The organism is Mycobacterium sp. NGS24 (assembly GCF_059813065.1).
In genome coordinates this window covers 229,622-344,964 of record NZ_JCALDW010000001.1, presented here as the reverse complement: position 1 = coordinate 344,964, position 115,343 = coordinate 229,622, and the positions used below count along the sequence as shown (strand labels likewise).

The following is a 115,343-nucleotide window of genomic DNA, read 5'->3' as shown; positions in this document are numbered from 1 at the left end:
TCGATGACCGGCATCCCGGCGGTGACCAGTCCGGCGAACCCGTAACTGGCCCAGGAGGCTCCGTCGTGGCCGGCGGCCATCAGGTAAGTCGCCAGCGCGACCCCGGTCAACGCCGTGCCGATGGCGCCGGTCAGCGCGACAGTTCCGCGTAACCACAGGCGGTCCACCGCCTCGCCGGACCATTCGTCAAGCGCGCCATAGGCTTTCACGTGGTCGCGGCGCGCCGGGTCGGTCGCCGCACGGGAAGCGGGACGCGCGCCCACCGCGATCGGCTGCCGAGTGGGATTTCGCCCCTGCAGCGCTCTGGACCGCACCACCGGCTCCACCTGGGTGCTGCGGCGGGCCCGCAGCAACACCGGAATGGCTCCGGCGATGACCAGCGCGGACACGATGATGACCGCGTACAGCACCCACGTGGTGTGCGGAGTGCGCGCCATTTTGTGGAAACCGCGCCCGAGGTCGAACAGCGCGACCGAGGCAGCCACGCTGACACCGATCAGCACCAGCCAGATCGCCGCGCAGGTGCCGATCATGACGCGGTCGATCACGTCGGGATTGACCACCGGATCCGGCCCGCGCCGGTAGGCGGAGTATCTGCCGACCATCAGCAGCTCGTTTGGGGTGCGTCGTTGGAGTTCGAGGACAAGACCGTTCCATCGTTGGTGATGATCGTGCAGTTGAGTTTGCTGACGTGAAAGAGACTGGACGCTTCCAAAGAACCCACGTCGGATTGTGAGATGGGCGTGACCGTCATCGACCACGGAATGTACACGTTGTGCTGAGTGCGTCGCCGTCCGGACGAGTCGACGTAGGTCACCGAGATGATGTCGCCCGGGGCCTTGCTGCCCGTCACGGAGTAGGTGACCTGCCGCGGGCCGGCCGGCGTGGTGCTGGGCGGCGGGGGCGGCGCCGCGACCGACGGGCTGGGCGCGGGCGGGGGCGCAGCGGTCGGTGACGGCGACGGTGGCGGCGGAGGGGGCGTAGTTGTCGTCGGCGGCTCTGACGACGGGGGTGCTTCGGGCGGTTCGGACGACGACGGCGGCGGTGGCGGTGGCTCGGACGACGGCGGCGGTTTGGTGGTGGTGATCTCGTCCTGGGCGGGCGGCGCCGACGAGGTCGTCGTCGTGCTGACCTCGGGCTTGGCGAATTTGGCGGTGTCGGCGTTCGTCGCGAGCAGCGACACGGCCGTCACCAGTGCGATCGCAGCGACGATCGCGGCGATGCCGACCAGCCAGGGCCAGCGCGGTGTGGATCGGTCGTCGTCGCGGTCGAAGTCGTCGTAACCGTCGTAGTCGTAGAGCCCCAGATCGGCGGGCAGATACGGGCCGCCGACAAACAGTTCCGACTCCGGCGCCGAGTACGCCCGCGTGAAGGCCTCGGACGGTGCCGCCCCGATATCGTCGTCGTGTTCGTCAATCCGGTCGAGCTCGTCGAGCTCATCGGGGTAGTCGAGGGCGTCGCTGCCGGGTTCGGCATCGGCCGGTTCGCCGACAAGGTCGGGCTCGTCATGTTCCCGTCCCGGCGGATGCGGCCCGCTCATGTCTGCCTACCCTGTCCAACCGCCCGAGCGGCGCCGCGGCTACATTCGCGCCCGCGCGCTCGGTGAATTCTCATGGTGCCTCGGAAACCCTACCCAACCGGTCCGGACACGGCCGCGGCGGCAAACAGGCGCCGGACAACTGATGCCCGGATTGTGACCTTTGGGACGCGGTCAGTGCTTTTCGGGACCGACGTAGTACTCGAAGACGAGGCCGGCCACGGTGGCGAGGATGAACACCACTCCCGCGACGATCAGCCACGGCAGCCACAGGGCCATCGCGGTGGCGGTGACCGACCCGGACAGCGCGATCATGATCGGCCACCAGCTGTGCGGGCTGAAGAAGCCCAACTCCCCTGCGCCGTCGCTGATCTCGGCACCTTCGTAGTCCTCGGGCCGGGTGTCGAGGCGACGTGCGACGAACCGGAAAAAGGTGGCCACGATCAACGCCAACCCGGTGGTCAGCGCCAGCGCGGTGGTCCCGGCCCATTCGACGCCGCCTACGGCGAAGATGGCCGTCAACACGCCGTAGAGCACCGTCACGACCAGGAAGAACACCGCGACGAACTCAAACAACCTGGCTTCGATATGCATGAGTTGTCCTAACCTCTTGGGCTCGGGGCCAATTCACCGCGCCGCGTGTCGAACGGCTCGGTCTTCGTCGCCAGCGGGGGCTCGTTGATCGCCCGCAACGCTTCGGCGTTGGTCTTTCCGGCGATCCGCGCCTGCAGGTAGGTCACGAACTTGTCCGGCTCCACCACGCGGACCTCGAAGTTCATCATCGCGTGGTAGGTGCCGCACATCTCGGCGCAGTGGCCGACGAACGCGCCGGTCTTGACGATCTCCTCGACCTGGAAGACGTTCGTGGAGTTGTTGGCCACCGGGTTGGGCATCACGTCGCGCTTGAACAGGAACTCCGGCACCCACCACGCGTGAATCACGTCGGCGGAGGCCTGCACGAATTCGATGCGCCGGTGGGCGGGCAGTACCAGGACCGGGATTTCGGTGCTGGTGCCCAGCGTCTCGACCTTGTCGAAGTTCAGGTAGGTCCGGTCCTCGGTGTTGAGCCCGTGTATCGGTCCGACCAGTTCTTCACCGTGCCGGTCCTTGCCCTCCGGTTTGGAGACCATCTCGCGTTTTCGCGCCTCGTCCAGGCCTTCGTACCGGAAGCCGTTGTCTCCCTTGTACGCGACGCGCTGGTAGCCGAATTTCCAGTTCCACTGGAAGGCGGTGATGTCGATCACGACTTCGGGGTCTTCCCGGTGCTGCATCTTTTCCTGCACCACGACGGTGAAATAGAACAGCACCGAGATGATCAGGAACGGTGTCACCGTCAGGACCAGTTCCAGCGGCATGTTGTAGCCGAACTGGCGGGGCAGGTCGGTGTCGGAGTCTTTGGCGCGGTGGAAGGCCGACGCCCAGAAGATCAGACCCCACACGATGATGCCGACGACGAAGGAGGCGATGACGGCGCCGATCCAGAGCTGTCGGTTGGCGTGCGCTTCGGGGGTGATGCCCTCGGGCCAGCCGAGCGCCAGGGCGTCCTGCCAGGTGCACCCGCTCAGGGTGACCGCCAGCACGCCGAGGGTGACGAGCAGCAACACCGGCCGGAGACGCCGGGCCGGGCCGCGTACGCCTCCAGAACCGCACTGCGACAAGCTTTGCGAACGACCAAGCCCGCGTCGTGTCACGTTGGGCGCCTCCTGTATCACAAGCTGGGCCGACTGGCCTTCCGGCTGACCCGGTCTAACTCGGATGTCGAATACTACGCAGCGTAGACCACACCGTCTCACCTAGCGACTGCCTGGTCACCGCAACCCGCCGGACGCTGCATCCCCAAGCCCGGTGAAGTGCGGCATACTGGGGCGCCGTGTGTGGACTGCTGGCTTTCGTCGCCGCTCCGGCCGGTTCCGAGGAGCCCGACGGGGCCCGGCGCGCTGCAGCTGATGCCGCCCGGGCCGACGAGGCGATCTCCGACGCGTCGCACCTGATGCGGCACCGGGGTCCCGACGAGCCGGGCACCTGGGCCGATCCCGACTCCGACGGCTCGGTGGTGTTCGGATTCAACCGGCTCTCCATCATCGACATCGCGCATTCGCACCAGCCGCTCAAGTGGGGTCCCCCCGACACGCCGGACCGCTACGTGCTGGTCTTCAACGGCGAGATCTACAACTACCTGGAACTGCGCGACGAGCTGCGTACCCGGCACGGCGCGGTCTTCGCCACCGACGGCGACGGTGAGGCGATCGCGGCCGGCTTCCACTTCTGGGGTGCCGAGGTGCTCACCCGGCTGCGCGGCATGTTCGCGTTCGCGCTGTGGGACACCGAAACCCGCGAGTTGTTCTGCGCCCGCGACCCGTTCGGCATCAAACCGCTGTTCATGGCCACCGGCACCGGCGGCACCGCGGTGGCCAGCGAGAAGAAATGCCTGCTGGACCTGGCCGATCTGATCGGTTTCGACGAGGCGATCGACCTGCGGGCGGTGCAGCACTACACCGTCCTGCAGTACGTCCCGGAGCCCGAGACGCTGCACCGCGGGATCCGGCGCCTGGAGTCGGGCTGCTACGCCCGCATCCGGCCTGGATCCGACCCCGAGGTCGCCCGCTACTTCGTTCCCCGGTTCGCGGCGGTGCCGATCACGTCGGACGACGAACAGGCCCGCTACGACGAGATCACCGCGGTGCTCGAGGACTCGGTGGCCAAGCACATGCGCGCCGACGTCACCGTCGGGTCGTTCCTGTCCGGTGGCATCGACTCCACCGCCATCGCGGCGCTGGCCATCCGGCACAACCCGCGACTGATCACGTTCACGACCGGTTTCGAACGGGAGGGCTTCTCCGAGCTGGACGTCGCGGTGGCCTCGGCCGAAGCGATCGGCGCCCGCCACGTCGCCAAGGTGGTCAGCGCCGAGGAGTTCGTCGCCGCGTTGCCCGAGATCGTCTGGTATCTCGACGAGCCGGTCGCCGACCCGGCGCTGGTGCCGCTGTTCTTCGTGGCCCGCGAGGCGCGCAAGCACGTCAAGGTGGTGTTGTCCGGGGAAGGCGCCGACGAGTTGTTCGGCGGCTACACGATCTACCGGGAGCCGCTGTCGCTGAAGCCCTTCGACTATCTGCCGCGGCCGGTGCGCCGGTCGATGGGTCGGGTCTCGCGGCCACTGCCGGAGGGTATGCGAGGCAAAAGCCTGCTGCACCGCGGGTCGCTGACGCTCGAGGAGCGCTACTACGGCAACGCCCGCAGCTTCTCCGACGAGCAACTGCGTGAGGTGCTGCCCGGATTCCGCGAGGACTGGACCCACACCGACGTCACCGCCGCGATCTACGCGCAATCGGCTGACTGGGATCCGGTGGCACGTATGCAACATCTCGATCTGTTCACCTGGCTGCGCGGCGACATCCTGGTCAAAGCCGACAAGATGACGATGGCCAACTCGCTGGAGCTGCGGGTGCCGTTCCTGGACCCCGAGGTGTTCGCCGTCGCGGCACGGCTGCCCTACCAGGCCAAGATCACCCGCACCACCACCAAGTACGCGCTGCGTCGCGCGCTGGAGCCGATCGTGCCCGCGCATGTGCTGCACCGGCCCAAGCTGGGCTTCCCGGTCCCTATTCGGCATTGGCTGCGCGCCGGCGAACTGCAGGAGTGGGCCTACCAGATGGTCGAGTCGTCGCAGGCCGGCCACCTGATCGACCTGGCCGCGGTGCGCCGGCTGCTCGACGAACACCGGCTCGGCGGCAGCGATCACAGCCGGCGGCTGTGGACGTTGCTGATCTTCATGCTGTGGCACGCGATCTTCGTGGAGCACAGCGTGGTGCCGCAGATCAGCGAGCCGGTCTACCCCGTCGAGTTGTAGCCTCGGGCTTCGCGTGTGAAATCACGCACTCCGGAGTGAGCGCAGGTCGGGATTCGGACTGCCTTTCCGCCCTGGCGTCACACCGAAAGCCGCCGCTTCACTCTGCAGAGCGAAACGGACGACGGCGAAAGGCGGGGACTCAGGCGAGTACCGCGGCGATCTCGGCGGCGGCGTCGTCGCCGTAGGCACCGGCCAGCCGGGCCTCCGCGAGCGAGCGGTCCCACTCCCACTCCTGGGTCCCGGTCGACTCCAGCACCAGGACCGCCACCAAAGAGCCCAGCTGCGCCGACCGCTCCAGGCTCAGACCCGCGCTGCGACCGGTCAGGAAGCCGGCCCGGAACGCGTCCCCGACCCCGGTCGGGTCGGTCTGGCTCGTCTCGGGCACGACGCCCACGTGCAGCGTGGCGCCGTCCCGGCCGATGATGTCGACGCCCTTGGCGCCCAGCGTGGTGACCCGCAGCTCGACCTGCGCCATCACATCAGCCTCCGACCAGCCGGTCTTGGACAGCAACAGGTCCCACTCGTAGTCGTTGGTGAACAGGATCGCAGCGCCGTCGATGAGCTGTTTGATCTCGTCGCCGGAGAGTCGGGCCAGCTGCTGCGACGGGTCGGCGGCGAATGCCAGGCCCAGCTTGCGGCACTCGTCGGTGTGCACGACCATCGCGGCCGGGTCGTTGGCGCCGATGATCACCAGTTCCGGGGTGCCGATCTGCTGGACCACGTCGGCCAGCGAGATGTCGCGGGCCTGGGACATCGCCCCCGGGTAGAACGACGCGATCTGCGCCATCTCGGTGTCGGTGGTGCAGACGAAACGTGCCGTGTGCGCGCTGTCGGAGATCAGCACGCTGTCGCAGTTGACGCCGTGGGACTGCAGCCAGGACCGGTATTCGCCGAAGTCCTGGCCGGCGGCGCCCACCAGCGCGGCGTCGCCACCCAGCACGCCGATGGCGAAGGCGATGTTTCCGGCCACTCCCCCGCGATGCACCACCAGGTCGTCGACCAGGAAGCTCAGCGACACCTTCTTCAGGTGCTCCGGCAGCAGCTGCTCGGAGAACTTGCCGGGAAAGCGCATCAGATGGTCGGTGGCAATGGAACCGGTTACCGCGATGGTCACTAAATCTCCGTCCTTCGTTTCTAAGGTCGTCTAGCCTCTCATGAACGTCAGCTCGGCCACCAACGCCGTCGTAGCGCAGACGCTGAAAACGGTTGCGCTAGCCTGCCCTGGGGAACTCCCCTGATTGCCGCGACTCGGACGGCAACCTCTCGTCGACTCGTCCACCAGCGTAGGAGAACAACGATGGCCGGTCCGTACCCGCCGAACCCCGCGGTCGGCGATGAAGGACCTCCGCAGGGGCAGCCGTACCCCCAGGTCGGGCCCGAGACGCTGGATTTTCCGCGTGACGGCAACGAGCCACCGGTGCACCCGTATCCGGGTCCGCCGGCGCCGGCCCCCCACCCCAACCGGCGGCCCCGACGGCTGTTGATCGGCATCCTGCTGACCATTGCGCTGATCGCGGGCCTGACGACCGCCATCGTCTACGGGGTTCGCACCAACGGGGCCAACACCACCAGCACCTTCCCCGAGGCCACGGCCAAGTCGGCGATCCAGACCTACCTCAACGCGCTGGCGCACAAGGACACCGACGTCATCGTCCGCAATTCGATGTGCGGCATCTATGACGCGGTGAAGGACAAGCGCTCCGACCTGGCCCTGGCCAAGCTCAGCAGCGACGCGTTCCGCAAACAGTTCTCCGAGGTGGAGATCACCGGAATCGACAAGATCGTGTACCTGTCGCAGTATCAGGCGCAGGTGCTGTTCAGCATGAATGCGACGCCGGCCACCGGCGGGCCGGCGCGCAAAGAGATCCAGGGTGTCGCGCAGTTGCTGTTCCAGCGCGGCCAGATCCTGGTGTGCTCCTACGTGCTGCGCACTTCGGGGCAGTACTGACCGCTCAGTTGAACGAGTCCCCGCACGCGCACGAACCGGTGGCGTTCGGGTTGTCGATGGTGAAGCCCTGCTTCTCGATGGTGTCGACGAAGTCGATGGACGCGCCCTGCACGTACGGCGCGCTCATCCGGTCCACGGTCAGCGTCACGCCGCCGAACTCCACGGTCAGGTCGCCGTCCAGGGTGCGGTCGTCGAAGAACAGGTTGTAGCGCAACCCCGCGCATCCACCGGGTTGCACCGCGATCCGCAGCGCAAGGTCATCACGTCCCTCTTGGTCCAGCAGGGACTTCGCCTTGGCGGCCGCGGCGTCGGTGAGGATCACCCCGTGGGCCTCGGTGGTCGGCTCGTTCTGCACCGTCATTGCTTCTCCTACCTGCTCATGTGTTCGGGTGGCCCGCCCGGCTTCCCCGACGCACTGTCCGGGGCCTGCCAGGAAAAACTCACTGTTTCAACGGTACCCCGCCGGACCGCTATTCCCGAGTCGAGCGGCCACCTCAGAGGCCAATCCCATCAGCTGATTCGCCGCGTCGGCCAGTGCCAACCGCACCGAACCTGCGTATTCGGACATGGCCAGCGCAGACATGATGCCCGACACGCGGGTGGTGGCTTTGTCCACCGACACCTGTCCGGCCAGCACGATCACCGGAATTCCCAGCGGCCGGGCGGCGGCCGCGATCTCACCCACCACCTTGCCGTGCAGCGACTGCTCGTCGAAGTGCCCCTCGCCGGTGACGATCATGTCCGCGTCTTCGAGATCGTCGGCGAAGTGGGTGAGTTCGGCCACAATGGCCGCCCCGGATTCGCAGCGCCCGCCCAGCGCAAGCAGGCCCGCCCCGATGCCGCCGGCCGCACCCGCGCCGGGCTCGGCGCTGACGTCGCGCCCAGCCACCGTGTCGAGCACCAACGCCCACGCTTCGAGCCGCACTTCCAATTTGGCGACGGTCGCGGTGTCCGCGCCTTTCTGCGGAGCAAACACCCGTGCCGCCCCCCACGGTCCCAACAGCGGATATGCGACGTCGGAGGCGGCGATCAACTCCACAGCGGCCAACCGCTGGCGGGCCAGGTCCAGGCCGCCCAACTCGTTGACCATTCCCTGCCCGCCGTCGGTGCAGGCGCTGCCGCCCAGCCCGACCACGATGCGCCGCGCCCCGGCCTGCAGCGCAGCCGCGATCAGCTGGCCCACGCCGCGGCTGTGGGCGTCCATCGCGGTCTCCGGCGTGGGTGGCCCGTCCAGCAGCCCCAGCCCGCACGCCTGCGCGCATTCCAGATACGCGGTCGCTGAGCGCTCGTCGAAGACCCACTGGGCGGTGACGTCGGCGCCCAGCGGTCCGCAGACCACGAGTCGGCGCAGCCCGCCCATCCGGTTGGCCAGCACCTCGACGAAGCCGGGTCCGCCGTCGGACTGCGGCGCGACGATGAACGAGTCACCCGGACGGGACCGCGTCCAGCCGGTCGCGATGGCGGCGGCGGCCTCCACCGCCGAAAGGCTGTCCCCGTAACAGTCGGGGGCCACCAGCACCCGCATTGCGGGCAGCTGGAGCCGGCCGGGCCCGAAGTCACCGGCAGCATCATCCGACGCCTGCGAGCCGTTCATCACTGGCCAGCGTAGGTCTAACCGATATGCGAGCGCATGCATAACAGGTGCATTCAGCTGCCCGCGAGCGGCGAAGTAACCTGGCGCTGTGAAGTTGTTGGGCCGCAACAGAGGCTTCGAAGACAACGGGGCCGAAGGTGACGACACTCCGGACCCGGCCGGGACGGAAGCCGCCCCGGCGCAGGCGACCCGGTCGTCGCGCGGCACCGGTCCCAAGGGCCGGCCCACGCCCAAGCGCGACGAGGCCAGGCGTCAGGGCCGCAAGGGTCCGGTCGCGCCGGCGCCGATGACGGCGGCCGAAGCGCGGGCCCGGCGCAAGACGCTGGCCGGGCCGAAACTCAGCCGCGCGGAGCGCCGCGCCGAACGGGACGCCCGCCGGGCCCGGATGACCGAGCGTCAGGAACGGATGAAAGCCGGCGAAGAGGCGTATCTGCTGCCGCGCGACCAGGGCCCGGTGCGACGCTACGTCCGCGACGTGGTGGACGCCCGGCGCAACGTGCTCGGCCTGTTCATGCCGTCGGCGCTGTTTCTGCTGGCCTTGATGTTCGGCGTGCCGCAACTGCAGTACTACATGTCGCCGGCGATGCTGGTGCTGATGGTGTTGATGGCGATCGACGGCATCGTCCTGGGCCGCAAGGTCGGCAGGCTGGTCGACGCGAAGTTCCCCAACAACACCGAAAGCCATTGGAAGTTGGGCATTTACGCGGCCGGACGGGCCTCGCAGATGCGCCGCATGCGGATGCCCCGACCCCAAGTCGAACGCGGCAGCCGACTGAAAGACGCCTGACCCGAGGTGCGCACGCTGGTACTCGGCGGTATCAGGTCGGGCAAATCCGAGTGGGCGGAGCACGCCGTCGTCGCGGCACTGGCACCCCGGCAGGCGGTCCGCTACCTGGCCGCCGGATCGGCGGACTCGGCCGACTCGGAGTGGTCGCAACGGATCGCCAGGCACCGCGCCCGTCGGCCCGCGCACTGGACGACGGTGGAGACCGCCGATCTGGCCGCCGAACTGCGCGGACATCCCGACACCCCGACACTCGTCGACGACCTCGGCGCCTGGTTGACGGGCACCCTGGACCGCAACGACGGGTGGGACGGCGGATCGGTGGAAGCGCCGCTGCGGGAGTTGCTGGGTGCGGTGGACGCATTCGGGTCGACGTTGGTGCTGGTCAGTCCGGAGGTGGGGTTGTCGGTCGTACCCGCCACCGCGTCCGGGCGTCGGTTCGCCGACGAACTGGGCAGCCTCAACCAGCGCACAGCCACGCTGTGCGATCGGGTGGTGCTGGTGGTGGCGGGCCAGCCGCTCACGGTCAAGGCGCCGGCATGATCGGGTTCGCGCCGGTGCAGCCGCCCGATGCGGGCGCCGCGGCGGACGCCCGGGCCCGCCAGGACGAGCTGACCAAGCCGCGCGGGGCACTGGGCCGGCTCGAGGACCTGTCGGTCTGGGTGGCGGCCTGCCAGGGCCAGTGCCCGCCGCGGCAATTCGAGCGTGCCCGGGTGGTGGTGTTTGCCGGGGATCACGGGGTGGCCCGGTCCGGCGTGTCGGCCTATCCCCCGGAGGTGACCGCGCAGATGGTCGCCAACATCGAAGCGGGTGGGGCCGCCATCAACGCGCTGGCGCAACTCGCCGGCGCGACGGTGCGAATCGCCGATCTGGCCGTCGACTGCGACGCGGTGCTGGGCACGACGAATCAGATCAGCGACAAAGTGCGCCGGGGCAGCGGCGATATCGCCGTCGAAGACGCCCTGACCCAGGCCGAGGTCGATCGCGCCCTGGCCGCGGGCCAGCAGATCGCCGACGACGAAGTGGACGCCGGCGCCGACCTGCTGATCGCCGGCGACATGGGCATCGGCAACACCACCCCGGCGGCGGTGCTGGTGGCGGCGCTGACCAACACCGAACCGGTCGCGGTGGTGGGTTTCGGCACCGGGATCGACGATGCCGCGTGGATGCGTAAGACGGCGGCGGTGCGCGATGCGCTCTTCCGGGCGCGTTCGATGCTCGACGACCCGGTCGCGCTGCTGCGCTGTTGTGCCGGTGCGGATTTCGCGGCGCTGGCCGGCTTCTGCGCGCAGGCCGCGATCCGGCGTACCCCGCTGCTGCTGGACGGCATGGCGGTGACGGCGGCGGCGCTGGTCGCCGAGCGGCTGGCGCCCGGGGCCCGGCAGTGGTGGCAGGCCGGGCACCGCTCCACCGAGCCGGGTCACACGCTGGCCCTGGCGGCTCTCGAACTGGAGCCGATCGTGGACCTGCGGATGCGGCTGGGCGAGGGCACCGGGGCCGCGGTGGCGTTGCCGGTGCTGCGCGCCGCGGTGGCGGCCCTGGGCTCGATGGCGACGTTCGCCGAGGCCGACGTGTCCGGTCCTGCGGTCCCGTGATCCGTTCGCTGGCAACGGCTTTGACGTTCGCTACGGTACTGCCGGTGCCGGCGTCGCGGGTCGGTCCGATGGGTCGCGGGGCGATGACGGCGTTGCCGGTGGTGGGTGCGGCGCTGGGGGCGTTGGCCGCGGCGGTGACGGTGGGGGGTGCCGCGCTGTTCGGCGCGTCCAGCCCGCTGCCCGGGTTGCTGGGGGTCGGGGTGCTGCTGCTGGCCACCCGGGGCCTGCACATCGACGGCGTCGCCGATACCGCCGACGGTCTAGGCTGCTACGGCCCGCCCCAGCGCGCACTGGCAGTGATGCGCGACGGCTCGACGGGTCCGTTCGGGGTCGCCGCGATCGTCATGGTCATCGCGTTGCAGGGACTGGCGTTCTCGACGCTGGGGGCGGGCGCCATCGCCGTGTCCGTGGCCGCCGGGCGGGTCACCGCGGTGGCGGTCTGCCGGCGCGGCGTGGTGGCCGCGGACGGCAGTGCGCTGGGCGCGCAGGTCGCCGGCACTCAGCCGACCTGGGTGGTATCAGGGTGGCTGGCCGTGCTGCTGGCCGCTGCCGTCCCGGTGGGTTCCCGGCTTTGGCAGGGACCGGTCGCGATGCTGCTGGCGGTGTTGTGCGGGGCGGGTTTGGTCGCGCACTGTGCGCGGCGATTCGGCGGTGTCTCCGGTGACGTGTTGGGCGCTGCGGTCGAGGTGTCCACGACGGCGGCCGCGGTGGCGCTGGCGGGTCTGGTCCGCGGGTGAGGCGCCGAGCGTGACCCCTAATCCAGCCGCGTCATCCAGCCGTGCGTATCGGCGAACGTGCCGCGTTGGATCCCGGTCAGCGTGTCGCGCAACGCCATCGTCACCTCGCCGGGCGCGCCGTCTCCGATGGTGAACTCGTCCTCGCCGCGCTTGACCCGTGCCACCGGGGTGATGACGGCTGCGGTGCCGCAGGCGAACACCTCGGTGATCTCCCCGGATGCGGCCTTCTTCTCCCACTCGTCGATGTCGATCTTGCGTTCTTCCACCGTGAATCCGGCATCAATGGCCAACTGCAGCAACGAATCCCGGGTGATACCGGGTAGCAGCGAACCGGACAGCTCCGGGGTGACCAGCCGCGCCGAGCCGCCCTTGCCCAGCACGAAGAACAGGTTCATGCCGCCCATCTCCTCGACGTAGCGACGCTCCACGCCGTCCAACCACACCACCTGGTCGCACCCGTGCTCCGCGGCTTCGGCCTGGGCCAGCAGCGAGGCCGCGTAGTTGCCGCCGAACTTGGCCGCACCTGTGCCGCCCGGGCTGGCGCGCACGTATTCGGTGGAGATCCAGACGGTGACCGGGTTGATGCCGCCCTTGAAATACGCACCGGCCGGCGAGGCGATCAGCAGGTAGCGGTATTCCTTGGCCGGCCGCACTCCCAGGCCGGGCTCGGTGGCGATGATGAACGGCCGCAGGTAGAGCGCCTCTTCGCCGCCGGCCCTGGGCACCCAGGCGCTGTCGACCGCGATGAGCTGGCGCAGAGATTCGATGAACAACTGCTCCGGCAACTCCGGTATCGCCAGCCGCCGCGCCGAGGAGCACAACCGGGCGGCGTTGGCGTCGGGCCGAAACGACACCACGGACCCGTCGGCCCACCGGTAGGCCTTGAGCCCTTCGAAGACCTCCTGCGCGTAGTGCAGCACGATCGCCGACGGATCCAGCTCGATCGGTCCGTAGCCGATGACGCGGCCGTTGTGCCAGCCGCACCCGTCGGTGTAGTCGATGGAGACCATGTGGTCGGTGTGATATTTGCCGAATCCGGGGTCAGCCAGGATCGCTACCCGCTCGGCGTCACCGGCGGGATTCGCCGCGGGAGAAACCGTGAATTCGAGTGGGCCGCTGATCATGGGCCCGATTGTATAACCGTGTGTAAACGCATTTTTGGCCTGCGAACACCGGTGCTAGCGGGTTTTCAGTTCGACGAACGGCGGCCGCATCACCTCGCAGTCGACCGCCCGGCCGCGGACGTCGACGGTGACCTGCTGCCCGTCCGCGATCCCCGCCTGGGTGTCGATCAACGCCAGGGCGATGCCGCGCTGCAACGTCGGCGAGAAGGTTCCCGACGTGGTGGTCCCGATGGTGGTGTCGCCGTCACGCACGGTTAGCCCCGGACGCAGCACACCGCGCCCGACCATCTGCAACCCGCGCAGCAGCCGGCGCGGTCCGGCCTGTTTCTCGGCCAGCAACGCGTCCCGCCCGAAGAAGGCCTCCTTCTGCCAGCCGATCGCCCAGCCGCAGCGGGCCTGCAGCGGCGAAATGTCCAGCGACAGTTCATGACCGTGCAGCGGATAACCCATCTCGGTGCGCAGCGTGTCGCGGGCACCCAGCCCGGCCGGCTGCCCGCCGGCGTCGGTGACCGCGGCCACCAGCGCGTCGAACACCACGGCGGCGCAATCCCACGGCGGCAGCAGCTCGTAGCCGTGCTCACCGGTGTAACCCGTGCGGCAAACCCGCACCGGCACATCGGAATACGCCGCGTCCGCATAACCCATGTAGTCCATGTCGGTGGGCAGCCCCAGGCCGCTCAACACCTGGCTGGACCGCGGCCCCTGCACGGCCAGCACCGCGTAGTCGCGGTGCTGGTTGGTGATGGTCAGATCCGCCGGGGCGGCCGCCTGCAGCGCTTCGACCACCGCGGCGGTGTTGGCGGCGTTGAGCACCAGGAAGATTTCGTCGTCGTCGACGTAGTAGGCGATCAGGTCGTCGACAACGCCGCCGGATTCGGTGCAGCACAACGTGTACTGGGCTTTGCCCGCACCGATACGACCCAGATCGTTGGTGAGTGCGGAGTTGACGAACTGCGCCGCGCCCGGGCCGCGCACCAACGCCTTGCCGAGGTGGCTGACGTCGAACAGGCCCACGGCGGTGCGGGTGGCGTTGTGTTCGCCGACGGTTCCGCCATAGGACACCGGCATCTCCCACCCGCCGAATTCGGCGAAGGTCGCGCCCAGTTCACGATGGCGTTCTTCCAACGGGCCTTGCTGCAGATCTGGCGCACCGCTCACGGCGTCTCACCCTAATGTCTGCCGCTACTGGCACACTTGGGCAGGTGTTCGATTGGGACGGTCTGGAAGCCGCCGGAATCGCGAATCCGCGCGAGCGCGCCGACCTGATCAAGTATCTGGACGATCTCGGCTTCACCGTCGAGGAGATGGTGGCAGCCGAGCGGCGTGGCCGATTGTTCGGGCTGGCCGGTGATGTCCTGGGCTGGTCCGGGCGGCCGATCTACACCGTGGCCGCGGCCGCAGAACAGCTCGGTCTGTCCGCCGATGAAGTGGCGCACGCCTGGGGGCTGCTGGGACTGACCATCGCCGGCTCCGACGTGCCCGCGCTCAGTCAGGCCGATGTCGATGCGCTGCAGACGTGGGTCGCGCTGCAGGGCGTGGTCGGCCGGGACGGCGGGTACGGGTTGCTGCGGGTGCTGGGCGCGGCGATGGCCCGGCTCGCCGAGGCCGAGTCGACGCTCATCCGCGCCGGAACGCCGGACATCCAGATGACGCACACGCATGACGAGTTCGCCACCGCCCAGGCCTACCGCGCGGTCGCGGAGTTCGTGCCCCGGATCGGCGCGCTGATCGACATCGTGCACCGCCATCACCTGACCAGCGCCCGCACCCATTTCGAGGGCGTCATCCGGGACACCTCGTCGAGTGTGGTGTGCGGCGTCGGGTTCGCCGATCTGTCCGGCTTCACCGCGCTCACCCAGGCGCTGACCCCCGCGCAGTTGTCGGCAATGCTCAACGAGTTCGCCGGCGCGGTATCCGACGTGGTGCACGCCGACGGCGGGCGGGTGGTGAAGTTCATCGGCGACGAGGTGATGTGGGTGTGCGGGTCACCCGAGCAGCTCGCCAAAGCCGCCGTCGACCTCGTCGACCATCCCAAGGCTTGCGACGAGGGACTGCTGGTGCGCGCGGGGCTGGCCTTCGGCACCGTGCTGGCCATCAACGGGGACTACTTCGGCAACCCGGTGAATCTGGCGGCGCGGCTGGTGGCGGCGGCCGCACCGGGCCAGATCCTGGCCGACGCGGACCTGCACGCCCAGTTACCGGACTGGCCGGCCGCCGCGCACGGCCCGCTGACGCTCAAAGGATTCGACGCGCCGGTGACCGCTTTCGAACTGCACCGCCGGGATGCGCTCGACGCGGACCCGGCACGCAGTGACTAGGCTGGTTGCGCGTGACACCCCAATCGGGCGCCTACGCCCCCTATAACGCCCCCACCACCGCGGTCGCCACAGCGCTGCCCAAGCGCGGCTCGGATTCCTCGGTACTGCTGATACCGGTCGTCGCCGCCGGCGAGGACGACGAATCGCGTGCTCAGGTGGTCGCCGCCGACACTGTGCTCTCGGCTGACGCGGTCACCGAAATCGAGGCCGGCCTGCGGGCGCTAGGCGCGACCGGTGGCGCCGAGCAGGTGCACCGGCTGGTGGTGTCGTCGCTGCCGGTGGGCAGTGTGCTGGCCGTCGGCCTGGGTAAGCCGCGCGCCGAGTGGCCCGCCGATGTGGTCCGGCGGGCGGCCGGTGTCGCGGCACGCTCGCTCGGCAAAGCCGAGGCGGTGCTCACCACGCTGGGCGAACTGCCGGGTCAAGACGTCACGTCGGCGGCCGTCGAGGGTTTGATCCTGGGCAGCTACCGCTTCACCGCGTTCCGCAGCGGGAAGACGGCGCCCAAGGATGCCGGCCTGCGCAAGATCACCGTGCTCAGCGCCGGCAAGGACGCCAAGAAGCAGGCCGCGCACGGCGCCGCCGTGGCGACCGCGGTGGCCACTGCCCGCGATTTCACCAACACCCCGCCCAGCCACCTGTACCCCGCCGAATTCGCCAAGCGGGCCAAGGAACTCGGCGAATCGGTGGGCCTGGAGGTGGAGGTCCTCGACGACAAGGCGCTGAAGAAGGCCGGCTTCGGCGGCGTGGTTGGCGTCGGGCAGGGCTCGTCGCGGCTGCCGCGGCTGGTCCGGCTGATCCACCGCGGATCGCGACTGGCCAAGAACTCCAAGCAGGCGAAGAAGGTGGCGCTGGTCGGCAAGGGTGTCACCTTCGACACCGGCGGCATCTCGATCAAGCCGGCCGCGTCGATGCACCACATGACCTCCGACATGGGCGGGGCCGCCGCGGTGGTCGCCACCGTGACGCTGGCCGCGCAGTTGGGGCTGCCGATCGACGTGATCGCCACCGTGCCGATGGCCGAGAACATGCCGTCGTCGACGGCCACCCGGCCCGGCGACGTGCTGACACAGTACGGCGGCATCACTGTCGAGGTGCAGAACACCGACGCTGAAGGCCGGCTCATCCTGGCCGACGCGATCGTGCGGGCCTGCGAGGATGGGCCGGACTATCTGATCGAGACCTCGACGTTGACCGGCGCGCAGACCGTCGCGCTCGGGGCCCGAATCCCCGGGGTGATGGGTAGCGATGAGTTCCGGGACCGGGTCGCTGCGATCTCGCAGCGGGTCGGCGAGAACGGTTGGCCGATGCCGCTGCCCGACGAACTGAAAGACGACCTGAAATCGCAGGTGGCCGACCTTTCAAACATCAGCGGTCAGCGCTTCGCCGGCATGTTGGTGGCCGGGGTGTTCCTGCGCGAGTTCGTCGCCGACGGCGTCGAGTGGGCGCACATCGACGTCGCCGGTCCGGCCTACAACACCGGCAGCGCGTGGGGCTACTCCCCCAAGGGCGGCACCGGAGTGCCCACCCGCACCATGTTCGCGGTGTTGGAAGACATCGCGGCCAACGGTTAGCCGAGTTCGCCGGACCGGCAGCAAACTCGGGTGCGTTTAACTGCCCCGGGTCGCGGCTAATCACCTGAGCACATATCGGATAGCTCGTGGAAAGGCCTGATTGTGACGGTACGACGGTTGATTATCGCGGTAAGCGCCGTGCTGCTGCTGGCCGGCGTGATCGGGCTCCTGGTGCCGGTGACGGTGTCCAACAGCAACGGCGGAACGGTTAGCTGTGGAAACGGCCTAGCCTCGGATTTGTCGGGCGCGCGCAACGCCAACGACAGGAACGGCGCCAACATCCCGATCCTGAACCAGATCATTCCGCACACCGACTTCGTCGCGGCGTGCGAGTCTTCGCTGTCCGGCCGCCGGAGCTGGGCCATTCCGTTGGCCGTTCTCGGCCTCGTCGGGGTGGCCGGTGCGGTGTTGGTGCGGCGCAAGGACGGCACGCCGCTGCGCGTCTGAGCGCGCGCGGGTCAGATCACCCGCACCCGCGCGGTGCTGCGCAGCGCCTGCGGCAGCACCCGGGACACTCCGTACAGCGCATACGCCTCGAACGTGACCGGCCGGATCGGTTTGTTCTTCTTCACCGCCGACACGATCGCGTTCGCGACCTTGTCGGGTCCGTAACGGCGGATGTCGAACATTTTGTCCAACTGTCCGCGCCGGCCGTCGACCTTGTCGTCCAGAATCCCGACTGCGGCGCTGAACTGGGTTGTCGAGATGATGTTGGTGTCGATGACGCCCGGGCAGATCGTGGTCAGGCCGACATCGGCGGCGTCGAGTTCGGCGCGCAGGCAGTCGGAGAACATGAAGGTCGCCGCCTTGGAGGTGCAGTACGCGTTGAGCGAACCCAGCGGCGCGTAGGCCGCCATCGACGAGACGTTGACGATGTGGCCGCCGGTGCCGCGCTCGGCCAGCCGCCGCCCGAAAGCACGGCAGCCGTTGACCACGCCACCCAGATTGACATCGATTACGCGGTCGAACTGTTCGGCCGGGGTGTCCAGGAAGGCTCCCGCCTGACCGATGCCGGCGTTGTTGACCACGATGTCGGGTAGGCCGTGCTCAGCACACACCTGTTCAGCGAACGCCTCGACAGCGTCGGCGTCTGACACGTCCAGCACATAGGGGTGCGCAACGCCCCCGCGCGCGGCGACCTGGGCGGCAGTTTCCTTCACCGTGGCCTCGTCGATGTCGCTGATCACCACCTCGGCACCCTCCCGGGCGAAGGCGATCGCGGTCTCGCGGCCGATGCCGCTGCCGGCGCCGGTGATCGACACCAGCGTGTCGCCGAAGTGACCGCGCGGCCGACCGACCTGGGCGCGCAACAGCGCTCGACTGGCCGGCTTGCCTTCGTGCAGGTCGGCGAAGTCGTGCACGGCGGCGGCCATCACCTGCGGATGTGACATCGGCGAGAAGTGGCCGGCCCGGATGTCGCGCCGCCACAGCCGCGGCACCCAGCGGGCCGTCTCGTCGTATCCGTGCGGTCGCACGAACTTGTCCCTGGTGTTGACGATGAGCTGCACCGGCACGTCGACCGGGCGCACGCCTTGGCGGCGGAACTTGCCCGAGTACGAACGCCAGTAGTTGGCCGGGTACACCTTCACGGCGTTCGCGGCGTCGCTGGCGACGTTGTCGGAGTGACGGATCCGATCGGTGGGCAGATTGTCGGCGACGCTGCGCCGCACCGCCGCGCTGCGGAACGCCAGCCGGATCAACAGCGGCGCCAGCACCGGGATCGAGAAGAACGCCATATAGGTCAACCGGACCGCCTGGCTCACGGCCGCGGCGAACCGGCGCGGGCGCCACGGGCGGCGCAGCGCGCCGAAGATGAAGGCGACCAGCTGGTCGTGCGCCGGACCCGACACCGAGGTGAAGGTGGCGACCCGATCGCCGGCGCCGGGCCGGGTCAGGTACTCCCACACCCCGACCGAACCCCAGTCGTGGGCCAGTACGTGCACTGGTTGCCCGGGACTCAGTTCGCCGATGACCGCGGCGAAGTCGTCGGCGAAGCGGGCCATCGTGTAGTCGGAGACCGCCTTGGGCGTCGACGACAGACCGACGCCTCGGTTGTCGTAGCGCAGGATCCGGAAACGCTGCTCCAGCAAGGGCACCACACCGTCCCACAGCACATGTGAATCCGGCCAGCCGTGTACCAGCACGACCGTGGGCCCCTCCGGGTTGCCCTCTTGGTAGACGGCGATCCGGGCGCCGTCGGCGCTGTCGACGAACTGCTGGGGTACCTGCTGTATTGCCGGCATCGAACCTCCGCCACCTGCGAATTGCTGCGTTATCAGTGGCCCACCGTAGCAGCGGCTACCGACAGCATCGGCGATGCAACTCGCGCGCCCTGGATGTCCAGCGTCGGTGGCTCGTGACAGGATGGGTTTTGACATCAACTCGGGTTTCGTACCCGGTGCACGACCATGTGGTAAGCCAGAGGTCGAGCTGTGCCGACCGACGACCGATCGAGGAGTCAACAACGATGGCCTTCTCCGTTGAGATGCCAGCACTTGGTGAGAGCGTCACCGAGGGAACGGTCACTCGCTGGCTCAAGCAGGAAGGCGACACGGTCGAGGTCGACGAACCGCTGGTCGAAGTCTCGACCGACAAGGTCGACACCGAGATCCCGTCGCCGGCCGCGGGCGTGCTGACCAAGATCATCGCCCAGGAGGACGACACGGTCGAGGTCGGCGGCGAGCTGGCCGTCATCGGGGACTCCGACGACGACAGCGGCGGTGGGGCGGACGCCGAGGAGTCCGGGGGCGAGAGCGACTCGGGCGGCGCCGACGAATCCGAGGACGCCGAATCCGACGAGGCGGCGGAGCCATCGGAGGAAGACGACTCCGACGAGGCGGGAGGCGCAGACGAAGCCGACGATCAGGGCGGGTCCGACGGTGACGCGACTTCGGTGACGATGCCCGAGTTGGGCGAGTCGGTAACCGAGGGCACCGTGACACGCTGGTTGAAGAGCGTCGGGGATTCGGTCCAGGTCGACGAGCCGCTGGTGGAAGTGTCCACCGACAAGGTCGACACCGAGATCCCATCCCCGGTGGCCGGTGTCCTGGTCAGCATCACCGCCGAGGAAGACGACGTCGTCCAGGTGGGTGGCGAACTGGCCAAGATCGGCGACTCGAAGTCGTCGGGCAAGAAGTCGGAGTCCACAGAACCGGAATCCAAGGAGCCGGAGAAGAAAGAGCCCGAACCGGAAGAAGACAAGCCCAAAGAAGAGAAGGCCAAAGAAGAAGAGACCACGGCCGAAGAGGCCGCGGACCAGCCCCCGGCCAAGGACGAGCCGAAAGAGGAACCCAAGGAAGAGGCGAAGGAAGAGCGCAAACCCGCACCCAAGGAAGAGCCGAAAGAGGAGCCCCGCCAAGAGCCGAAGTCGCAATCAGAGGACTCCGACGGCACTCCCTACGTCACTCCGCTGGTGCGGAAGTTGGCTTCGGAGAACAACATTGACCTGTCCGAAGTGACCGGGACCGGCGTCGGCGGCCGGATCCGCAAGCAGGACGTGCTGGCTCTGGCCGAGAAGAAGGCCGAAGAGAAGCAACAACAGGACAAGAAGCCCGCCGCCGCCGAGCCCGCCGCCGACAAACCGGCCGACAAACCCGCCGCCAGCTCGGCACCCTCACTGGCGCACCTGCGCGGCTCCACGCAGAAGGCCAGCCGGATCCGGCAGATCACCGCCAAGAAAACTCGCGAATCGCTGCAACTGACAGCTCAGCTCACCCAGACCCACGAGGTCGACATGACCCGGATCGTGGCGTTGCGGGCGCGCGCGAAGTCGTCGTTCGCGGAGCGCGAGGGCGTGAATCTGACGTACCTGCCGTTCATCGCCCGTGCGGTGATCGACGCGCTCAAGACTCATCCCAACGTCAACGCCAGCTACAACGAGGAATCCAAAGAGATCACCTACTACGACGCCGAGCACCTCGGGTTCGCCGTCGACACCGACCAGGGTCTGCTCTCCCCGGTGGTGCACAACGCCGGTGATCTGTCGCTGGCCGGTCTGGCCCGGGCCATCGCCGACATCGCCTCCCGCGCACGGTCGAACAAACTCAAGCCCGACGAGTTGTCCGGGGGCACCTTCACCATCACCAACATCGGCAGCCAAGGCGCCTTGTTCGACACCCCCATCCTGGTGCCACCGCAGGCAGCCATGCTCGGCACCGGCGCCATCGTCAAGCGCCCCCGGGTGATCGTGGACGACGTCGGCAACGAGTCGATCGGGGTCCGCTCGATCTGCTATCTGCCGCTGACCTATGACCATCGCCTGATCGACGGCGCCGACGCCGGCCGATTCCTCACCACGATCAAGAACCGGCTCGAAGAGGGGGCCTTCGAGGCCGACCTAGGACTTTGAGATGGCTCAAGCCTTCCCGAAGGCCGTAATCGCCATTGCGGGTTCCTCGGGTCTGATCGGTCAGGCTTTGACCGCCGCGCTCCGCGCCGCCGACCACGAGGTGCTGCGCATCGTGCGCCGGACGCCGGCGAATTCCGAAGAGCTGCACTGGAATCCGGACAGCGGTGAATTGGATCCCGACGTGCTCGTCGACGTCGACGTCGTGGTCAACCTGTGTGGGGTCAACGTCGGTTCACACCGGTGGTCGGGGGCGTTCAAGCAGAGCCTGCGCGACAGCCGGATCACCCCGACCGAGGTGTTGACCGCCGCCGTCGCCGACGCCGGGGTGAGCACCCTGATCAATGCCAGTGCGGTCGGCTACTACGGCGACACCAGGGATCGCGTCGTCGACGAAAACGCCCCGGCCGGAAGGGGTTTCCTCGCGCAGTTGTGCGTGGACTGGGAGGCGGCCACCCTGCCGGCGCAATACGATGGCACCCGGGTGGTCCTGGCGCGCACCGGCGTGGTGCTGGCACCGGCGGGCGGCGCGCTGCGCATGATGCGCCCGGTCTTCTCGGTGGGGCTGGGCGCCAGGCTCGGCAACGGCCGTCAGTACATGTCGTGGATCAGCCTCGAGGACGAGGTACGCGCGCTGCTGTTCGCCATCTTCCACCCCACGCTGTCCGGTCCCGTCAACATGACCGGGCCCGCGCCGGTGACCAACGCCGAATTCACCACCGCGTTCGGCCGCGCGATCAACCGCCCGACCCCGTTGGTCCTGCCCGGTTTCGCGGTGCGCGCGGCGCTCGGCGAATTCGCCGACGAGGGGTTGCTCGCCGGTCAGCGCGTCATCCCGACGGCGCTGGAGCGAGCAGGTTTTCAGTTCCACCACAACACCATTGGCGAGGCGTTGGAGTTCGCCACCGCCCGGCGCGACCAGGACTGACTGCGCACGCATACCCCCTCGCAGCGTCACGCCTCGGTTTGCCCAGCGTCACGCCTCCCTCGCCCAGCGTCACGCCCCCCTCGCCCAGCGTCACGCCCCCCTCGCCCAGCGTCACACCAGCGTGGCCGTCGCCGCCGAGCGTCACGCCAGCGCGACAACCCGCACTGAGCGCCACAGCGCCCACCCAGCCTCACGCCCCCTCGCCCAACGTCACGCCAGCGTGGCCGTCGCCGCCGAGCGTCACGCCAGCGTGGCCGTCGCCGCCGAGCGTCACGCCAGCGTGACAACCCGCGCCCAGCACCACACCACCGCCCGCCCAGCGTCACCCCAGCGTGGCAGGCGACATCGAGCGTCACGCTGGCGCAACGCGGCGCAACAGGCGACCCCCGCTAACCTGGCCACTGTGACGGGATCCATCAGATCCAGCCTCGCCCCCCTCGACGTCCGACAGTTGGGCAGCATCGACTATGTCGAGGCGTGGCAGTTGCAGCGCGACCTGGCCGACGCGCGCGCCGCCGGCGGCCCGGACACGCTGCTGCTGCTGGAACACCCGGCTGTCTACACCGCCGGCCGACGCACCGAACCGCAGGAACGGCCGCTGGACGCAACACCTGTCATAGACACCGACCGGGGCGGCAAGATCACCTGGCACGGCCCCGGCCAGCTGGTCGGCTACCCGGTGATCGGGCTGGCCGAGCCGCTCGATGTCGTCAACTACGTGCGTCGCCTCGAAGAAGCCCTGATCAAGGTGTGCACCGACCTGGGCCTGGAGGTAGGCCGGGTCGACGGGCGGTCCGGGGTGTGGGTGCCGGGCCGGCCGGCGCGCAAGGTCGCCGCCATCGGGGTGCGGGTCGCGCGCGCCACCACCCTGCACGGCTTCGCCCTGAACTGCGACTGCGATCTCGGCGCTTTCAACGCGATCGTGCCGTGCGGCATCAGCGACGCCGGGGTGACGTCACTGTCCGCGGAGTTGCACCGAACGGTCACCGTGGAGCAGGTCCGGGCAGCGGTCGCCGACGCGGTGGGCAACGCGTTGGACGGGGTGCTGGCCGTCCGGGAACACGACGCCGCCCGCGTACCATCGACACGGTGACCGTCGTTCCCGAAGGACGCAAACTGTTGCGCCTCGAGGTGCGTAACGCCCAGACGCCCATCGAGCGCAAACCGCCGTGGATCAAGACGCGGGTCCGGATGGGCCCGGAGTACACCCAACTCAAGAGCCTGGTCCGGCGCGAGGGCCTGCACACCGTCTGCGAAGAGGCCGGCTGCCCCAACATTTTTGAATGCTGGGAGGACCGCGAGGCCACGTTCCTGATCGGCGGCGACCAGTGCACCCGTCGGTGTGACTTCTGCCAGATCGACACCGGAAAGCCCACCGAGTTGGACCGCGACGAACCCCGGCGGGTCGCCGAAAGCGTGCAGACCATGGGGTTGCGGTACGCCACTGTCACCGGCGTCGCCCGCGACGACCTGCCCGACGGTGGCGCCTGGCTATACGCCGAAACCGTGCGGGCAATCAAGGAACTGAACCCCGACACCGGTGTGGAACTGCTGGTCCCCGACTTCAACGGTGTGCCGTCCCGGCTGGCCGAGGTCTTCGATGCCCGCCCAGAAGTGTTGGCGCACAACGTCGAAACCGTGCCGCGCATCTTCAAACGGGTCCGGCCGGCGTTCACCTACCAGCGCAGCCTCGGTGTGCTCACAAAGGCGCGGGAGGCAGGGCTGGTCACCAAGAGCAATCTCATCCTGGGCCTGGGCGAGACTCCCGACGAGGTGCGCACCGCGCTGACTGACCTGCACGCCGCGGGCTGCGACATCATCACCGTCACGCAGTACCTGCGGCCCTCGACGCGCCACCACCCCGTCGAGCGGTGGGTCACTCCCGACGAGTTCGTCGAGTTCGCGCAGTACGCGGAGGGGCTCGGTTTCGCCGGGGTGCTCGCCGGACCACTGGTGCGCTCGTCGTATCGGGCCGGGCGACTCTACGAGCAGGCCCGCACCGCCCGCACCGCGACGTCTGGGTGACCGGTGCGTACGTATCCTTACTGACTATGGCTAAATCCCGATCTGCTGCCGAGAGCAAGGCCGCCAAGGCCGAGGCGACGGCCGCCCGCAAGGCGGCATCCAAAGAGCGCCGGAGCCAACTGTGGCAGGCCTTCAACATGCAGCGGAAGCAGGACAAGCGGCTGCTGCCGTACATGATCGCCGCGTTCGTGCTGGTGGTGGCTGCCGCGGTGGCGATCGGTGTGTGGGCCGGCGGGCTGACCGCGATCATGATGCCGATCTTCGGCGTGATGCTGGGTGCGTTGGTGGCCTTCATCGTCTTCGGGCAACGGGCCCGGCGCAGCATTTATCGACAGGCCGATGGCCAGGCCGGTGCCGCCGCGTGGGTGCTGGACAACCTGCGCGGCAAGTGGCGGGTCACCCCGGGGGTGGCGCAGACCGGGCACTTCGACGCGGTGCACCGGGTGATCGGCCGGCCCGGCGTCATTTTCGTCGGCGAGGGTTCGACCGTCCGGGTCAAGCCGCTGCTGGCCCAGGAGAAGAAGCGCACCGCGCGCATCGTGGGCGATGTACCGATCTACGACATCATCGTCGGCAACGGCGAGGGCGAGATTCCGCTGGCCAAGCTGGAGCGACACCTGACCCGGCTGCCGTCGAACATCTCCGCCAAGCAGATGGAGTCGCTGGAGTCGCGGCTGGCCGCATTGGGGTCGCGGGCCGGCGCCGGCATGCTGCCGAAAGGGCCGCTGCCGAACGCGGGCAAGATGCGCGGTGTACAACGCACGGTGCGCCGCAGGTAGATCGCTACCGACCTGGGCGCCGCAGCACCGCGGTGTTGGTCAGCCGGTCCTGCAGCCCACGCCCGTCGGCGTCGGTGAACAGCGGCGGGACCACCAGGAAAATCAGCACGACGCGCGCCAGGCTGCGGCCGATGCCGATGGGCAGCCGGCCGTCCACCGCTGCCACCTGGAGGCCCAGCGCCAGCTGGCCCGGGGTGACGCCGAACAGGCGCACCGACACCGCGCCCAGCACCAGCCAGATCACCAGCTGCACCGTCGACAAGACGGCCTCGGAGATCGCGCCGAACGTCAGGGCGAGCAGGGCCAGACCGGCGGCGATCAACCAGTCGACCAGCAACGCCACCAACCGGCGCCCGGTGGGCGCCAGCGACCCCGGGCCGGTTTGCGGCAGGCCCAGCGTCTGGCCCGGGTAACCGGGAGTTGATTCCCGCGTCATCGGATCGTCCACGATTGCGGGCGTTGGGACGGCCCGTAACGCCTCGACCGACCACCAGTTACGATCTTGCGGGCCATGGCTTTCACAATAGGGCTCGGCGGTTGACCGAGCGCTGTCGCGAGTGCTGCGGCACGTAACGCCTGTGCAACACGGGGTTGACGGACTCGCAACATGACGTCCCTAGCGTCGGCCGCGAATCACCGAGTAAAGGAGCTTTCTGTGACGGATAAGACGCCCGACGACGTCTTCAAACTTGCCAAAGACGAAAACGTCGAGTTTGTCGACGTCCGTTTCTGTGACCTGCCCGGAGTGATGCAGCACTTCACGATCCCGATCTCGTTCTTCGACGAGAGCGTGTTCGAGGACGGCCTGGCCTTCGACGGTTCGTCGATCCGTGGTTTCCAGTCGATCCACGAGTCCGACATGCTGCTGCTGCCCGACCCTGCCACGGCCAAGATCGACCAGTTCCGCGAGGCCAGGACGCTCAACCTGAACTTCTTCGTGCACGACCCGTTCACCTTGGAGCCGTACTCCCGCGACCCGCGCAACGTCGCCCGCAAGGCGGAGAACTACCTGATCTCCACCGGCATCGCCGACACCGCCTACTTCGGCGCCGAAGCCGAGTTCTACATCTTCGACTCGGTGAGCTTCGACTCGCGGACCAACGGCTCGTTCTACGAGGTGGATGCGATCTCGGGTTGGTGGAACACCGGTTCGCCCAACGAGCTCGACGGCAGCCCCAACCGCGGCTACAAGGTACGCCCCAAGGGCGGCTACTTCCCGGTGGCCCCCGTCGACCACTACGTCGACCTGCGCGACAAGATGCTGACCAACCTGATCAACGCCGGATTCGAGCTGGAGAAGGGCCACCACGAGGTGGGCACCGGCGGGCAGGCCGAGATCAACTACAAGTTCAACACGCTGCTGCACGCGGCCGACGACATGCAGCTGTACAAGTACATCGTCAAGAACACCGCCTGGGCGCACGGCAAGACCGTCACCTTCATGCCCAAGCCGCTGTTCGGCGACAACGGTTCGGGCATGCACACCCACCAGTCGCTGTGGAAGGACGGCACCCCGCTGATGTACGACGAGACCGGGTACGCCGGCCTGTCGGACACCGCGCGCCACTACATCGGCGGCCTGCTGCACCACGCCCCGTCGTTGCTCGCTTTCACCAACCCGACGGTGAACTCCTACAAGCGGCTGGTGCCCGGCTACGAGGCCCCGATCAACCTGGTGTACAGCCAGCGCAACCGCAGCGCCTGCGTCCGTATCCCGATCACCGGCAGCAACCCGAAGGCCAAGCGGCTGGAGTTCCGTTGCCCGGACTCCTCGGGCAACCCGTACCTGGCGTTCTCGGCGATGCTGATGGCCGGCCTGGACGGCATCAAGAACAAGATCGAGCCGCAGGCACCGGTGGACAAGGACCTCTACGAACTGCCGCCGGAGGAGGCTGCGAACATCCCGCAGGCTCCGGTGCAGCTGTCCGCGGTGATCGACAAGCTGGAGGAGGACCACGAGTACCTCACCGAGGGCGGGGTGTTCACCTCCGACCTGATCGAGACGTGGATCAACTTCAAGCGGGACAACGAGATCCTGCCGGTTCAGATCCGGCCGCACCCGTACGAGTTCGCGCTGTACTACGACGTGTAGACCCGCTAGCAGTCGCAAACCCCCCATTTCCCGCAACGGAGATGGGGGGTTTTGCGTCTCGGGCTACAGCTTGGGGCGGTGCGCGATGATGCCCCGCGTCATCTTGACCGGCTGCCCCTCGACCATCTCCACCACCTCCAGCCAGGCGCCCGGCGCCACGATGTGGCGGCTGATGTCCTCGCGCTTGAGCTGAATGATCAGCAGGCCGGCGTCGGTGATCTCGAAGCTGTCCGCGGCTCCGTAGTCCCGTGCTTCGCCGTTGCCGAAGACGACCGTAAAAGGCATGGGTGGAGTATCGCCCACGGCGCCGCCCGGCCGCGACTCTAGGCGTCGAGCGCGAGGTCCTTGCGGAACCTCTTCATGCCGTCGATCTTCTCGGCCAACGTGGCCTGCGGCCCGGCGTAGAACATCCACGGCATTGTGATGATGCCGGTGATGCCGGCGTCTTCGGCGCGCTGGTAGTCGGCGGCGGTGAACGCATCGATCAACGGCGTCAGGATGGTGAAACCGTCCATGGACAAACCGTTTTCGGCACGCAGTTCCCGCAGCCTAGCCACCCGCTCGATGGCGCGGTCGGTCTTGATGAAGTCCCCGATCCATCCGTCGTAGCGCGCGGCCCGCCGCAACGCGATGTCGCTCAGACCCCCGACGTACACCGGGATCGGCGGAGGCGTCGGCTGCATTTCCAGTCGCGGCGCCTGGTAGAACCGGCCGTCGAATTCGGTCCAGCCCGGTTGCCACAATTCCCGCATCAACGCGATCATTTCGTCGGTGCGTTTGCCCCGCGCCGCGAACTGCTCCCCCATCAACTCGAACTCTTCGCGGCACCAGCCCACCCCGATGCCCAACTCCACCCGCCCGGAAGCCAGAACCGCCGCGGTCCCAATGGCTTTGGCGGCCGAATACGGGTTGCGCATCGCCGGAATGTAGACGGTGTTGACGAACTTGAGTCGGGTGGTGACCTGGGCGAGCGCACCCACCAGCACCCACGGATCCGGCCAGTCGGTGAACGGCTGCCAGCGGCGCTGCCCGTTCTTGGTGTACGGGTACGGGGTCTGCAGCGTCTCGAGGTTCACCACGTGGTCGGGAATGCCGATCCCGTCGTAGCCGAGTTCGTCAGCGGCCCTGGCGATCTCAACGATCTCCGGGGTGTCCAGGAAGGCGCTGCTGACGTAGAACTTCACTGCCCGTTCCTTACCCAGGACGGTTCGATGAAGACACCTTCCGCCTCGACCGTGATCCCGGCCGCATCCGAGATGAAGCCGCGCGCAAAGACTTTGACACCTTCTTTGCGGTCGATCCAGGCCTCGGCCCGCAGCGGGCCCAGCGGTGTGCCGCGCAGGTACTTCACGGTGATGGTTCCGGTGAAACGCGGTTTCAGCAGTCCCTCGCTGGCCGCCTCGCCGAGGATGTGGTCGAGCACCAGTGCGCTGACCCCGCCGTGCACCAGCGTGGGCGGGCCCTCGTAAGCGCGACCGAGGACGAACTCGGCCCAGCACCGCCCGCCGCCCTCATGCTGCACGACGACCGGCGGCGCGATCGGATTGCACACGCCGACAACGGCATTGCCCAACGGCAGCGGGCGATCGCCGACGCGGTAACTCACTCTGCCGGGCCGGACTCGCTGCCGCAACGATTCGGTGACCCCCGCGACGGTGGCTGTCGCCGCAGCGATGACGTCGTCGTCCGCCTCGGTACTGATGGTGGCGTCGAGGAGTTCCCGGACGGCTTGCGCCAACGGCGCATGCAGGGCTGTCACCCGGTCCGCTTCCGCGGGGCTCAATTCCTCGAACTCCACACCGCCGAGCGCGCCCATCTCCTGACTCAACTGCCGAACACCTTGCGCACCACTGCTTTTGCCCGCCTCGTCACTCGAAGATAGTTGTCCAGAAACTCGCCGCCGTCGTCGTTGTGCCAGCCCGCGGCGACCGCGACGGCGTTGAGCTGACGGCCGGGTCCGGGCAACTGGTCGGTGGGTTTGCCGCGCACCAGCACCAGCGCATTGCGCGCGGCGGTGGCGGTCAGCCACGCCTGGCGCAGCAGATCCACCTCGTCCTGCTCGACCAGGCCGTGTTCGGCGATCACGTCCAGCGATTGCAATGTCGAGGTGTTGTGCAGGGCCGGGATCTCATGCGCGTGCCGCAACTGCAGCAGTTGCACCGTCCATTCGATGTCGGCCAGTCCGCCGCGGCCCAGTTTGGTGTGGGTGTTGGGGTCGGCACCGCGGGGCAGCCGCTCGGACTCGATGCGCGCTTTGATGCGACGAATCTCGTGGACCGCTTCGGGCGACACGCCGTTCTGTGGATAGCGGGTCTTGTCGACCATCAGCAGGAACCGCTGACCCAGCTCCGCGTCACCGGCGACCGCGTGCGCGCGCAACAGCGCCTGGATTTCCCAGGCCTGGGCCCACTGCGCGTAGTACGCCTCATAGGAGGCCAGCGTGCGGACCAGCGGCCCGCTGCGGCCCTCGGGCCGCAGATTGGCGTCGACCTCCAGCGGCGGGTCGACGCTGGGGGTGCCCAGCTGCTTTCGCACCTGCTCGGCGACGGTGGTTGCCCACTTCACCGCCTGTGAGTCGGGCACTCCGTCGGCCGGTTCGCAAACGAACATCACGTCGGCGTCCGAGCCGTAGCCCAGCTCCGCACCGCCCAGCCGGCCCATGCCGATGACGGCGATCGTCGCCGGCGCCCGCCCGTCCGCCGGCAGGCTGGCCCGAACGACGGCGTGCAGCGCCGCCTGCAGCACAGCGACCCAGATGGATGTCAACGCCGCGCACACGTCGCGGACTTCCAGCATGCCGAGCAGGTCGGCGGAGGCGACGCGGGCCAATTCCCGACGTCGCAGCGTGCGCGCCGAGCCGATGGCGCGCACCGGGTCGCTCTGCCGGCCCGCCGAGGCGACCAGCGCACGCGCCACCGCCGCGGGCTCACTCTCGAGCAGTTTGGGCCCGGCCACGCCGTCACCGTAGGACTGGATGACCTCTGGTGCGCGCATCAACAGATCCGGCACGAAGGCCGAGGTGCCCAGCACGTGCATCAGCCGTCGTCCGACGGTGGGTTTGTCCCGCAGCGTCGCCAGGTACCAGGTGTGCGAGGACAACGCCTCGCTGAGTTTGCGGTACGCCAGCAGCCCGGTGTCGGGGTCGGGGGCGTAGGACAGCCAGTCCAGCAGGCGGGGCATCAGCACCGACTGCACCCGCCCGCGCCGGCCACTCTGGTTGACCAGCGCCGACATGTGTTTCAACGCGATCTGCGGGGCCTCGTAGCCCAGCGCGGCCAGCTGTCGTATCGCGGCCTCGGACGTCATGCGTCCGCCGACCAGTTCCAGCCCGGGCGGGCCGATCGACTCCAGCAGCGGCTGATAGAACAACTTGGCGTGCAACCGCGACACCCGGACGTTCTGGTGCTTGAGTTCCTCGCGCAGGACCCCGGCCGCGTCGTGGCGGCCGTCGGGACGGATGTGCGCTGCCCGGGCCAGCCAGCGGACCGCCTCCTCGTCGTCGGCCTCGGGCAGCAGGTGGGTGCGCTTGAGGCGCTGCAGCTGAAGGCGATGCTCGAGCAGTCGCAGGAACTCGTAGGAGGCGATCATATTCGCCGCGTCCTCGCGGCCGATGTAGCCGCCTTCGCCCAGCGCGGTCAGCGCGTCCACGGTGGAAGCGACGTGCAGCGAATCGTCGCTGCGACCGTGCACCAACTGCAGCAGCTGCGCGGCGAACTCCACGTCGCGCAGTCCCCCGCTGCCGAGTTTGAGCTCGCGGCCCCGGATGTCGGCGGGCACCAGTTTTTCGACCCGGCGCCGCATGGCCTGCACTTCGGGCACGAAATCCTCACGCTCGCAGGCGGTCCAGACCATCGGCGTCAATGCTTCGAGGTAGCGCTGGGCCAGTTCGGCGTCACCGACTGCGGCCCTGGCCTTCATCAGCGCCTGGAATTCCCAGGTCTTGGCCCAGCGCTGGTAGTAGGCGACGTGGGATTCCACGGTGCGAACCAGTTCCCCGTGCCGGCCCTCTGGGCGCAGCCCGGCGTCCACTTCGAAGAACGCTGCCGACGCCACCCGCATCATCTCGCCGGCAACCCGGGTGGTGATCGGGTCGGCGCGCTCGCCGACGAAGATCACGTCGACGTCGCTGACGTAGTTCAGTTCCCGCGCACCGCATTTGCCCATCGCGATCACGGCCAGGCGCGGCGGCGTCTGGTCGGCGCACACGGTCTCCTCGGCCACGCGCAGGGCGGCGGCCAGCGCGGCGTCGGCGGTGTCGGCCAGTTGCGCACCCACGGTGGTGAACGGCAGCACCGGCTCGTCTTCCACCGTCGGCGCCAGGTCGAGGGCGGCCAGCACCAGCAGGTGGTCGCGGTAGCGGACGCGCAGGCGCAGCTCGATCGAATTCGAGGATTCCTCGACGCACTCGAAGAACGACGCGCGCAGCTCGGCGGCGGACGGCAGTTTGACCTTGCCCCGCAACAGTTTCCAGGACTGCGGGTTGGCGATCAGGTGGTCCCCCAGCGCCAGGGAGGAACCCAGGACGGCGAACAGCCGGCCACGCAGACTGCGTTCGGCGAGCAGTGCCGCGTTCAGTTCGTTCCAACCGGAGTCCAGCGCCTCGGCCAGCCGGATCAGGGCGCGTAGCGCGGCGTCGGCATCCGGAGCGCGCGACAGCGACCAGAGCAGGTCGACGTGCGCCTGATCGTCGTGCTGATCCCAGCCCAGTTCCGTCAGCCGGGCGCCGGCCCGGGGGTCCATCAGTCCGAGCCGGCCGACGCTGGGCAACTTCGGTCGCTGCGTGGCGGGCTTGGTCACGACCCGCGCCGCCGACGATGCCAAGCCAAGCGGTACAGAAGATGGGCGCCCACGCCACTGACGGTAGCGCAACCGCGCCGCGGTTCCGGCGCGCCGGTCGGGGATCAGCTACAGCGACAGATAGGAACGCAGCTCGAACGGCGTGACGTGGCTGCGGTAGTTCGCCCACTCGGTGCGCTTGTTGCGTAGGAAGAAGTCAAAAACGTGCTCTCCCAACGCCTCCGCTACCAGCTCGGAGGACTCCATGGCGCGCAGCGCGTTGTCCAGGCTGGTCGGCAGCTCCCGGTACCCCATGGTGCGGCGTTCCTCCGGGGTGAGGTCCCAGACGTTGTCCTCGGCCTGCGGTCCGAGCACGTAACCCTTTTCCACGCCGCGCAGTCCGGCGGCCAGCAGCACTGCGAACGCCAGGTAGGGATTGCACGCCGAATCGGGACTGCGCACCTCCACGCGTCGCGACGACGTCTTGTGCGGGGTGTACATCGGTACCCGCACCAGGGCGGAGCGGTTGGCGGCCCCCCAGGAGGCCGCGGTGGGTGCCTCGCCGCCGTGCACCAGACGCTTGTAGGAGTTCACCCACTGGTTGGTGACGGCGCTGATCTCCGAGGCGTGCTCGAGGATCCCGGCGATGAAGGACTTGCCGACCTCGGAGAGCTGCAGCGGGTCGTCGTCGCTGTGGAAGGCGTTGACGTCGCCCTCGAACAGGCTCATGTGGGTGTGCATGGCCGAGCCGGCGTGCTGGCCGAAGGGCTTGGGCATGAAGGTCGCGCGGACACCTTCGTCCAGCGCGACTTCTTTCATGATGTAGCGGAAGGTCATCACGTTGTCGGCCATCGACAGCGCGTCGGCGAAACGCAGGTCGATCTCCTGCTGGCCGGGGGCGCCTTCGTGGTGGCTGAACTCCACCGAGATGCCCATGAACTCCAGGGCGTCGATGGCGTGGCGGCGGAACTTCGACGCGGATTCGTGGACGGCCTGGTCGAAGTAGCCGGCGTTGTCGATGGGCACCGGTTCGGTGCCGTCCTCGGGACCGGGTTTGAGGAGGAAGAATTCGATTTCGGGGTGCACGTAGCAGGAGAAGCCAAGATCGTTGGCCTTCTGCAGCTGGCGGCGCAGCACATGGCGCGGGTCTGCCCAGGACGGCGAGCCGTCCGGCATGGTGATGTCGCAGAACATCCGCGCGGAGTGGTGGTGGCCGGCTTTGGTGGCCCAGGGCAGTACCTGGAAAGTCGACGGGTCGGGGTGCGCGACGGTGTCGGATTCCGAGACCCGCGCGAAGCCTTCGATCGAGGACCCGTCGAAGCCGATGCCCTCTTCGAAAGCGCCCTCTAGTTCGGCTGGGGCGATCGCGACCGACTTGAGGTACCCGAGCACGTCGGTGAACCAGAGCCGGACGAAGCGGATGTCGCGCTCTTCCAGCGTGCGCAGGACGAATTCCTTCTGTCGATCCATATCCCGCACACTAGGCACGCTCTGTTAATTCCGTGTTACGCACGCCACGCCAGGCGCGTTGCGGCACTCACGCCTGACACCGCAAATTGGGCAGCGGCAGCGTCAGATCGAGCAGGTATCGCGCCACGGCGGCGTCCACGCAGTTGTTGCCGTCGAAGACGACGGTGTGCTGGGTGCCGTCGAAGGTGATCAGCGGCCCGCCGAGCTGACGGGCCAGGTCGACCCCGGCCTGGTACGGGGTGGCCGGATCGTGGGTGGTGGACACGACGACGACTTTGCCGGGCGGGGCCGGTGCCGCGGCGTGCGGTGTCGAGGTCGCCGGCTCGGGCCACAGCGCGCAGATGTCTCTCGGGGCGGATCCGGTGAACTGTCCGTAGCTGAGGAACGGCGCCACTTCGCGCAGGCGCCGGTCGGCGGTCACCCAGGACGCCGGATCGGTGGGGGTCGGCGCGTCGACACATCGGATCGCGTTGAACGCGTCCTGGCCGTTGTCGTAGTGGCCCTGCTTGTCCCGGCCGTTGTAGTCGTCGGCGAGCAACAGCAGGTCCCCGGCATCGGTGCCGCGCTGCAACCCGAGCAGGCCGCTGGTCAGGTACTTCCAGTGCTGCGGGGTGTACAGCGCGTTGATGGTGCCGGTGGTGGCGTCGGCGTAGCCCAGCCCGCGCGGGTCGGAGGTCTTGCCCGGGGTGGTGACCAACGGGTCCACCAGCGCGTGGTAGCGGGTGACCCACTGGGCCGGGTCGGTGCCCAGCGGGCACGCGGTGGACTTTGCACAGTCGGCGGCGTAGTCGTTGAACGCGGTCTGGAAGCCCGCCATCTGGTTGATGGTCTGCTCGATGGGCCCGATGGTCGGGTCGATGGCGCCGTCGAGCACCATCGCCCGCACGTGCGGGGCGAACCGCTCGATGTAGGCGGTCCCGAGCTCGGTGCCGTAGCTGTAGCCGAGGTAGTTGATCTGTTCGTCGCCCAGCGCCTGCCGCACCAGGTCCATATCGCGGGCGGCTGACGCGGTGCCGATGTTGGCCAGGAACGCCTGGCCCATCCGGTCGACGCAATGCTGGGCCAGTTCCCGGTAGACCTGCTCGATGTGCGCGACCCCGGCCGGGCTGTAGTCCACCATCGGGTCACGCCGGTAGGCGTCGAATTCCGCGTCGCTGCGGCAACGCAACTCGGGGGTGGAGTGGCCGACGCCGCGCGGGTCGAACCCGACCAGGTCGAAGTGCCGGGTGATGTCGGTGTCCTTGAGCTGGGGTGCCATGCCGGCGACCATGTCCACCGCCGACGCGCCGGGGCCACCCGGGTTGACCAATAGCGAGCCGATCCGCTGACCGGTGGCGGGAACCCGGATCACCGCCAACTTTGCCTGTTGCCCCGTGGGTTTGTCGTAATCGACGGGGACGGCGACGGTGGCGCACTGCGCGGTGGGGATGTTGGTGGTGTCGCTGATGAATTCGCGGCAGGGTCCCCAGCTCTGTTGTGGTGCCGCGGCGGGTGCTGCCGGCATCTGGGTCTGCCCGGTATCGGGTTCGGGCGTGGCCCCGGCGACCGGCAACGGCTGCCCGCAGAACACCAGACCACACGACAACAGCGCCGAGCTCACCGTTCTCAGGCGCAACATGGCCGAAATCGTCTCATTGTCGAATACCGCAGCAGGACGCGAAATGGTTACGCCTTGGTCGCTATTGCGCAGCGCGCGGTGCGTCGCCGAGCGTGCATCTCACGACGCGACACTCCGTCGCGGCGTCGCGAGGTTCACAGTCGACGGCGCAAGCGCGTCAGCAGGTGGCCCCGACCGGCGGCGTGGTGCCGTTGATCAGGTAGTCGGTGATGTGGTCGTCGATGCAGCCGTCCCCTTGGAACACCACGGTGTGCTGGGTTCCGTTGAACGTGAGCAACGACCCTTTCAGTTGGGCGGCCAGGTCGACGCCGGCCTTGTACGGCGTGGCCGGATCGTGCGTGGTCGACACGACGATCGTCGGCGGTAGGCCGGGAGCGCTGACGGCGTGCGGGCGGCTGGTCGGCGGTACCGGCCAGAACGCGCAGGTGCCCAGTGGCGCAAAGCCGGTGAACGAGCCGTAACTCATGAACGGTGCGACCTCGCGGGCGCGGCGGTCTTCGTCGACGACTTTGGCGCGGTCGGTGATCGGGGGCTGGTCAACGCAGTTGATGGCCACCCGCGCGTCGGTGGAGTTGTTGTAGTGGCCGTGTGAGTCGCGGCGCATGTACATGTCGGCCAGCGCGAGCATGGTGTCGCCGCGGTGTTCGTCGGCGAGTTCCTTGAGACCGTCGGTCAGGTGCCGCCACAGGTTCGGCGAGTACAGCGCCATGATGGTGCCCACGATGGCGTCGCTGTAGCTCAGGCCCCGCGGGTCTTTGGTCTTCGCGGGCCGGCCCACGGTGAGGTTGTCGGGGTCGACCAGCGGGTCCACCAGGTCGTGGTAGACCTGCACGGCCTTGGCCGGGTCGTCGCCCAGCGGGCAGCCCGAATCCTTGGCACAGTCGGCCGCGTAATCGTTGAACGCGTCTTGAAATCCTTTGGCCTGGCGCAGATCTGCCTCGATCGGGTCCGCGTTGGGATCCACGGCACCGTCCAGGATCAGCGCCCGCACGTTCTGCGGGAAGGCCTCGGCGTAGGCCGCACCGATTCGGGTGCCGTACGAGTAGCCGAGGTAGGTCAGCTTGGCGTCACCCAGCGCCTTGCGGATGGCGTCCAGATCTCTGGCGACGTTGACGGTCCCGACGTTCGCCAGGAAGTTCTTGCCCATCTTGTCCACGCAACGCTGCACGAACTGCTTGGTCTCGTTTTCCATGCGGTCCACGCCGGCCTGGCTGTAGTCGACCTGCGGCTCGGCTCGCAGCCGGTCGTTGTCGGCGTCGGAATTGCACCAGATCGCGGGCCGCGAGCCCGCCACCCCGCGCGGATCGAAGCCCACCAGATCGAAACGTTCATGCACCCGCTTGGGCAGCGTCGAGAAGATGCCGAGCGCGGCCTCGATGCCGGACTCACCCGGACCGCCGGGGTTGATCACCAGCGAGCCGATCTTGTCCCCGCTCGCCGGAAAACGGATCAACCCGAGCGCAGCCACGTCACCGTCGGGATGGTCATAGTCGACAGGCACGGCGAGCTTGCCGCACATCGCGTTGCCGGGGATCTTCGCGGCGGGATTGGAGCTGCGGCACGGTGTCCACACCACCGGCGCGCCCAGCCGCGGCTCCGCCATGCGTGCGCGCCCGGCCACCACGTGAACGCAGCCCGCCACGGTCGACACCACGGTGGCCAGGACGGCCCAGACCAGCAGCTGGCGCGCGATCTCGGCGCGGCGAGTCAGGCACATGGCTCACCATGGTGCCAGAGGACCTGCACGGACCTGGTCAGCGGCCGATTTTCGGGGCGGGCTGGGTTCGCACCCCGGCCACTACCCCACTGAGACCAGTCCCGCGCGGGCGGCCGTTGCCTTCTTCACCGGGCAGGTCCGTGGCGAACACCACGATGCGTCGGGATCGCCCAGATGGCAGACTGTGGGGGTCAGACGAACCCGGGGACCCTGTGCAGGGCCACGAGGATCGACCCGACCACCACATTAGGACAACGATGTCTGAGAACGTCTACGGTTCGAATTCTGCTGCAGTTTCGGCGCCGCGACCCAAGATCCGCACCCACCACCTGCAGAAATGGAAGGCCGAAGGCCACAAGTGGGGGATGCTGACGGCATACGACTACTCGACGGCACGGGTCTTCGAAGAGGCCGGCATCCCGGTGCTGCTGGTCGGTGATTCCGCCGCCAACGTCGTCTACGGCTACGACACCACGGTGCCGATCTCGATCGACGAGTTGATCCCGCTGGTTCGCGGGGTGGTGCGGGGTGCCCCGCACGCGCTGGTCGTCGCCGATCTGCCGTTCGGCAGCTACGAGGGCGGACCGGCGGCTGCGCTCGCCTCAGCCACCCGGTTCATGAAGGAAGGCGGCGCCCACGCCGTCAAGCTCGAGGGTGGTGAGCGGGTCGCCGAGCAGATTGCCTGTCTGACCGCCGCGGGCATCCCGGTGATGGCGCACATCGGGTTCACCCCGCAGAGCGTCAACACATTGGGCGGGTTCAAGGTTCAGGGCCGCGGTGACGCCGCCGAACAGACCGTCGCCGACGCGATCGCCGTTGCCGAAGCGGGTGCGTTCGCCGTGGTGATGGAGATGGTTCCCGCGGAGTTGGCCACCCAGATCACCGGCAAGCTGACCATTCCGACCGTGGGCATCGGTGCCGGGCCGAACTGCGACGGTCAGGTGCTGGTGTGGCAGGACATGGCCGGGATGAGTGGCGGCAAAGCCGCTCGCTTCGTCAAACGGTTCGCCGACGTAGGCGGTGAATTGCGCCGTGCTGCAACGCAATACGCGCAAGAAGTGGCCAGCGGAACGTTTCCGGCCGAAGAGCACTGCTTCTAGCGGTTCGCTCAGCCGACGGCCGGTGGGGTACCCCAGAGCTCGATCACTTCGCCGATGTCGCGCAACATGACGTAGCGGTATCCGGACGCGTCCGCCTTGGCGCTGAACTCGTCGTAGGCGGCTCGGGCACCGGACTCGTCGCCCTGGTACACGGTGGTCGGCACGGGCGGCACTCCCGTGCTCTGCTCGTCCGCTTCACCGATCACGACGTTCCACGACTGCTCAGTCATGGCACCCACGCTAGTCGGCTCGTTAACCCTGATGTGGCAATCTATGGATGCCGTCCCTGGCCCCGCACGAACAGCGGACGGCTCCCGGTCCTCTCCCTGGAGATCAAATGCCTGCTAAAGCGTCGAAGTCGGCGCGACATCTGGAAGTCGAGCGCAAGTTCGACGTGATCGACTCGACCGTGTCGCCGTCCTTCGAAGGCATCGCGGCAGTGGCCCGCGTCGAGAAGCCGCCGGTGCAGGAACTCGATGCGGTCTACTACGACACCGCCGGGCAGGACCTGGCCCGCAACCGGATCACCCTGCGCCGCCGCACCGGTGGGTCCGATGCCGGTTGGCATCTGAAGTTGCCCGCCGGACCGGACTCCCGTACCGAGATCCACGCCTCGCTGGAGGCGTCCGACAGCGACACCGTTCCGGCCGAGTTGCTGGATGTGGTGCTGGCCATCGTGCGGGACCGGCCGGTCAAACCGGTGGCCCGCATCACCACGCGGCGCGAGCGTCAGGTGCTGTACGACGGGCAGGGTGCGGCGCTGGCGGAGTTCTGCGATGACCACGTGACCGCCTGGTCGGCCGCCGACTCCGAGGAGCAGCAGTGGCACGAGTGGGAGCTCGAGCTTGCCGGCACCGACGATGGGCAGGGAGCGAACCAGGAGCTGCTGGACCGGCTCAGCAATCGGCTGCTGGATGCCGGGGCGGCGCCGGCCGGACACGGTTCCAAGCTGGCCCGGGTGCTCGATCGCGAAGCGAAGCCGGCTGACGCCCCGACCGCAACGGACCCGGTCCATCGGGCGGTGGCCAAGCATGTCGAGGAGCTGGTCGCCTGGGATCGCGCGGTGCGCGCCGACGTCTACGACTCCGTGCACCAGCTGCGGGTGATCACCCGCAAGATCCGCAGCCTGCTCAAGGACTCGCAGGATTCCTTCGGATTGGCCGACGGCGCTTGGATTCTCGACGAACTGCGCGAACTCGCCGGGGTGCTGGGCCTGGCCCGCGACGCCGAGGTGCTCGGCGAACGCTACGAGCGGGAACTGAACGCACTTGATCCTGCGCTGGTGCGCGGGCCGGTGTGGGACCGGCTGGTCGATGGCGCGCAACGGCGCTACCAGGTCGGGCTGCGGCGCTCGCTGGTCGCGATGCGATCCAAGCGGTACTTCCGCCTGCTCGACGCGCTGGACGAAGTGGTGGCTGAGCGCCCGGTGCCCGCCGCCGGTGCGGAACCGGCGCCGGTGACCATCGATGCCGCCTACAAACGGGTGCGCAAGGCCGTGCAGAAAGCCGAGGCCGCCAGACAGGCGGCTGACAGCGACGAAGCCGCCGCGGACGGGATTGTGGACGCCGATGAAGCCCTGCACGTGATCCGCAAGCGCGCCAAGAGATTGCGGTACACCGCGGCGGCCACCGGCGACGATCAGGTCGCTCAGCAGGCCAAGGTCATTCAGAGTCTGCTCGGCGACCATCAGGACAGCGCGGTCAGCCGGGAACACCTGCTCACCCAGGCCGATGCGGCGCACGCCGCGGGTGAAGACACCTTCACCTACGGTCTGCTCTACCAACGTGAGACCGAGATCGCGGAAACCAGCACCGCACAGCTGGACTCGGCGCTGCGCGACCTGGACAAGGCGGTGCGGCGCGCCCGGCGCTGAGTCGAAGCGCGCGGACGTTCAGAGCCTGGCGTCGAGGGCATCAGGAACTGCCGCCAGGAGCTTTGCGTCCGCAGTGAGCAGGGCGAGCCGCTCCACGGCCGCCTGGGCGACGAGGATCGCGTCGAATGGATCCTTATGCGGTAGCGAGGTGAGCTCGAACGCGAGGGTATGGCGACGGGTGATCGAAAGGTCCTGCAGTCCGGATCGGCTGATTGACCGGTCGAGGTCGTCCGGCAGCGTGAGCTTGCCGATTGCCGCCTTGATGGCAAGCTCCCAGGTGCTGGCGGCCGAGACGAATACGGCGGGGCTCGCCGTGATGTGAGCGCGCGCCGTTGTCCCCAGCCGCGGGTTGTCTTCCAGGAGCCAGATCAGGACGTGGGTGTCCAGCAACACCCCGTTCATTCGATGCCGAACAATGCGTTGACGTCGCTATCGGTGTCATCGAAGCGTTCGGTGTCATAACCGAATTGGCCGGCGAGCCCGCCGAAGGCGATGTCGGTGCGCAAATGCGGCACCAGATCGGCCACCGGTTTGCCGGCCCGCGCGATCGTGATCTTCTCGCCGTTTTCGACGCGGGCCAGCAGCTGCGACAGATGGGTCTTGGCCTCGTGAATATTTACGGTCGCCATGACGACCAGGCTAACTGACTTAGTCTAGTCAGACTAAGTCATCAACGCGGGAGACGGTTCAGCCAATCAGAGTTGCCGTCGACGGATTCACCGCCGATGACGACCTTGGGCACACCGGGATCCGGCAGGGCGCGCAGCAACGCGAGATTGTGCGCGGCGATGACGCGCGCGTCGTACGGGATGGGCAGGCCGAGCTTGATCAATTCCTGCGCTGACGGCGGCGCCCCGACATGGTCGGCCAGACCGGCGAGTTGCTCGTTGCTCAGATCCGTCGGACCTTCTTCCTTCGGTTGCTGATCGGCGGAGAAGATCTGCTCGATGAATCGCCAGGTGACGTCGCTCGAGTGCGAGTGATCGGCGACGATGAAGGCCGCGTAGCTGGCGCGGCTGTCGTAAGTGCCGCTGGCCGAATACTTTTCGAGGAAGTTGACGAGTCGCAGCTCGATGTGGAGGCGACCGGTCTCGATGCGGCGACCGATCTCGGTGCCCTGCTCGCGCACCATCTTCCCGCTGTAGGGGCACAGCGGATCCAGATACAACTCGATCTGGCCCGGCGCCGCCGGGTCGCCGATCGACAGGATGTCCCCGGCCGGCGCGGCATCGGCGCCGGATGCGCGTCCGGCACCGGGGGTCCACATCACCAGTGCCGCCAGTAGACCGAGCGTCACCGCGACGGCGATGGACTGACCTGCGGACCGTTTCACGACGGAGGATCTGGTGACGCTCGCTGTCATGGTCACCATCATGTCGGACGGGTCAGGTGGGCCGGCGCGGAGCGGACGAGTTGGCCTGTAAGCCGGATTCTGTTCCCCACCGCCGTGGCGGTGACCAACGGCGGCAGAGCGGCGACCATCCATCTGGACACACCGTTGCCGGGTGCCTCGAGCGGCCTACCCGCAGACTCGGGCGAGCAGCCCTCGAACGTCTGCGCAGCCGCACGGTCGGTGCGACCTTCTTGGCCTTGCTTCGGGTGGGGTTTGCCTAGCCACCCCGGTCACCCGGGATGCTGGTGCGCTCTTACCGCACCGTTTCACCCTTACCACCGCGAGGGTGGCGGTCTGTTCTCTGTGGCACTTTCCCGCGAGTCACCTCGGATTGCCGTTAGCAATCACCCTGCTCTGTGAAGTCCGGACTTTCCTCGACACAGCGCTACCCGAGCCCGTGCCGCGGTCGCCCAGCCAACTCGTCCGCGACGAACACGGTACTCGCTGAGCTCAGCCACGGCCAGAGGCCAGCGGCTACAGGTATGCGGTCTGGTTGACCAGGCGCACTGAGGAGGCGCCGTCCGGGTAGAACTCGGCGATGCTCAGCGACGCCAGATCGAGGTGCATCCGGTACAGCAGGCCCGACCCGGCGTCCAGCGCCATGCGCAGCAGCAACTTGATCGGCGTGACGTGCGAGACCACCAGCACGTTCTCGCCTTCGTGGGCGGCGATGATCCGGTCCCGCGCACGACGAACGCGGCGCAGCACGTCGTCGAAGCTCTCCCCACCGGGCGGGACCGTGCCGGTGTCGTAAAGCCACCGTCGGTGCAAGTCGGGATCGCGGGCGGCGGCCTCGGCGAACGTCAGCCCTTCCCACGCCCCGAAGTCGGTTTCGATCAGGTCCTGGTCGACGGTCACGTCCAGGCCCAGCGCCCGGGCCGCCGTGGTCGCGGTGTCGTAGGCGCGCTGCAGCGGCGAGGAGACGACGGCGGCGATCCCGCGCCGCTGATTGAGGTACCGGGCCGCCAAACCTGCCTGCCGCCAACCGACTTCGTTCAGTGGCGGATTACCCCGCCCGGAGTAGCGGCGTTGCACCGACAGTTCGGTCTGCCCGTGCCGCAGTAGCAGCAGTCGGGTGGGGATGCCGCGGGCGCCGGTCCACCCCGGCCCGACGGTGGACAGGGTGGAGGCTTCGCTGACGCCCTTGCGGGCGGATTCGGTGACCGGCACGACGACCTTGTCGACCCGGCGATCCGTCTGGGCTGCGGCGTCCATCGCATCGTTGGCCAGCCGGTCGGCGTAGGCGTTCTGTTCCCGCGGAATCCACGAGTAGCTGATCCGACGGAACTGCGCCGCCAGCGCCTGCGCCTGGGCGTGCAGTTCCACCAGGTCCGGGTGCTTGACCTTCCACCGGCCCGCCATCTGCTCGACCACCAGCTTGGAGTCCATCAGGACCGATACCTCGGTGGCGCCCATCTTCACGGCGTCGTCCAGGCCGGCGATCAGGCCACGGTATTCGGCGACGTTGTTGGTCGCGCGGCCGATGGCGTGCTTGGACTCGGCCAGCACGGTCTGGTGATCGGCGGACCACACCACCGCGCCGTACCCGGCGGGTCCGGGGTTGCCGCGCGATCCGCCGTCGGCTTCGATGACCACCTTCACTGCTGAAAACCTTTGACTCGCAACAAAATAGCGCCGCATTCCGGGCACCGCAGTACCTCGTCCTCGGCGGCCGCGGTGATGCGGGCGAGTTCGCCTCGGCCGATCTCGATCCGGCAGGCTCCGCACCGGTGTCCTTGCAGCGGCCCGGCCCCCGGGCCTCCCCCGGCCCGCTGGCGTTCGTAGAGCGCCGATAGCTCGGCGTCCAGCCCCGCGGCCAGCTCCTCGCGGCGGGCGCGGTGTTCGCCGCGGGTCTGCTCGAGTTCGGCGAGGGCGGCGTCCAGGGCCTGCTGGGCGGCGGCCAGGTCACTCTGCAAGGCCTCGATGGCACCGGACTCGATGTCATGCTGCGCCTGCAACTCTTCGCGTCGTTCCATCACTTCGAGCAGCGAATCTTCCAGGCTGGCCTGGCGGCGCTGCAAGGTCTCCAGCTCGTGCTGCAGGTCAGCCTGTTGCTTGGCGTCGGTGGCCCCTGAGGAGAGCAGCGAGCGGTCGCGGTCTTCGCGTTTGCGCACCCCGTCGATCTCGGACTCGAAACGCGCCACCTGGGCGTCCAAGTCCTCGATGGCGATCCGCACCGCGGCCAACCGGTCACTGGCGGCGGCGTGTTCGCCGTGTACCCGCTCGTAGTCCTGTCGTTGTGGCAGGTGGTCGGCGCGATGCGCCAGCCGGGACAGCTCGGCATCCAAGGTGGCCAGTTCGAGTAGCGAACGCTGTTGTGCTACTTCGGCTTTCATGCGTGATCTCCAGCTCTCGGTCTCAGCACCGGTCCCCACCCGATGCCAGGTTCCACGGATCGGTGCGCAGGGTGGATACCCGCACCGGCAAGGACGACCCGAATCGCGCCCGCAGCACCGCGGCCGCCTGCGCACACCAGGGGAATTCACTGGCCCAGTGCGCGACGTCGATCAGGGCGACCTGCGATTTCCGGTGGTGCTCGTCGGCGGGATGGTGGCGCAGGTCGGCGGTGACGTAGGCCTGCACACCCGCACCGGCCACCGCACCGAGCAGCGAATCCCCCGCTCCCCCGCAGACCGCGACCCGCGACACCGGCAGCTCGGGATCACCGGAGGCCCGCACGCCCCAGGAGGTCTGCGGCAGCGCCGCACCGACGCGGGACACGAAGTCGCGCAACGGTTCAGGCTGCGGCAGCACCCCGATGCGACCCAACCCGGTATCGGCCGGTGGTGGCGCCAGGGCAAGGATGTCGAACGCCGGCTCCTCGTAGGGGTGGGCGGCGCGCATCGCCGCCAGGACGCCGCCGCGAATGGCCGCCGGTGCGATGGCCTCGATCCGGTCCTCAGCCACCTGTTCGATGGTGCCGATGTCGCCGATCGCCGGCGTGGCCCCCTCGTGGGGCAGGAACTGGCCGATACCGGTGACACTCCAGCTGCAGTGCGAATAGTCGCCGATGTGCCCGGCCCCGGCCGCGAAGATCGCGTTGCGCACCGCGTCCGCGTCCTCTTTCGGCACGTAGATGACCCATTTGTCCATGTCGCACGGGACCGGCGAGCGGTCCAGCACCGCCTCCACCGTCATGCCCAGTGCATCCGCGAGCGCGTCGGACACCCCCGGTGCCGCGGAGTCGGCGTTGGTGTGCGCGGTGAACAGCGAGCGGCCCGAGCGGATCAGCCGGTGAATCAACGCACCCTTGGGTGTGTTGGCCGCGACCGTGTCGACCCCGCGCAGCAGCAGTGGATGGTGAGCCAGCAGCAATCCCGCGTCGGGCACCTCGTCGACGACGGCGGCCGTCGCGTCGATCGCGATCGTCACCGACTCGAGCACGTCGGCGGGGTCGCCGCACACCAGCCCGACGGAGTCCCACGACTCGGCCAGCCGAGCCGGGTAAGCCTCCTCCAGCACGTCGATGACATCGGCCAGCCGCGCGCTCACCGGTGCCCCCCGCTGGGCGCGCAGGCGGACATCTCGATCAGCCGTGCCACCAATACGGGCCACTCGGCACGCACCGCGACCCGCAGATAAGTCGCGTCCAGGCCGACGAAGGTGTCACCCCGGCGAACCGCAATTCCGTTGTTGCGCAGATAATTTCGTATTCGCTCCGCATCGGGGCTGCGGCACAGCAGAAATGGCGCCGACCCGTCGACCACCGCGAATCCCGCCGACTCCAGACCGGCCACCATCGCCGTGCGGACCGCCGCCAACCGCGCGGCGTCGGCCGCCGCCTCGGCCACGGCCTGCGGCGCGCAGCACGCCGCGATCGCGGCCAGCTGCAGCGTGCCCACCGGCCAGTGCGGGCGGGTGACGGTCAACCGGGCCAGCACGTCCGGTGCCCCCAGTGCGTAACCCACCCGAAGCCCGGCCAGCGCCCAGGTCTTGGTCAGACTGCGCACCACCAGCACGTCGGGCAGCGCGTCGCCGGCCAGCGACTCCGGTTCCCCGGGAATCGCATCCGCGAATGCTTCGTCGATCACCAGGATCCGCCCGGGCCGGCGCAGCGCCAGCAGGTGCTCGCGAGTGTGCAGCACCGAGGTCGGGTTGGTCGGGTTCCCGACCACCACCAGGTCGGCGTCCTCAGGAACCTGCGCGGTGTCCAGGGTGAACGGCGGCCGCAGCACGACGTGGTGCACCGGGACGCCGGCCGCGGTCAGCGCCGCCTCCGGCTCGGTGAACGACGGCGCGATCAGCGCCGCCCGGCGCGGGCGCAGGTTGCTCAGCAGCGCGAATCCCTCAGCGGCGCCGGCCAGCGGCAACACGTCGTCGATGTCCCGGCCGTGACGCGCGGCGACGGCGTGTCGGGCGGCCTGCAGGTCAGCGGCGCCCGGGTAGTGGGCCAGGTCGGTCAAGCGCCCGCCGAGTTGTTGCAGCAGCCACGGCGGCGGTTGGCTGTGCCGGACGTTGACGGCGAAATCGAGCATGCCGGGCATGACGTCCTGATCGCCGTGATGGCGCGCCAGCGCAAGGCGAGTTGACGCGCTCTGGTCCGCAACTGCCATCACTGGAACATTAGTGCGCGATCGTGGGTGTCAGACATCCGGCGCATCCCAGCGCGGCCCGACATGGGCATCGACCACAATGGGGGCCGTGACAGGTTCCCTCCCGGACGTGACGCCGCAGCTGGTGATTTTCGATCTCGACGGCACTCTCACCGATTCCGCCGTCGGTATCGTGGCGTGCTTCCGGAACGCGCTTACCCTGGTCGGCGCGCCGATTCCGGACGGTGACCTGGCCGCCCGGATCGTCGGCCCCCCGATGGACGAGACGTTCCGCGCGCTGGGGCTCGATGGGCGTGCCGACGAGGCTTTCACCGCGTTCCGGGCCGAGTACGGGACTCGCGGATGGGCGATGAACAGCCTGTTCGACGGGATTGCGCCGCTGCTGGCCGATCTGCAGGCCGCCGGGGTGCGGCTGGCGGTGGCCACCTCCAAGCTGGAGCCGACGGCAGTGCGCATCCTGGATCATTTCGGGCTGGTCCAGCACTTCGAGGTGATCGCCGGCGCCTGCCCGGACGGTTCGCGCAAGTCCAAGACCGAGGTGCTGGCCCACGCGCTCGCACAGCTGCAGCCGCTGCCCGAGCGGGTACTGATGGTCGGCGACCGCAGCCACGACGTCGACGGTGCGACCGCGCACGGCATCGACACGGTGGTGGTCGGTTGGGGATACGGCCAGGCCGACTTCGCCGACCGAGAGCCGCCGGACCGCGTGACGCACGTCGCGACCGTCGACGAATTGCGGAGGATCCTGGGTGTCTGATTCGGAGAAGCTGCATGTGACGTTCGTGTGCAGCGGCAACATCTGCCGCTCGCCGATGGCCGAGAAGATGTTCGCCCACCAGATTCAGCAACGCGGCCTGGACGACGTGGTGCGGGTGACCAGCGCCGGCACCGGCAGCTGGCACGTCGGCGAGGGCGCCGACCGGCGGGCCAGACAGGTGCTGCGCGACCACGGCTACCCCACCGAGCACCGCGCGGCCCAACTGAACGACGAGCACCTGGCAGCAGACCTAGTAGTGGCTCTGGGCCGCAACCACGAACGGATGCTGCGCGAACTCGGCGTCGAGCACCAGCGGCTGCGGATGCTGCGCTCGTTCGACCCCCGCTCAGGAGCGCACGCCCTCGACGTCGAGGACCCCTACTACGGCGACCACGGCGACTTCGAGGAGGCCTTCGTCGTCATCGAGGCCGCCCTGCCGGGCCTGCACGACTGGGTCGACGAGAGGCTCGCGCAGAACGGGACCGGTTGATGGCCCGCAGCGTCCCGAGTCTTACGTTCCTGCTGCGGCCGGGCTGGGTGGCGCTGTGGCTGGTGTGCATCGCGTTCACCTACCTGTGTTTCACCGTGCTGGCGCCGTGGCAGCTGGGCAAGAACACCAGGACGTCGCGGGAGAACCAGCAGATCACCGATTCCCTGAGCACACCCCCGGTCGCGCTCAAAACATTGTTGCCGCAACAGGATTCGTCTGCCCCTGAGGCGCAGTGGCGCCAGGTGACCGCGACCGGACATTACCTGCCGGACGTGCGGGTGCTGGCCAGACTGCGGGTCGTCGAGGGCGACCAGGCGTTCGAGGTGCTGGCGCCGTTCGTCGTCGACGGCGGGCCGACGGTGCTGGTCGACCGTGGCTACGTACGGCCCGAGACCGGGTCGCACGTGCCGCCGATCCCGCGTCCACCGGAGCACACCGTGACCCTCACCGCACGCCTGCGCGATTCCGAGGCGCTGGTGTCCGGCAAGGAACCGCTCACCAGAGACGGCTATCAACAGGTGTATTCGATCAACACCGGTCAGGTCGCGGCGCTGACCGGCGTGCCGCTGGCCGGGTCGTATCTGCAGTTGGTCGAGGACCAGCCCGGAGGCCTCGGCGTGATCGGGGTGCCGCACCTGGATGCCGGGCCGTTCCTGTCCTACGGCATCCAATGGATTCTGTTCGGCGTCGTGGCTCCCGCCGCGCTGGGGTATTTCGTCTACGCCGAGGTCCGGGCGCGGCGACGGGAGAAGGCGCTGCAGCCGTCGGTGGAGCCGGTGGCGCCGGCGGCTGACATGCCGATGACCGTCGAGGAGAAACTGGCCGACCGGTACGGTCGCCGGCGCTGAGGCGGATTGTCTTCACGCGGTTCGGGCGGCGCGCTGCCAGGCGGCCGGGCGGAGCAACCGCAGCCCGTTCAGTCCGACGATCACGGTGGAGCCCTCGTGTCCGGCGACGCCGAGCGGCAATGGCAGCGCTCCGACCAGGTCCCAGATCACCAGCGCGGTGATGAAGGCAGCGGCAATCGTGAGATTGGCGATTACGACACGGCGCGCTTGCCGGGCCAGCGCGATGACGGCCGGGACGGTGGTGAGGTCATCGCGGACTATCACGGCATCGGCAGTCTGCAGGGTGAGGTCGGATCCCGCGCCGCCCATGGCGATACCGACGTCGGCGGCGGCCAGCGCTGGGGCGTCATTGATGCCGTCCCCGACCACCGCGACGCTGTGACCGTCGGCTTGAAGTTGCTGGACCGCGGCGACCTTGTCCTCGGGCAATAGCGCCGCGCGGACGTCGGTGATGCCGACCCGGGCGGCGAGCTGGTTGGCGGGAGCGGGATTATCGCCGGTCAGCAATATCGGTGCACTGCCGGTCAATTGCCGCACAGCATCGACTGCGGCGGCCGCTTCGGGGCGGAGCTGGTCGGCGATGCCGAAGACGCCGACCGGACGCTGCTGGCATGTCACCGCGATGGCGGTGTAGCCGCTGCGGTGCAGCGCCTCCACGGCGGCGGCCAGCGCTGACGTCTCGCGGGTGCCGGTGGCTCGGGACAGCGACGCCGGCGAGGCGACACCGATCGAACGCCCCTCGATGACGGCCGTGACACCCCGTCCCGGGCAGGCGGCGAAAGCTTCGGCCGCGGGCAGGTCCAGGCCACGCTCGCGGGCTGCGGTCACGACGGCCGCGGCCAGCGGGTGCTCACTGGGGTACTCGGCTCCTGCTGCCAGCCGCAGCAGTTCATCGGCGCTGAATCTCGGTTCGAGGCAGCGTATTTCGTTGAGTTCGGGAATCCCGCGGGTCAGCGTGCCGGTCTTGTCGAAGGCGACCCGGGAAGTGGTGCCGAGCTGTTCCATCACGACCGCCGATTTCGCAAGCACCCCGTGGCGGCCGGCGTTGGCGATGGCGGCCAGCAGGGGCGGCATGGTCGCCAGCACGATCGCGCACGGTGACGCGACGATCATGAATGTCATGGCGCGGAGCAACGCTCGCTGCACCGATTCGCCGGCCAGCATCGGTATCGCGAACACGGCCAAGGTCAGCACCACCATGGCGAACGAGTACCGCTGCTCGACCTTCTCGATGAACAACTGCGTGCGAGCCTTGGTTCCACTCGCTTGCGCAACCAAGGCCGCGATACGCGCGACGATGGAGTCCGCCGAGCGGCGATCGACCCGGATACGCAGCGCCCCAGTGCCATTGAGGGTGCCGGCGAACACCTTGTCGCCCGCGCTCTTGGCCACCGGCAACGGCTCACCGGTGATGGTCGCTTGATCCACGTCGCTGCTACCGGCAATCACGACGGCGTCCGCGGCGACGCGTTCGCCCGGACGAACCACGATGACGTCGCCGACGTCCAGGTCCGCGGCTGTCACTACCTCTTCGCCGCCGTCGGCGCGGACACGGGTGGCGGTATCGGGTGCCAGCTCGAGCAGTCCGCGCACCGAATCCTCGGTGCGAGCGGTGGCCAGAGCCTCCAGCGCACCCGATGTGGCGAAGATGACGATCAGCAGGGAGGCGTCGGTGATCTGACCGATAGCGGCGGCGCCCATGGCAGCCACCACCATGAGCAGGTCGACATCCAGGGTGCGGCGGTGCAGCGCCTGCAACCCGGCCAACCCTGGCTGCCAGCCGCCGGCCACGCAGCAGGCCAGATACATGGCCCACCACACCTCACCTGGTCCGCCGAGCAGCTGCGCCGTCAGACCGGCGACGAAGAACACCAATGACAGTGCCGCCCAGCGCATCTCCGATAGCGCCAGCAGCGGCGTGCGCCGCACCGGCAGGACCGGTGTCCGCTCGGGTCGCGCAGCGGCGAATGTCGAGATGGACACCGATACCTCCAAGACCGCAGCCGGAACCAGGCCGACGATACCAGAAGATATGAACATGTCTTCATATATATAGTGGTGGGATAAACTGCCCAGGTATGGGACATGGTGTCGGCGGCCGCGAGCGACCCACGACGCGCCTCGACGCCGAGGCGGTAGCCCATGTGGCTGCCACGCTGCAGGCGCTGGCCACACCGTCCCGCTTGCTGATCCTGACCGAACTGCGTCAGGGACCGCGTCCGGTCACCGACCTGGCCGACGCGATCGGGATGGAACAGTCAGCCGTATCGCATCAGCTGCGATTGCTCCGTCATCTCGGACTGGTGGTGGGTAACCGCAGTGGCCGCAGCATCGTCTACAGCCTCTACGACAATCACGTGGCGGAACTGCTCGACCAAGCCATCTACCACAGCGAACACCGGCGTCTCGGCATCAGCGACCCCACCCAGTCCGCAGGATGAAGCGCCACTCCCCGTGCGCTCGATCGCGATGCTGCCGACTCGGTGACCTGGGTTGGGCAGCTTGACCGGTGGCCGCGGGCGGGACCGGCCAGCCCAGGGCCGCCGGGCGGGCTGCGATCGAAATGAAATAGTGAACGCATGAGGACTCGGTCCGATGTCGGCGACGACACCGTCGAAGGACCGCAACCCGGTGCATCGCCGGCATTGCGATTGAACGGCGTCGGCAGGACCTACGGCACCCCCCCTACCCAGGTCGTGGCCCTGCGCGCGGTGAACCTGGAAGTCCGGGCCGGCGAATTCGTCGTACTTCTCGGACCGTCCGGATCGGGAAAAACCACACTGCTCAACGTCATCGGCGGAATCGATCAACCGTCCGAAGGGACGATCGAGGTGTACGGACGCCAGGTCGAACTGCTGAATCGCAAGCTGCGCACCCAGTATCGCCGCGACCAAGTCGGGTTCGTCTTCCAATTCTTCAACCTCGTGCCCACCTTAACCGCACTCGAGAACGTCGAAGTACTCGCCGAACTGACCGGCCCGGACGCGGCGCGCCGAAGTCGTGCCGCTCTGGACCAGGTGGGTCTCGGTGCGGTTGCGAACCGCTTTCCCGCGCAACTGTCCGGCGGCCAGCAACAACGGGTGGCGATCGCCCGGGCAATCGTGAAGCAGCCGCCGCTGCTCTTGTGCGACGAACCGACCGGCAGCCTTGACCTGGTCACCGGCCGACAGGTCTTGGCCACATTGCGCGATCTGACGCGAGATAAGCAGCACACCCTCGTCGTGGTCACCCACAACGCCGAGATCGCCCGGATGGCCGATCGCGTCCTCTGGTTACACGCGGGCGCTATCAGCAAGGCCGAAGTAGTCGAAAATCCAGTAGCGGCAACGGATTTGAACTGGTGAGTCGCTCGCTGCGGCGCAAAGTCCGTCGGGATGTCTGGCGGGAGCGGTGGCGCTTCGCGGCTATCGCCGCAATCATCGGCATCGGCGTTGCCGTGTTCGTCGCCGCCACCGACGGCTACCGAAATCTCGACGACTCCCTGGACCGGTCCTACGCCACCCAACGGCTGCCGGACGCGATCGTGTCCGGACCCGGTGCGGTCGCGCTCACAGACGCCGTCGCCATGTTACCGGGCCGGCCACTCGTCGAGGCGCGCCATCACGCCGACGTCGGATTGCGGCTGAACCGGCACGCCATCTACGGACGTGCTATCGGCATACCGGAGGCCCGCCAGCCCGATGTGTCGTTGCTCGACATGCAAACCGGGGCCCTGCCGGGCCGGGGGCAGGTGGTGCTCGAGCAGCACCTCGCCGACCATTATCACCTTGACCGCGGCGACACCATAGAAATATTGGGAGCGCAAGGCTGGCAACACTTTTCGGTCGCCGGCTCGGCGCTGTCCACCGAGTACCTGTGGCCGGCGCGCTCCGCGCAGGAGATCCTCACCACGCCCGAGGACTTCGGTGTGGTGTTCCTGCCCGATGACGAATTGCGGCGTGTGCTGCCGCGCGCCGGCGAGCAGATCGCCGTGTTCGCGCGCGATCGCTCCGAGGCGAGCGCTCTGATCGCCGCCACCGGCGACATCGCCCGGAATACGGGGCTGCAGTTCGTTCCTCGCGACCAGCAGGGGTCGTATCAGACGCTGCGCGACGACGTGAAGCAGTTCGGTAGCCTCGCCGGCATCCTGCCGTGGCTGTTTCTCGCCGCCGTGGTGCTGGGGACGTATGTGCTCCTGTCCCGGATCGTGTGGGCGCAGCGGGCCGTTATCGGAACCCTGATCGCCAACGGGCTTTCGCCGAACACGGTGCGCCGACATTACCTGGGTTACGGTCTCGCCTGCGCCGCGGTGGGGACACCGCCCGGGTTGCTCGGTGGTTACCTGTTGGGGCAATTCATCACCACCAGGTACACCGAGGCCATCGCGCTGCCGATGCGCCTGACCCAGATGCATGTGCTGACATACCTGTTGGCCGCCGCCGCCGCATTCTCGGTCGCACTGGTTGCTGCGGTGGCGCCGGCGACTGCCGCGGCCAGAATGCAACCCGCAGAAGCCATGCGGGTGGCCCCGCCGAGCGTGCGGGGTCGTCGCAGCCTGGTCGAACGCCTGGTGCCGGTGCTCGAGCGCGCCCCGGCCCGGTGGCGCATGATGCTGCGGTCCATCCTGCGCAATCGTCGGCGAACGGCGTTCACCGCGGTGGGAGTGGCGGTTTCGGTGATCCTGGTGATGGTGTTCGCCGGCATGCGCGACACGGTCCCCAGCATGGTCGACCGCCAGTTCGGGCAGATCGAGCGCCAGGATGGCGACGCGGTGGTCTCCGGTCCGGTCGAGGCCGTTGCGGACAGGCTCCGCGCGGACCCTGACGTCGCCGCTGCCGAAGCCTTCAGTTCCTACGGCGTCACCCTTTCTGCTGCCGCCCACCGGTACGACACAATGATGATCGGGCTGTCACCCCAGACCCAGATGCACGCGTTTCCGGCCGAATCGGGAGCCGACCGACTGACCGGCGACGGAGTCCTGCTCGGGGTGGGTCTGCGCGACACCCTGTCGGTCTCGCTGGGTGACCGCGTCGACATCGCAGTGCCGCAGTCGAAGCTCCGGTTCACCGAACGGGTGGCCGGATTCGTCGACGAACCGTTCTCGCCCGTCGTGTACATCTCACTGAACCAGCTTCGGGCACAAGCGGCTTCGCTGCCGCCGAATGGCGTGCGGATCAAACTCAAGCCGGGCACCGACGCGCGCTCGGCAGGAGACCGGATCGCCGCCGTCCCGGGCGTGGTCGCGTACCGGTCGACGACAGCGCTGGCATCCACCATGCGGCAGGCCTTCAGCCTCTACAACACGCTCGTCAACATCATGCTCGTCCTCGCGGCCGTGATGGCGGCCGCGATGTTGTACAACGCGATGTCGGCCAACATATCCGAACGGTTGGGCGAACTCGGCGCACTGCACGCCGAAGGTATGAGCGCCGGCATGCTCGCCCGTCTGATCGCGACCGAGAATTTCAGTATTGCCGCAGCCGCGGTCCCGTTCGGGATTGTCGGCGGGATCCTCGACGCGGAGCTGTTGTTGTCGACCTATTCCAGCCACGGCTACCATGTGCGCCTCGAGATGCATGCCGCGACACCGCTAATCGTCGCATCGGCGATTCTGCTTGCCGCTGTGCTGGCGCAGATTCCGGTGGTGCGAAGGATTTACGGCATCGATCTGGCACGGATCGTGCGGGAGCGCGCCTTGTGATCGTGAAGGTTGAGTGCCCCTCGAGTGGCGTGCGGCGGTAGCGGTCGAACGTCGACGCAGGGACGGGTCATCAGGTCGCCAGATCCGAAGCGCACACTGCCACCGGTGGTGTCGGCCCCACGGGAGTGGCCGGCCCGAGGGCCGAGGTGAACTCCGACCACAAGCGAGTCGCACGCACGAACCGTTGCGAGACCACCGTGCGGTTACTGCCGATCGCGCCGATGAACTCGGTGGCCGCCAACCGAACTGCCTGGGGCCATATTTGGTTGCGAACCTGTGCCGTGCCGGGTTCGTATGCAATGCCGACGCGTTCGGAGATCGGCACATCTGTTGTCGCAGCGCGGGTGTCAGGACGTCGGTGCCACCAGGTGGATCCGTGGGTATGGGCGAGAACCAACTCACCGGCCTCGGATCCGGCCGTGATGGTATGCATCAGGCGCGCATAGTTATCGGGGTCGTCAGGGCACAGTTCGTTCTGGATCAACAGGTCGACGGTCACATCGCCCAGGATCATCCGGCCGGCGACAAAGGAACTCGGCGGGCCCTCGGTACGGGGCGGCACCACGATGCGAGCCGGCGTCAGCGGGCCGATGACGGCACTGAGAACGGTGAACAGCGGATAGGACACGTGGATCGACGAGCGGGCGTGAACGTAGCGTATCGGCGCAATCTTATCGAGAGCTCTTGCCGCCGTGATGAATTGGCGCATCGGCGCAACCCGGCTGTAGAAGTCGTTGACGGCGTAGAGTTTCGAGTTCGCTTTGGCCACCCGCAGTAGCTTCAAGACCTCGTCGGCATGAACGGGTTGCTCCTGCAGCACGTGTATGCCGCGCGCAAGCAATTGTTCGCAGATCTGGGCGGCTTCGCCCCCCACCACTGCAGAGCGCACCACCACGAAGGCGATGTCGACAGCCGGCAGGGCGGCCAGGTTCGGGTAGAGCGCTATGCCGAGCCGATCCGCCAGGTGTGCCGACGCCGCAGATCCGGTGGAGACCAGTCCGACCAACTCCACGGGCGATTCGGGCGCGGCCAAACCTTCGGCGTAGACCGCGCCGAATGTCGCTCCGACCACGACGGCCGTGGGTCGTTCCCGGCGGCTCGCGGTCACAGGGCACCTTCCTCGATCGTCGAGTCGTCGATCACAGATACCGCGGTGCCTGGCACGGCCTCGACGACGAAGTCCAATGCGTGCCGCGGCGTTTCGATGCTCCAGAACGGCTGGGCGCCGGTCCGCGCGTCCGAATAATGCTGGGCCGCGTAGGCGGTCACGGCTCCGGTGACGCGGTAGCTGTCCGTGCAGGTGAAAGCGAGGGTTCTGGGAACGGGACCGGCGCCGGCGGCGGCGACTATCGCGAAGTAGGGTCGGCGGCCGAAGAGGTCCAATTTGGCCGCCTCGAGCACCGCATTCAGGTCTTGCGACCTCTTGTCGTCCACCGCCAACAGCTGCATCGCACGCGTGGTGCGTTCACCGTCGAACACGTTCAGCCACTGGACATTGCTGGTGCCCAGCCGGGCTGCGACCGCGACGGTTTCGGCGTCCAGGTATGGGTGCACGCTGACCGATCCCGGAAAATACTGCGCCGGAGCGGGTTTGCACTCAGCACGGCTGATCCGTCGCACCGTCCCGCCGCGCCAGGCGGAACACGGGTAGCCGTGTGTGTCGTGCAGGCTGGCGAGGTATTCCAGCACCGACGCGGGCGTCAACCGCTGCAGTCCGCCGCACCACACGGTGATGTCGTCGGTCTGCTGCTCGGCAAGCACCCGGAGCAGCAATCCGGACAGGCCGGGCTGCACACCTGTTTGCAGGACGACGGGGACTGGCGCCGTCGCATACCGGTCGAGCAGTGCCTGGTCGCCGCCCGGGTCGATATAGGGCACCCCCGCTTCGATGGCGGCCCCTGCAACCTGTGCGCTGAGCTGTTGGGACGGACCGGCGCAGTTGATGATGACATCGCAACGGGTCAGGGCAGCGTCGAGTGCGGCCCGATCGGTCACGTCGAGTCGCGTTGTCTCGATGTCCCCCACCACGGCTGAGGCCGCCTCGCGCAGGCGGGTTTCGTCGCGACCGGCGACCACCACAGCCAGGTCGTCGCGGTGTGCCAGCACGGCAAGGCAACTTCGGCCCACCGCGCCGGTACTGCCGAGCAGCAATGCATTCCGCACCGGACTTATGCCTCGGCGGTCCAGGAATTCGCCAGCAGCTTGGCGACGGACTGGGCGTTTTCGCCAGTCAGACAGTCGAAATGGGTGCCGTCGATGTCGGTGATGGTCAACTCCCCCAGACAGTAGTCCGCCCAGAACGCGGTCATGTCCTCCTGCAGCGTCGGCAGGAAATGAATATCGCCGCGTTGGCGAAGGAAGTGGATGTCACCGAGGTACGGCTCGGTCGCGCCGTGCACCACCGCACGCAGGCTGTGCACGAAGATCGACCGCAACTCGCCGAGCGTTTCGACGTCCCAGGACTCGCCCAGCACACCGGATTCGGCCAACAATGCAAGGCGTGCCTCGCCGGCCTCGGCACTGCGCTCCAGGCAAGCCGCAAGCACAGGTTCGGCTACGCCGCGCAGCGCACCGGCCGGTATCACGTCGGCGTAGCGCGCCCGCGCGCGCGTGAACGCGCCGCGGACCGCGTCGTCGTCCACCTGCATGCCAAGAACTTCCGGTGACACACCGAGGATCTGGGCGAAGCAGTAGTCGAGAACGTCGTCGTCTTCGACGTCCATCGGGACGCGGTAGGAACTCACCACCGTAACGGTGCCGACCTCGATGCCGGCCTCCTCCAGGCATTTCGCGATCTCAGCCGAGAGCAGACCACCCATGCAGTAGCCGAGCAGGTGAACCTTGGCCGGCGCCAGGGCGACAAGCGCGGAGCAATAACGGGCTGCCAGGGTGGTGAACAGCTCGGCGGGCGCGATCTGAGCATACCCGTCACTCGGAATCCGTTGCAGCCCATAGAGTTCAGTAATGCCGGCGGCGCGCAGGTACGGGATCAACTCGTCGTAGGGAGCCACTCCCCCGCTGCCGTCGTGCACACATACTGCAATCTCGGCGGCCCGCGTGAAACCCGGTCCGGGGCCCAGGTACACCAGCGGTGAGCCGATCCCGGCAACTTCCGCCTCGGCCGGCACCGGTCGCGACCGGGGTGCGCGCACCACCTCGGCGGCTGCGGCCAGGGTGGGATGGGTAACCATCGCGCGAAGCAGATCGTCCCACGCCAGCCCGGCGGCTTCGGCGATCTCACGGCGGATGCGGCCGATTGCCTGTGCCATCAGCAGCGAATCGCCGCCGAGCGCGAAGAAGTCGGCGCCGGGTGACAGGGTGTCGATCGACTCCAGGCCCAGCACACCAACCCATATCTCCCCGATTCGGGCCTGCAGGTCGTCAAGGGGGCCGGACATTCCTGCCGTGCGGTTGTCGCCGGCACGAGCCGCGCAGCGCAGCGACTCGAGTTCGGCGGTCACTGCCGCGCGGTCGATCTTGCCGTTGGTCGTCAACGGCAGCGACGGTAGGCAGATGATGTGTTGCGGGACCATGTAACTCGGCAGGACGTCCCGGGCCTGCGCGGTCAGCTCCTCGGGCCGTAGCGCGTACGCGGTGGAAGCCGAATCACACCAGAACACGTGCTGGCCCAGTCGCCCCAGCGGATGCTCAGCCGGCGGGAAACTGCACACTTCGCCGAACGGTGACTGTTCGAGCGCGACATGCCATTGCGCGTAGGTGAGGAAAGCCGAGTTCGTCCCCGCCCGAACATCGGTGAAACCGTGCAGCCCCTCTTTGAACTCCATCGAGATCATCAACGGATGGTTGACGGCTGTCGCGTCGATGAAGACCAGGGACCCGCCGGGTGTCAGCAGCCGATTCAGCGCGGCGAGCGTGTCGTCGATGTTGATCGCGTTGTGCAGCACGTTGGCGCAGACGACGACGTCGAACGAGCAGGAGGAGAAGCCCTGCTCCGCAGGCGGCAGGTTGATATCGAAGAGGCGATAGTCGACGAAGCTGTAGTCGGCGAACTTCTGACGGGCCTGAACGAAAAAGAAATTCGATACATCGGTGAACGTGTAGCGCACCTGACTGGAGGCCAGCGCGGCGAGCAGGTCCGCGGTGGTGCCGCCGACACCCGCCCCGACTTCCAAGATCCGCAACGGCCGCGCCGCCGTCGCCCGGGTCACCCGCGCTGTCACACCGGCCACCACCAGTTGATTGACGTATCTACTGAGCAGGTTCTCGCGGTAAGCGGCCGTCGCGATGTCAACGGTCGCCTCCGGAAACAGCAGCGCGAGCGGATCGACGGTACCGGCCAGCAGGCCCGGTAGGTTCTGGATGCATTCGCCGACATAGGCCAGCAAGTCATCACCGTAGCCGACGGCCGCACCCAGCGTGCGTACCTGCTGCCACTGCGCTACGCACGCGGAAAGTTCATGGTGCGCAACCAGTTCCACCGCGTCCGAAGACGCCTTTACCAGCCTTTCGTCGGCGAGCACGTCCAGCCAGCGGCACAGCAGGCGCTGCAACCGGTCCGGCAGCGACAACCGGCGGGCCAGTTCGTCGACGGTGAGCTGTTCGCCCGGGAGCGCCGCGGTCGCCAGCGCCGCGCACATACTCCGCAGTGCGGCCGACTTCGCGGCGGTAGCGAACAGTAACAATCTCTCCACGTCGAGATCGGCGGTGCGGCGCTGATGTGCGGCGTCGATGGCGTCGGTGGTATCCGTTGTGCTGGTGCGGCGTTCGGAGAGTTCGGCGTCGCCGGCCGGCCCTGGGACTACCGCGGCCGCGATCACCCGGTCCTGCGATGCCCGGCCGAGGACGGTGGCCAGCGCGGTCCGCACCCCCGGCAGACCGCTCAACGCGGCCTCCACCTCCGCCAATTCGATTCGGTGCCCGCGGATCTTGACCTGGTTGTCTCGGCGGCCGAGCAATTCGATCACACCGTCGTCGGTGACCCGGCCGTAGTCACCGGTTCGGTACAGTCGCTCTCCGCTGACCGGATGAGTGAGGAAAGCAGCCGCCGTGCGGTCGGGATCACCGAGGTATCCCTGGGCGAGTCCCACTCCGCCGATATGTATCTCGCCCACCTGCCACGGAGCCGCGGGCTCACCACGGTGGGTCAGCACCTGAACGCACTGGTTGCGCATCGCGGTGCCATACGGGATGCTGCGCGCATACTGACGCGCCGCCATGGGTTGGCAGATGGACCAGATCGCGGCTTCGGTCGCACCGCCGAGGCTGAGCATCGCGGCTGCCGGCGCCAACGCGGCGATCTGTTCGGGCTGCGAGACCGGGATCCAGTCACCTGACAGCATGACCTGCCGCAGTGTCGGCAGCGTCGCCCGGTCGGCGTACTCCAGCAACAGTTGCATCTGCGCCGGAACGGAATTCCACACGGTGACACGATGTTTCGAGATAGTGCGGAACCATGCGGGTGGATCATTGCGCCCGTCCCCGTCGGCGAACACGATGGCGCCGCCCGCAGCGAGCATACCGAAGATGTTGTACACCGACAGATCGAAAGTGTGTTGCGATACCGCGAGCACCGAATCTGTCGCGCGGATGCCCAGTCGCTCGTTGACATCCTCGACGGTGTTCAGTGCGGCGCGGTGACTCATCATGACTCCCTTGGGGATTCCGGTGGATCCCGAGGTGAAGATCACGTACGCCGTGTCGTCGGGCCGCGCCGGCGCAACCGCCGGTGTCGCCGCCCCGTCGGGCAGCCAGGTCGCCGCGTCGGCGAGCAGCTGATCAACCCGCCCACGCTGTTCGAACACGGCAGCCGGCGAACACTGCGAAACGATCTGAGCTATCCGATGATCCGGCCACTGCACGTCCAGTGGCACATACGCAGCGCCGGCCAGCACGGTACCTAAAATCGCTGCGACCTGGCTCCGGCCGTGCGGCAGGCGGATTCCGACGTAGTCACCGACACCGACGCCACTGGCCGACAACTCCGTGGCCACCGCACGCGCAGCGGCGAACAACTCGGCGTAGGTGGTGGACAAGTCGCCCTGCCGGATCGCGACCGCTGCTGGAGTCTGCGCGACGTTGATCAGAAACCCCGAGTGCAGCAACGCCTCCGGTATCTTCCGCACCGCGGCGGGTTCCGGCGCGATCGCCGGCAACAACGGGCGCTCCCAGGCCGGCGGGTCGGTGCTCAATGTCTGCAGGGCGGCGCGGAAATCGCTGAACGCACGGTCAAGCGCGTCGGCGCTGATCACCCCGTCCCGGGTGTCCCAGTTGATTTCACACGCCCCGCCGATCTCGAAGACCTGGCAATCCAGCAGTACCTGCGGGGTCTGGCTCAGACCGCGACCCGGTATCGGGCGTAGCAAAGCGGAGTCGGCGGCGGTGTGCTGCGTGGCGTAACCCAGCGTCGACGTGAGCACGACCGGTGAGTGCTCGCCGCGGTTCTCGTCGCTGCGCGCCAGCATCCGGGCTACGTCGACGCCGCTGAGGGTGGCGTGGTCCATGTCCTCGAACAGACGCGCGCCCATCACCCGCAGCAGTTCGCCAAAAGGGGGCTGCCCCCGCAGGTCTGCTTCCAGCAGGCTGGTGCCGGTGAAATCCCCGACCAGCCGGGCGACCTCGGGGGTGAACGGGAGGCGGGCCATCGTCGTCAGCGTCAACAGGAAGTGGTCGCGGTCGCCGTATCGGCCCAGGACGGTGGCGAACGCCGCCGCGATCGCCACACTGGGCGTGGCACCGCATTCGGTCGCGCGTCCGGTGAACGCCGCGAACTCGTTGGCGGACAACCGCATCGACCGTCGGGAAAAGGTCGGTGCGGTTTCGGCCGGCCCGGTCGGCAACAGGGGCAGCGAAATCGGCGGCGGCAGCTGTTCGAGGCGGCCCTGCCAATAGTCGAGATCGCGCTGTCTCCGACGCGATCCGGCCACCGAGTCGCGATAGCGGGCGAGGTTGAGCAGGTACTCACGGAAGCTGAATTCGGGTGCAGGCAGGCGATGTTCGGGATCGAGCAGACAGTGGCCGAAGTCGGTCATCAGGATGAAGATGCTGACGAAATCGGCGATCAGCAGGTCGACCGACACGTGCAGCACGGCATCGTCCGGACCGATCGTGACCACGATGTCATACATGGGCCCCGCGCCCAGCGCGTAACTGCGGTTGCGCAGTTCCTCGCCGATCCGGGCACGCTCACCCTCGATGTTGTCGGCGCTCTCGTGGACGGTGATGCCGTCCGCGATATCCGGGCAGATGACCTGATAGCCATCCGGCTGGACCACACAGCGCAACATGTCGTGCGCGTCGACGACTTTGCGCCACGCCGACCGGTACGTTTCGGCGCTCGGTTTCGCAACGGTGTAGTCGACGACGAACTCGGCGTACCCGTGGCAACCGACCCCGCCCCATCGGAACGCCGAGGTGCGGCCGACCGAGTACGCCGCCTGCACGTCGGTGAGCGGAAACGGTTCGAACCTGTCCTGCGGCGCTCGCAGCACCTCCGCCTCGCGGTTCAACACCGCGATGATGTCCGGTTTCGCCGCGGACAGTTGCGCTTTCAGATCTGCGCTCAGCACGCCTTGCGGCGCCCGGAAGCGGAGGTTCGCACCGTCGACCCACAGCTGCACACCGACACGGCGCGCTTGGTCGATCAGCTCGGCGGCACTCACAGCACTCCTTCTTCGATGTCCGAATCCTGGCCTGACGGCTCGTGATCGACCGCCTTCAGTCGCGCGGCGAAGTCCCCGATCACCGGATTTTCGAACAGCAGCCGCATACTGGCCCCGGGCGCTATCTCGCGGCTGATCTGCTCGACGACCCTGGTCGCGGTCACCGAGTCGCCGCCGAGTTGGAAGAAGTTCTGGCCCGGTTGCACGCGGGGCAGGTTCAGCGCCACCGCGCAGATCTGCAAGACCCGTTCGAGGAGTTCAGCTCCGCTGTCGTCTCCGTTCGGCGCGGGGGACGTGGCGACGGCGGACACCATGGCTTGGACCAGCGCGTCGAGGTTGGTCCGCGCGACATCCGCAGAGATGGCCTGCGTGACGAAATCCCAGGACAGCGCCAGCGAGCCGGCGTTCTCCCACATCTGGAAGTCCAGCACCGTCTGCGGCGTCTGGGAGAGCCCGTACACCAACGACCCCAACTCGAAGGATGATCCGCGCGACGTATCGATCAGCCCGAGCCCGCTGGTGAACACCACTGGGAAGACGGCGTTCGCGGGTTGACCGTGGTGACGCAGCAGTTCCCGCTGTAGCCACACCGCGTCCGCGGTGCGGTGCGGCAGGTCGGTGAGCAGCTGCCGCTGCAGCCGGCGCGCCTGCTCCCAGATCGGCACGTCGGCGTCGACTCGACATTCCAGTAGCAGCAGCGACGTGAAATCCCCGATCACGTCCTGGATTCCGGCCACCCCGGGATCGCGGTCGAACAACGTGACATTGATGCAGAACTGCGTCGTTCCGGCCCAGCCGGCCAGCACCCGCGCGTAGTTGGCCAGCAGGAAGGATGCCGCGGTGACCCTTTCGGTCCGGCACGCCTGGCTGATCTTCGTCCAGACATCCCGCGCGACAACGGCTTCGACGCGATCGAAGACTGGTTTTCCGATGTCGAGGATCACCTGTGTCGGGGCCAGCCGCGGAGCGGGCGGCAACGATGGCAGGCGCGCGCGCCAATAGTCACGGCCCGCGGCCAGCTGCGGCAATACCGATTCGTCTGCACCCGGCCACAACTCGGGGTGGTCGCGCACGTATTGGGCGAATGTGGTTTGCAGCGTCGGCAATTGGGCGGGATCGCCACCGCGGTACAGATAATCCAGCTGCGCCAGAGCGATCATCATGCTGGTCCCGTCGAGCATGACGTTGTCCATGCTGATGCCGATGACGGCGTCACCAACGCCTGCCTGGACGCCGAAGTCGATTCCGGGACGGGTGGTGAGGTCGATCACCTGGTCCCGCATCCGTCCCCGCACATCGGGGTGATCACACACCACCGGTTCGATCGGCACCGGGTGAACGGTGGCGCACAACCGCGACCCGGCACCGTCCGTCTTGGTTGTCACGGTGGTGCGCAGTCCTGGATGGTGCTCGACGAGCCGGCGGGCAGCGGCTTCGAACCTGGACCGGTCGAAGTCGCGCACCTCGAACTCGAAATAGCAGTGTGCGGCGACCCCGCTCAGCATGAATCCACCTTCGCGGCCGGCCAGGTACGCGTGCTGGACGACGGTCAGCGGCACTTCGCTCTCGCTGTGCAGCGGCGGTGGCGCCGGAGTAGGCGGCGGTGTCCCGGGCGCGCCGGCGTGCGCGGCAAGTTCACCCAATAGCGGGTAGTTGAACAAGTCGACCAGGGCCAGCCGTCCGAAACCGGCGGTCCGTAGATCGGCGTAGACCCGGGTCGCCACCAGGCTGTCGCCGCCGAGCAGGAAGAAGTCGTCGGAGGCGCTCGGCAGGATGTGATCCGCGAGATTCAGGTGCCGTCGCCATATTTCGGCGATTGTGGCCTGGACCGATTGGTCGGCGACGGAGGTTTGCGCAGGGACCGCCGCGGGTGTCGCGGCGCTCGAGCGCAGCGCTGCTCGCCGCGGCGAAATCCGCTGCCGCGGTTGCGCCACGATCGTCAGGCCCGCACCGTCCTGCGTCATCTGTCCCGGCTGCCAGCCGTGTTGCGCGATGAACCGCCACCACTGGTCCGGCGTTCGCAACGCTCCGGGCAACAGGACACCGGGATTGAGAACAGCCGCGCTGGCCAACGTCGCCGCAGTGATCTCACAGATTTCGGCCGCCCACAGCCAGCCGGTATCGGTCACCGTCAGCGCGTCGAGCACGGCCCCCGCGTCCGGCAGCTGGTGCAGCGATCCGCAACAGATCACGACATCCGCTGCCACAGCAGGGATTTGGTGCGGCGAGACGATATGCCGCACGGCGGAGGGCAGCTTCCTGCCGGCCGCGATGTCGGCCAGGACGGAATTGGGCTCGAAGCACAGATAGTCCGCCACGACCGCACCGATCATGTCGGTAAGCCGTTGGGTGACCAATCCGGTCCGCGAACCGACTTCCAGGATCCGCAGCCGACGACCGACAGCGCGGGCATGTCCGAAGATGCGTTCGGTGAGATCGTCGAGCGCCCACTGCAGCCGCCCTTCGGCCAGCAGCATCGCCTCGGGGGCAAGTCGTGGGTCTCCGATCAAGGTCTGCGCCGACGCCGCTCCAGTGACGATATCGGCCAATCGCCGAGCGGCACGGGCGGTGTCGTGGCCGGTCGACAGCGGAATTTGCTGCCACCGCCGCACTACTTCGGCATATTCCGGTCTGACGTGCCCGGGTGCGCAGAGACCGCCCGCGGCGGCGATGACCGCTGCGGCCCAATCGGATTCGTCTAACAGCGGCTGCTGCGCCCCGGCCACATCAGGCTCACCCGCCGGCGCTTCGGCATGGTTGTGCACTGCGCGGCGAAAACACGAAAAGACCGCTGCCAGATGATCTTCGGCAATCAGGTTGGTGGCTGTGTCCCAGCTGATCCGGGCTCCGCCGCGGTCGTCCTCGATCTGGCAGTCCAACCAGACCCCGGGGGTCTGCGTCATCGTGCGGATACTGGACAACTGCGCCGGGCTCTGCGGCACGAGGCCGAGCGTGCTGGTAAACACCACCGGATAGCCGGCAGAACCGCGCGCGCGCAGGGCGGCGAGGTGCCCAGTTGCATCAGTACCGCTGCCGACCGCACGCCACAGTTGCTGCTGCGCGGCAGCCACTGCCTCCGGCGAGCCCGGTCCCGCGGCACCGTAGTCGGCCTCGCACAGCGCTAACCGGGTGAAGTTCCCCAGCACCTCGCGGTCAGCGGGTGCGTACCCGGGTCGGTGTGACGTTGGTACGACGACGGCGAAGCGGTCACCGGCACCGCCCGCATGCAACGCCGCCGTGAAGGCCTCGAAGATCAGCGCGGTCGGTGTGACCCGCAGTTGAGCTGCCCGATCCCGCAGGCCGGTGAACTCGCCCGCACTTAGGGTGAAGCTGCAGCGCTGGAAGCCGACCCGGGTGGCCCAGTCGGGTCGCTGGTCACGCAGCGGCAGCGTCGGCGGCGGGCACGCAACATCGAAATCGCTTTCGCCGCTTACTTTTTCGCTGGCGAAGCGGACGAACACGTCGGCGCTGGGGTCTACCCGCCGCGGCCGGGGTGTCTGCTGGTAATCGGCGATGATCGTGGCGATCACGGTGGCCAGGCTACGGGCGTCCAGACTGAGATAGTTGATCAACAGACCCACATAACGCGCCGAGCCCGACGGCGTGAAACAGGTGATCACCGGAACCTCGCGTGGATCGAAGTCCCCGTCGGTCATGCGCAGCAGCAGGGTATCCGGATCACCGGCGTCCACGAGCTCGACTCTCACGTCCGGGGTGTGACGGTGCACGCGCTGGCCGGTGTCGGACTCCAATCCGCAGCGCAGGACCTCGAATTCCTCGACACACGAGGTCACTACCGCAACGAACCGGTTCAGGTCGATCCGGCCGTCAGTCGCATCGACACCCAGAACGATCGCGAAGTGCGTTGGCGCACAGGTGCTTCCGTTCAGGCCGGCACTGCCGAGCACATAGGCCTGCTGCAGTCGGGTCAGCGGAAACTCGGTATCCCTCATTGCCGGCCCGGCGACATGTTCAGCCGGGTGCCGCGTCACCGCACCGATGACACACCCGGCGGCGAACTCGCCGAGCGTGGGGCGGCGCAACAGTTGTCCGACCTCCGCCCCGAGCACTCCGCGGCGCTTCAGATCCGCGGCCACCTGCGTCGCGCGCAGGCTGTCGCCGCCGTGAGCGAAGAAGTTGTCGTCTCGGCGTGCGACAGGTTGTCCCAGCACCACTGACCAGGTGTCGGCGATCAGCTGCTCCACCGTGCTCAACTCGGCGCCCGGATGCTCGGTCGCCGCCGTCCGTATCGCGGATTCCACCTCTCGGACGGCACGGCGCCGGTCGACCTTGCCGTTACCGGTGAGCGGCAGTTCCGCGGCGCGGACGAAATGTCTGGGCACCATGTAGTGGGGTAGGCGCGTTGCGAGATATGCGCGCAGTTCGGCCGAGATCGCATCGGTCAATCCGGCGCTCCCGCTGCACACTACGACCGCCCCCAGAGCGGCGTTGCCGTGAATCGGCACCACCGCCGCGCTGTCGATCAGGGCATGCCCACGCAGGGCGTGCTCGACCTCACCGCACTCCACGCGGTGACCACCGATCTTGACCTGAGAATCGATCCGGCCCAGAAACTGCAAAGTGCCGTCGCGCCAGTAACAACCGAGGTCGCCGGTGCGATACCAGCGGTCGCCGATCTCATCCACGACGAAGCGCTCAGCGGTCATATCCGGTGCGTTCAGGTAGCCCTGGGCGACACCTGCGCCACCGATCCACATCTCTCCCGCGACGTAATCGGGACAGTCCCTACCCCGGTTGTCGACAACGCGAAACCTCTGATTGGACAACGGGTATCCGTAGGGCACCGATACCCATGCGGGATCGACTCCACCTGTCGCCGGCAAGACGAACTCGTTCGACCAGATCGCGGCCTCGGTGGCGCCACCCATCGCGACCAGCCGCGCATTCGGCGCGGCACGGTGCAGGCGGCTGGGCATGGTCAACGGAATCCAGTCACCGGACAGGAACACCGACTGCAAACTCGGCAGCGTCTCCTCATTGTCGCCCGCCGCAATCAGCAGCATGTCCAGCAGAGCCGGCACCGAATCCCACACCGTGACCTTGAATTCGGTGATCAGCGCGCGCCAGCGGAACGCATCGCGGCGAGACTGCTCGGAAATGATCACCAGGCTGGCACCACAGCTGAGCGGGCCGAAAAAGTCGTAGACACTGAGGTCGAAGTCCAGGGCCGAAATCGCCAGCAGTGCATCGGCACAGCCAATCCCGTTGCGCTGGTTGACATCATGCACCGTGTTGAGCGCCGCTGCGTGCGAAATCAGCACGCCCTTGGGCTGGCCGGTGGATCCGGAGGTGTAGATGACGTAGGCGGTGTCGTCCGGGTCCACCCGGATCGGATCCCTCGGCACACCCTGGAGTAGCGATTCGAGGTCATGAAGCACCGGGGCTGCGGTCAGACTGTGCAGCAACTCAGGTGAACCGATCAACCCGGCCATTCCCGACAAGCTGCAGATGCGCTCGAACCGTTCGGCCGGTTGGTCCACCCCGATCGGGAGGTAGCTGCAACCGGCCATCATCACCCCGAGCACCGCGACGACCTGGGCGGGGCCCTTGGCCAGTCGAATGCCGATCACCGAGCCCGGCGCATGTCGTTCAGCGAGCACTCCCGCCACCCGGCGCGCGAGCTCGTCGAGGTGGCCGTAGGACAGGTGCGGGAATGTCGCGGCGATCGGGTCACCGTCACCCTGGCTGTTGAATTCGTCCGCTGCCCAACGTAAAGCGACCCGGCCGGGATCGGCCTGCACCTGTCGCCGAAACGCGTCGTAGAGTAACCCGTCGGCGCGCGGAGCTGCAGTGGCGTTGCGTTGCCGGCGAATCAGTCGCGAACGTTGCGGAAGTTCGATGGGGGCCGCCGTGGACCACTCGCGGTTGCCGAGATGTTCCAGGAGCCCGACGTAGGCGCCGAACATGTCTGTGACGACGCCGGGAGGAAAGCAGCTGGCCCGGTAATCCCACGACACGATCAGACCACCCGAGGCATCGGGTACGGTACCAATCTGATTGTCGATGAGCACCTGTGGGGTCATCGAGGATACTTCGCCCAACGCTCCGAGGGTGTCGATGTCGCGTTGCCGCTGGGCGGTCGTCGCAGCGGCGTAGGTGAACACCACCGGTGCGATCCCGCTGTGTCCGGTGCCGGCCTGCATCTGTGCCGCAAGCAGATCGGTGGATTCCGGAGCGGTCAATGCGGCGCGCAGTCCTTGCTGAACGCGGCGCACCAGGTCGGCAAATCCGTCCTCGGTGTCCATGCCCGCCCGGTAGAGATGAGTCGCGGTGAAATCTCCGATCACTTCCGCGGCATCCGGCGGACGACCGAAAGTCGTCACGTTGACTAAGAACTCGTCGCTGTTGCTCCAGCGGTGCAACACCGCGGTGTAGGCGGCGAGGAACACCGCCGCGCGGGTGACTCCGTGGGCGCGGCACATCTCGTCGAGAGCGGCCAACAGGTGAGCACTCAACGTGTGTTGTTCGCGAGCGAACGCGATGGCGCGTTCCTCTGCCAAGGGCAACGGCGGGCATTCCGGCAGCCGTTCGACGTTGTCGGTCGACGACGGCGCAGTGGGCACCCGGACCAGATCGCTACAACCCGCACCCACGGCGGGGAGTCGGTCGCCGCGGTATAGCGCGGCGAGATCATGCAGCAGAAGATCGATGCTGCTCAGGTCGGCGATGATGAGGTCGATCGCGAAGTGCAGGATGCAGCGGTCGGGCAGACGGGTCAGTTCCACCCGCCAGGTATCGCCGGTTTCGATACCGAATCGGTGGTGGCGCAGTCTGTTCCGGACCTCATCGAGGTGCGGCCGATGCGCAGTGCCAGCGACCTCGGTCAGATCGTGGACCCGAAGCGGGGCGTGAACAGCTTCAGATCCGATCTGACATCGACCGGCGTCCGGAAAACTGCTGCGCAGCATCGGGTGCCGGCGCACCAGCTCGCCGAGGGCAGCATCGAGCCGATCCGGGTCGATGGTGGCGCCGCTGAGTTCGAAATAGGTTTGGCAGCCCACCCCGCCCAGGGGCTGCGCCGGATCGCGACCTATCCAGTACGCGCGTTGTAGCGCGGTCGTTGGTACATCGGATCCGGCCGTCCCGGGGTCCCGCGCCGGAATCGTTGGCGCAGAGTCGAAGAGACGCTGCCACGTGCGCAGTGTCGGGTCGGCGTACAGATCGGCGAAGTTCACCTGGCGCGACATCGTCGCAAACCATTGGACCACCTGCGCGGTCATCATCGAGGTCAAACCCAGTGTGGTCAGATCGGAGTCGAGTTCGAGGTCGTGAACGTCGACGCCGAGCAACCCCGCGACGAATCGGGCCGGCTCGGTCGTCGGCCGCTCGTGTCTCGCCCCGCGAGCCGATATCGAAACCTCGTGCACGACATCGAATTTCGCCGAGTCGAGCATGTCGAGTGTCTTACGCCGCCGGATCTTGCCGGACGTGGTCCTGGGTAGCACGCGGGGGCGGACCCAGACGATGCGCTCTGGAGCGGTCTGGTGCACCGCGAGAATCCTGCGGCGCAGCACCCGACTCAGGTCATCGAGGTCCTCGGCTGGGGCCGCGGTTTCCGCGACCAGCCACCACGCGTGGGAATCCTGTGGTTGCACCGCGCACGCGCCGCCGCTGTCGACCCCGCAGGGTGCCTCTTCGACGGTCAACTCGATGTCGTTGGGGAAATAGTTGCCACCGCCGACAATGATCAGATCGCGGAAACGTCCGCAGATGTAGAGTTCGCCGTCGCTGCGGAAGCCGGCATCGCCGGTACGCAGATAGGGCCCCATGCCGTCGGCGGTGGTGGCGCCGAAGGTTTCGGCGGTCAGCTCGGGTTGTCGCCAGTAGCCGTTCGGCAGGCCCGCTCCGCCGACCCAGATTTCGCCGACATCGCCGTCGGACAGGACAACGCGCGACTCCGGATCGACGATGCGCACATCCCAACCGAAAGTGCTGTCACCGCAACTGATCAGGGTGCGCACCCGATGGCCGGCCGGGACCGGTCCGACGATCTCGGCCGCGCGGCCGCGGTTGAGTTGCTCGGCATCGAAGGTGGCCTGTACCCACGGGCGCGGCCGGGCCGTGCCGGAGACTGCCAGACCTGCCTCGGCGAGCCCGTACTGCGGAGCCATGACGTCCGCCCTGAGACCTGCCGGCGCGAACTTCGCCGTGAACTCGCGCAGCGTGGCGGCGCGGACCGGTTCGGCACCATTGATCGCCAAGTGCAGGCAGGACAGGTCGAGCGACGCGAGGGCAGCATCGTCGAACGCGTCGAGGCAGAGGCGGTAGGCGAAATCTGGCCCCGCGGTCCAGTTGCCTCGCACTGCGTGGATGGTTTCCAGCCAGATGCGTGGGCTCTTCACGAAGTCGAACGGTGGGATGAGTGTCGCGGTCCCGCCGGTGGTCAGCGCCAGCATCACACCCCAGAAGATCCCCAGGTCGTGATACAGCGGCAGCCAGCTGACGGTGTGGATGTCCTCGGGACGATTCCACAGCGCAGCGCCGATGCCGAGCTGGCAGAGCATCGTTTCGTGAGTGTTGACAATCCCTTTCGGTTGTCCGGTGGAGCCCGAGGTGTATTGCAGGAACGCGACGTGTTCGGGCGTGATCGCCGCCGTGGCCGGCAGTTGCCGCGACCCGGCGGCAACGGACTCCGGGGTGAGCAGGGCGAGCCCGTCCAGCAACGGATCACGGCCCAGGGCTTCCACGAGATCGGAACTGGTGTAGACGGCAGCCGGCGCACAGTCCCGCAGCACATAATCCGCGCGTCGGAGAAACCGTTCGGGCGCGTCGGCCGAGGGCAGATACAACGGGACCGGGATCAGGCCGGCCTCCATCGCGGCGACGAATCCGGCTACGTAGTCGGCGTCGCCGATGCGGGCCATCACCACGCGGGAACCCGACGGGAAGCCACTGAACGCGCCATCGCGGATGTGGCAGACCCGGTCCCAGAACCGCCGGTAGGTCCAGACGTCTGTTCCGGCAGAGCCGACCATGCGGAGCGCGACAGACTCCGGGCGTCGGCGCACCCACTCGGCAACGACCTGGTGGATACCTCGCTGAGCCGTTGGCGCCGTGGCGAAGTCGGTCTCGGACCGACCGCAATGGTGATCCGAATTCCGCTGCCCGGTCGCCGTGGACATGCATCTGCTCCTTGACTTGATCGGCGCCGGGCGGCCCCGGTCAGGTGGCCGACTGGGACTCCCACCGGGGACCGCCTGCATTCCAGGGTTGACGGCGACGCATTCAGGGTCCAACCTATAACATGAAAATCATTTTCAACAACGGCTCTCTGCAAACGGCCCTGAAGACGAAGCTGGCACGCTGAGGCACGAATCGGCGCTGTCCCGCGGTAATGACCCTGCACGCATCCGTACCACCAGTAAATCGGTATCAATTCAGCGCTGACCACTGCCTTGTTCGCAGCAGCCACACCCGAGGAGATCTAGATGTCGTTTGTTGCAGCCACGACGGAGCTGGTTCGGGGCGCGGCCCAGGATCTGTCCGGTATCGGCACGGCGTTGACCGAGGCCGCGGCGAGCGTTTCCGGACCGACAACCGGCATCGCGGCCGCAGCTGAGGATGAGATCTCGATCGCGATCTCGTCGTTGTTCGGCAGTTTCGGCCGCCAGTTTCAAATGGTCAGCACGCAGGCGCAGGCGTTTCACACCGAGTTCGTCAACCTGTTGAACAGCAGCGCAGGTGCCTACTCACGCGCCGAGATCGCCAACGCCGCCGCCGCAAGCGGTCTCGATCCGGTCACCCGTGTCCAGCAGGTACTCGCCGGCACCACCCAGAATGCCCAGCGGGTGTTCGGCGCCTGGGATGCCGGAGTGACCACACTCGTCAGTGGCGTGTCCACCGGGTTCAACCAACTTCTCACCAATCCCACCGGGTTCTTCGGCAAGCTGCCGGCCGTAGTTCAGTCGGTGCACTTGGTTGGCGCGCCGCATGAGCTCTCCGCCGCGGTAGTTCAGCACACCCTGGGCGGCATTACGCAGTCGAGCGGCAGCGAAACCGTCGACGTCTCCAGCGTTCACGTCCAGCTGTACCAGGGGCTCATGGAGGGTTTCCTCCAAAACGGCTCCGAGGGCGCATTATTCGCCGGTGCCTTGAACTTCGCCGCCTCGCCGTTGAGTGGGCTGCTCGTGGGTGCGGTGGGGCCGTTCATCAGCCCGGGGGTGGCACTGCTCAATAGCGTCAACGGCGTCTTCGCCGATATCACCGGTGGCAATGCGACGGGCGCATTCCACGGTCTGATCAACACCCCGGCCAACGTTGTCGACGGCTTCTTCAACGGCGCTGTGCTGAATCTGGACCCGCTGGCGCCCGTGGTCAATCAGCTTTTCGCAGGCCCGGGCGCCGAGGAGCAGGTCGTCGGTATGAGCTTCGGCTTCGGCGGCCTGTTCAGCCCAGGACAGGTGGTCTACGGTGCCGCCGGTCCGAGGTACGACGGTGTCGGCGGTTCGCTGCTCAACAGCCTGGGCCTGCAGCTTGCCGTCGAATCGGACGACTTCGTCGGAACTCTGCCGGTTCCCGCCCTGCCGGTGGGTCCGATTGCCGCCGCCGCGAATCTTTTCAGCATCGTCGGGCAGGCACTCGGCCCCGGTCTGCCGCCCCCGCCGGCGGTCGAGATGTGAGCCGACGCTGACTGCTCCAACGCATGCGCCCGGCCCTCGGATGCAGCAGTGCCAGTGGTTGACTACTAGAACCGAGAGTGACGAGAGGCGGATCGATGAGCAGAACTGCGCCCGAGCTGGGCGATGTACAGGAGACTTTGCTGATTCCGCTCTACGCGCGGGCGTGCGACGCCGCGTCGAGTCGCCCGGTGCTCGGCGATCGCCGGGCACGCGAACTCGTCGACGCCATCGACTACGACTTCAGCGGTTTCCGCGGCCCCTCGCTGTCCGGATCGGTATACCGTTCCTCGATTTTCGACGGCTGGGCAGCGCGCTTTCTGCGCGAGAATCCCGCTGGCACCGTAGTCGAACTCGGCACCGGGTTGAACACCAGATTCGATCGACTCGACAACGGGACACTGCACTGGATCGACCTCGACCTTCCTGACAGCATCGCGCTGCGCCGCCAATTCTTCAGTGACAGAGAGCGTTACCGGATGCTGGCCGGCTCGGTTTTGGACAACGACTGGTTCGACGTCATCGCCGACTCCCCCGCCCCGTACCTGTTCCTCAGCGAAGCCGTCCTGATCTATCTCAATGGCGATCAGGTGCGAAGTGCGTTAACCAATCTCGCACAACGCTTTCCGGGTTCACTGATCGCCTTCGACACGGCGGGTGAAAAGATGGTCTCCGGCCAGGACCGCAACCGATCGCTGGCCCAGGTGCGCGCCCGTCTGCAATGGGTATGCGACGACCCGCACGAACTCCAGGACTGCGGTCTCGATCTGCTCGACAGCCGAACACTGGCGACACCGCAACCAGAAATCGCCAAAAGCTGGCCGTGGCAACGCCGTTACGGCATGCCGGTGCTGGCCAGATTCGCACCTGGGATGGTGAACACGTACAAGTTCAATCTGTTCAGAGCTGCGCCGGCACACTGATACCACATCCTCGGCCGGGTTGCCGGCCGGCTGGCATCCGCATTGCCCGGGCGGAAGCGTGCTAGCACTATTGCTGACGATGGCGGGGTTCGCGCTTGTCGAATCTCTCAATGTCCTCAATCTAGCCGTCACCTCGGCGATCGTGTATGACAGTAGGCTGCAACGTCGTTCACCGTTGCCCGGCGGACTGAGCTTCCTAGGCGGGTTGTTCTCCGCGACCGCTGCCGTCGGTATCACCGTCGTGGTCGGTCTGGCTATCTTCACCGAACCGACCACCATCCGACTGACGCCGTGGATGCGATACACGGGCGAGCTGACCCTGGGGATGCTACTCATTTTTGTGGCGTGCTATCCATCCAGAGTGCGTTCCGCCGCGCCGCGCTGGACGTTCCCGGTTATGCGACGAAATCCGTTGCTGCTTGCCGTCTTCGGTGTCGTGCTGGGCTTTGGCCAATCCGCGACCGACGTCATGTATCTGGGCGCCCTCGCGATGCTCAGTACTTATCGGCTTCCGATTTCGGTCTGGCCGGTAGTCGTGATCGCCTATTGCGCGATCGAGTTATGGCCTTCGCTACTGGTGCTTTTCCTCGGGAGCAGGCGAACAGCGCGGGCACGGCGTATTCAACGTCGGATCCTACGAACCGTCACCCGCTTCGGCCCGCTCGTCATACGCGCGTTGTGCCTGAGCGCCGGTTGTGTGCTTGTCGCACATTCGCTCCTGCATTGCGCCGGCATGCGGTGAATCCGTCGATTCTTGATTCGCCGTGCCGAACACACCGGTGGACTGCCGATTTTCCCGACCGACGGGCTGACACTGGCTTATTATTTGACAACCCGGGCCGTTACCCCAAATGAAAACCACTTTCATTAAGCGTCGTCAGCGGGTAGCTTGGCAAGGACGATAAACGTGTTTCGCGTCTGACTCTGCCCCGTTATGCGACCGAGGAGCCCGCGGTGTCTGTCCCCCACTTCTGTGGTGACGGCAGCTGTCGCTGGTGCGTCCCGACGGACCGCGTTGTCCGCACGCTTCACCGCAACCGCGCAACAACGGCACGGCCGGCGGGCACGAGGTGACCGCGCCGATCTGGATGGCCCTGCCGCCGGAGGTGCATTCAGCACTCTTGAGCAGCGGACCGGGCTCGGGGCCGTTGCTGGCTGCCGCAGCGGCCTGGAATGCGTTGAGCGCCGAATACGCCGATGTGGCTGCGGAACTCGCCGCGGTCGTCGGCGCGGTGCAGGCCGGAACATGGCAGGGCCCCAGTGCGGAGTCCTATGCCGCCGCTAATGCCCCGTATGTAGCTTGGCTGGCCCAACAGGCCGCCGACTCGGCAGCCACGGCGCTGCAGCACGAGACCGAAGCCGCCGCCTACACCGTCGCTGTGACGACCATGCCTACCCTGGCCGAGTTAGCTGCCAACCATGCCACCCATGCAGTGCTGTTGGCAACGAACTTCTTCGGCATCAACACTGTCCCGATAGCTCTCAACGAGGCCGACTACGTGCGAATGTGGATTCAGGCCGCCACCACCATGAGCACATACCAGGACGTTTCCGCGGCCTCCCTGGCTGCGGTGCCGGTCACCGATGCGGCACCGCCGGTGCTGAAGTCTGACGCCGCGCCGGCTGCCGTCGACTTCTCCCCGGAGAGCATCTACACGGCCTACCAGCAATTCATCCAGGGCCTGGTGTTGCGCCTGTTCGGAATCCCGGGAAACGAGGTGCCCTATCAACTTCCGGCCCTGGAAGCCTTTCTGGCGGCTCCGTCCCTGGAGACTCTCAATGCATTCGTCTTTGCGATGGTTGTCGGATTGTCCATCGACGGGGTGACTTTCGGACTGCCCGCAGCGCTGCTGACGACTCCGGTGCTGGGATTCGCTGGTCTGAGCCTGGCGGGCCTGGGCGGATTGGGCGTATTGAATCGACTGCTGCAGCTGCCTCCGCTCGATTTCGATTTTCCGGAATCTGTTGCGGCGCTGCCGGGTTCGGCCCTCGGACCGCTGCCGGCGGTCGCGGCACCCGGGACGGTGCCGTCACCCGCGCCGGGCGGGATCACCGCTTCGTCGCCAGCATCCACTGCGCCGCCGGCCCCGGCGCCGAGCCCCGCACCGGCACCGGGCGCACCCGGATTCGGTTATATGGTCTACAGCGGCGGACCTGACGAGGGGGCAGGCCCATCCTTGACCGAAGGCGGCACAGCGAAGGCGCCGGCCGCGGACATCGCCGCGGCGGCAGCAGCGCCGGCCCGGGGGTCCGCGCAGCAGCGCGCACGGCGCCGTCGACGTGTCGTGCTGAGGGATTACGGGGACGAGTATGCGGACTTGAACGGTGCGGACGTTGGGCCTGACCCTGTCGGCGCTGCGACGGGTGCCTCCGAGCGGGGCGCCGCACCCTTGGGCTTCACCGGCGCGGTGTCCAGGGCAGAAGACGTCCGTCCCGGGGGGTTGGCTACCGTTGCCGGGGACTTCGGCAACGGTGCGCGCGCGCCGATGCTCCCGCAAACCTGGGGCAGTGAGCCCGGCGAGGAGCCGCGGACACCCGGCGGGCCCGCTGCTGCGCAGCCCACCGACGAGCGATACACATGACCATGCGCGGCTACACCGGCCGACGGCAACTGCCCGACACATCGACAAGGGGGGTGGCGTGTCGCCTTTTGCGGTGACGCCCGAGGCGTTGGGTTCGGCGACAACGACTTTGGCGCGAATCCGTTCGGAGCTGGATGCCGCGCGGCTGGCAGCTGCGGCGTCGACCACCGGCCAGATGGCTGCCGGCGCGGACGAAGTGTCATCAGCGATCTCGGCGCTGTTCGCCGAATTCGGCGCCGAGTTTCACGCCGTTGAAGCGCGAGTCGGCGCTTATCATCAGCAGCTTGTTCAAACGCTGAGGGCAGCAGCCGCAACCTACAGCGCCGCGGAAGCGTTCAATTCGTCAACGCTGGAGATGGTCCAGCGTGAGGTGGCCGCCGCGCTCGACGCGCCCCGCCTGGCGTTGTTCGGTCGCCCGATGATCGGCACGACCGCAACCGGCACGACAGCCACTCTCGCGGCGGCGGACTACGCCACGCTGATCATGGGCGGCACCGGAAACGCGACCCCGGGCTCCGGCTACCTCAACTACGTCTACGACACCTACATCGCTCCTCGGATTGCCCCGCTGACCGGCACGCCGACCGGCCTGACCACCCCGCAGCAGGGCTGGCCGCTGACCGGCCTCAATAGTCTGACGTTCGACACCTCGGTTGCTCGAGGCGTGGAGATCCTCAAGCAGGCGATCGCGGCTCAACCCGCTGGCACAAAGACTGCGGTGTTCGGCTTCTCACAGAGCGCCACCGTCGTCACCAACTATCTGAATGAAATCGCCACCGGTGCCATAGCGAACCCGCCCAACCCGGCCGACTTGAGATTCACCCTCATCGGCAATCCCAACAATCCCAACGGCGGCCTCTTCGAACGCTTCGTCGGGCTCTACATCCCCGGCTTCAACGAGACGCTCGGCGGTGCAACACCCGACTTGGCCTACCAGACCGACATCTACACCATTCAGTACGACGGCTTCGCGCACTTTCCCCGCTACCCCACCAATTTGCTGTCGGTAGCGAACGCCGTTGCCGGTTTGTACTACGACCACCTGGCGCCGACGCCCACTTATATGAGTCTCACGCCCGAGCAGATCGGGTCGGCGGTCGTCGCGCCGGTGTCTCCGGGATCCGGCAACACCACCTACTACATGATCCCGACGCAGGACCTGCCCTTGCTCAGGCCGTTGAACCTACCGCAACCTCTGCTCAACATGGTCCAGCCGCCGTTGCGGGTGCTCATCGACATGGGTTACGGCGATATCGGCGGGCCCAACACCGAATATGCAAACCTGCCCACACCGGCCAGTCTGTTCCCACTCATCAACCCGATCAACGTCGGCGGCTACCTGATCGAAGGAGTCGGCCAAGGAATACAGGCCAATCTGGTGCTGGCCGGGTTGCTCCCGGCATCGGCCATGCCGAACGCGTATCCCTTTGTGCCGTCGCTGGATCCCGGGTTGACGATCAATGTGGGCCAGCCCAGCATCACCGGGGTTTCCGCAGTGACCACCGTCGCTGGTTCGTTGTTACGCGCGCTTCCGATCCCGCCGTTCGGGGCAGGCTAGTCTGCACCCCCGGCGGGAGCGCCCGAGGACTGAATTGAGCGTTCGGGCAATGACTTTCCCCCGAGGTGTGACCTGTCCGTCTGCCAATCGGCACCTCACTTCGCGCTACCACACAGCTATCGAAAACGATTTTCGTTTTGACATTGCACGCGCTACAGTGCAAATACATCGCCGCACAAGAAGACTGGGACTGTTGCATAGATGACCAACTCTGTCGACGTCGATCCGTACGCGCGATCGGCGGAATTCTACGAAGTCATGGCGTTGCCCCACTGGGCGATGAAACGCGATGTTTTGGTGTCTGCGCTGCAGAGCGGCGGGCAGGTGACCGAGCCCGTGCTTGACATCGGAGCCGGAACCGGCTTGTCGACGATCACGATCGCCGACACCATTCCGCACGCAGCTATTCACGCAGTTGAACCATCCGCTGCCATGCGCGCCGCACTGGTGTCACGCGTGCTCGGCCGCAGCGATCTGATTGACCGCGTGACCGTCCATTCCGATTTCGTCGAGGACTTTCAGCTTCCCGAACGCGTGGGCGCCGCAGTGCTTTTCGGCGTGGTCGGATTCCTCGACAGGCAATCCCGCCATCGATTCTGGGACCAGCTGCGCTCGCGACTGACGCCGCAAGCGCCGGTTGTCGTAGAGGTGATGGCGCTCGACCAGCCCATGGCCATACCGGAAATGACGATAGCGCAGCAGCGAATTGGCAGCCGCGACAACGAGGTTCGCATATCCGGCCAGCCGGCCGGCGCCGATGTAGAACTCTGGACCATGCACTACGTGGTGCGCGAGGATCAGCAGGTGATTCGGGAATTCACCACGAACTACACCTGGCGCACCGTGGGTCTCGCAGAGCTTGCCCACGAGGCCGCAGAACACGACATGACTTTCCAAGAACTCCACCCGCTGATCGGCCTGATGCAGCCGCGGTGACCGAGAGTCACCTGAGCCCAGATCCGTTGCTGTGCCGATCAGTTGTGCCGGACGGCCCGACCGGCCCATCGCCGATACCGGTCGAGTTGCGCAGGAAGCGGCGCATTCTCAACCCCGGCCGTCCTGGTGTCGAGCAGCGCAGACCTGACATAGTTTTCCTGGCGCGTTTGATATCCGGATGCGGGCTCACGCCGGCCCGCCGCGGCGTCCGGGTTTCACCAACTGCCCGTTCGCGGGTAGTTGGCCTGTGTGCGCCAATTGGCGCAGCCGGACTCTGGACAAGCCGAACTTGCGCAGATGCCCGCGGGGGACGGCCGACGGCGTCGCGGTTTCGGACCCGTACGGCACTGGCGTCTCGGGGCTGACGGCCCAAATCGGTCAGCGGTCCTCTCGAAAGTCGACGTGGCGCCGGACCACGGGGTCGTACTTGCGCAGGACCAGCCGGTCCGGGTCGTTGCGGCGGTTCTTGCGGGTGATGTATGTGTAACCCGTACCGGCCGTGGAACGCAGTTTGACGATCAGCCGAATCTCGTTGCGCGCCATCAGATTCGCTGCCCTTCGCGGCGTAACCGGAACACCACGGCCTCGATACCGTCGCGGTCGATGATCTTGATGCCCTTGGCGCTGACTCGCAACCGAACTCGGCGGCCTTCCGAGGGCAGGTAGTACGTCTTGCTCTGGATGTTCGGCGACCAGCGCCGACTCGTCCTGCGATGTGAATGCGAGACCGCGTTACCGAATCCGGGTTCCCGTCCTGTGACCTGACACCGAGCAGACACCCCACAACCTCCTGACAGTCCAGCTTATTGAAAATCGTTTTCGACAAGCCCCTCCTCGAGACGGTACCCTGGGGACGGTCTAAATGAAAATGATTGTCGATAAGAGGTGCTGATGCGGAAACCTGTTGTCTTGGTCGCCGGCCAGCAGAACACCGATCCGGTCGTCGGCACCTTGCTGCGCACCTGTGGAACGCTCGTGGTCGAGCATCGTTTCGACGGATACACGGTGCGCCGCACGACGGTCAATCTGCAACACGGCGTGTTGACGACCGCAGAGATCGGCATCGAGCTCGCACACGGATGTGTTTCCTGCACCATCCGCAACGACCTTCTCGTGCTGCTGCGTCAGCTGAGCCGCCGCGATGATGTGGACCGTATCGTGGTCCACCTCGCACCCTGGCTGGAACCGGAACCGATCTGCTGGGCGATCAACAATGTCCGGATCAGGGTGGCGCCCGGCTACATCGACGGCCCTGCGGCCCTTGATGTTCGGATCGCAGCGGTCGTGACGTGCGTCGACTCGTCGCGGTGGCTGCGCCAGGTTCTGGGTGAGGGCGAATTAGACGACGGACGTACCGAGGCGCAGGTGCTGGTCGGACAGGCAGAATTCGCGGATGTCATCGTTCTCAGCGATGTGGAGCCAATCCTGGCCACGGTGCTGCGACGCTTGGCCCCCCGCGCACGGATCAGCTACGGAGCGAACAGAATTGAGCAGGTGCTCGCCGGCCTTGACAGTCGTGCGCGCCGGGGGCGAGACGATGATCCGCACGGCCCGTTGCTATCCGGGCAACCTCCCCTCGAGCCCACCGGCACCGTCCAACTTGTCGAGTTCAGCGCCCAGCGTCCGTTTCACCCCCAGCGTCTGTACGACCGCATGGAGCTGTTGCTGGAGGGAGTGATCCGAACTCGAGGTCGCTTGTGGCTAGCCGGTCAGGACCAGCAGGCGATGTGGCTGGAATCGGCGGGAGGTGGATGGCGGGTCGGTTCAGCAGGCAAGTGGCTCACTGCCATGACCGACGCGGAGTTGGCCGGCGTCGACGACGAACGCCGTGCCCTCGCCCAGTTGAGGTGGGACCCCCTGCACGGCGACCGGCACACGGCAATGACGATCCTGGTCTACAGCGCGGACTCCGGCGAAATCCTCGATGGTCTCGGCCGTGCTCTGCTCACCGACGACGAGCTCTGCTCCCCCGCTGCCTGGGACCGCTATCCAGATCCGTTCGGCGATTGGAGCGAAGACCTCACCGAAACCGCCGATTCTTTCGACGATATGGCCGCCATTCAGAACGCCGACCATCGAGCGAACTAGTTGCAACGAGGGCAATTAGGGGTGGCGCGGTAATCGCGACGGACGGACTCACACCGTGCCGCTGCGATGCCATCGCTCCGACGAGGTCACCGCCGTGGCAGCCGGGGCGGGCCTGCCTGTTCCATTGGGGGTCCCCGGCGTGTAACAATGTCGCCCGTACGGCGATGACGACGCAGGAAGCCGGTGCGAATCCGGCGCGGTGCCGCCACTGTCATCGGGGAGCGACCCTCACATGCCACGGCCATTTGGCTGGAAGGCGAGGCGAGCGGCGATCCGAGAGCCAGGAGACTCGTGTCATCGCATCCTGCTAACCCGGGGCGGAGCACCCCGGAGAAAGCCGCCACCTCAGATGCTGCGCGTCCTTTGCCACCTCCTGTGCGGTTGGCCGTACGACGCCTGTGCAAATTTCCGACCGGCGGTCACCGTACTGGCGAACGAATAAGGGAGAGCAAGCATGTCGTTTGTGACCGCAAGCGCGGATCTGATGCAGAGCGCAGCACAAGATCTGTCGGGTATCCGCCGAGCGCTCGCCGATGCCGCCGCGACGGTTTCGGGACCCACCACGGGAATCGCGGCCGCAGCCGAGGACGAGATCTCCATCGCGATCTCGTCGTTGTTCGAGAACTTCGGCCGGCAGTTCCAGTCGGTCAACTCACACGCGCTGGCGTTTCATACCGAGTTCGTCAGCTCGATGAATTCCAGCGTCGGGGCCTACACAAGTGCCGAGGTCGCCAACGCGCAGCAGAACCTGCTCGGCGCACTGGGCTCATCCCATGCACCCGCCGCCGCGACTGCCGTCGACCCGATCACCCGGTGGGAGCAGGTCGTCGCGACGACGGCGCAGAACGCCGAGACGGTGTTCGGAGCCTCGCGGGTCGGCCTGAACACGTTCACCGGTGGCATCAACCACCTCGTCACCAACCCCGCGGGCTTCTTTGCCAAGCTGCAGGCCGCTGCACAGGCGATACCCCTGGTCGGTGCCCCAAGAGACCTCGCACTCGCGGTCACCCAGCACACGCTTGGCGGTATCACCCAGACGATCTCCGACCCGGTGACGTACGTGCCCAACGCGCACAACGAAATCTATACCGGGCTGATCGAGAGTTTCCTCCCCGACGGGCCGGTGGGAGTAGTGCTCACTGAAGTCCTGAACTTCGCAGCTTCACCCTTGAGCGGCCTGCTCATGGGTGCCGTGGGTCCATTCGCAAGCCCCGGCGTCGCGCTGCTCAACAGCGCCGGCGGCGTCCTCGCCGATATCACCGGCGGCAATGTGACGGGGGCGCTCACCGGCCTGTTGAACACACCGGCCAACGTCGTTGACGGTTTCTTCAACGGGGCCACGTTGAACCTGGATCCCCTTGCGCCGCTGGTCAACCAGTTCATCAGCGGTCCCACCGGGGGCACCGAACAAGTCACCGGCTTGAGCCTTGGTTTCGGTGGCCTCTTCAGTCCGGGGCAGGTTGTGTACGGTGCCGCCGGACCGATCTATAACGGCGTCGGCGGTTCGCTGTTGAACTCGATCGGAGTCGAGCTCACTTTCACTGAAGACGAGTTCCAAGGCATCCTGCCGATTCCCGCGCTCCCGGTCGGTCCGATCGCGGCGACGGCGAATCTGTTCAGCATCGTCGGACAGATATTCGGCGGCGGCTTGGAGCCGCCCCCCCTGCCAGTCGAGATGTAGGCAAACTCTCGGCGAACACCTGCCTCAGCGGTAGAAATGGTGCCCACACGGCGCGGCATCTTCCGCTGGGGCAGGCTATGCCGACCCGGACGCAGCAGGGGTCGGCTGATCGCGCCGAAGTTGCCAGCCTCGGGCACGCAACCGCTCTTCCCAGAACCTGGTATAGGTCCCCTGGTTTGCGACCAGCTGCTCGTGACGTCCGCGTGCGCTGATCCGACCGTCATCGAGGACAAGAATCTGGTCGGCGTCTATCACCGTCGGAAGTCGATGTGCGACAACGATAACCGTGCGCTCGTGAGCTAGTTCGCGGATGGCTGCGGCCACGGCGGCCTCGTTGACGGCATCGAGCGCGGCCGTAGCTTCGTCCAGGAGCACGACCGGCGCATTCTTGAGCAACGCGCGGGCAATCGCGACACGCTGCCTTTCCCCGCCCGAGAGCGCCGACCCCCCTTCGCCAACACGTGTGTTCCACCCGTTGGGCAGCCGGTTGATGACTTCGTCGAGCCGGGCGATGCCGGCAACGTGGGACAGCTCGGCTTCTGTGGCATCAGGATCGGCCATCCGCAGGTTGTCAGCGATGGTGCCGTCGAAAAGGTAAGCGTCGTCGAATACTTGCGCGGTCAGGTGTGCGACTGCGCTGGTGCCGAGGTCGCGTACGTCGTAGCCGCCGATGCGGATGCTGCCGTCGTCGACGTCGAAGAAGCGGGCAATCAGTCTGAGCAACGTCGTCTTCCCGGCGCCGGACGGGCCGACGATCGCGGTAAGACTGCCGCTCGGGATGGTGGCGTCGACGCCGCTGATGACCTCGTGGCTCGAATCGCGGTGGTGGTACCCGAATCGCACACCACGCAATTCGATGTCCGCACCGGCGGGCGTCGCCGCTCGGTCGGGCTCCGGCAGCGGTGGCACGGCCAGCAACTCGCGCACTCGAACGATCGCGTCGGCGTTGACTTGTACGTGACCGGCCAGGTCGCCGAGCTGAGAGATCGGATCGATCATGCGCAACGTGATGATGAACAGCCCGATCAGCGTCGGCACCGCAAGATCGCCGCGCAAGGTCAGGGCGACCGTCAACCCGATGATCGTGGTAACGACGAGTTGCATCGTCCCGAAGCATCCAATCAGTCCCCACGCACCGCGGATAGTCAACCGCGACTGCGAGTGTTGTTGCTGGACAAGGGATTCCTCGAGCGCGCCCAGCGATCGACGGTCCAGCACCCCATACGCTCGCAAAGTCGGCTGCTGGCGGGCGAACTCCACGATGCGGGACGCGGTCGCTGCCACGTCGTGTTCGTACTGGGCGTCGTTGCGGTGCACGATGCCCATATACATCTTCAGCGACAGCGCGCACAGCACGGCACCTACGGTCAGAGCGATGCCAATGCGCCAGTCGCTCAGATAGCTGCCGATGATCAGCGTGGCCGGTGCGGTCACTCCGACGATGATGTGCCGCAGCATATGCGCCGGGAAGTCCGCGACGTCGGTCGCATCCTTGCTGACCAGACGCCCGACCGGACCGGTGCGGTCCGCACCGAACCAGCCGATCGGCAAGGTGGCCAGGTGATTTCCGATTCGGGTATGGAAACTGGTCAGCACGTCAGTGCCGACCAGGAAACCCAGTGATGTGCTCCACGCGAGCAACGCGTGGTGGGCTCCGACCGTTACCGCGATCGCCGCGATCCATGACCACAGCTGGGCCCATGCGACTGGCCGTTCGAACAGTGTGCCGAGCAGCGGTACGACCAACAAGAAACCGATGCCCTGGAGAACTCCCTGTGCACCTTGCAGTACCAGCATGGTGCGCAGGTGGCGGCGCCCGCGGGCATCGAGCAGCTCGAGCAGATGACGAATGATGGTGATCAACGGTCGACCTTCAGTTGTTGGGCGACAACGTGTTCGGCTTCTCTTTCGTACTTCCACAACCGTGCGTAAATGCCGTCGTTGTCCAGCAGGTCGCGATGCGCACCCTGTTCGGCGATCCGGCCGCCGTCCAGCACGACGATGGCGTCGGCACTTTGAATCGTGCTGAGCCGGTGCGCGATCACCAACACCGTGCGGCCGCGGGTGACCTCGGTGAGCGCGTCTTGGATGCGTGCTTCGCTTTCGGGGTCGGCGCTCGCGGTCGCCTCATCCAGCACCAGAATCGGGCGGTCCGCCAGGATCGCGCGGGCAATGCAGACCCGCTGGCGTTCACCCGCTGAAAAGGCCGCGTCCTGTCCGATCATCGAATCGAACCCCCGTGGCAGTCGCTCGATTCTCCCCAAGATCTGAGCTTTACGCGCGGCCTCCCGCACCGTCGCGTCGTCGGCGTCTGGACAGCCGAGGCGGATGTTGTCGCGGACACTCATCGCCAACAGGTGTGCGTCCTGGAACACAAAGGCGACTTGCCGGTAAAGCTCTGCCGGGTCGATGCGACGCAGGTCGACTCCGTAGAGTTCGACCGAGCCCTCGCCCGGATCGTTGAACCGGGGAAGCAGCTTGGCCAGGGTGGATTTCCCGGAACCGGACGGTCCGACCAGCGCGGTGAGGGTGCCGCGGGCCAGGCTCAAATCGATCCCGTCGAGGGCGACAGTGTCTCCGTATGAGACACGCACGCCCCGCATCTGCACCACCGGGCCGGGCGCCTCGGCGTCGATTTCAGCCGGGTAGTCGGGGGTGGGAAGGTCCGGGGTAGCCAGCAAGTCGCGGATCTCCCCGTACACCTTCAGCGCGGAGACCAAGGGCTGCACCGACATCAACAGCGACATCCAACCGGACGTGATGACGGTGCCGAATACCAGGAAGGCGATGAAGTTCTGCAACGAGAGATCGCCGTTGGCCGTGAGGATTCCGCCCGCCGCCGCGACGCCCAGCAGGATGCTGGGCGGCGAGAGCAGGATTTCGGCAATCACACTCGCGGCGCTGGTAGCTTTCGCCCAGTCGAGGAAGAAACGCGCGAATCCTCGACATACGTCCTGGAAGTGCCGGCTCGCTGTTCCGGGCGTGCCAAACGATTTCACGACGCCGATGCCGTTGACGAATTCCACCGCTGCGCCGTTCAGACGTGCCAACCATTGCAAGAACTCTGGATACTTGGTTTCGGCGCTGGCCATCGCGCGTTGGTATGCGGCCAGCCCGGCGAACACCGGAAGCAATGTCACCAAGGCCATGCGCCAGTCCAGGTAGAACAGATAGATCAATGCCACCAGCGGTGGCACCACGGCCGCACTCAGCTCGACAATCGAATGCGCAACAAGGCGGTGCAGCGCAGCCACATCATCTTCGACCGCTTTCTTCACCACGCCGGAGTTTCGCTCGTCGAACCAGCTCAGCGGTACCCGGCCGAGCTTGACCAGCAATTCCCGCCGGATCTGAAACGACACGCGAATATCGGCCAGATGCGTCATCACTCCGGCGGCGAATACCCCCAACTGCTTTGCTGTCAGCGCACCGATCGCCACAATGACTATCGGCCATACATCGGTGTCGCCCACGAGTAGCCGACGACTGACCTCCACGACGACGAACAGCGGGGCCATCCCGGCCAGCGAGCTGACCGCGGCCAACAAACCGCACGCGATCAGCGTCACCCGGGCGGATTTCAGGATTGCCGGCGCTTGCGCGGGCCTGCTGTCGCTGCGCGGACGCACGCATCCCCTCCGTCCGAATGATTACTGCCCTGCGGTCATCGCTGTCAGGATTCGCCACACCAGTGGAGTTGAACGAGTCCCCGATCGTCCGTTCTCCGATGAGGGTAACCGGGGTGGACGGGCGTCCGGCCGTCGCCAGACCACCACCGAGGCGACCACGACGGCCCCGGCCTGCACCGCCCTCGACAGGAGCACGGCGCGGCGCAAGTCGATCACGGTCGGCGAATGCCCGTCCCCCAGCGTCGGGCGGATCTGCAACTCGTGGCGGTATTGGGTGGGTCCGCCCAGCCGCACCCCCAGCGCACCGGCGAACGCCGCCTCGACGACGCCGGCGTTCGGGCTGGGATGCCGGGCCGCATCGCGACGCCAGGCCCGCACCGCGGCCGTCGGGGACCCGCCCACCAGCGGGGCGCAGAGCGCCACCAGTCCTGCGGTCACCCGCGCCCCGACGTAGTTGGCTGCATCATCCAATCGTGCTGCGGCCCAACCGAATCGGAGATAGCGCGGGGAGCGGTGCCCGACCATCGCATCCAAGGTGTTGACCGCCCGGTATCCCAGCACCGCCGGCGCACCGCCCACGGCCGCCCACAGCAACGGCGCCACCACCGCGTCGGAGGTGTTCTCCGCCACCGACTCCAGCGACGCACGCGTCAAACCCGCCTCGTCCAACGCTGCCGGGTCACGTCCGCACAACGACGGGAGCAACACTCGCGCACCCTCGACGTCACCGCGCTCCAGCATCGCTGACATCCGGGAACCGGTGCGCGCCAATGACGTTCCGCCCAGCGCCACCCAGGTGGCCAACGCGACGGCCGTCGGCGAGCGCACGCGGCGTTGCAACATCACACCCGTCAGACCCGCCACGCCGACCAGCACACCCACGTGCACTGCGCCGGCGAGCCGAGCGTCTCGGTAGGTCAGCCGTTCCAGCTTCGCGGCCACCGCGCCGAACAACGCCACCGGATGCCCGCGGCGCGGGTCGCCGAACACCAGGTCGGCCAGATATCCGGCCCACACACCGAGCATCCGGGCCGGTGGGGTCGATGCAAACATTCCGGCAGCGTCTCATACGTGATGTACTCGATCCCATGGGCAAGGATCCGCAATGAAGCGGCCGGCGACCAGGGTCGCCGACCTGTTGAACCCGGCGGCGACCCTGATGCCGGCGGCGAACGTCATCATGCAGTTGTCCCTGCCGGGCGTCGGCTACGGCGTGCTGGAGAGCCCGGTGGACAGCGGCAACGTCTACAAACATCCGTTCAAGCGGGCCCGCACCACCGGCACCTACCTGGCGGTGGCGACCATCGGCACCGACGCCGACCGCACCCTGATCCGCAAGGCCGTCGACACCGCGCACCGGCAGGTGCGTTCCACCGCGACCAGCCCGGTGTCCTACAACGCTTTTGATCCGAAGTTGCAGCTGTGGGTGGCCGCCTGTCTGTACCGCTACTTCGTCGAACAACACGAATTCCTGCACGGCCCGCTCGACGACACCGCAGCCGAGCTCGTATATCAGGACGCCAAGCGCCTGGCCACCACGTTGCAGGTGCCCGAGCGCATGTGGCCGGCCGACCGGGTCGCCTTCGACGAATACTGGAAGCGTTCGTTGGACGATTTGCATATCGACCCGCCGGTGCGCGAGCACCTGCACGGGGTGGCGTCGATGGCCTTCATGCCGTGGCCGGTGCGGGCGCTGGTCGGGCCCTTCAACCTGTTCGCGACCACGGGTTTCCTGGCCCCGGAGTTCCGGGCGATGATGCGGCTGGACTGGTCGCCGTCCCAGCAGCGCCGATTCGAGTGGCTGTTGGCCGCACTGCGGCTTGCCGACCGGCTGATACCGCACCGACTCTGGATCCTCGGCTACGAGCTGTACCTGCGGGACATGCGGTCTCGCGCGCGCCGCGGCCGGCGGATCGTCTGAATTACCGGCCCGCCCGTTCGCCCGTCCGCCCCGTTCACCCGCCGACTGTGCAATTCACGACGCCGGACCGGCGTGTCGCGTCGTCAAATGCACAGTGGGCGCGGCCAGTTCAGCGCACGGTCGCGAAGAACTTCCGCACGTCCTCGACGAACAGCTCCGGCTGCTCGAAGGCGGCGAAGTGCCCGCCGCGCGGCATGGTGGTCCAGTGCGTGATGTTGAAGTTCGGCTCACACCAGGAGCGCGGCGCGCGCAGCACCTCTTTCGGGAACGCCGCTACGCCCGTAGGTATTTCGACCCGGGTGTGGTCTCCCCACACCTTGAAGCTCTCCCAGTACAGGCGCGCCGAGGACGCACCGGTGCCGGTCCCCCAGTACATCATCACGTTGTCCAGCAACTCGTCTCGAGTCAGCACGTTCTCGGGATGCCCGTCGCAGTCCGTCCACGCCCAGAACTTCTCCACGATCCAGGCCAGTTGGCCCACCGGCGAGTCGACCAGCCCGTAGCCCAGCGTCTGCGGTCGGGTGGACTGCTGCTTGGAATAGCCGGTGCCCGACTTGCGGTGCTCGGCGAGTGCGGCCATCGCCGCCTGCTCCTCCGCGGTGGGGTTGGTCAGCGATTCTTTGGTCGGGGTGCCCAGCGGCATATTGAGGTGAATCGCCGCGCAGTTCCCGCCGTTGCGGCCGATCTGGGTGGTGACGGCCGCACCCCAGTCGCCGCCCTGGGCGCCGTAACGCGCATAGCCCAGCCGCAGCATGAGTTCGTCCCACACCTGGGCGATCTTCGGCACGCCCCACCCGGTGCGGCCCGGTTTGCCGGAGAAGCCGTACCCGGGCAGCGACGGGCACACCACGTGGAAGGCGTCCTGGGCGCGGCCACCGTGGGCGGTGGGGTCGGTCAGCGGCTCGATCACCTTGTGGAATTCCACAATCGAGCCCGGCCATCCGTGGGTGATCAGCAGCGGGAAGGCATCCTCGTGCGGCGACCGCTGGTGGATGAAATGGATGTCGAGGCCGTCGAATTGGTCGATGAACTGATCGAAGCGATTCAGCGCCGCCTCGCGGGCGCGCCAGTCGTAGTCGCCGGCCCAGTACGCGGCCAGGTCGCGGGTGTAGCGCAACGGGATGCCCTGGCTCCAGTCGTCCACGCATTCGGCCTCGGGCCAGCGGGTGCGGGCCAACCGTGCCTGCAGATCGTCGAGAACGTCGTCGGGAACATCGATGCGGAACGGCTTCACGCTATTTCTGCGCGTCCTTGATCAGGGTGCTGATCTGCTCGAGCAGTTCGCGCATGTCGGCACGCATGGCGTCGACCGCCGCGTACAGGTCGGCTTTGGTCGCAGGCTGCTGATCGGACGACAGTGGCCGCACCGGCGGTCCGGACGTCTGCCTGTTGCTCTGAGAGCCAGATGAGTCGCTCACGCCCACGAGCGTGCCATACCGGGGCAAACACGTCCAAGGGGTTGTCCCACCCCCACACCGGTGCGGTGCCGGGACGGGTCAGGGCGCCTGCCGGAACGCCCGGTTTCCGTACCGGTCCAGCGAGACGAACTCGCCGACCGGTCGACGTGACGTGGGGCCGTACTTGCCTTTGGGCCAGCCCATCGGAATCACCGCGACCGGCGTGATGTTCCAGGGCAAACCCAGAGCACGCTTAGCCGCGAATGTGCTCCACAGCGGCATGGTGATCAACGCCGCGCCCAACTCGGCCGCCCGCGCCGCCAACAGCAGGTTCTGCACTGCGGGATAGATGGAACCGTAGGCACTGCTGGCTGCGATCGTCGGATACGGCGCGATGACGCCTTTGAGGCAGGCCACCACCACAACGGGGATCTCCTCGAAGTGATCGGCCTGCCACCGGACAGCCTTTTCGATGCGCAGCATCTTCTCGTCCATCCGCTTTTCCAAGGCGCGCTTGTAGATTGGGCCGAACACGTTCATGGCTCAGCGGTTCAGCCGGGCGAGTTTCGCGACGGCCTCGCGGTCCTTGAGGACGATGAACTCCCAATTCTGCGCGTTCGAACCGGTGGGCGCCTTCATCGCCAGTTCGAGCAGATGCAAGACGAGCGAATCGTCGACGGGATCGCTCTTGAGCCGACGGATGGCGCGCTGCGTGCGCATCGCCTCTTCGAGCGGCATGTTCAGGGGTTCGTGCTGACTCATGCCGTTGATTCCAGCACGGCACGGCGCCGGACGAAATCCGCGCGGATCGCGCGGGTTCTCAACCGCCCATGTTCTGAACGGCGGTATCGAGGTCTGCTGCCAGCTCTGCCAGTTCGCGGTCGGCGAAGTCGACGCCGCCGGCCCGCTCCTGGAGTTCCGCGCGCGTCACGATCCGCAGGGCCCCGCGATAGTTCGGTGACTCGAGTTCGGCCGGAGTCTTCACTTCGATGCGGCCCTCAAGCAAAATCAGTGCAGCGTCTGCGTGGTGGGCCAGCAATTGCCGGACGTCGTCAGCGTCGATCGCCATGGGAGCAGCTATGCCCCGCTCCGCGGCAGTCTATGCACCAACCCACCGAATCGAACGGGACGCGACCGGTCAGGGCCGCAACGCCACCCGGATGCAGCCGTCGGTCTTGTTCTTGAACAGGTCGTAGGCAAGCACGCCCTTCTCCAAGGGCAAGTCATGCGTGATCAACTTGGCGGGATCCAGGTCGCCCTGCTGGACGTAGTCGAACAACCGCTTGACGTAGCGCTGCCCGTGTTGCTGGGACGTCTTCAAGGTCAGGCCTTTGTTGGTCAGCACGCCCATCGGGAACTTATCGGTCAGGCCGTAGACCCCGAGCACCGAGACCACGCCGCCCTTTCGGCACGCCAAGATCGCTTGGCGCAGCGCACTGGCGCGATCAGTTTCCAGCCTCAGCAACTGTTTTGCCCTGTCGTAGAGTTGCTGCAACCCGGTGCCGTGACCTTCCATGCCGACCGCGTCGATGCACGCATCCGGACCTCGGCCACCGGTCATTTCCCGGATCGTTTCGTGCACGCTGTCGACCGCGGTGTAGTCGATCGTCTCCAACCCGAAACCGTTGCGCGCCAGCGCTAACCGCTCCGGGAATCGGTCAATGACGATGGCACGCTCAGCGCCGAGCAGCAGTGCGCTGCGGGCCGCCATCAAGCCGACCCCCCCGGCTCCCCAGACAGCAACCGTGTCGCCACCGGAGATATCGCAGAAGTCGGCGCCCATGAAGCCGGTGGGCACCGCGTCGGACAAGAACAGCGCCTGCTCGTCGGTGATGTCGTCGGGAATGGCAAAGCAGTTCGCGTCGCCGAACGGCACCCGAACGTATTGGGCGTGTGAGCCCGCATAGCCGCCGAATGGGTGGGTGTATCCGTAGATCCCGCCCGAGGGATAGCCGAGCAGCGGCTGTTGCAGTTCGGCGTTGGGATTGGTGGTATCGCAGCAGGCGTACAACTCGTGGTCGCAGTACCAGCAGTTGTCGCATGCGATGAACGACGGAACCACAACGCGCGCACCGACTTTGGTGTCGCGTACCTCCGCACCTGTCTCGACCACCACTCCCATGAATTCGTGGCCGAAGACGTCGCCTTCGCGCATGCCTGGCAGGTAGCCGTCGATGAAGTGCAGATCCGAACCGCAGGTGGTGGTCAACCGGACTTCGACGATCACGTCGTGCGGATTGAGGATTTTCGGGTCGTCGACGGTCTCCACCGACAGGTCGTTGACGCCGTTCCAGCACAGTGCGCGCATGTCAGTCTCTCCTCTACCGCGCGGAGTTCCGCGCGCTCGGGTTGGAACGCAGCGTGGGGACCTCGCCGGTCTGCAGCAGCGCACGCGTCCGGTAGAGGATCTTGTAGATCGCACCACCAATCAGCAATGCCGGCACCGGCGACTTGACGCGGAGAGTGACCTCGGTACCCAGGTCGCGCGGCGCGGCCTGATACCTGACCACGATCTCGTTGCCGTCGCTGGTACCGACGTACCTGATGCGACCGGACTCGACGGTCAGCGTGGACTCCCAGCCGGCATCAGGCCCCTGCTGTAAGCGCCACCGGTAGCGGTCGTCGTCGGTGTGCTCGACGTCGGCGATCTCGCCGAGCACGACCGACAACTGGTCGGGGTCGGTCCAGAACTGTTGGACGCGCTGCACGGGGACCGCGACGGTGACCGTCTGCGCCGTGGCTGGGCCAGACTGCGCGTCGGCGACCTTGCGCACCACATTCTTCACCGGTTCCAGCACCTGTCTGACTGCTGAATTCACATCGGGCTCCTCCCGTTGAGGCGTGCGATACCCGCCCAGGCACCTGCGAAACGGAATAGCCGATGTCAGCTTCGGCGAAGGCGCCGGCTCTCGCCACCTTCGCGTGGCGTCACTGACGGGCGCCCTGTTCTTCGCCTTCCTTGATGCCGCCCCAGAAGTTGTCGGCGTCGGCGCGCCGAACGTCGCGCGACTTACCCCGCCAATCGCGTACGGACCGCGTCAGCCCGCGGTGGGTGGCCAGCACGCTCGTCCGCGAGGCGGTGTAGTTCGAAGTGCTCCCAGCGGTCAAACCGATCTCCGAACCGGTGGCGTAACTGTCCTGATTCGCACCCATGAAAACGAAGGTCCATCCCGACTTCCGCAGGCGCGCAATACGATCGAAGATCGCTGGCGCCGTCCACCGCCGGCTGGCGTTTTCCAGGCCATCGGTCATGATGACGACCAACTGATCCGCCGGGTCAGCGCCGGAGCGCTCGGTATATTCCTCGGCGCGGTCCAGCATCTCTGCGATCGCGTCGTACAGGGGCGTCATCCCGCGCGGAAGGAACCGACCGGCGATCGAACCGACCCGATCCAGCGGCTTGGCGTCGACCAGCACATCGTGGACGTCCGCACCGTCGAACTGGACCAGCGTCAGGGTTGCCTGTCCCTTCTCCCTGCGCTGTTCGGCGATGAACCTGTCGAAACCCTCTACCACGGCTTCGGCGATCACCTTCATCGATCCGGACCGGTCCAGCAAGAACCAGATGTCTGCGCGAGAGCTCTCCGGGGTGGATCGCCGACCGAGCAATGCCTCCAACTTCGCGATCCGTGCCAAGAGTTGCGCGACGTCACGATCCGCTTGATCCGCCATGGCAGTCCCCCCTTATCAACCTCAGTAATTGTCAGTAAGACCATAACAGGTAATTGTCTTTTCGACAAATATCCGCCTACGATGGCTCTCGTGACGAGCCCAAGAAAGCGCTCCGCGGCAGGCTACGACTCGTCGCGTTATCCGAACTTCGCCGTCACCGTCGACATCGTGATTCTGACCCTGCGGGATGGCCGCCTGCAGGTGCTGCTGGTGCAGCGCGGCGGCGAACCGTATGCCGGCACATGGGCGTTGCCTGGTGGATTCAAACGGCCCGACGAGACACTCGACGATGCGGCCCGACGCGAACTGCGTGAAGAGACCGGGGTGACCGCACCCAAGCACTTGGCGCAATTCGGTGCGTACGGCGACCCGGGACGCGACCCGCGCACCAACGTCGTCACGGTGGCATATCTGGCGGTGACGCCCGATCCCGGCATCCTGCAGGCCGGCACCGATGCCGTAGCGGCCCGGTTATGGCCGGTCACTGACGCGGTTCAGCACCTCGAGCTGGCGTTCGACCACCGCCGAATCCTGTCCGACGCCGTAGACCGAGCGGCTGAACAGCTCGAACAGACAAACCTCGCGACGGCTTTTGTCGGCGAAACTTTCGCGCTGTCGGAGCTTCAGAGTGTCTACGAGGAGCTCTGGCAGGCCGACATCGACCCGGCCAACTTCCGGCGCAGCCTCACCACGCCGACACCGGGGGCCGGCCGGGCCGCCACATCGGACAGCTACATCGAGCCGACGGGGCAGCGAGCCAAATCCAGCCCGCGCGGTGGCCGACCACCTGAGCTGTACCGCGCCGGCGGCGCGTGGCAGACCCAGCCACCGGTGCGGCGTCCGCGCAAGCTGAAAGAGCCCCCTGGTAACTAACGCGGTAAGTGGGCGCGGACGGTATCGAACCGCCGACCGCTGGTGTGTAAAACCAGAGCTCTACCACTGAGCTACGCGCCCTTATGCCCCGGCGCAGGCTACACGCCGAACCGCTGACGCCCCAAAACGGCACCGGCGATACCGATTCTCACGAGCAGTCATGCCCCGGCCCAGGTGCAGCGGGGCCACTGTGACAAACCACCCACTCACCCCCGCAAGGCCGCCAGCGCCGAACTCCACACCGCACGATCACGAGCCTCCCCCGGCTGCTTCATCTCGGCGAACCGCACCATCCCGGAGCGGTCCACTACGAACGTGCCTCGGTTGGAGATGCCGGCCGCGTCGTTGAACACCCCGTAAGCCTGGCTGACCGCACCGTGCGGCCAGAAGTCCGACAGCACCGGAAAGGTGAACCCGCTCTGCACCGCCCAGATCTTGTGCGTGGGCGGCGGTCCCACCGAGATGGCCAGCACGGCGGTGTCGTCGTTCTCGAATTCCGGCAGGTTGTCGCGGACCGCGTCCAACTCGCCCTGGCAGATCCCGGTGAACGCCAGCGGAAAGAACACCAGCAGCACGTTCTTGCGCCCGCGATAGCCGCTCAGGGCGACGGGCTGCTGATTCTGGTCGCGCAGCGTGAAGTCGGGGGCAGTGGCTCCGACGTCCAGCATCAACGCTTCCCGGCCCGCGACTTCGGTTGCACCAGTCGGGAAGCGCTCCAATTACCCAGGTTCACCGACGACGTCGGCATCAGCCCGGCGGTGGGCGCCGCCTCGGCGATGTCGGCGGGCAGCACGTGACCAGAGCGGCCGGTCTTGGGCGTCAACACCCAGATCACCCCGTCTTCGGCGAGCGGGCTGATCGCGTCCATCAGGATGTCCACCAGGTCACCGTCACCGTCGCGGTACCAGAGCAACACGACGTCGACGACCTCGTCGGTGTCCTCATCGAGCAACTCGCTGCCGCACGCATCCTCGACGTCAGCGCGGATTTCGTCGTCGGTGTCTTCGTCCCAGCCCCACTCCTGGACGACCTGGTCTCGTTGGATGCCCAGTTTGCGAGCGTAGCTCGGGGCGTGATCCGCCGCGACCACCGTGAACCTCCTTCAACCGACCTCACGACAAGCGATGGACGCTATCGTCGCACAGCCATCGCCGAGTTGATACGGCTAGCCCACGCACAGTTTCTGCGCCGTGGCCGTGACGTTGTTGAACGGTCGACGTATTCGATGAACTCGGCCGTTGCAGCGTGGGTAGCGATCAGACAGACCCGCGCGCTAAATGAAACCCCGGCAGGAGTCCACCGCTCGGGATTTCGCCTTGTTGAACGCCTCCACCCGCCTGTTGAACTCCGAGGGCCCGGCATGGGTCGAGATGGCGTTTGCCACCGCCCGGGCCGCGTCGGCGTAGGCGTTGAACGCGTCACGCTGCTCCGGGGAGAGCGCAGTGTTGAGGCTGCCCGTGACCGCGTTGGCGCCGCTGTTGAGCGCGTCGATGGCCGGTCCTTCGGTGGGACCGGTGTTCTTTCCCGCGTTCAACGCGGCGACGTAGGCGTTGACCTTGTCGATCGTGTCGGACACCGCATTTGCCAGCGCCCCGCACGAGCCGCGGATCATGCTGGTCGTCACAGATTGCTGGCGCTGGGACTCCCGGGAGCTGGACGTCACTGACGACGCCGACACCGACGCCGACACCGAGGACCGGTAAGCCGGGGCCACATTGGTATCAGCAGCGCCGTTGCCGTCGGCGACCTTCGTACAGCCGACGATCCCGATCGCGACCAGGGCGGTACAGCCCACTGCAAGAGCGCCTCGCCTGGGGAACTCCCCCACGTGGCCGCGACGGGCGGCACGCCTTCCCATTTGCACGGAACGTGACGTTACCGGGTCACAAACCGAACTGCCCATACCTACCGACTTAGCTGTGCCGTCCGGTGGGTATCCGCCAGAGACGGAAGTGCGGCACGATAGAGGGGCGATCGATAAGTAGCGACCCTGCCACCTACAGGAGTAGTGCGTTGACCACCGAGTTCGCCCGCAACGATCTGGCCAAAACCTCAAGCAGCACAAGCGAACCCGATCGCGTTCGGGTGATCCGCGAAGGGGTGGCGTCCTATCTGCCCGATATCGATCCCGAGGAAACCTCGGAGTGGCTGGAGTCTTTCGACGAATTGCTGGTGCGTTCGGGACCGGCACGGGCGCGTTATCTGATGCTGCGAATGTTGGAACGGGCCGGCGAGCAGCGGGTCTCCATCCCGGCGCTCACCTCAACCGACTACGTCAACACGATCCCGACCGAGCTGGAGCCGTGGTTTCCCGGCGACGAGGACGTCGAACGGCGCTACCGGGCCTGGATCAGATGGAACGCGGCGATCATGGTGCACCGCGCGCAACGGCCGGGGGTTGGCGTCGGCGGTCACATTTCCACGTATGCGTCCTCGGCCGCGCTCTACGAGGTCGGTTTCAACCATTTCTTCCGCGGCAAGTCGCACCTCGGTGGCGGCGACCAGGTGTTCATCCAGGGACACGCCTCCCCCGGCATCTACGCCCGCGCCTACCTCGAGGGCCGGCTCAGCGAAGACCGGCTCGACGGCTTCCGCCAGGAACACAGCCACGCCGGCGGCGGGCTGCCGTCCTATCCGCACCCACGGCTGATGAGCGACTTCTGGGAGTTTCCGACGGTGTCGATGGGACTCGGGCCGCTCAATGCCATCTACCAGGCCCGGTTCAACCACTACCTGCACGACCGCGGCATCAAGGACACCTCCGATCAGCACGTCTGGTGCTTCCTGGGCGACGGGGAGATGGACGAGCCGGAAAGCCGCGGCCTGGCCCACGTAGGTGCGCTGGAGGGCCTGGACAACCTCACGTTCGTCATCAACTGCAACCTGCAGCGCCTCGACGGTCCGGTGCGCGGCAACGGCAAGATCATCCAGGAGCTGGAATCGTTCTTCCGCGGCGCCGGCTGGAATGTGATCAAGGTGGTGTGGGGCCGCGAGTGGGATGCCCTGCTGCACGCCGACCGCGACGGTGCGCTGGTGAATCTGATGAACAGCACCCCGGACGGCGATTATCAGACGTACAAGGCCAACGACGGCGCCTATGTGCGCGACCACTTCTTCGGCCGCGACCCGCGCACCAAGGCGCTGGTCGAGAATATGAGCGACTCGGAGATCTGGAACCTCAAGCGCGGCGGGCACGACTACCGCAAGGTCTATGCCGCCTACCACGCGGCTCTGACCCATAAGGGCCAGCCCACGGTGATCCTGGCCAAGACCATCAAGGGTTATTCGCTGGGCGCCCACTTCCAGGGCCGCAACGCCACCCACCAGATGAAAAAACTCGCGCTGGAAGACCTCAAGCGGTTCCGCGACTCGATGCGCATCCCGATCAGTGACGACAAACTCGAAGAGGACCCGTACCTGCCGCCGTACTACCACCCGGGTCCGGACGCCCCGGAGATCCGCTATCTGCTGGACCGTCGCCGCACCCTCGGCGGCTTCGTGCCCGAGCGCCGCACCAAGGCCAAGGTGCTGACGCTGCCGGGTCGCGACACCTATAAGGCGCTGAAGAAGGGGTCGGGCAAACAAGAAGTCGCCACCACCATGGCGCTGGTGCGGACGTTCAAAGAACTGTTGCGCGACAAGGAAATCGGGAAGCGTATCGTCCCGATCATTCCGGACGAGGCGCGCACCTTCGGGATGGACTCGTGGTTCCCGTCGCTGAAGATCTACAACCGCAACGGCCAGCTGTACACCGCCGTCGACGCCGAATTGATGCTGGCCTACAAGGAAAGCGAAGTCGGCCAGATCCTGCACGAGGGCATCAACGAAGCCGGCTCGGTGGGCTCGTTCACCGCGGCCGGAACGTCGTACGCCACGCACAACGAGCCGATGATCCCGGTCTACATCTTCTATTCGATGTTCGGGTTCCAGCGCACCGGCGACGGTCTGTGGGCGGCGGCCGACCAGATGGCTCGCGGGTTTGCCTTGGGCGCCACCGCCGGACGCACCACGCTGGTGGGCGAGGGCCTGCAACACGCCGACGGCCATTCGTTGCTGCTGGCCGCCACCAACCCGGCGGTGGTGTCCTACGACCCGGCGTTCGCCTACGAGATCGCCTACATCGTGGAGAGCGGTCTGGAGCGGATGTTCGGCAAGAACCCGAAGAACGTGTACTTCTACATCACGCTCTACAACGAGCCCTACGCCCAGCCGCCAGAACCGGAGAATTTCGACCCCGACGGCCTGCTGCGGGGCATCTACCGTTACCGCGCCGCCAAGGAAGAACTCGGCAGCAGTGCGCAGATCCTGGTGTCCGGGGTGGCGATGCCGGACGCGCTGAAGGCGGCCGAGATGCTCGCCGAGGAGTGGGACGTGGCCGCCGACGTGTGGTCGGTGACCAGCTGGGGCGAGCTGAACCGCGACGGCGTCGCCGTGGAGAAACACCGGCTGCGTAATCCGGACCAGCCGCCGGGCGAGGCCTATGTGACCAAGGTGCTGGCCGACTGCCGCGGCCCGGTGATCGCGGTGTCGGACTGGATGCGCGCGGTCCCCGAACAGATCCGGCCCTGGGTGCCGGGCACGTACGTCACCTTGGGCACGGACGGGTTCGGGTTCTCCGACACCCGGCCTGCGGCGCGCCGCTACTACAACACCGACGCCGAATCGCAGGTGGTCGCGGTGCTCGAAGCGCTGGCCCGCGACGGCGAGATCGACCAGTCGGTGGCGGTGAAGGCCGCCAAGCAGTACAAGATCGACGACGTCCTGGCCGCTCCGGAGCAGACCTCCGATCCCGGCGTGGCCTGAGCCCGCCGGAACGTCGCGCCGGCCATTGGGGGAACCTTCCAGAAAAGCGGCGTAGCTTTTAGGGATGGACGACAAACAGTCCGCCCCGCGGGAGCGCCCGAAGTCACCACTGGAGATGTTGGACGCCGTGCCGGACTCGCTGCTGCGGCGGTTGAAGCAGTATTCGGGAAGGCTGTCCACCGAGGCCGTTTCGGCCATGCACGAGCGGCTGCCGTTCTTCGCCGACCTGGAAGCCTCGCAGCGCGCCAGCGTCGCGCTGGTGGTGCAGACGGCGGTGGTCAACTTCGTCGAGTGGATGCAGGACCCGCACAGCAACGTCAGCTACACCGCACAGGCCTTCGAGCTGGTCCCGCAGGACCTGACCAGGCGCATCGCGCTGCGCCACACCGTGGACATGGTGCGGGTCACCATGGAGTTCTTCGAAGAAGTGGTGCCGCTGCTGGCCCGCTCCGAAGAGCAGCTGACCGCGCTGACCGTGGGCATCCTGAAGTACAGCCGCGATCTGGCCTTCACCGCCGCCACCGCCTACGCCGACGCCGCCGAGGCGCGTGGCGCCTGGGACAGCCGGATGGAGGCCAGCGTCGTCGACGCCATTGTGCGCGGGGACACCGGCCCCGAACTGCTGTCCAGAGCCGCCGCGCTGAACTGGGACACCACCGCACCGGCCACGGTGGTGGTGGGCACTCCGGGACCCGGCCGCGACGGGGTCGACAGCGACAGCGAGCGGGCCAGCCAGGACGTCCGCGACATCGCCGCCCGACACGGCCGGGCGGCCCTCACCGACGTGCACGGCACCTGGCTGGTGGCCATCGTCTCCGGTCAGTTGACCCCCACCGACAAGTTCTTGAAGGAACTTCTGGAGGCGTTCTCCGACGGCCCGGTGGTGATCGGCCCGACCGCACCGATGCTGACCGCGGCCTACCACAGCGCCAGCGAGGCCATCTCCGGGATGAACGCCGTCGCCGGCTGGCGTGGTGCGCCGCGCCCCGTTCTGGCCCGTGAGCTGCTGCCTGAGCGGGCCTTGATGGGGGACGCATCGTCGATCGTGGCCCTGCACACCGATGTCATGCGCCCGCTGGCCGACGCCGGACCCACCCTCGTCGAAACCTTGGACGCTTTCTTAGATTCCGGCGGCGCGATTGAGGCCTGTGCCAGGAAGTTGTTCGTTCATCCAAACACGGTGCGGTACCGATTGAAGCGGATCACCGACTTCACCGGCCGCGATCCCACCCAACCACGGGATGCGTACGTGCTGCGCGTGGCGGCGACGGTGGGCCAGCTGAACTATCCAACGCATCCCGCTGGCGCCACCACTATTTCCATCCCGCCGCTTCCGTCCCCGGTCAGAGCGGGTATTGTCGCGCCTTCCGGCCGATAGTGATTTAGCCAACAGATCGCGGGTGTGTCTCAAACATGTAGCTTACGGAGCTATTTTGTAGGAGGTATACAAAAACCTAAGACGAGGTTCATAATCTGTTACACCCCGTAAAAGCGTCTTCACAGTGTTCTCTTAGACACGTGATTGCATTGCTTGCGCCCGGACAGGGCTCCCAGAGCGAGGGAATGCTGTCGCCGTGGTTGGAACTACCCGGCGCCGCAGACCAGATCGCCGCCTGGTCGAAGGCCAGCGGCCTGGACCTGGCACGGCTGGGTACCACCGCGTCGACCGAGGAAATCACTGACACCGCGATCGCCCAACCGTTGATCGTGGCGGCCACGCTGCTCGCTCACCAGGAGCTGACCAGGCGCGGGCTGCTCGCCGGCCAGGACACCATCGTGGCGGGTCACTCCGTGGGAGAGATCGCCGCCTACGCCATCGCCGGCGTACTGGCCGCCGATGACGCCGTCATGCTGGCCGCCACCCGTGGCGCGGAGATGGCCAAGGCCTGTGCCGCCGAACCGACGGGGATGTCCGCGGTGCTCGGCGGCGACGAGACCGAGGTGCTCACCCGACTCGACCAACTCGACCTGGTCCCGGCCAATCGCAACGCCGCCGGTCAGATTGTCGCGGCCGGACGGTTGACCGCACTGGAGAAACTCGCCGAGGACCCGCCGGCCAAGGCCCGGGTGCGCGCGCTGGGTGTCGCCGGCGCCTTCCACACCGAGTTCATGGCTCCGGCCCTGGACGGGTACGCCGCAGCCGCAGCCGGCATCGCCACCGCCGAGCCCACCACCGTGCTGTTGTCCAACTACGACGGCAAGCCGGTCGCCGACGCCGCCGCGGCGATGTCGTCCCTGGTTTCTCAACTGACCCGGCCGGTGCGCTGGGATCTGTGCACCGCGACTCTCGGTCAGCACGGAGTCACGGCGATCGTGGAGTTCCCGCCCGCGGGCACTCTGACCGGGATCGCCAAACGCGAACTTCGGGGGGTTCCGACGCGAGCCGTCAAGTCACCCGCAGATCTGGACGAGCTGGCGAATCTCTAGCCGCCCGCTCCCGCCAGAAGAATCAACAGCACGTCAAATCGGTTTACACACAACATATTACGAAGGGAACTAACTGTGGCCGTCAGTCAGGAAGAAATCATCGCCGGTATCGCCGAGATCATCGAAGAGGTCACCGGCATCGAGCCCTCCGAGGTCACCCCGGAGAAGTCGTTCGTCGACGACCTGGACATCGACTCGCTGTCGATGGTCGAGATCGCTGTGCAGACCGAGGACAAGTACGGCGTGAAGATCCCGGACGAGGACCTCGCCGGTCTGCGTACCGTCGGTGACGTCGTCGCCTACATCCAGAAGCTCGAGGAAGAGAACCCCGAGGCCGCCGAGGCGCTGCGCGCCAAGCTGGAGACCGAGAACCCCGAGGCGGTCGCCAACGTCAAGTCCAGGCTGGAAGCGGACAGCAAGTGACCAAGCCTTCCACTGCTAATGGCGGTTACCCCAGCGTTGTGGTAACCGCCGTCGCGGCGACGACATCGGTCGCGCCGGACATCGAGAGCACGTGGAAGGGTCTGTTAGCCGGCGAGAGCGGCATCCACGTCCTCGAAGACGAGTTCGTCACCAAATGGGACCTACCGGCCAAAATCGGTGGGCACCTGAAGGAACCCGTCGACACCCACATGGGACGTCTCGACCTGCGGCGCATGTCGTACGTTCAGCGGCTGGCCAAATTGCTCAGCGGGCAGCTGTGGGAGACCGCGGGCGCACCCGAGGTCGATCCCGATCGCTTCAGCGTCGTGGTCGGCACCGGCCTGGGTGGCGCCGAGCGGATCGTGGAGAGCTACGACCTGATGAACGAGGGCGGCCCCCGCAAGGTGTCGCCGCTCGCCGTTCAGATGATCATGCCCAACGGCGCCGCGGCGGTGGTGGGCCTGCAGCTCGGGGCGCGTGGCGGGGTGATCACTCCGGTGTCAGCCTGTTCCTCGGGTTCGGAGGCCATCGCCCACGCGTGGCGCCAAATCGTCATGGGCGATGCGGATTTCGCCGTCTGCGGCGGGGTCGAAGGGCCCATCGAGGCGCTGCCCATCGCGGCGTTCTCGATGATGCGGGCCATGTCGACGCGTAACGACGAGCCAGAGCGCGCGTCGCGACCGTTCGACAAGGACCGGGACGGCTTCGTGTTCGGCGAGGCCGGGGCACTGATGATCATCGAGACCGAGGAGCACGCCAAGGCTCGCGGCGCCAAGCCGCTGGCCCGGTTGATGGGTGCCGGTATCACCTCGGACGCCTTCCACATGGTGGCGCCCGCTGCCGACGGTGTACGCGCCGGCCGGGCGATGCAGCGTGCGATGGAGCTGGCGGGCTTGTCCCCCGACGACATCGACCACGTCAATGCGCACGGAACCGCGACACCGATCGGTGACGCGGCAGAGGCCAACGCAATCCGGGTAGCCGGTTGCGAGAAGGCCGCAGTTTATGCGCCGAAATCGGCGCTCGGGCACTCGATCGGCGCCGTCGGCGCGCTCGAATCGGCGCTCACGGTGCTGACCCTTCGGGACGGTGTCATCCCACCGACACTCAATTACGAGACCCCCGACCCGGAGATCGACCTTGATGTAGTCGCGGGTGAGCCTCGCTACGGCGAGTACCGCTACGCCATCAACAACTCGTTCGGGTTCGGCGGTCACAACGTGGCGCTCGCGTTTGGGCGCTACTGAAGCTGAATAGTGGTGAGTCGCGTGTCCCGGCACGGCCGGGCTCGCGATCACCATTAGCACGGAAGGAACAGTGGCACAGGCCATGACAGAGCTGGTTACCGGGAAATCATTCCCGAATGTGGTCGTTACCGGCATTGCCATGACGACCGCCTTGGCAACCGACGCCGAGAACACCTGGAAGTGTTTGCTCGACGGCCAAAGTGGCATTCGCACCCTCGAGGATTCGTTCGTCGAGGAGTTCGACCTGCCGGTCCGGATCGGCGGACACCTGTTGGAGTCATTTGACGACCAACTGACGCGAATCGAGTTGCGTCGCACGGGCTACCTGCAGCGGATGTCCACCATCATGGGCCGGCGGGTGTGGGAGAACGCCGGTTCGCCGGAAGTCGACACCAACCGGTTGATGGTCTCCATCGGCACCGGCCTGGGCTCGGCCGAGGAGCTGGTTTTCGGTTACGACGAGATGCGCACGCGCGGCTTCCGGGCGGTCTCTCCGTTGACGGTGCAGAAGTACATGCCCAACGGGGCCGCCGCGGCGGTGGGCCTGGAACGGCAGGCCAAGGCCGGGGTGATGACGACGATCTCGGCGTGCGCGTCCGGCGCCGAGGGCATCGCGCACGCGTGGCAGCAGATTGTGCTCGGCGAAGCCGACATGGCGATCTGCGGCGGCGTGGAAACCAAGATCGAGGCGGTGCCGATCGCCGGCTTCGCCAACATGCGCATCGTGCTGTCCACCAACAACGACGATCCGGCCGGTGCGTGTCGGCCGTTCGACAAAGACCGCAACGGGTTCGTGTTCGGCGAGGCGGCTGCGCTGATGGTGATCGAGACCGAGGAGCACGCCAAGGCGCGCGGGGCGAACATCCTGGCCCGCATCATGGGGGCCAGCATCACCTCGGACGGCTTCCACATGGTGGCGCCTGACCCCAACGGCGTTCGCGCGGGGCATGCGATCTCGCGGGCGATCCAGCTGGCGGGTCTCACCCCGGCCGACATCGGCCACGTCAACGCGCACGCCACCGGCACTCAAGTCGGTGACGTGGCGGAGGGCAAGGCCATCAACAACGCGCTCGGCAGCCACCGGCCGGCGGTCTTCGCACCCAAGGGTGCGCTCGGCCACTCGGTGGGCGCGGTCGGCGCGGTGGAGTCCATCTTGACCGTGCTGGCGTTGCGGGACCAGGTGATTCCACCGACGTTGAACCTGGTCAACCAGGATCCGGAGATCGATCTGGATGTGGTGGCCGGCAAGCCGCGGTCGGGCAACTTCAACTACGCGATCAACAACTCGTTCGGATTCGGCGGTCACAACGTGGCGATCGCCTTCGGGCGCTACTGATCGGCACCTCAAGGAAACGCCAAGCTTCGTCGGATAAACAGAGCATCACCCGGAGACTAGGAGACCCGCGATGACAATCATGGCCCCCGAGGCGGTTGGCGAGTCGCTCGACCCTCGCGATCCGCTGTTGCGTCTGAACAACTTCTTCGACGACGGCAGCGTGGAACTGCTGCACGAGCGGGACCGGTCCGGTCTGCTCGCTGCGGCGGGGACGGTCAACGGTGTCCGCACCATCGCGTTCTGCACCGACGGAACCGTGATGGGTGGCGCCATGGGCACCGAGGGTTGCCAGCACATCGTCAACGCCTATGACACCGCCATCGAAGAGCAGAGCCCGATCGTGGGCATCTGGCACTCCGGCGGTGCCCGGCTGGCCGAGGGTGTGCGGGCGCTGCACGCGGTCGGCACGGTGTTCGAAGCGATGATCCGGGCGTCGGGTTACATTCCGCAGATCTCGGTAGTCGTCGGCTTCGCCGCCGGCGGTGCCGCCTACGGTCCGGCCCTGACCGATGTGATCGTGATGGCTCCGGAGAGCCGGGTGTTCGTCACCGGCCCCGACGTGGTGCGCAGTGTCACCGGCGAGGACGTCGACATGGCGTCGTTGGGCGGTCCGGAGACACACCACAAGAAGTCCGGCGTGTGCCACATCGTCGCCGACGACGAACTCGACGCTTATCAGCGTGGTCGCGAGCTGGTCGGATTGTTCTGCCAGCAAGGGCATTTCGACCGCAGCAAGGCCGAAGCAGGCGACACCGACATCAAAGCGCTGCTGCCGGAGTCGGCCCGTCGCGCCTACGACGTGCATCCGATCGTGACCGCGATCCTGGACGACAACGCGCCGTTCGCCGAGTTCCAGGCCAAGTGGGCACCGTCCATCGTCGTTGGGCTCGGCCGGTTGTCGGGCCGGACGGTGGGTGTGATCGCCAACAATCCGCTGCGGCTGGGCGGCTGCCTGAACTCCGAAAGTGCCGAGAAGGCAGCGCGTTTCGTGCGGTTGTGCGATGCATTCGGCATTCCGCTGGTGGTTATCGTGGACGTGCCGGGCTACCTTCCCGGTGTCGACCAGGAGTGGGGTGGCGTGGTCCGCCGCGGCGCCAAGCTGCTGCACGCGTTCGGTGAGTGCACCGTGCCGCGGGTCACCCTGGTCACGCGAAAGATCTACGGCGGGGCCTACATCGCGATGAACTCCCGCTCGCTGAACGCCACCAAGGTGTTCGCCTGGCCCGACGCTGAGGTTGCGGTCATGGGGGCGAAGGCAGCCGTCGGCATCCTGCACAAGCGCAAGCTGGCCGCCGCGCCGGAGCACGAGCGCGAGGCGCTGCACAACGAGCTGGCCGCCGAGCACGAGCGCATCGCCGGTGGGGTGGACAGCGCGATCGACATCGGTGTGGTGGACGAGAAGATCGACCCGTCGCACACCCGCAGCAAGCTCACTGAGGCGCTGGCCCAGGCCCCCGCTCGCCGCGGTCGGCACAAGAACATCCCGCTGTAAACTCCCCCGCCTCCCCCGCCACTCCCGCCACTCCCGCCTCTCCCGCGAGCAGACGCAGAATCGCACGTTTTCCGGTGAAAACGTGCGATTCTGCGTCTGCTCACCAGCAATCCCCAGCGGTGACTGGCTCTCGCGAAACGGCTGCCTCAGGCTTTCGCTGTGCACTCCGAGGCGATATCGCTTGCTCGAAAGATCAGGCGGGTTCGCCACCACTAAACAACTGCTGACGGTCATGACTCGCCAACAGCTTGATGTGCAAGTCAAGAATGGCGGACTCGTTCGCTTGTGGTACGGCGTCTACGCAGCACAGCAGCCAGATCTGTTGGGCCGCCTGGCAGCACTTGACATGTTTATGGGACGGAAAGCTGTCCCATGCTTGGGCACAGCAGCGGCGTTATACGGGTTCGACACCGAAAACACTGTCGCGATACACGTTCTCGATCCTGGCGTGCGAATGCGTCCCACCGTCGGTCTGATGGTTCATCAACGCCACGGCGCCCGATTGGATTCGGTCGCAGGACGTCTGGCAACCGCCCCCGCCTGGACAGCCGTCGAGGTCGCAAGGCAACTACGCCGGCCGCGAGCTCTAGCGACTCTGGATGCCGCATTGCACTCAAAACAGTGCACGCGCAACGAAATTGAGATCGCCGTCGCCGAACAGCGCGGGCGCCGAGGCATCGTCGCGGTGCGCGAACTACTGCCCTTCACCGATGGACGCGCCGAATCGGCAATGGAAAGTGAAGCTCGGTTGGCCATGATCGACAACGGGCTGCCGGTTCCCGAACTTCAATATCCGATCTACGGTCGCGACGGCGAACTGTGGCGAGTCGACTTTGCTTGGCCGCAAGCGCGGGTCGCGGCCGAGTACGAGAGTATCGACTGGCATGCAGGGCGCACCGAGATGCTCAACGACAAGGTGCGCTCCGCGGGGATCCAGGAGGTCGGGTGGACGATTGTCCCGATCGTGATCACCGACGTCCGGCGCCAACCGCGCCGCATGGTCGAGCGCATCGCTAGTCACCTGAGACGCGCAGAAATCGCCAGCTGAAGGGGCCCCAGCCTCGCCGAGCAGACGCAGAATCGCACGCGGGGTACCCGCGTCGTGCGATTCTGCGTCTGCTCGCCAAAAGGGGCTAACCCACCAGCGCGCGGGCCTCTTCCTCGGTCTCGACCGACGGACCGGAGCCGGGCAGCGGTTTGCCGGCGACTTCCGGGGTGAACAGCAGAGTGATCACACCCACCAACCCCGCGGCCATCAGCATGTAGGCCGGCACCATCGTGTCGCCGGTGCTGGATATGAGCGCTTGGGCGATCAGCGGCGTGATGCCACCGACGGTGGATATCGACAGGTTGTAGGAGATGGCCAGCGCGCCGTAGCGCACCTTGGTGGGAAACAGCGCGGGCAGAGCCGACGGCGTCGTGCTGTCGAAACACAGTTCCATCAGTCCGACCAACAGCACGCCGCCGAAGATCACCGGATAAATGCCGCCGGAGCGCATCAGCAGAAACGCAGGGATCGAGGCCACGATCAACAGGACGCAGCCTGTCCGCATGATGGGTTTGACGCCGATCCGATCAGACAACCGGGCGACCAACACGATGGTCGCCATCAAAATCGCCAGGGTAGTCACGATCATCACCAGTGCGGCTGTTTCACTAACGTGCACAACGGTTTTCAGGTAAGTCGGCAGGTAGCCGGTCACCATGAAATCGGCGACTTGCGACGTCAGCACCAGCGCGGCGCAGATCAGCATCGGCCGCCATTGCTCCACCACGGTGCGACGGAACTGGCTGCCTTCTTCCGTGGCTTCCGCGCGCTCGTTCAGTTGCTTGAATGCCGGGGATTCGTCCAACCGCAGCCGCATGTACAGCGCGATCAAACCCAGCGGCGCGGCCAGCAGCAGTGGAACCCGCCAACCCCAGGCCAGCCAGTCGTCCTCAGGCAGCCAGGCCTGCAGCCCGGTCACCAGGAATCCGGCGAACACGAAACCGATCAAGTTGCCCAACGGCAGGAAACCGACCAGCATGCCGCGCTTGCGGTCCGGTGCCTGCTCCACCAGATAGGTCATCGCGCCGACGAATTCGCCACCGGTGGACAGCCCCTGAAACACCCGGGCGACGATAAGCAATATCGGCGCCCAGATGCCGATCGCGCTGTAACCCGGAAGTAGACCGCTCATCGTCGTACCGGCCGTCATCATCAGGATCGTGATCACCAGCACCCGCTTGCGCCCGATCCGGTCGCCGAGCGGACCAAAGATCATGCCGCCGATCGGACGTACCACGAACGCTGCTGCCAAGGTGCCGAACGTGGCCAGCAGGTGCACCGCGCTGACACTGTTGCCGGGGTAGAACACCTGCGCGATCGTGGTGGCTATATAGCCGTAGACCCCGAAGTCGTACCACTCCATCACGTTTCCGATCGCGGTGCCCGTGATGGCCTGCTTCATCGCAGCCGGATCGGTGACGGTGATCTCGTCGCGCGACCATCGGCGGCTCCCGGAGGTCTTCATCGAAACCTTTCGTACCCGAACCGCGCGGGATTGAACCCGCTAGTCCACGGCTGCCAGGAACTCCTGCGCAACCGCCAGTGCCTTCGCGCGGTCGCGTGGCACCAGACCGATCCGGGTGCGCCGATCCAGGATGTCGTCGACACCGAGCGCACCCTCGTGCGTCACCGCGTACTCGAACTCGGCCCGGGTCACGTCGATCCCCTCGGCAACCGGTTCGGTTGGCCGCTCACACGTGGCGGTCGAGACGACGTTCGCCGCCTCGGCTCCGTAGCGCGCCACCAGCGATTTCGGCAGTCCAGCACCGGGTCCGGCCGGGCCCGGGTTGGTGGGGGCGCCGATCAGCGGCAAGTTGCGCGTGCGGCACGGACCGGCGTGCAGGTTTCGCACGCTGATCGCCCGGTTCAGCACATCCTCTGCCATGTACCGGTATTCGGTCAGCTTGCCGCCAACCACGCTGACCACTCCGCTCGGTGACTCGAAAATGGCATGGTCGCGCGACACATCTGCGGTTCTGCCGCCGCCGGTGTCGATCAGCGGCCGCAGACCGGCATAGGACCCGATGACGTCGGACGGCGCGACCTTGGTCCCCAGTGCGGTGTTCACCGTGTCCAGCAGGAACGAAACTTCCTGCGAAGAAGGTTGTGGCACATCGGGAATCGGGCCGGGCGCGTCCTCGTCAGTCAGTCCGAGGTAGATGCGGCCGAGTTGCTCGGGCATCGCGAACACAAATCTGTTGAGTTCACCCGGTATCGGAATGGTCAGCGCCGCTGTCGGATTGCCGAACGAAGCCGCATCGAAAACCAGATGCGTTCCGCGACTTGGCCGTAATGTCAGCGCCGGGTCGATGTCGCCACCCCATACCCCCGCCGCGTTGATCACTGCCCCGGCGCGCACCTCGAACGACTGTCCGCTGCGCCGATCGGTCAGCCGCACCGTGTTGGCCGTCGCCTCCGATGCCGCGACATGGGTCAGGATGCGCGCCCCGTGTTGCGCTGCGGTGCGCGCGACGGCGGTGACCAGCCGGGCGTCGTCGATCAATTGCCCGTCGTAATTGAGGAAGCCACCCGCCAAACCGTCCTGCTGCACCGTCGGCGCCAGCTCCACGACCCGCCGTGCCGAGATTCGGCGCGACCGGGGCAGCGTCGACGACGAGGTTCCGGCCAATATTCGCAGCGCGTCACCCGCCAGGAAGCCGACGCGGACCAGCGCCCGGTTGGAGTGTTTCATCGCCGGCAGCAGCGGGACGAGTTGCGGCATCGCGTGCACGAGGTGAGGAGCGTTGCGCGCCATCAGGATTCCCCGCTCGACCGCACTGCGGCGGGCGATGCCCACGTTGCCGCTGGCCAGGTAACGCAGACCACCGTGCACCAACTTCGAACTCCACCGGCTGGTGCCGAACGCCAGGTCGTGCTTTTCCACCAGCACCGTGCGCAACCCCCGGGACGCGGCGTCCAGCGCGATACCCGTCCCGGTGATGCCGCCGCCGATGACCACGACGTCGATCCCGGCACCATCGGCGAGGGCCTGTAGGTCGCCGGTTCGTCGGGCGGCGTTGAGCGCGGTCAGGTTCTGCATCAGGACAGGTATCCGTTCAGTGTGTAGGTGAGCTGGGTGGCAAGCGCTGCGTCGTCCAGGATGGGTTTGACGATGTCGGCGGACTGGATGGTCGATTGCGCGATCAGCAGGATCATGGTCGCGAACTGGCGCGGATCGCCTGGGCGGACGCTGCCCTCCTGCTGCGCTGCTTCCAGTCGCTTCGTCAGTCCCTCGATCAGGAACTGCTGGCTGGTGCCCAGTCGCTCGGTGATGTAGACGCGCGCCAATTCGGAGTGCATCACCGACATGATCAGGTCGTCTCGACGCAGCCGGTCGGTCACTGCGACAACCTGCCTCACCAGAGACTGACGATCGTCGCCGTCGAACGGCACGTCCCGCATCACGTCGGTGATGTGGTTGGTCAACAAGGTCGACATGATCGACTGCGTGTCGGGCCAGCGGCGATACACGGTCGGGCGGCTCACCCCGGCGCGCCGGGCGATCTCGGCCAGAGTCACCCGATCGGCGCCGTAATCGACCACACAGCTCGCCGCCGCCGCCAGTATGCGATCCCCCGCATCCACCGAGGAGTCGTTACTCATTGACAGCATGTGTAATACTGTAACGCATGACGCACGCTGAGGAATACCTTCCGCCGATGAAATGGAACGCGTGGGGGGATCCCGCGGCGGCCAAACCGCTCTCAGACGGAATCCGGTCTATGCTCAAACAGGTTGTCGGACTTGAGGATTCGCAAGAATCCGAACTCGGCCTCGACGAGGTTCGGTTGCGCCCGTCGGCCTTGACGCAAGCTGACCAGGACGGCCTGGCCAAGATCGTCGGCGCCGAGTACTTCCGCACCGGGGACCACGACCGGGTGCTGCGGGCCGGCGGCAAGTCCACTCCCGACATGTTGCGCCGCAAAGACCGGGGCCTCCAGGATGCGCCCGATGCGGTGCTACTGCCCGGCGACGACGACTCGATCGCCGAAATACTGCGCTACTGCTCCGACCACGGCATCGCGGTCGTCCCCTTCGGCGGCGGCACCAACGTCACCGGTGGGCTGGATCCCACCCGCGGTCGGTTCAACGCGGTGATCTCGCTGGATCTGCGCCGGTTCAACGAGCTGCACTCCCTCGACGAAGTGTCGGGCATCGCCGAACTGGGCGGCGGCGTCACGGGGCCGGAAGCCGAACGCCTGCTGGGTGAACATGGCTTCTCACTGGGACACTTTCCGCAGAGTTTCGAGTACGCCACCATCGGCGGTTTCGCGGCGACCCGGTCTTCGGGTCAGGATTCGGCCGGCTACGGGCGGTTCAACGACATGATCCTGGGTTTGCGGATGGTGACACCGGTAGGCACCTGGGATCTCGGCCGGGTGGCGGCGTCGGCGGCCGGGCCGGATCTGCGCCAGCTGGCGATCGGCTCGGAAGGCACCCTGGGCGTCATCACCAAGGTCCGGTTGCGGGTGCACCGGGTGCCCGAGACCACCCGCTACGAGGCCTGGTCGTTCCCCGACTTCGCCACCGGCGTCGCAGCGTTGCGCGCCATCACCCAGACCGGCACCGGACCGACCGTCGTGCGACTCTCCGACGAGGCCGAGACGGGTGTCAGCCTGGCCACCCATGAAACGATCGGCGAAAACCAGAACACCGGCGGCTGCCTGGGACTGACCCTGTTCGAAGGAACCGAAGAACACACCGCAAGCCGGCACGCCGAGACCCGCGCTCTGCTGGAAGCCCACGGTGGCACGTCGCTGGGCGCCGAACCCGCCCGGGCCTGGGAGCACGGTCGGTTCAGCGCGCCGTACCTGCGCGATTCGCTGCTGGCCGCCGGCGCGCTGTGTGAGACGCTGGAGACCGCCACCGACTGGTCCAATATCCCGGCGCTGAAAACCGCTGTCACCGAAGCGATTACGAATTCACTGGCCGACTCGGGCAGCCCCGCACTGGTGATGTGCCACGTGTCGCACGTCTATCCGACGGGTGCGTCGCTGTACTTCACCGTGGTCGCGGGGCAACGTGGCAACCCGATCGAGCAGTGGTGGGCCGCCAAGAAGGCCGCCTGCGATGCCATCATGGCCACCGGCGGAACCATCACTCACCATCATGCGGTTGGTGCCGACCACCGGGCCTGGATGCGCGACGAGGTGGGTGAGCTGGGTGTCGAGCTGTTGCGCGCGATCAAAGCGACCCTGGATCCCGCCGGAATCCTCAATCCGGGCAAGCTGATTCCATGACCCGAGACAAGCCGGCCATCGGCCGGTTGGGTACGCGCGAGATCAACAAGGTCACCGCGCTGACCAATCCGTTGTCCGGGCACGGCGCCGCCGTCGAGGCGTCGCAGCGTGCGATCGCCCGGTTACACCATCGCGGTGTGGAAGTCATCGAGATCGTCGGCGAGAACGCCGAGGACGCCCGGTATCTGCTGGCCGCGGCCGTCGAAAAGGGCACCGATGCGGTCGTGGTCACCGGTGGAGACGGCGTCATCAGCAATGCGCTGCAGGTGCTCGCCGAGAGCGATGTGCCGTTGGGCATTGTCCCGGCCGGCACCGGCAACGACCATGCCCGCGAATTCGGTATCCCGACAAAGGATCCCGAGGCCGCGGCGGACATCGTGGTAGCCGGGTGCACGGAAACCGTTGACCTGGGCCGGATCACAGGTCGTGGCGGCGGTAGAGACTCGGTCAAGTGGTTCGGTACCGTGGCGGCGACGGGATTCGATTCGCTGGTGACCGACCGTGCCAACCGGATGACGTGGCCGCACGGCCGGATGCGGTATTACCTCGCGATGCTCGCCGAACTGTCCCAATTGCGCCTGTTGCCTTTCCGGCTGGTTCTCGACGGCAGGCAGGAGATCGAGGCCGACCTCACCATGACCGCCTTCGGCAACACCCGCAGCTACGGCGGCGGTATGTTGATCTGCCCCAACGCCGATCGCGGCGACGGCCTGCTGGATCTGACCATGGTCAGATCGCAGTCGCGCACCAGGCTGATCCGTTTCTTCCCGACCGCCATCAAGGGTACCCACGTGCAACTCGACGACGTGACGACGGCCCGGGCCAAGACCGTGGAAGTCGAGTGCCCCGGCATCAACGTCTACGCCGATGGGGACTTCGCCTGCCCGTTGCCCGCCGAGATCTGCGCGGTGCCGGCCGCACTGCAAGTGTTGCGACCCAAGCAGGTGTAACGAGCGGGTCACCGCACGCGAAGTCTCTGGCATGTCGAGTTTCGGTAGGACCGCGTTGATCGGTTCGGCAGCCGTATTGGCCTCGCCATTCCTGGCGCCTGCGGCTCAGGCGGGCGAAGTGGCGTCCTGGAACGGTGAATACGTCATGGTACTCAGCGCAAACGCGAAGTCCGGCACCAGCATTGCGGCCGGACAGAACGAATCTGCACACCGCAGCACCGTCTCCCTGACCTCGAGTTGCTCGGCGGGTGTCTGCATGGCCACCGTCATCAACCCGTCGCCACCGAAGAGCGAATTCATGCCGAAGACCGTCGAATTCACCTGGAACGGGGCCCAGTGGGTGCGCGAAATGACGTGGAAGTGGGACTGCCTCCTGCCCGACGGCAGCGTCGAATACGCTCCCGCAAAGTCGATCACGGTGTACACGCCGGGGCAATACGGCATCCTCACCGGTGTGTTCCATACCGACATCGCCAGCGGCGCATGCGCGGGCAACGTCGACATCCCGGTGTCGGCGAAACCCGTTGAAACACCGGTCGGATGAGGGCGAGCTGTTAGCCCACGCCCCGGCTGAGCCAGGTCACTTCACCGCTGTCGCCGCCGTCGCGATACGCCTCGAGCGCTTCGTCCCAGGCTGTACCCAGCACCGAATCCAATTCAGCGGCAAGGGTATCGGCGCCCTGGGCCATCATCGTCCGCAGTCGCATCTCCCCGACCATGATGTCGCCATTGGCGCTCATCGTCCCGCTCCACAAACCGAGCTGCGGGGTATGGCTGAACCGGTGGCCGTCGACGCCGGGACTGGGATCCTCGGTCACCTCGAACCGCAACACCGACCACGAGCGCAATGCGTTCGCCAACCGGGCCCCCGTCCCCACCGGCCCCACCCAGTTGGTGACAGCGCGCAACTGCCCGGGCATGGCCGGCTGCGGGGTCCACACCAGGTTCGCCTTGGCCTGCAGGGTCGACGACAACGCCCACTCCACGTGTGGGCACACCGCCGCGGGCGAGGCGTGCACGTACACCACACCGGCCGTAACGTCGGCAAACTGATTCGACGCACGCATGTTTTGCTCCTTCGGTTCCACGAGGGACGTCTTCCCCAACGACCTGGTGAACTCGATAGAGCAATTATTCGTGTGTCTTGCGTGTCTATTGTGCCTTGTGATGCCTATGTTGCGCTAGTGTGCATTTTCCCCGGCGGCCTGCTCGGCCAGTACCGCGTCGGAAAGCGCTGGCCACAGCTCTAGCGCCCAGTCCCCGAAGTCCCGGTCGGTGAGCACCACCAGCGCTACGTCCGCCGCCGGATCCACCCAGATGAAGCCGCCGGATTGACCGAAGTGGCCGTAGCTGCGCGCCGAGTTGCGCCCACCCGTCCAGTGCGGTGACTTCGAGTCCCGCAGTTCGAAGCCCAACCCCCAGTCGTTGGGGCGCTGGGAACCGTATCCGGGCAACACCCCGTTGAGGCCGGGAAACTGCACGGTGATCGCGTCGTCGTGCATCTGCGCCGACACCGTTGCCGGACGCAGCAGGTCGCCGGCGAACAGCACCAGATCATCGACGGTGGAACCCGCCCCGAACCCGGCCTCGGCCGCGCCACCGTCCAGCCGGGTACTGGTCATGCCCAACGGTTCGCACACCGCCTCAGTCAGGTAACGGGTGAACTCGATCCCCGACTCCTGCTCGATCGTCTCGGCCAGCACCGCGAACCCGTAGTTGGAGTAGATCCGGCGGGCACCGGGTTTGGCCAGCACATCGCCGGTGAGCATGGCCAGTCCCGATGCGTGCGCGAGTAGGTGACGCACGGTGGACCCCGGCGGTCCGGCTTCGGTATCGAGGTCGACGACGCCTTCCTCGACAGCGATCTGCACGGCGCGCGCCACCAACGGCTTGGTCACCGACGCCAGCGCGAACTCGCGCGCGGTGTCTCCGTGCGTCACCAGCACCCCGTCCGGCCCGACGACCGCTGCGGCGGCGTGCGGGACGGGCCAGTCGGCCAGCGCGTCCAGGGCCGCGGTCATTTACGGGCGATGTAGAAGATGTTGAACGGGTCCGACTCGATCTCGGTCACCTGTACCTCGCCGAATCCCGCATCGGTCAACATCGACGTGGCGAGTTGATGTCCCCACGCAGTGCCCAGCCCGTCGCCGTCGAGCGCCAGTGAGACAGTCATGCAGTGCATGGTCGAAACGGTGTAGAGGTACGTGCTTCTCGGTACCCCCACGTTGTCCTCCAGTCGGCTGGAGGCTTTGACGTCGGCCACCAGCAGGACGCCGCCGGGGCGCAGTGCCCGGTAGATATTGGCCAGCACCTGGGCCGGGTGGGCCTGGTCGTGGATGGTGTCGAAGGCGGTGATGACGTCGTAGGCATCGACCTTGTCCAGCCGGGTCAGGTCGTGGCTTTCGAAGTTCACGTTGGCCAGGCCCAGCCGCTCGGCTTCGGCGCGGCCGGCGGCCAGGGCCTGTTCGGAGAAGTCGATTCCGGTGCAGCGGCTGGCCGGGAATGCCTGCGCCATCAGATTGACGGCGTGGCCGCTGCCGCAGCCGAAGTCGGCGACCTCAGCGCCCGCGCGCAACCGCTCCGGCAGGCCTTCGACGATGGGGAGCACCACGTCGATCAGGGCCCCGTCGAACACCTCGCCACTCATTTCGGCCATCACCTTGTGGAACCGCGGATATTCGCGGTAGGGCACGCCGCCACCGGAGCGGAAGCAGTCGATGACTTTCTGTTCAACCTCACCGAGCAGCGACACGAACTGGGTGACCCGGGCGATGTTGTTCAGGCCGGCAGCCCGGGTCAACGCCGCGGCGCGGGACGCGGGTAGCAGATAAGTCGCCGCGACGGGGTCGTACTCGACGACGTGCCCGGTGGTCATCCCGGCGAGCCATTCCCGGACGTAGCGTTCGTTGAGACCGGCGGCCTCGGCGATCTGAGCGCTGGTCGAGGGCGGCAAATCGGCCATGACGTCGAGCAGTCCGGTCTGGTGGCCGACGCTGAGCAGGATCGCCAGTCCCGCGCTGTCGATCACCTCAACCATCCGCTCGGTGAATTCCTGCGTGGTTTCGGCTGTCGTCACGCACAGCGACGCTACACCTCAGCGTGGGCGCACACCGGGTACTCCGCACCCGGTGGCTGACAGTAGTTTGAACGCATGAGTCAGACAGTGCGCGGCGTGATTTCGCGGTCAAAGGGCCAGCCCGTCGAGGTGGTCGACATCGTCATTCCGGACCCCGGACCCGGCGAGGTCGTCGTCGATATCACGGCCTGCGGCGTGTGCCACACCGACCTGACTTACCGCGAGGGCGGCATCAACGACGAGTATCCGTTCCTGCTCGGCCACGAGGCAGCGGGCACGGTCGAGG

At 67.0% G+C, this 115,343-nt stretch carries 96 protein-coding genes, 1 tRNA gene, 1 other RNA gene, 2 pseudogenes and 1 riboswitch (2 of these 101 running past the window's edge); of the genes and pseudogenes, 45 read left to right on the top strand and 55 right to left on the bottom strand.

The features are described from left to right. The 4 genes from AC5Y6Y_RS01560 to ctaC all read right to left on the bottom strand — a co-directional run. A protein-coding gene (locus tag AC5Y6Y_RS01560) for a DUF2561 family protein (protein WP_463824486.1) crosses the window boundary here: on the bottom strand, positions 1 to 605 show its 5' portion. It extends 46 nt beyond the left edge of the window; only the first 605 of its 651 coding nucleotides appear in the window; it begins with the start codon at positions 603 to 605; the stop codon falls past the left edge of the window. Then, positions 605 to 1,540 carry an MmpS family transport accessory protein gene (locus AC5Y6Y_RS01555; RefSeq protein ID WP_499929114.1) on the bottom strand — a complete coding sequence of 312 codons (936 nt, stop codon included), beginning with the start codon at positions 1,538 to 1,540 and terminating at the stop codon, positions 605 to 607. The genes AC5Y6Y_RS01560 and AC5Y6Y_RS01555 overlap by 1 nt, the downstream gene beginning before the upstream one ends. A gap of 171 nt (positions 1,541 to 1,711) precedes the next feature. Further along, positions 1,712 to 2,131, bottom strand: coding sequence for a cytochrome c oxidase subunit 4 (locus AC5Y6Y_RS01550; RefSeq protein WP_463824488.1), 420 nt, complete (start codon positions 2,129 to 2,131; stop codon positions 1,712 to 1,714). A gap of 8 nt (positions 2,132 to 2,139) precedes the next feature. Continuing rightward, positions 2,140 to 3,228, bottom strand: a complete 1,089-nt coding sequence (gene ctaC, locus AC5Y6Y_RS01545) for an aa3-type cytochrome oxidase subunit II (RefSeq protein ID WP_463824489.1) — start codon at positions 3,226 to 3,228, stop codon at positions 2,140 to 2,142. A gap of 179 nt (positions 3,229 to 3,407) precedes the next feature. On the opposite strand from ctaC, the gene asnB reads away from it, so the two are divergent. Further along, a complete protein-coding gene (gene asnB / locus AC5Y6Y_RS01540) occupies positions 3,408 to 5,384 on the top strand; it encodes an asparagine synthase (glutamine-hydrolyzing) (protein WP_499929112.1) in 1,977 nt (658 codons plus the stop codon). Between the two features lie 139 nt (positions 5,385 to 5,523). On the opposite strand, the gene AC5Y6Y_RS01535 is transcribed toward asnB, so the two are convergent. Continuing rightward, a complete protein-coding gene (locus AC5Y6Y_RS01535) occupies positions 5,524 to 6,498 on the bottom strand; it encodes a carbohydrate kinase family protein (protein WP_499929111.1) in 975 nt (324 codons plus the stop codon). Between the two features lie 183 nt (positions 6,499 to 6,681). Here AC5Y6Y_RS01535 and AC5Y6Y_RS01530 point away from each other — a divergent pair, with 183 nt between their 5' ends. Next, positions 6,682 to 7,332, top strand: a complete 651-nt coding sequence (locus AC5Y6Y_RS01530; protein WP_463824492.1) for an Rv0361 family membrane protein — start codon at positions 6,682 to 6,684, stop codon at positions 7,330 to 7,332. 4 nt (positions 7,333 to 7,336) lie between these two features. Here the strand turns inward: AC5Y6Y_RS01530 and AC5Y6Y_RS01525 are convergent, their stop codons facing one another. Both AC5Y6Y_RS01525 and AC5Y6Y_RS01520 read right to left on the bottom strand, forming a co-directional pair. Beyond that, entirely contained in the window at positions 7,337 to 7,693 is a 357-nt protein-coding gene (locus AC5Y6Y_RS01525) for a HesB/IscA family protein (RefSeq protein ID WP_463824493.1), read from the bottom strand. 87 nt (positions 7,694 to 7,780) lie between these two features. Continuing rightward, positions 7,781 to 8,857: a glycerate kinase family protein gene (locus AC5Y6Y_RS01520; RefSeq protein WP_463824916.1), complete on the bottom strand. Its 1,077-nt coding sequence runs from the start codon at positions 8,855 to 8,857 to the stop codon at positions 7,781 to 7,783. A 157-nt stretch (positions 8,858 to 9,014) separates the two neighbouring features. Here AC5Y6Y_RS01520 and AC5Y6Y_RS01515 point away from each other — a divergent pair, with 157 nt between their 5' ends. The 4 genes from AC5Y6Y_RS01515 to AC5Y6Y_RS01500 are packed head-to-tail and all read left to right on the top strand — an operon-like array spanning position 9,015 to position 12,042. Next, complete coding sequence (locus AC5Y6Y_RS01515) at positions 9,015 to 9,713, top strand: DUF3043 domain-containing protein (protein ID WP_463824494.1); 699 nt, start codon at positions 9,015 to 9,017, stop codon at positions 9,711 to 9,713. A 6-nt stretch (positions 9,714 to 9,719) separates the two neighbouring features. After that, entirely contained in the window at positions 9,720 to 10,253 is a 534-nt protein-coding gene (locus AC5Y6Y_RS01510; RefSeq protein ID WP_463824495.1) for a bifunctional adenosylcobinamide kinase/adenosylcobinamide-phosphate guanylyltransferase, read from the top strand. Continuing rightward, positions 10,250 to 11,305, top strand: a complete 1,056-nt coding sequence (gene cobT, locus AC5Y6Y_RS01505) for a nicotinate-nucleotide--dimethylbenzimidazole phosphoribosyltransferase (protein ID WP_463824496.1) — start codon at positions 10,250 to 10,252, stop codon at positions 11,303 to 11,305. Before AC5Y6Y_RS01510 ends, cobT begins: the two co-directional genes overlap by 4 nt. Further along, the gene (locus tag AC5Y6Y_RS01500; protein ID WP_499929108.1) at positions 11,302 to 12,042 is read left to right on the top strand and encodes an adenosylcobinamide-GDP ribazoletransferase; all 741 of its coding nucleotides are present in this window, start codon (positions 11,302 to 11,304) and stop codon (positions 12,040 to 12,042) included. The genes cobT and AC5Y6Y_RS01500 overlap by 4 nt, the downstream gene beginning before the upstream one ends. Before the next feature lie 17 nt (positions 12,043 to 12,059). Here the strand turns inward: AC5Y6Y_RS01500 and AC5Y6Y_RS01495 are convergent, their stop codons facing one another. Both AC5Y6Y_RS01495 and gcvT read right to left on the bottom strand, forming a co-directional pair. Beyond that, a complete protein-coding gene (locus AC5Y6Y_RS01495) occupies positions 12,060 to 13,166 on the bottom strand; it encodes a branched-chain amino acid aminotransferase (RefSeq protein WP_499929106.1) in 1,107 nt (368 codons plus the stop codon). Between the two features lie 54 nt (positions 13,167 to 13,220). Continuing rightward, positions 13,221 to 14,324 (bottom strand): glycine cleavage system aminomethyltransferase GcvT, encoded by a 1,104-nt coding sequence (gene gcvT / locus AC5Y6Y_RS01490; protein ID WP_499929104.1) that lies wholly within the window; start codon positions 14,322 to 14,324, stop codon positions 13,221 to 13,223. Between the two features lie 14 nt (positions 14,325 to 14,338). Here gcvT and AC5Y6Y_RS01485 point away from each other — a divergent pair, with 14 nt between their 5' ends. The 3 genes from AC5Y6Y_RS01485 (at position 14,339) to AC5Y6Y_RS01475 (ending at position 17,502) form a co-directional block, all read left to right on the top strand. Next, positions 14,339 to 15,484 carry an adenylate/guanylate cyclase domain-containing protein gene (locus AC5Y6Y_RS01485; protein WP_499929102.1) on the top strand — a complete coding sequence of 382 codons (1,146 nt, stop codon included), beginning with the start codon at positions 14,339 to 14,341 and terminating at the stop codon, positions 15,482 to 15,484. A gap of 11 nt (positions 15,485 to 15,495) precedes the next feature. After that, complete coding sequence (locus tag AC5Y6Y_RS01480; protein ID WP_499923011.1) at positions 15,496 to 17,055, top strand: leucyl aminopeptidase; 1,560 nt, start codon at positions 15,496 to 15,498, stop codon at positions 17,053 to 17,055. A 102-nt stretch (positions 17,056 to 17,157) separates the two neighbouring features. Continuing rightward, positions 17,158 to 17,502 carry an aminopeptidase gene (locus tag AC5Y6Y_RS01475; protein WP_463824502.1) on the top strand — a complete coding sequence of 115 codons (345 nt, stop codon included), beginning with the start codon at positions 17,158 to 17,160 and terminating at the stop codon, positions 17,500 to 17,502. An 11-nt stretch (positions 17,503 to 17,513) separates the two neighbouring features. Here the strand turns inward: AC5Y6Y_RS01475 and AC5Y6Y_RS01470 are convergent, their stop codons facing one another. Continuing rightward, complete coding sequence (locus tag AC5Y6Y_RS01470) at positions 17,514 to 19,298, bottom strand: SDR family oxidoreductase (RefSeq protein ID WP_499929100.1); 1,785 nt, start codon at positions 19,296 to 19,298, stop codon at positions 17,514 to 17,516. 224 nt (positions 19,299 to 19,522) lie between these two features. On the opposite strand from AC5Y6Y_RS01470, the gene sucB reads away from it, so the two are divergent. The 5 genes from sucB to AC5Y6Y_RS01445 all read left to right on the top strand — a co-directional run bounded on the left by sucB (position 19,523) and on the right by AC5Y6Y_RS01445 (position 25,132). After that, positions 19,523 to 21,403 (top strand): 2-oxoglutarate dehydrogenase, E2 component, dihydrolipoamide succinyltransferase, encoded by a 1,881-nt coding sequence (gene sucB, locus AC5Y6Y_RS01465; protein WP_499929098.1) that lies wholly within the window; start codon positions 19,523 to 19,525, stop codon positions 21,401 to 21,403. 1 nt (position 21,404) lies between these two features. Then, positions 21,405 to 22,328 (top strand): TIGR01777 family oxidoreductase, encoded by a 924-nt coding sequence (locus tag AC5Y6Y_RS01460; protein WP_499929096.1) that lies wholly within the window; start codon positions 21,405 to 21,407, stop codon positions 22,326 to 22,328. A 403-nt stretch (positions 22,329 to 22,731) separates the two neighbouring features. After that, positions 22,732 to 23,421 (top strand): lipoyl(octanoyl) transferase LipB, encoded by a 690-nt coding sequence (lipB, locus tag AC5Y6Y_RS01455; RefSeq protein ID WP_499929094.1) that lies wholly within the window; start codon positions 22,732 to 22,734, stop codon positions 23,419 to 23,421. Beyond that, positions 23,418 to 24,353 carry a lipoyl synthase gene (lipA, locus tag AC5Y6Y_RS01450; protein ID WP_499929092.1) on the top strand — a complete coding sequence of 312 codons (936 nt, stop codon included), beginning with the start codon at positions 23,418 to 23,420 and terminating at the stop codon, positions 24,351 to 24,353. The genes lipB and lipA overlap by 4 nt, the downstream gene beginning before the upstream one ends. A 26-nt stretch (positions 24,354 to 24,379) precedes the next feature. Beyond that, positions 24,380 to 25,132: a DUF4191 domain-containing protein gene (locus AC5Y6Y_RS01445; RefSeq protein ID WP_499929091.1), complete on the top strand. Its 753-nt coding sequence runs from the start codon at positions 24,380 to 24,382 to the stop codon at positions 25,130 to 25,132. 4 nt (positions 25,133 to 25,136) lie between these two features. Here the strand turns inward: AC5Y6Y_RS01445 and AC5Y6Y_RS01440 are convergent, their stop codons facing one another. Beyond that, positions 25,137 to 25,568, bottom strand: a complete 432-nt coding sequence (locus tag AC5Y6Y_RS01440; protein ID WP_499922997.1) for an RDD family protein — start codon at positions 25,566 to 25,568, stop codon at positions 25,137 to 25,139. Positions 25,569 to 25,787: 219 nt separating this feature from the next. Between AC5Y6Y_RS01440 and glnA (AC5Y6Y_RS01435) the strand changes: the two genes are divergently transcribed. Then, positions 25,788 to 27,224, top strand: a complete 1,437-nt coding sequence (glnA, locus tag AC5Y6Y_RS01435; protein WP_499929089.1) for a type I glutamate--ammonia ligase — start codon at positions 25,788 to 25,790, stop codon at positions 27,222 to 27,224. A 63-nt stretch (positions 27,225 to 27,287) separates the two neighbouring features. Here glnA (AC5Y6Y_RS01435) and AC5Y6Y_RS01430 read toward each other — a convergent pair whose 3' ends face one another. The 7 genes from AC5Y6Y_RS01430 to AC5Y6Y_RS01400 form a co-directional block, all read right to left on the bottom strand. Then, on the bottom strand, positions 27,288 to 27,509 hold the full coding sequence (locus AC5Y6Y_RS01430) for a hypothetical protein (protein WP_463824511.1): 222 nt from the start codon (positions 27,507 to 27,509) through the stop codon (positions 27,288 to 27,290). A gap of 38 nt (positions 27,510 to 27,547) precedes the next feature. Beyond that, entirely contained in the window at positions 27,548 to 28,408 is an 861-nt protein-coding gene (locus AC5Y6Y_RS01425; RefSeq protein WP_499929087.1) for a TIGR03619 family F420-dependent LLM class oxidoreductase, read from the bottom strand. Continuing rightward, positions 28,405 to 29,052 carry a PaaI family thioesterase gene (locus tag AC5Y6Y_RS01420; RefSeq protein ID WP_463824513.1) on the bottom strand — a complete coding sequence of 216 codons (648 nt, stop codon included), beginning with the start codon at positions 29,050 to 29,052 and terminating at the stop codon, positions 28,405 to 28,407. The genes AC5Y6Y_RS01425 and AC5Y6Y_RS01420 overlap by 4 nt, the downstream gene beginning before the upstream one ends. Next, positions 29,049 to 32,045, bottom strand: coding sequence for a bifunctional [glutamine synthetase] adenylyltransferase/[glutamine synthetase]-adenylyl-L-tyrosine phosphorylase (locus AC5Y6Y_RS01415; protein ID WP_463824514.1), 2,997 nt, complete (start codon positions 32,043 to 32,045; stop codon positions 29,049 to 29,051). The genes AC5Y6Y_RS01420 and AC5Y6Y_RS01415 overlap by 4 nt, the downstream gene beginning before the upstream one ends. Positions 32,046 to 32,129: 84 nt before the next feature. Beyond that, positions 32,130 to 33,470 (bottom strand): type I glutamate--ammonia ligase, encoded by a 1,341-nt coding sequence (gene glnA / locus AC5Y6Y_RS01410; RefSeq protein ID WP_463824515.1) that lies wholly within the window; start codon positions 33,468 to 33,470, stop codon positions 32,130 to 32,132. 67 nt (positions 33,471 to 33,537) lie between these two features. After that, positions 33,538 to 35,097, bottom strand: coding sequence for an alpha/beta hydrolase (locus AC5Y6Y_RS01405; RefSeq protein ID WP_499929336.1), 1,560 nt, complete (start codon positions 35,095 to 35,097; stop codon positions 33,538 to 33,540). 148 nt (positions 35,098 to 35,245) lie between these two features. Continuing rightward, a complete protein-coding gene (locus AC5Y6Y_RS01400; protein ID WP_499922992.1) occupies positions 35,246 to 36,805 on the bottom strand; it encodes an alpha/beta hydrolase in 1,560 nt (519 codons plus the stop codon). 257 nt (positions 36,806 to 37,062) lie between these two features. On the opposite strand from AC5Y6Y_RS01400, the gene panB reads away from it, so the two are divergent. Next, complete coding sequence (gene panB / locus AC5Y6Y_RS01395) at positions 37,063 to 37,905, top strand: 3-methyl-2-oxobutanoate hydroxymethyltransferase (protein ID WP_463824517.1); 843 nt, start codon at positions 37,063 to 37,065, stop codon at positions 37,903 to 37,905. Between the two features lie 8 nt (positions 37,906 to 37,913). On the opposite strand, the gene AC5Y6Y_RS01390 is transcribed toward panB, so the two are convergent. Further along, positions 37,914 to 38,135 carry a hypothetical protein gene (locus tag AC5Y6Y_RS01390; protein ID WP_463824518.1) on the bottom strand — a complete coding sequence of 74 codons (222 nt, stop codon included), beginning with the start codon at positions 38,133 to 38,135 and terminating at the stop codon, positions 37,914 to 37,916. Positions 38,136 to 38,242: 107 nt separating this feature from the next. On the opposite strand from AC5Y6Y_RS01390, the gene AC5Y6Y_RS01385 reads away from it, so the two are divergent. After that, entirely contained in the window at positions 38,243 to 39,778 is a 1,536-nt protein-coding gene (locus AC5Y6Y_RS01385) for a CYTH and CHAD domain-containing protein (RefSeq protein WP_499929085.1), read from the top strand. A gap of 18 nt (positions 39,779 to 39,796) precedes the next feature. Here AC5Y6Y_RS01385 and AC5Y6Y_RS01380 read toward each other — a convergent pair whose 3' ends face one another. From AC5Y6Y_RS01380 to cobC, 8 genes are all read right to left on the bottom strand, one after another. Next, positions 39,797 to 40,180 carry a type II toxin-antitoxin system VapC family toxin gene (locus tag AC5Y6Y_RS01380; protein WP_499929083.1) on the bottom strand — a complete coding sequence of 128 codons (384 nt, stop codon included), beginning with the start codon at positions 40,178 to 40,180 and terminating at the stop codon, positions 39,797 to 39,799. Continuing rightward, entirely contained in the window at positions 40,177 to 40,407 is a 231-nt protein-coding gene (locus AC5Y6Y_RS01375; protein WP_463824521.1) for a type II toxin-antitoxin system Phd/YefM family antitoxin, read from the bottom strand. Before AC5Y6Y_RS01375 ends, AC5Y6Y_RS01380 begins: the two co-directional genes overlap by 4 nt. 41 nt (positions 40,408 to 40,448) lie before the next feature. Further along, positions 40,449 to 41,045 (bottom strand): DsbA family protein, encoded by a 597-nt coding sequence (locus tag AC5Y6Y_RS01370; protein ID WP_499929334.1) that lies wholly within the window; start codon positions 41,043 to 41,045, stop codon positions 40,449 to 40,451. 138 nt (positions 41,046 to 41,183) lie between these two features. Continuing rightward, an RNA gene (gene rnpB / locus AC5Y6Y_RS01365) (RNase P RNA component class A) lies at positions 41,184 to 41,593 on the bottom strand. A 52-nt stretch (positions 41,594 to 41,645) separates the two neighbouring features. Then, positions 41,646 to 42,773, bottom strand: coding sequence for a bifunctional RNase H/acid phosphatase (locus AC5Y6Y_RS01360; protein WP_499922985.1), 1,128 nt, complete (start codon positions 42,771 to 42,773; stop codon positions 41,646 to 41,648). After that, positions 42,770 to 43,507: a zinc ribbon domain-containing protein gene (locus AC5Y6Y_RS01355; RefSeq protein WP_463824523.1), complete on the bottom strand. Its 738-nt coding sequence runs from the start codon at positions 43,505 to 43,507 to the stop codon at positions 42,770 to 42,772. Before AC5Y6Y_RS01355 ends, AC5Y6Y_RS01360 begins: the two co-directional genes overlap by 4 nt. A gap of 22 nt (positions 43,508 to 43,529) precedes the next feature. Then, a complete protein-coding gene (locus tag AC5Y6Y_RS01350) occupies positions 43,530 to 44,663 on the bottom strand; it encodes a Nif3-like dinuclear metal center hexameric protein (RefSeq protein WP_499929080.1) in 1,134 nt (377 codons plus the stop codon). Continuing rightward, on the bottom strand, positions 44,660 to 45,724 hold the full coding sequence (gene cobC, locus AC5Y6Y_RS01345) for an Rv2231c family histidinol phosphate aminotransferase CobC (protein ID WP_499929078.1): 1,065 nt from the start codon (positions 45,722 to 45,724) through the stop codon (positions 44,660 to 44,662). Before cobC ends, AC5Y6Y_RS01350 begins: the two co-directional genes overlap by 4 nt. Before the next feature lie 79 nt (positions 45,725 to 45,803). Between cobC and AC5Y6Y_RS01340 the strand changes: the two genes are divergently transcribed. The 3 genes from AC5Y6Y_RS01340 to AC5Y6Y_RS01330 are packed head-to-tail and all read left to right on the top strand — an operon-like array spanning position 45,804 to position 47,819. Then, a complete protein-coding gene (locus tag AC5Y6Y_RS01340) occupies positions 45,804 to 46,481 on the top strand; it encodes an HAD-IA family hydrolase (RefSeq protein WP_499922973.1) in 678 nt (225 codons plus the stop codon). Next, positions 46,474 to 46,971 (top strand): low molecular weight protein-tyrosine-phosphatase, encoded by a 498-nt coding sequence (locus AC5Y6Y_RS01335; protein WP_463824527.1) that lies wholly within the window; start codon positions 46,474 to 46,476, stop codon positions 46,969 to 46,971. Before AC5Y6Y_RS01340 ends, AC5Y6Y_RS01335 begins: the two co-directional genes overlap by 8 nt. Beyond that, a complete protein-coding gene (locus tag AC5Y6Y_RS01330; protein WP_499929076.1) occupies positions 46,971 to 47,819 on the top strand; it encodes an SURF1 family cytochrome oxidase biogenesis protein in 849 nt (282 codons plus the stop codon). Before AC5Y6Y_RS01335 ends, AC5Y6Y_RS01330 begins: the two co-directional genes overlap by 1 nt. A gap of 12 nt (positions 47,820 to 47,831) precedes the next feature. Here the strand turns inward: AC5Y6Y_RS01330 and AC5Y6Y_RS01325 are convergent, their stop codons facing one another. Continuing rightward, on the bottom strand, positions 47,832 to 49,802 hold the full coding sequence (locus AC5Y6Y_RS01325) for a heavy metal translocating P-type ATPase (protein WP_499929332.1): 1,971 nt from the start codon (positions 49,800 to 49,802) through the stop codon (positions 47,832 to 47,834). A 95-nt stretch (positions 49,803 to 49,897) separates the two neighbouring features. Here AC5Y6Y_RS01325 and AC5Y6Y_RS01320 point away from each other — a divergent pair, with 95 nt between their 5' ends. The 3 genes from AC5Y6Y_RS01320 (at position 49,898) to AC5Y6Y_RS01310 (ending at position 53,499) form a co-directional block, all read left to right on the top strand. After that, complete coding sequence (locus AC5Y6Y_RS01320; protein ID WP_463824529.1) at positions 49,898 to 50,260, top strand: ArsR/SmtB family transcription factor; 363 nt, start codon at positions 49,898 to 49,900, stop codon at positions 50,258 to 50,260. 138 nt (positions 50,261 to 50,398) lie between these two features. Further along, positions 50,399 to 51,163 (top strand): ABC transporter ATP-binding protein, encoded by a 765-nt coding sequence (locus AC5Y6Y_RS01315; RefSeq protein WP_499929074.1) that lies wholly within the window; start codon positions 50,399 to 50,401, stop codon positions 51,161 to 51,163. Next, entirely contained in the window at positions 51,160 to 53,499 is a 2,340-nt protein-coding gene (locus AC5Y6Y_RS01310) for an FtsX-like permease family protein (RefSeq protein ID WP_499929072.1), read from the top strand. The genes AC5Y6Y_RS01315 and AC5Y6Y_RS01310 overlap by 4 nt, the downstream gene beginning before the upstream one ends. 70 nt (positions 53,500 to 53,569) lie before the next feature. On the opposite strand, the gene AC5Y6Y_RS01305 is transcribed toward AC5Y6Y_RS01310, so the two are convergent. The 4 genes from AC5Y6Y_RS01305 to AC5Y6Y_RS01290 are packed head-to-tail and all read right to left on the bottom strand — an operon-like array spanning position 53,570 to position 70,261. Continuing rightward, entirely contained in the window at positions 53,570 to 54,607 is a 1,038-nt protein-coding gene (locus tag AC5Y6Y_RS01305) for a Gfo/Idh/MocA family oxidoreductase (protein ID WP_499929071.1), read from the bottom strand. After that, positions 54,604 to 55,662, bottom strand: coding sequence for a saccharopine dehydrogenase NADP-binding domain-containing protein (locus AC5Y6Y_RS01300; protein ID WP_499929070.1), 1,059 nt, complete (start codon positions 55,660 to 55,662; stop codon positions 54,604 to 54,606). Before AC5Y6Y_RS01300 ends, AC5Y6Y_RS01305 begins: the two co-directional genes overlap by 4 nt. A gap of 5 nt (positions 55,663 to 55,667) precedes the next feature. Continuing rightward, positions 55,668 to 61,118 (bottom strand): amino acid adenylation domain-containing protein, encoded by a 5,451-nt coding sequence (locus AC5Y6Y_RS01295; protein WP_499929068.1) that lies wholly within the window; start codon positions 61,116 to 61,118, stop codon positions 55,668 to 55,670. Beyond that, positions 61,115 to 70,261: an amino acid adenylation domain-containing protein gene (locus AC5Y6Y_RS01290; RefSeq protein ID WP_499929066.1), complete on the bottom strand. Its 9,147-nt coding sequence runs from the start codon at positions 70,259 to 70,261 to the stop codon at positions 61,115 to 61,117. Before AC5Y6Y_RS01290 ends, AC5Y6Y_RS01295 begins: the two co-directional genes overlap by 4 nt. Before the next feature lie 306 nt (positions 70,262 to 70,567). Here AC5Y6Y_RS01290 and gjpA (AC5Y6Y_RS01285) point away from each other — a divergent pair, with 306 nt between their 5' ends. The 6 genes from gjpA (AC5Y6Y_RS01285) (at position 70,568) to AC5Y6Y_RS01260 (ending at position 77,754) form a co-directional block, all read left to right on the top strand. Beyond that, entirely contained in the window at positions 70,568 to 71,758 is a 1,191-nt protein-coding gene (gene gjpA / locus AC5Y6Y_RS01285; RefSeq protein WP_499929065.1) for an outer membrane porin GjpA, read from the top strand. A gap of 95 nt (positions 71,759 to 71,853) precedes the next feature. Next, positions 71,854 to 72,678 carry a class I SAM-dependent methyltransferase gene (locus AC5Y6Y_RS01280; protein ID WP_463824537.1) on the top strand — a complete coding sequence of 275 codons (825 nt, stop codon included), beginning with the start codon at positions 71,854 to 71,856 and terminating at the stop codon, positions 72,676 to 72,678. 79 nt (positions 72,679 to 72,757) lie between these two features. Next, on the top strand, positions 72,758 to 73,420 hold the full coding sequence (locus AC5Y6Y_RS01275) for a GAP family protein (RefSeq protein ID WP_463824538.1): 663 nt from the start codon (positions 72,758 to 72,760) through the stop codon (positions 73,418 to 73,420). Between the two features lie 328 nt (positions 73,421 to 73,748). Further along, a complete protein-coding gene (locus tag AC5Y6Y_RS01270) occupies positions 73,749 to 75,260 on the top strand; it encodes a PPE family protein (RefSeq protein ID WP_499929330.1) in 1,512 nt (503 codons plus the stop codon). 58 nt (positions 75,261 to 75,318) lie between these two features. Then, positions 75,319 to 76,818: a PE-PPE domain-containing protein gene (locus tag AC5Y6Y_RS01265; protein WP_499929063.1), complete on the top strand. Its 1,500-nt coding sequence runs from the start codon at positions 75,319 to 75,321 to the stop codon at positions 76,816 to 76,818. Positions 76,819 to 77,019: 201 nt separating this feature from the next. Continuing rightward, positions 77,020 to 77,754: a class I SAM-dependent methyltransferase gene (locus AC5Y6Y_RS01260; protein ID WP_499929061.1), complete on the top strand. Its 735-nt coding sequence runs from the start codon at positions 77,020 to 77,022 to the stop codon at positions 77,752 to 77,754. Between the two features lie 186 nt (positions 77,755 to 77,940). On the opposite strand, the pseudogene AC5Y6Y_RS01255 reads toward AC5Y6Y_RS01260, so the two are convergent. The 3 genes and pseudogenes from AC5Y6Y_RS01255 to rpmB form a co-directional block, all read right to left on the bottom strand. Then, a pseudogene (locus AC5Y6Y_RS01255) lies at positions 77,941 to 78,127 on the bottom strand (uS14 family ribosomal protein); the annotation flags it as partial. Between the two features lie 5 nt (positions 78,128 to 78,132). After that, positions 78,133 to 78,297 (bottom strand): 50S ribosomal protein L33, encoded by a 165-nt coding sequence (rpmG, locus tag AC5Y6Y_RS01250; RefSeq protein WP_499929059.1) that lies wholly within the window; start codon positions 78,295 to 78,297, stop codon positions 78,133 to 78,135. Beyond that, positions 78,297 to 78,533 (bottom strand): 50S ribosomal protein L28, encoded by a 237-nt coding sequence (gene rpmB, locus AC5Y6Y_RS01245; protein ID WP_499929054.1) that lies wholly within the window; start codon positions 78,531 to 78,533, stop codon positions 78,297 to 78,299. Before rpmB ends, rpmG begins: the two co-directional genes overlap by 1 nt. 112 nt (positions 78,534 to 78,645) lie before the next feature. Here rpmB and mrf point away from each other — a divergent pair, with 112 nt between their 5' ends. Further along, on the top strand, positions 78,646 to 79,842 hold the full coding sequence (gene mrf, locus AC5Y6Y_RS01240; protein ID WP_499929051.1) for a ribosome hibernation factor-recruiting GTPase MRF: 1,197 nt from the start codon (positions 78,646 to 78,648) through the stop codon (positions 79,840 to 79,842). A 128-nt stretch (positions 79,843 to 79,970) separates the two neighbouring features. Further along, positions 79,971 to 80,153, top strand: a riboswitch (cobalamin riboswitch). A 143-nt stretch (positions 80,154 to 80,296) separates the two neighbouring features. Next, positions 80,297 to 81,523, top strand: coding sequence for an outer membrane porin GjpA (gene gjpA / locus AC5Y6Y_RS01235; protein WP_499929050.1), 1,227 nt, complete (start codon positions 80,297 to 80,299; stop codon positions 81,521 to 81,523). 75 nt (positions 81,524 to 81,598) lie between these two features. Here gjpA (AC5Y6Y_RS01235) and AC5Y6Y_RS01230 read toward each other — a convergent pair whose 3' ends face one another. Genes AC5Y6Y_RS01230 through AC5Y6Y_RS01220 form a run of 3 tightly spaced genes read right to left on the bottom strand, consistent with a single transcriptional unit; the run spans position 81,599 to position 86,205 of the window. Further along, positions 81,599 to 83,386 (bottom strand): ABC transporter ATP-binding protein, encoded by a 1,788-nt coding sequence (locus AC5Y6Y_RS01230; RefSeq protein WP_499929049.1) that lies wholly within the window; start codon positions 83,384 to 83,386, stop codon positions 81,599 to 81,601. Continuing rightward, a complete protein-coding gene (locus AC5Y6Y_RS01225) occupies positions 83,383 to 85,152 on the bottom strand; it encodes an ABC transporter ATP-binding protein (protein ID WP_499929047.1) in 1,770 nt (589 codons plus the stop codon). Before AC5Y6Y_RS01225 ends, AC5Y6Y_RS01230 begins: the two co-directional genes overlap by 4 nt. 21 nt (positions 85,153 to 85,173) lie before the next feature. Next, the gene (locus AC5Y6Y_RS01220) at positions 85,174 to 86,205 is read right to left on the bottom strand and encodes a cobalamin biosynthesis protein (RefSeq protein WP_499929045.1); all 1,032 of its coding nucleotides are present in this window, start codon (positions 86,203 to 86,205) and stop codon (positions 85,174 to 85,176) included. 52 nt (positions 86,206 to 86,257) lie between these two features. Between AC5Y6Y_RS01220 and AC5Y6Y_RS01215 the strand changes: the two genes are divergently transcribed. Beyond that, positions 86,258 to 87,073, top strand: a complete 816-nt coding sequence (locus AC5Y6Y_RS01215) for an oxygenase MpaB family protein (RefSeq protein WP_463824548.1) — start codon at positions 86,258 to 86,260, stop codon at positions 87,071 to 87,073. Positions 87,074 to 87,182: 109 nt separating this feature from the next. On the opposite strand, the gene AC5Y6Y_RS01210 is transcribed toward AC5Y6Y_RS01215, so the two are convergent. From AC5Y6Y_RS01210 to AC5Y6Y_RS01180, 7 genes and pseudogenes are all read right to left on the bottom strand, one after another. Further along, complete coding sequence (locus tag AC5Y6Y_RS01210; RefSeq protein ID WP_499929042.1) at positions 87,183 to 88,307, bottom strand: epoxide hydrolase family protein; 1,125 nt, start codon at positions 88,305 to 88,307, stop codon at positions 87,183 to 87,185. Position 88,308: 1 nt separating this feature from the next. After that, the gene (locus tag AC5Y6Y_RS01205) at positions 88,309 to 88,491 is read right to left on the bottom strand and encodes a hypothetical protein (protein ID WP_463824550.1); all 183 of its coding nucleotides are present in this window, start codon (positions 88,489 to 88,491) and stop codon (positions 88,309 to 88,311) included. A 78-nt stretch (positions 88,492 to 88,569) separates the two neighbouring features. Next, positions 88,570 to 89,208, bottom strand: a pseudogene (locus AC5Y6Y_RS01200) (nitroreductase family protein). An 82-nt stretch (positions 89,209 to 89,290) separates the two neighbouring features. Then, positions 89,291 to 89,539 carry a hypothetical protein gene (locus AC5Y6Y_RS01195; protein WP_499929040.1) on the bottom strand — a complete coding sequence of 83 codons (249 nt, stop codon included), beginning with the start codon at positions 89,537 to 89,539 and terminating at the stop codon, positions 89,291 to 89,293. 69 nt (positions 89,540 to 89,608) lie between these two features. Then, a complete protein-coding gene (locus AC5Y6Y_RS01190; RefSeq protein ID WP_499929038.1) occupies positions 89,609 to 90,778 on the bottom strand; it encodes a zinc-dependent alcohol dehydrogenase in 1,170 nt (389 codons plus the stop codon). A gap of 13 nt (positions 90,779 to 90,791) precedes the next feature. Continuing rightward, positions 90,792 to 91,289: a hypothetical protein gene (locus tag AC5Y6Y_RS01185; protein ID WP_499929036.1), complete on the bottom strand. Its 498-nt coding sequence runs from the start codon at positions 91,287 to 91,289 to the stop codon at positions 90,792 to 90,794. A 109-nt stretch (positions 91,290 to 91,398) separates the two neighbouring features. After that, on the bottom strand, positions 91,399 to 92,142 hold the full coding sequence (locus tag AC5Y6Y_RS01180; protein WP_499929034.1) for a VWA domain-containing protein: 744 nt from the start codon (positions 92,140 to 92,142) through the stop codon (positions 91,399 to 91,401). Positions 92,143 to 92,232: 90 nt separating this feature from the next. Here AC5Y6Y_RS01180 and AC5Y6Y_RS01175 point away from each other — a divergent pair, with 90 nt between their 5' ends. After that, positions 92,233 to 93,015 (top strand): NUDIX hydrolase, encoded by a 783-nt coding sequence (locus AC5Y6Y_RS01175; protein WP_463824556.1) that lies wholly within the window; start codon positions 92,233 to 92,235, stop codon positions 93,013 to 93,015. 9 nt (positions 93,016 to 93,024) lie between these two features. Here the strand turns inward: AC5Y6Y_RS01175 and AC5Y6Y_RS01170 are convergent. The 4 genes from AC5Y6Y_RS01170 to AC5Y6Y_RS01155 all read right to left on the bottom strand — a co-directional run bounded on the left by AC5Y6Y_RS01170 (position 93,025) and on the right by AC5Y6Y_RS01155 (position 94,879). Beyond that, a tRNA-Val gene (locus AC5Y6Y_RS01170) sits at positions 93,025 to 93,096 on the bottom strand. Positions 93,097 to 93,221: 125 nt separating this feature from the next. Beyond that, on the bottom strand, positions 93,222 to 93,683 hold the full coding sequence (locus AC5Y6Y_RS01165; RefSeq protein WP_499929032.1) for a peroxiredoxin: 462 nt from the start codon (positions 93,681 to 93,683) through the stop codon (positions 93,222 to 93,224). Next, positions 93,683 to 94,105, bottom strand: a complete 423-nt coding sequence (locus AC5Y6Y_RS01160; protein WP_463824558.1) for a DUF3052 domain-containing protein — start codon at positions 94,103 to 94,105, stop codon at positions 93,683 to 93,685. The genes AC5Y6Y_RS01165 and AC5Y6Y_RS01160 overlap by 1 nt, the downstream gene beginning before the upstream one ends. Before the next feature lie 183 nt (positions 94,106 to 94,288). Further along, a complete protein-coding gene (locus AC5Y6Y_RS01155) occupies positions 94,289 to 94,879 on the bottom strand; it encodes an Rv2240c family protein (protein ID WP_463824559.1) in 591 nt (196 codons plus the stop codon). Positions 94,880 to 95,028: 149 nt separating this feature from the next. On the opposite strand from AC5Y6Y_RS01155, the gene aceE reads away from it, so the two are divergent. From aceE to AC5Y6Y_RS01115, 8 genes are all read left to right on the top strand, one after another. After that, positions 95,029 to 97,818 carry a pyruvate dehydrogenase (acetyl-transferring), homodimeric type gene (aceE, locus tag AC5Y6Y_RS01150; protein WP_499929030.1) on the top strand — a complete coding sequence of 930 codons (2,790 nt, stop codon included), beginning with the start codon at positions 95,029 to 95,031 and terminating at the stop codon, positions 97,816 to 97,818. A 64-nt stretch (positions 97,819 to 97,882) separates the two neighbouring features. Then, positions 97,883 to 99,196 (top strand): PucR family transcriptional regulator, encoded by a 1,314-nt coding sequence (locus AC5Y6Y_RS01145; RefSeq protein ID WP_499929028.1) that lies wholly within the window; start codon positions 97,883 to 97,885, stop codon positions 99,194 to 99,196. A gap of 140 nt (positions 99,197 to 99,336) precedes the next feature. Continuing rightward, entirely contained in the window at positions 99,337 to 100,245 is a 909-nt protein-coding gene (locus tag AC5Y6Y_RS01140) for an ACP S-malonyltransferase (RefSeq protein WP_463824562.1), read from the top strand. A 75-nt stretch (positions 100,246 to 100,320) separates the two neighbouring features. Beyond that, positions 100,321 to 100,668, top strand: coding sequence for a meromycolate extension acyl carrier protein AcpM (gene acpM, locus AC5Y6Y_RS01135; protein ID WP_463824563.1), 348 nt, complete (start codon positions 100,321 to 100,323; stop codon positions 100,666 to 100,668). After that, a complete protein-coding gene (gene kasA / locus AC5Y6Y_RS01130) occupies positions 100,665 to 101,915 on the top strand; it encodes a 3-oxoacyl-ACP synthase KasA (RefSeq protein WP_499929026.1) in 1,251 nt (416 codons plus the stop codon). Before acpM ends, kasA begins: the two co-directional genes overlap by 4 nt. A gap of 82 nt (positions 101,916 to 101,997) precedes the next feature. Beyond that, positions 101,998 to 103,251, top strand: a complete 1,254-nt coding sequence (gene kasB, locus AC5Y6Y_RS01125; RefSeq protein WP_463824565.1) for a 3-oxoacyl-ACP synthase KasB — start codon at positions 101,998 to 102,000, stop codon at positions 103,249 to 103,251. A 70-nt stretch (positions 103,252 to 103,321) separates the two neighbouring features. After that, positions 103,322 to 104,743 carry an acyl-CoA carboxylase subunit beta gene (locus AC5Y6Y_RS01120; protein WP_463824566.1) on the top strand — a complete coding sequence of 474 codons (1,422 nt, stop codon included), beginning with the start codon at positions 103,322 to 103,324 and terminating at the stop codon, positions 104,741 to 104,743. Between the two features lie 181 nt (positions 104,744 to 104,924). Then, positions 104,925 to 105,791 (top strand): type IV toxin-antitoxin system AbiEi family antitoxin, encoded by an 867-nt coding sequence (locus AC5Y6Y_RS01115; protein WP_499929023.1) that lies wholly within the window; start codon positions 104,925 to 104,927, stop codon positions 105,789 to 105,791. Positions 105,792 to 105,876: 85 nt separating this feature from the next. Here AC5Y6Y_RS01115 and AC5Y6Y_RS01110 read toward each other — a convergent pair whose 3' ends face one another. From AC5Y6Y_RS01110 to AC5Y6Y_RS01100, 3 genes are all read right to left on the bottom strand, one after another. After that, entirely contained in the window at positions 105,877 to 107,193 is a 1,317-nt protein-coding gene (locus AC5Y6Y_RS01110; RefSeq protein WP_463824921.1) for an MFS transporter, read from the bottom strand. Positions 107,194 to 107,295: 102 nt separating this feature from the next. Further along, entirely contained in the window at positions 107,296 to 108,831 is a 1,536-nt protein-coding gene (locus tag AC5Y6Y_RS01105) for a glycerol-3-phosphate dehydrogenase/oxidase (protein WP_499929021.1), read from the bottom strand. Continuing rightward, positions 108,831 to 109,403 (bottom strand): TetR/AcrR family transcriptional regulator, encoded by a 573-nt coding sequence (locus AC5Y6Y_RS01100; RefSeq protein ID WP_499922917.1) that lies wholly within the window; start codon positions 109,401 to 109,403, stop codon positions 108,831 to 108,833. Before AC5Y6Y_RS01100 ends, AC5Y6Y_RS01105 begins: the two co-directional genes overlap by 1 nt. 47 nt (positions 109,404 to 109,450) lie before the next feature. Here AC5Y6Y_RS01100 and AC5Y6Y_RS01095 point away from each other — a divergent pair, with 47 nt between their 5' ends. From AC5Y6Y_RS01095 to AC5Y6Y_RS01085, 3 genes are read left to right on the top strand one after another with little or no spacing between them, the layout of a single operon-like run. Next, positions 109,451 to 111,031, top strand: a complete 1,581-nt coding sequence (locus AC5Y6Y_RS01095; protein WP_499929328.1) for an FAD-binding oxidoreductase — start codon at positions 109,451 to 109,453, stop codon at positions 111,029 to 111,031. After that, on the top strand, positions 111,028 to 111,981 hold the full coding sequence (locus AC5Y6Y_RS01090) for a diacylglycerol kinase (protein WP_499929019.1): 954 nt from the start codon (positions 111,028 to 111,030) through the stop codon (positions 111,979 to 111,981). The genes AC5Y6Y_RS01095 and AC5Y6Y_RS01090 overlap by 4 nt, the downstream gene beginning before the upstream one ends. Beyond that, positions 111,899 to 112,525 carry an Rv2253 family sensor-like surface protein gene (locus AC5Y6Y_RS01085; RefSeq protein ID WP_499929017.1) on the top strand — a complete coding sequence of 209 codons (627 nt, stop codon included), beginning with the start codon at positions 111,899 to 111,901 and terminating at the stop codon, positions 112,523 to 112,525. The genes AC5Y6Y_RS01090 and AC5Y6Y_RS01085 overlap by 83 nt, the downstream gene beginning before the upstream one ends. Positions 112,526 to 112,535: 10 nt before the next feature. On the opposite strand, the gene AC5Y6Y_RS01080 is transcribed toward AC5Y6Y_RS01085, so the two are convergent. The 3 genes from AC5Y6Y_RS01080 to AC5Y6Y_RS01070 form a co-directional block, all read right to left on the bottom strand. Continuing rightward, complete coding sequence (locus tag AC5Y6Y_RS01080) at positions 112,536 to 113,048, bottom strand: DUF3145 domain-containing protein (protein ID WP_499929015.1); 513 nt, start codon at positions 113,046 to 113,048, stop codon at positions 112,536 to 112,538. 114 nt (positions 113,049 to 113,162) lie between these two features. Further along, entirely contained in the window at positions 113,163 to 114,002 is an 840-nt protein-coding gene (locus tag AC5Y6Y_RS01075; protein ID WP_499929013.1) for a serine hydrolase domain-containing protein, read from the bottom strand. Then, complete coding sequence (locus tag AC5Y6Y_RS01070; RefSeq protein ID WP_499929326.1) at positions 113,999 to 115,018, bottom strand: class I SAM-dependent methyltransferase; 1,020 nt, start codon at positions 115,016 to 115,018, stop codon at positions 113,999 to 114,001. The genes AC5Y6Y_RS01075 and AC5Y6Y_RS01070 overlap by 4 nt, the downstream gene beginning before the upstream one ends. Positions 115,019 to 115,132: 114 nt before the next feature. Here AC5Y6Y_RS01070 and AC5Y6Y_RS01065 point away from each other — a divergent pair, with 114 nt between their 5' ends. Then, a protein-coding gene (locus AC5Y6Y_RS01065; protein ID WP_463824574.1) for an S-(hydroxymethyl)mycothiol dehydrogenase crosses the window boundary here: on the top strand, positions 115,133 to 115,343 show its 5' end (the start). The gene runs 875 nt beyond the window's last position; only the first 211 of its 1,086 coding nucleotides appear in the window; its start codon is at positions 115,133 to 115,135; the stop codon falls past the right edge of the window.

Bases quoted from the DNA above. Each gene is read 5' to 3' on its own strand.
- AC5Y6Y_RS01555 (WP_499929114.1), bottom strand. From the start codon at position 1,540: ATGAGCGGGCCGCATCCGCCGGGACGGGAACATGACGAGCCCGACCTT.
- AC5Y6Y_RS01550 (WP_463824488.1), bottom strand. From the start codon at position 2,131: ATGCATATCGAAGCCAGGTTGTTTGAGTTCGTCGCGGTGTTCTTCCTG.
- AC5Y6Y_RS01530 (WP_463824492.1), top strand. From the start codon at position 6,682: ATGGCCGGTCCGTACCCGCCGAACCCCGCGGTCGGCGATGAAGGACCT.
- AC5Y6Y_RS01525 (WP_463824493.1), bottom strand. From the start codon at position 7,693: ATGACGGTGCAGAACGAGCCGACCACCGAGGCCCACGGGGTGATCCTC.
- AC5Y6Y_RS01520 (WP_463824916.1), bottom strand. From the start codon at position 8,857: ATGCGGGTGCTGGTGGCCCCCGACTGTTACGGGGACAGCCTTTCGGCG.
- cobT (WP_463824496.1), top strand. From the start codon at position 10,250: ATGATCGGGTTCGCGCCGGTGCAGCCGCCCGATGCGGGCGCCGCGGCG.
- AC5Y6Y_RS01495 (WP_499929106.1), bottom strand. From the start codon at position 13,166: ATGATCAGCGGCCCACTCGAATTCACGGTTTCTCCCGCGGCGAATCCC.
- AC5Y6Y_RS01485 (WP_499929102.1), top strand. From the start codon at position 14,339: ATGTCTGCCGCTACTGGCACACTTGGGCAGGTGTTCGATTGGGACGGT.
- AC5Y6Y_RS01470 (WP_499929100.1), bottom strand. From the start codon at position 19,298: ATGCCGGCAATACAGCAGGTACCCCAGCAGTTCGTCGACAGCGCCGAC.
- sucB (WP_499929098.1), top strand. From the start codon at position 19,523: ATGGCCTTCTCCGTTGAGATGCCAGCACTTGGTGAGAGCGTCACCGAG.
- AC5Y6Y_RS01460 (WP_499929096.1), top strand. From the start codon at position 21,405: ATGGCTCAAGCCTTCCCGAAGGCCGTAATCGCCATTGCGGGTTCCTCG.
- AC5Y6Y_RS01445 (WP_499929091.1), top strand. From the start codon at position 24,380: ATGGCTAAATCCCGATCTGCTGCCGAGAGCAAGGCCGCCAAGGCCGAG.
- AC5Y6Y_RS01440 (WP_499922997.1), bottom strand. From the start codon at position 25,568: ATGACGCGGGAATCAACTCCCGGTTACCCGGGCCAGACGCTGGGCCTG.
- AC5Y6Y_RS01430 (WP_463824511.1), bottom strand. From the start codon at position 27,509: ATGCCTTTTACGGTCGTCTTCGGCAACGGCGAAGCACGGGACTACGGA.
- glnA (WP_463824515.1), bottom strand. From the start codon at position 33,470: ATGGATCGACAGAAGGAATTCGTCCTGCGCACGCTGGAAGAGCGCGAC.
- AC5Y6Y_RS01400 (WP_499922992.1), bottom strand. From the start codon at position 36,805: ATGTGCCTGACTCGCCGCGCCGAGATCGCGCGCCAGCTGCTGGTCTGG.
- panB (WP_463824517.1), top strand. From the start codon at position 37,063: ATGTCTGAGAACGTCTACGGTTCGAATTCTGCTGCAGTTTCGGCGCCG.
- AC5Y6Y_RS01390 (WP_463824518.1), bottom strand. From the start codon at position 38,135: ATGACTGAGCAGTCGTGGAACGTCGTGATCGGTGAAGCGGACGAGCAG.
- AC5Y6Y_RS01385 (WP_499929085.1), top strand. From the start codon at position 38,243: ATGCCTGCTAAAGCGTCGAAGTCGGCGCGACATCTGGAAGTCGAGCGC.
- AC5Y6Y_RS01380 (WP_499929083.1), bottom strand. From the start codon at position 40,180: ATGAACGGGGTGTTGCTGGACACCCACGTCCTGATCTGGCTCCTGGAA.
- AC5Y6Y_RS01375 (WP_463824521.1), bottom strand. From the start codon at position 40,407: ATGGCGACCGTAAATATTCACGAGGCCAAGACCCATCTGTCGCAGCTG.
- AC5Y6Y_RS01370 (WP_499929334.1), bottom strand. From the start codon at position 41,045: ATGTGGACCCCCGGTGCCGGACGCGCATCCGGCGCCGATGCCGCGCCG.
- AC5Y6Y_RS01355 (WP_463824523.1), bottom strand. From the start codon at position 43,507: ATGAAAGCCGAAGTAGCACAACAGCGTTCGCTACTCGAACTGGCCACC.
- cobC (WP_499929078.1), bottom strand. From the start codon at position 45,724: ATGGCAGTTGCGGACCAGAGCGCGTCAACTCGCCTTGCGCTGGCGCGC.
- AC5Y6Y_RS01340 (WP_499922973.1), top strand. From the start codon at position 45,804: ATGGGGGCCGTGACAGGTTCCCTCCCGGACGTGACGCCGCAGCTGGTG.
- AC5Y6Y_RS01330 (WP_499929076.1), top strand. From the start codon at position 46,971: ATGGCCCGCAGCGTCCCGAGTCTTACGTTCCTGCTGCGGCCGGGCTGG.
- AC5Y6Y_RS01320 (WP_463824529.1), top strand. From the start codon at position 49,898: ATGGGACATGGTGTCGGCGGCCGCGAGCGACCCACGACGCGCCTCGAC.
- AC5Y6Y_RS01315 (WP_499929074.1), top strand. From the start codon at position 50,399: ATGAGGACTCGGTCCGATGTCGGCGACGACACCGTCGAAGGACCGCAA.
- AC5Y6Y_RS01290 (WP_499929066.1), bottom strand. From the start codon at position 70,261: ATGTCCACGGCGACCGGGCAGCGGAATTCGGATCACCATTGCGGTCGG.
- gjpA (WP_499929065.1), top strand. From the start codon at position 70,568: ATGTCGTTTGTTGCAGCCACGACGGAGCTGGTTCGGGGCGCGGCCCAG.
- AC5Y6Y_RS01280 (WP_463824537.1), top strand. From the start codon at position 71,854: ATGAGCAGAACTGCGCCCGAGCTGGGCGATGTACAGGAGACTTTGCTG.
- AC5Y6Y_RS01275 (WP_463824538.1), top strand. From the start codon at position 72,758: ATGGCGGGGTTCGCGCTTGTCGAATCTCTCAATGTCCTCAATCTAGCC.
- AC5Y6Y_RS01260 (WP_499929061.1), top strand. From the start codon at position 77,020: ATGACCAACTCTGTCGACGTCGATCCGTACGCGCGATCGGCGGAATTC.
- rpmG (WP_499929059.1), bottom strand. From the start codon at position 78,297: ATGGCGCGCAACGAGATTCGGCTGATCGTCAAACTGCGTTCCACGGCC.
- mrf (WP_499929051.1), top strand. From the start codon at position 78,646: ATGCGGAAACCTGTTGTCTTGGTCGCCGGCCAGCAGAACACCGATCCG.
- gjpA (WP_499929050.1), top strand. From the start codon at position 80,297: ATGTCGTTTGTGACCGCAAGCGCGGATCTGATGCAGAGCGCAGCACAA.
- AC5Y6Y_RS01220 (WP_499929045.1), bottom strand. From the start codon at position 86,205: ATGTTTGCATCGACCCCACCGGCCCGGATGCTCGGTGTGTGGGCCGGA.
- AC5Y6Y_RS01215 (WP_463824548.1), top strand. From the start codon at position 86,258: ATGAAGCGGCCGGCGACCAGGGTCGCCGACCTGTTGAACCCGGCGGCG.
- AC5Y6Y_RS01195 (WP_499929040.1), bottom strand. From the start codon at position 89,539: ATGGCGATCGACGCTGACGACGTCCGGCAATTGCTGGCCCACCACGCA.
- AC5Y6Y_RS01190 (WP_499929038.1), bottom strand. From the start codon at position 90,778: ATGCGCGCACTGTGCTGGAACGGCGTCAACGACCTGTCGGTGGAGACC.
- AC5Y6Y_RS01180 (WP_499929034.1), bottom strand. From the start codon at position 92,142: ATGGCGGATCAAGCGGATCGTGACGTCGCGCAACTCTTGGCACGGATC.
- AC5Y6Y_RS01165 (WP_499929032.1), bottom strand. From the start codon at position 93,683: ATGCTGGACGTCGGAGCCACTGCCCCCGACTTCACGCTGCGCGACCAG.
- AC5Y6Y_RS01145 (WP_499929028.1), top strand. From the start codon at position 97,883: ATGGACGACAAACAGTCCGCCCCGCGGGAGCGCCCGAAGTCACCACTG.
- kasB (WP_463824565.1), top strand. From the start codon at position 101,998: ATGACAGAGCTGGTTACCGGGAAATCATTCCCGAATGTGGTCGTTACC.
- AC5Y6Y_RS01120 (WP_463824566.1), top strand. From the start codon at position 103,322: ATGACAATCATGGCCCCCGAGGCGGTTGGCGAGTCGCTCGACCCTCGC.
- AC5Y6Y_RS01110 (WP_463824921.1), bottom strand. From the start codon at position 107,193: ATGAAGCAGGCCATCACGGGCACCGCGATCGGAAACGTGATGGAGTGG.
- AC5Y6Y_RS01105 (WP_499929021.1), bottom strand. From the start codon at position 108,831: ATGCAGAACCTGACCGCGCTCAACGCCGCCCGACGAACCGGCGACCTA.
- AC5Y6Y_RS01100 (WP_499922917.1), bottom strand. From the start codon at position 109,403: ATGCTGTCAATGAGTAACGACTCCTCGGTGGATGCGGGGGATCGCATA.
- AC5Y6Y_RS01095 (WP_499929328.1), top strand. From the start codon at position 109,451: ATGAAATGGAACGCGTGGGGGGATCCCGCGGCGGCCAAACCGCTCTCA.
- AC5Y6Y_RS01090 (WP_499929019.1), top strand. From the start codon at position 111,028: ATGACCCGAGACAAGCCGGCCATCGGCCGGTTGGGTACGCGCGAGATC.
- AC5Y6Y_RS01085 (WP_499929017.1), top strand. From the start codon at position 111,899: ATGGGGACTTCGCCTGCCCGTTGCCCGCCGAGATCTGCGCGGTGCCGG.
- AC5Y6Y_RS01080 (WP_499929015.1), bottom strand. From the start codon at position 113,048: ATGCGTGCGTCGAATCAGTTTGCCGACGTTACGGCCGGTGTGGTGTAC.
- AC5Y6Y_RS01075 (WP_499929013.1), bottom strand. From the start codon at position 114,002: ATGACCGCGGCCCTGGACGCGCTGGCCGACTGGCCCGTCCCGCACGCC.
- AC5Y6Y_RS01070 (WP_499929326.1), bottom strand. From the start codon at position 115,018: ATGGTTGAGGTGATCGACAGCGCGGGACTGGCGATCCTGCTCAGCGTC.